This is a genomic window from Nocardia halotolerans, from assembly GCF_042650145.1.
Lineage (GTDB): Bacteria > Actinomycetota > Actinomycetes > Mycobacteriales > Mycobacteriaceae > Nocardia > Nocardia halotolerans.
In genome coordinates this window covers 1-114,867 of the sequence record NZ_JBHSDL010000007.1, presented here as the reverse complement: position 1 = coordinate 114,867, position 114,867 = coordinate 1, and the positions used below count along the sequence as shown (strand labels likewise).

General features: G+C 67.8%; 104 protein-coding genes and 2 pseudogenes (1 of these 106 only partly in view). 49 read left to right on the top strand and 57 right to left on the bottom strand.

Annotation, left to right across the window (positions count from 1 at the left end; translation table 11 throughout):
- Together ACFO5K_RS07740 and ACFO5K_RS07735 are read right to left on the bottom strand one after the other, a co-directional pair.
- Nucleotides 1–378, bottom strand: partial view of a TIGR04338 family metallohydrolase gene (locus ACFO5K_RS07740; RefSeq protein ID WP_378558029.1) — the 5' portion only. Its footprint begins 150 nt before the window's first position; only the first 378 of its 528 coding nucleotides appear in the window; its start codon is at nucleotides 376–378; the stop codon falls past the left edge of the window.
- A gap of 30 nt (nucleotides 379–408) precedes the next feature.
- Nucleotides 409–1,212 (bottom strand): DUF2786 domain-containing protein, encoded by an 804-nt coding sequence (locus ACFO5K_RS07735; RefSeq protein ID WP_378558565.1) that lies wholly within the window; start codon nucleotides 1,210–1,212, stop codon nucleotides 409–411.
- Nucleotides 1,213–1,437: 225 nt separating this feature from the next.
- Between ACFO5K_RS07735 and ACFO5K_RS07730 the strand changes: the two genes are divergently transcribed.
- From ACFO5K_RS07730 to ACFO5K_RS07705, 6 genes are all read left to right on the top strand, one after another.
- Nucleotides 1,438–2,685: an ABC transporter substrate-binding protein gene (locus ACFO5K_RS07730; protein WP_378558562.1), complete on the top strand. Its 1,248-nt coding sequence runs from the start codon at nucleotides 1,438–1,440 to the stop codon at nucleotides 2,683–2,685.
- Nucleotides 2,686–2,730: 45 nt separating this feature from the next.
- Nucleotides 2,731–3,708: a carbohydrate ABC transporter permease gene (locus tag ACFO5K_RS07725; RefSeq protein WP_378558026.1), complete on the top strand. Its 978-nt coding sequence runs from the start codon at nucleotides 2,731–2,733 to the stop codon at nucleotides 3,706–3,708.
- Between the two features lie 11 nt (nucleotides 3,709–3,719).
- A complete protein-coding gene (locus tag ACFO5K_RS07720) occupies nucleotides 3,720–4,601 on the top strand; it encodes a carbohydrate ABC transporter permease (RefSeq protein ID WP_378558559.1) in 882 nt (293 codons plus the stop codon).
- Between the two features lie 98 nt (nucleotides 4,602–4,699).
- On the top strand, nucleotides 4,700–7,015 hold the full coding sequence (locus tag ACFO5K_RS07715) for a transglycosylase domain-containing protein (protein WP_378558555.1): 2,316 nt from the start codon (nucleotides 4,700–4,702) through the stop codon (nucleotides 7,013–7,015).
- A gap of 170 nt (nucleotides 7,016–7,185) precedes the next feature.
- Nucleotides 7,186–7,647 (top strand): GyrI-like domain-containing protein, encoded by a 462-nt coding sequence (locus ACFO5K_RS07710; RefSeq protein WP_378558023.1) that lies wholly within the window; start codon nucleotides 7,186–7,188, stop codon nucleotides 7,645–7,647.
- A 2-nt stretch (nucleotides 7,648–7,649) separates the two neighbouring features.
- Nucleotides 7,650–8,081, top strand: coding sequence for a GyrI-like domain-containing protein (locus tag ACFO5K_RS07705; protein ID WP_378558020.1), 432 nt, complete (start codon nucleotides 7,650–7,652; stop codon nucleotides 8,079–8,081).
- Nucleotides 8,082–8,142: 61 nt separating this feature from the next.
- Here the strand turns inward: ACFO5K_RS07705 and ACFO5K_RS07700 are convergent, their stop codons facing one another.
- Both ACFO5K_RS07700 and ACFO5K_RS07695 read right to left on the bottom strand, forming a co-directional pair.
- Entirely contained in the window at nucleotides 8,143–9,252 is a 1,110-nt protein-coding gene (locus ACFO5K_RS07700; protein WP_378558017.1) for an inositol-3-phosphate synthase, read from the bottom strand.
- A complete protein-coding gene (locus ACFO5K_RS07695; protein WP_378558014.1) occupies nucleotides 9,245–9,802 on the bottom strand; it encodes a PadR family transcriptional regulator in 558 nt (185 codons plus the stop codon). Before ACFO5K_RS07695 ends, ACFO5K_RS07700 begins: the two co-directional genes overlap by 8 nt.
- A gap of 407 nt (nucleotides 9,803–10,209) precedes the next feature.
- Here ACFO5K_RS07695 and ACFO5K_RS07690 point away from each other — a divergent pair, with 407 nt between their 5' ends.
- From ACFO5K_RS07690 to ACFO5K_RS07680, 3 genes are all read left to right on the top strand, one after another.
- On the top strand, nucleotides 10,210–10,629 hold the full coding sequence (locus tag ACFO5K_RS07690) for a DUF5318 domain-containing protein (RefSeq protein WP_378558011.1): 420 nt from the start codon (nucleotides 10,210–10,212) through the stop codon (nucleotides 10,627–10,629).
- Between the two features lie 853 nt (nucleotides 10,630–11,482).
- Complete coding sequence (locus ACFO5K_RS07685) at nucleotides 11,483–13,714, top strand: transglycosylase domain-containing protein (protein WP_378558552.1); 2,232 nt, start codon at nucleotides 11,483–11,485, stop codon at nucleotides 13,712–13,714.
- A 21-nt stretch (nucleotides 13,715–13,735) separates the two neighbouring features.
- Nucleotides 13,736–15,490: a glycosyltransferase family 87 protein gene (locus ACFO5K_RS07680; RefSeq protein ID WP_378558008.1), complete on the top strand. Its 1,755-nt coding sequence runs from the start codon at nucleotides 13,736–13,738 to the stop codon at nucleotides 15,488–15,490.
- Here ACFO5K_RS07680 and ACFO5K_RS07675 read toward each other — a convergent pair.
- Nucleotides 15,475–17,004, bottom strand: a complete 1,530-nt coding sequence (locus tag ACFO5K_RS07675; protein WP_378558005.1) for a TerD family protein — start codon at nucleotides 17,002–17,004, stop codon at nucleotides 15,475–15,477. The two genes, ACFO5K_RS07680 and ACFO5K_RS07675, sit on opposite strands and share 16 nt — an antisense overlap.
- 27 nt (nucleotides 17,005–17,031) lie before the next feature.
- A complete protein-coding gene (locus ACFO5K_RS07670) occupies nucleotides 17,032–18,444 on the bottom strand; it encodes a TerD family protein (protein WP_378558002.1) in 1,413 nt (470 codons plus the stop codon).
- 167 nt (nucleotides 18,445–18,611) lie between these two features.
- Between ACFO5K_RS07670 and ACFO5K_RS07665 the strand changes: the two genes are divergently transcribed.
- From ACFO5K_RS07665 to ACFO5K_RS07655, 3 genes are read left to right on the top strand one after another with little or no spacing between them, the layout of a single operon-like run.
- Nucleotides 18,612–19,235, top strand: coding sequence for an AIM24 family protein (locus ACFO5K_RS07665; RefSeq protein WP_378557999.1), 624 nt, complete (start codon nucleotides 18,612–18,614; stop codon nucleotides 19,233–19,235).
- Between the two features lie 10 nt (nucleotides 19,236–19,245).
- A complete protein-coding gene (locus ACFO5K_RS07660; protein ID WP_378557996.1) occupies nucleotides 19,246–19,941 on the top strand; it encodes an AIM24 family protein in 696 nt (231 codons plus the stop codon).
- A gap of 4 nt (nucleotides 19,942–19,945) precedes the next feature.
- Nucleotides 19,946–20,704 carry an AIM24 family protein gene (locus ACFO5K_RS07655; RefSeq protein WP_378557993.1) on the top strand — a complete coding sequence of 253 codons (759 nt, stop codon included), beginning with the start codon at nucleotides 19,946–19,948 and terminating at the stop codon, nucleotides 20,702–20,704.
- Between the two features lie 76 nt (nucleotides 20,705–20,780).
- Here the strand turns inward: ACFO5K_RS07655 and ACFO5K_RS07650 are convergent, their stop codons facing one another.
- From ACFO5K_RS07650 to ACFO5K_RS07635, 4 genes are all read right to left on the bottom strand, one after another.
- Nucleotides 20,781–21,584: an HAD family hydrolase gene (locus ACFO5K_RS07650; protein WP_378558549.1), complete on the bottom strand. Its 804-nt coding sequence runs from the start codon at nucleotides 21,582–21,584 to the stop codon at nucleotides 20,781–20,783.
- 38 nt (nucleotides 21,585–21,622) lie between these two features.
- Nucleotides 21,623–24,289 (bottom strand): phosphoribosyltransferase, encoded by a 2,667-nt coding sequence (locus tag ACFO5K_RS07645; protein ID WP_378558545.1) that lies wholly within the window; start codon nucleotides 24,287–24,289, stop codon nucleotides 21,623–21,625.
- A 266-nt stretch (nucleotides 24,290–24,555) separates the two neighbouring features.
- Nucleotides 24,556–25,767 carry an HpcH/HpaI aldolase/citrate lyase family protein gene (locus ACFO5K_RS07640; RefSeq protein WP_378557990.1) on the bottom strand — a complete coding sequence of 404 codons (1,212 nt, stop codon included), beginning with the start codon at nucleotides 25,765–25,767 and terminating at the stop codon, nucleotides 24,556–24,558.
- A gap of 47 nt (nucleotides 25,768–25,814) precedes the next feature.
- Nucleotides 25,815–26,939, bottom strand: coding sequence for a hypothetical protein (locus ACFO5K_RS07635; protein WP_378557987.1), 1,125 nt, complete (start codon nucleotides 26,937–26,939; stop codon nucleotides 25,815–25,817).
- A gap of 298 nt (nucleotides 26,940–27,237) precedes the next feature.
- Here ACFO5K_RS07635 and ACFO5K_RS07630 point away from each other — a divergent pair, with 298 nt between their 5' ends.
- Nucleotides 27,238–27,813 carry a TerD family protein gene (locus ACFO5K_RS07630; protein WP_378557984.1) on the top strand — a complete coding sequence of 192 codons (576 nt, stop codon included), beginning with the start codon at nucleotides 27,238–27,240 and terminating at the stop codon, nucleotides 27,811–27,813.
- Between the two features lie 69 nt (nucleotides 27,814–27,882).
- Nucleotides 27,883–28,992 carry a DUF475 domain-containing protein gene (locus tag ACFO5K_RS07625; RefSeq protein WP_378557981.1) on the top strand — a complete coding sequence of 370 codons (1,110 nt, stop codon included), beginning with the start codon at nucleotides 27,883–27,885 and terminating at the stop codon, nucleotides 28,990–28,992.
- A gap of 61 nt (nucleotides 28,993–29,053) precedes the next feature.
- Here the strand turns inward: ACFO5K_RS07625 and ACFO5K_RS07620 are convergent, their stop codons facing one another.
- Nucleotides 29,054–30,436 (bottom strand): glycosyltransferase family 87 protein, encoded by a 1,383-nt coding sequence (locus ACFO5K_RS07620; protein WP_378557978.1) that lies wholly within the window; start codon nucleotides 30,434–30,436, stop codon nucleotides 29,054–29,056.
- Nucleotides 30,437–30,607: 171 nt separating this feature from the next.
- Here ACFO5K_RS07620 and rpsF point away from each other — a divergent pair, with 171 nt between their 5' ends.
- From rpsF to ACFO5K_RS07570, 10 genes are all read left to right on the top strand, one after another.
- Entirely contained in the window at nucleotides 30,608–30,895 is a 288-nt protein-coding gene (rpsF, locus tag ACFO5K_RS07615; protein ID WP_378557975.1) for a 30S ribosomal protein S6, read from the top strand.
- A 91-nt stretch (nucleotides 30,896–30,986) separates the two neighbouring features.
- Nucleotides 30,987–31,532, top strand: coding sequence for a single-stranded DNA-binding protein (locus tag ACFO5K_RS07610; RefSeq protein ID WP_378557972.1), 546 nt, complete (start codon nucleotides 30,987–30,989; stop codon nucleotides 31,530–31,532).
- A 31-nt stretch (nucleotides 31,533–31,563) separates the two neighbouring features.
- Entirely contained in the window at nucleotides 31,564–31,815 is a 252-nt protein-coding gene (rpsR, locus tag ACFO5K_RS07605; protein ID WP_056823934.1) for a 30S ribosomal protein S18, read from the top strand.
- A 16-nt stretch (nucleotides 31,816–31,831) separates the two neighbouring features.
- Nucleotides 31,832–32,284: a 50S ribosomal protein L9 gene (gene rplI, locus ACFO5K_RS07600; RefSeq protein WP_378557968.1), complete on the top strand. Its 453-nt coding sequence runs from the start codon at nucleotides 31,832–31,834 to the stop codon at nucleotides 32,282–32,284.
- Nucleotides 32,285–32,905: 621 nt separating this feature from the next.
- Nucleotides 32,906–34,288, top strand: coding sequence for a replicative DNA helicase (dnaB, locus tag ACFO5K_RS07595; protein ID WP_378557964.1), 1,383 nt, complete (start codon nucleotides 32,906–32,908; stop codon nucleotides 34,286–34,288).
- A gap of 234 nt (nucleotides 34,289–34,522) precedes the next feature.
- On the top strand, nucleotides 34,523–36,202 hold the full coding sequence (locus ACFO5K_RS07590; RefSeq protein WP_378557961.1) for a cutinase family protein: 1,680 nt from the start codon (nucleotides 34,523–34,525) through the stop codon (nucleotides 36,200–36,202).
- A gap of 145 nt (nucleotides 36,203–36,347) precedes the next feature.
- A complete protein-coding gene (locus ACFO5K_RS07585) occupies nucleotides 36,348–37,325 on the top strand; it encodes a hypothetical protein (RefSeq protein ID WP_378557958.1) in 978 nt (325 codons plus the stop codon).
- A 201-nt stretch (nucleotides 37,326–37,526) separates the two neighbouring features.
- The gene (locus ACFO5K_RS07580) at nucleotides 37,527–38,885 is read left to right on the top strand and encodes a WS/DGAT/MGAT family O-acyltransferase (protein WP_378557955.1); all 1,359 of its coding nucleotides are present in this window, start codon (nucleotides 37,527–37,529) and stop codon (nucleotides 38,883–38,885) included.
- A 44-nt stretch (nucleotides 38,886–38,929) separates the two neighbouring features.
- Nucleotides 38,930–40,048, top strand: coding sequence for an NAD(P)H-dependent flavin oxidoreductase (locus tag ACFO5K_RS07575; RefSeq protein WP_378557952.1), 1,119 nt, complete (start codon nucleotides 38,930–38,932; stop codon nucleotides 40,046–40,048).
- 139 nt (nucleotides 40,049–40,187) lie between these two features.
- Entirely contained in the window at nucleotides 40,188–41,624 is a 1,437-nt protein-coding gene (locus ACFO5K_RS07570; RefSeq protein ID WP_378557949.1) for a threonine/serine exporter family protein, read from the top strand.
- Between the two features lie 10 nt (nucleotides 41,625–41,634).
- On the opposite strand, the gene ACFO5K_RS07565 is transcribed toward ACFO5K_RS07570, so the two are convergent.
- Nucleotides 41,635–42,402 carry a GntR family transcriptional regulator gene (locus tag ACFO5K_RS07565; protein WP_378557946.1) on the bottom strand — a complete coding sequence of 256 codons (768 nt, stop codon included), beginning with the start codon at nucleotides 42,400–42,402 and terminating at the stop codon, nucleotides 41,635–41,637.
- A 110-nt stretch (nucleotides 42,403–42,512) separates the two neighbouring features.
- Nucleotides 42,513–44,885 (bottom strand): flippase-like domain-containing protein, encoded by a 2,373-nt coding sequence (locus ACFO5K_RS07560; RefSeq protein WP_378557943.1) that lies wholly within the window; start codon nucleotides 44,883–44,885, stop codon nucleotides 42,513–42,515.
- Nucleotides 44,886–45,039: 154 nt separating this feature from the next.
- Here ACFO5K_RS07560 and ACFO5K_RS07555 point away from each other — a divergent pair, with 154 nt between their 5' ends.
- Nucleotides 45,040–45,966 carry an NAD-dependent epimerase/dehydratase family protein gene (locus ACFO5K_RS07555; protein ID WP_378557940.1) on the top strand — a complete coding sequence of 309 codons (927 nt, stop codon included), beginning with the start codon at nucleotides 45,040–45,042 and terminating at the stop codon, nucleotides 45,964–45,966.
- A 34-nt stretch (nucleotides 45,967–46,000) separates the two neighbouring features.
- Here ACFO5K_RS07555 and ACFO5K_RS07550 read toward each other — a convergent pair whose 3' ends face one another.
- The 4 genes from ACFO5K_RS07550 to ACFO5K_RS07535 form a co-directional block, all read right to left on the bottom strand.
- Complete coding sequence (locus tag ACFO5K_RS07550) at nucleotides 46,001–46,915, bottom strand: MBL fold metallo-hydrolase (RefSeq protein WP_378557937.1); 915 nt, start codon at nucleotides 46,913–46,915, stop codon at nucleotides 46,001–46,003.
- A 134-nt stretch (nucleotides 46,916–47,049) separates the two neighbouring features.
- On the bottom strand, nucleotides 47,050–47,445 hold the full coding sequence (locus tag ACFO5K_RS07545) for an RNA-binding S4 domain-containing protein (RefSeq protein ID WP_378557934.1): 396 nt from the start codon (nucleotides 47,443–47,445) through the stop codon (nucleotides 47,050–47,052).
- A 3-nt stretch (nucleotides 47,446–47,448) separates the two neighbouring features.
- Nucleotides 47,449–47,982 carry a C40 family peptidase gene (locus ACFO5K_RS07540; protein ID WP_378557931.1) on the bottom strand — a complete coding sequence of 178 codons (534 nt, stop codon included), beginning with the start codon at nucleotides 47,980–47,982 and terminating at the stop codon, nucleotides 47,449–47,451.
- A gap of 356 nt (nucleotides 47,983–48,338) precedes the next feature.
- A complete protein-coding gene (locus ACFO5K_RS07535; protein ID WP_378557928.1) occupies nucleotides 48,339–48,626 on the bottom strand; it encodes a hypothetical protein in 288 nt (95 codons plus the stop codon).
- A 97-nt stretch (nucleotides 48,627–48,723) separates the two neighbouring features.
- Between ACFO5K_RS07535 and ACFO5K_RS07530 the strand changes: the two genes are divergently transcribed.
- The 6 genes from ACFO5K_RS07530 to ACFO5K_RS07505 all read left to right on the top strand — a co-directional run bounded on the left by ACFO5K_RS07530 (nucleotide 48,724) and on the right by ACFO5K_RS07505 (nucleotide 55,343).
- Nucleotides 48,724–49,905: an AAA family ATPase gene (locus ACFO5K_RS07530; protein ID WP_378557925.1), complete on the top strand. Its 1,182-nt coding sequence runs from the start codon at nucleotides 48,724–48,726 to the stop codon at nucleotides 49,903–49,905.
- Nucleotides 49,906–50,155: 250 nt separating this feature from the next.
- A complete protein-coding gene (locus ACFO5K_RS07525; protein WP_378557922.1) occupies nucleotides 50,156–51,097 on the top strand; it encodes an alpha/beta fold hydrolase in 942 nt (313 codons plus the stop codon).
- Between the two features lie 192 nt (nucleotides 51,098–51,289).
- Nucleotides 51,290–51,580 (top strand): hypothetical protein, encoded by a 291-nt coding sequence (locus tag ACFO5K_RS07520; protein ID WP_378557919.1) that lies wholly within the window; start codon nucleotides 51,290–51,292, stop codon nucleotides 51,578–51,580.
- Nucleotides 51,581–51,798: 218 nt separating this feature from the next.
- On the top strand, nucleotides 51,799–52,629 hold the full coding sequence (locus tag ACFO5K_RS07515; protein ID WP_378557916.1) for a hypothetical protein: 831 nt from the start codon (nucleotides 51,799–51,801) through the stop codon (nucleotides 52,627–52,629).
- A 30-nt stretch (nucleotides 52,630–52,659) separates the two neighbouring features.
- Nucleotides 52,660–54,597: a fumarate reductase/succinate dehydrogenase flavoprotein subunit gene (locus ACFO5K_RS07510; protein WP_378557913.1), complete on the top strand. Its 1,938-nt coding sequence runs from the start codon at nucleotides 52,660–52,662 to the stop codon at nucleotides 54,595–54,597.
- Between the two features lie 2 nt (nucleotides 54,598–54,599).
- Nucleotides 54,600–55,343: a succinate dehydrogenase/fumarate reductase iron-sulfur subunit gene (locus ACFO5K_RS07505; protein WP_378557910.1), complete on the top strand. Its 744-nt coding sequence runs from the start codon at nucleotides 54,600–54,602 to the stop codon at nucleotides 55,341–55,343.
- Nucleotides 55,344–55,352: 9 nt separating this feature from the next.
- On the opposite strand, the gene ACFO5K_RS07500 is transcribed toward ACFO5K_RS07505, so the two are convergent.
- From ACFO5K_RS07500 to ACFO5K_RS07485, 4 genes are all read right to left on the bottom strand, one after another.
- Nucleotides 55,353–55,490, bottom strand: coding sequence for a hypothetical protein (locus ACFO5K_RS07500; RefSeq protein WP_378557907.1), 138 nt, complete (start codon nucleotides 55,488–55,490; stop codon nucleotides 55,353–55,355).
- Nucleotides 55,491–55,618: 128 nt separating this feature from the next.
- Complete coding sequence (locus ACFO5K_RS07495) at nucleotides 55,619–55,831, bottom strand: DUF397 domain-containing protein (protein WP_378557904.1); 213 nt, start codon at nucleotides 55,829–55,831, stop codon at nucleotides 55,619–55,621.
- Nucleotides 55,828–56,028: a DUF397 domain-containing protein gene (locus ACFO5K_RS07490; protein ID WP_378557901.1), complete on the bottom strand. Its 201-nt coding sequence runs from the start codon at nucleotides 56,026–56,028 to the stop codon at nucleotides 55,828–55,830. The genes ACFO5K_RS07495 and ACFO5K_RS07490 overlap by 4 nt, the downstream gene beginning before the upstream one ends.
- On the bottom strand, nucleotides 56,025–56,969 hold the full coding sequence (locus tag ACFO5K_RS07485) for a helix-turn-helix domain-containing protein (RefSeq protein ID WP_378557898.1): 945 nt from the start codon (nucleotides 56,967–56,969) through the stop codon (nucleotides 56,025–56,027). The genes ACFO5K_RS07490 and ACFO5K_RS07485 overlap by 4 nt, the downstream gene beginning before the upstream one ends.
- A gap of 155 nt (nucleotides 56,970–57,124) precedes the next feature.
- Between ACFO5K_RS07485 and ACFO5K_RS07480 the strand changes: the two genes are divergently transcribed.
- Entirely contained in the window at nucleotides 57,125–57,331 is a 207-nt protein-coding gene (locus ACFO5K_RS07480; RefSeq protein ID WP_378557894.1) for a hypothetical protein, read from the top strand.
- Here ACFO5K_RS07480 and ACFO5K_RS07475 read toward each other — a convergent pair.
- Together ACFO5K_RS07475 and ACFO5K_RS07470 are read right to left on the bottom strand one after the other, a co-directional pair.
- On the bottom strand, nucleotides 57,328–58,311 hold the full coding sequence (locus ACFO5K_RS07475) for a DNA-3-methyladenine glycosylase family protein (protein WP_378557891.1): 984 nt from the start codon (nucleotides 58,309–58,311) through the stop codon (nucleotides 57,328–57,330). The genes ACFO5K_RS07480 and ACFO5K_RS07475 overlap by 4 nt on opposite strands.
- 189 nt (nucleotides 58,312–58,500) lie before the next feature.
- On the bottom strand, nucleotides 58,501–61,419 hold the full coding sequence (locus ACFO5K_RS07470) for an FAD-binding and (Fe-S)-binding domain-containing protein (protein ID WP_378557888.1): 2,919 nt from the start codon (nucleotides 61,417–61,419) through the stop codon (nucleotides 58,501–58,503).
- A gap of 105 nt (nucleotides 61,420–61,524) precedes the next feature.
- On the opposite strand from ACFO5K_RS07470, the gene ACFO5K_RS07465 reads away from it, so the two are divergent.
- Entirely contained in the window at nucleotides 61,525–63,408 is a 1,884-nt protein-coding gene (locus ACFO5K_RS07465; protein WP_378557885.1) for an ABC transporter ATP-binding protein, read from the top strand.
- Between the two features lie 171 nt (nucleotides 63,409–63,579).
- Here the strand turns inward: ACFO5K_RS07465 and ACFO5K_RS07460 are convergent, their stop codons facing one another.
- Complete coding sequence (locus ACFO5K_RS07460; protein ID WP_378557882.1) at nucleotides 63,580–64,575, bottom strand: acrylyl-CoA reductase family protein; 996 nt, start codon at nucleotides 64,573–64,575, stop codon at nucleotides 63,580–63,582.
- 627 nt (nucleotides 64,576–65,202) lie between these two features.
- Nucleotides 65,203–66,285 carry a DNA polymerase IV gene (locus tag ACFO5K_RS07455; protein ID WP_378557879.1) on the bottom strand — a complete coding sequence of 361 codons (1,083 nt, stop codon included), beginning with the start codon at nucleotides 66,283–66,285 and terminating at the stop codon, nucleotides 65,203–65,205.
- Between the two features lie 77 nt (nucleotides 66,286–66,362).
- Between ACFO5K_RS07455 and ACFO5K_RS07450 the strand changes: the two genes are divergently transcribed.
- The 3 genes and pseudogenes from ACFO5K_RS07450 to ACFO5K_RS07440 all read left to right on the top strand — a co-directional run bounded on the left by ACFO5K_RS07450 (nucleotide 66,363) and on the right by ACFO5K_RS07440 (nucleotide 67,996).
- Nucleotides 66,363–66,926, top strand: coding sequence for a TetR/AcrR family transcriptional regulator (locus tag ACFO5K_RS07450; protein WP_378557876.1), 564 nt, complete (start codon nucleotides 66,363–66,365; stop codon nucleotides 66,924–66,926).
- Nucleotides 66,927–66,966: 40 nt separating this feature from the next.
- Nucleotides 66,967–67,389: pseudogene (locus ACFO5K_RS07445) on the top strand (PaaI family thioesterase); the annotation flags it as partial.
- Nucleotides 67,390–67,618: 229 nt separating this feature from the next.
- The gene (locus tag ACFO5K_RS07440; RefSeq protein ID WP_378557873.1) at nucleotides 67,619–67,996 is read left to right on the top strand and encodes a hypothetical protein; all 378 of its coding nucleotides are present in this window, start codon (nucleotides 67,619–67,621) and stop codon (nucleotides 67,994–67,996) included.
- A gap of 83 nt (nucleotides 67,997–68,079) precedes the next feature.
- On the opposite strand, the gene lon is transcribed toward ACFO5K_RS07440, so the two are convergent.
- The 4 genes from lon to ACFO5K_RS07420 all read right to left on the bottom strand — a co-directional run bounded on the left by lon (nucleotide 68,080) and on the right by ACFO5K_RS07420 (nucleotide 72,885).
- Nucleotides 68,080–70,680: an endopeptidase La gene (lon, locus tag ACFO5K_RS07435; protein WP_378557869.1), complete on the bottom strand. Its 2,601-nt coding sequence runs from the start codon at nucleotides 70,678–70,680 to the stop codon at nucleotides 68,080–68,082.
- A 168-nt stretch (nucleotides 70,681–70,848) separates the two neighbouring features.
- Nucleotides 70,849–71,910: a DUF3068 domain-containing protein gene (locus ACFO5K_RS07430; protein WP_378557866.1), complete on the bottom strand. Its 1,062-nt coding sequence runs from the start codon at nucleotides 71,908–71,910 to the stop codon at nucleotides 70,849–70,851.
- Nucleotides 71,907–72,077, bottom strand: a complete 171-nt coding sequence (locus ACFO5K_RS07425; RefSeq protein WP_378557863.1) for a DUF2613 domain-containing protein — start codon at nucleotides 72,075–72,077, stop codon at nucleotides 71,907–71,909. The genes ACFO5K_RS07430 and ACFO5K_RS07425 overlap by 4 nt, the downstream gene beginning before the upstream one ends.
- A gap of 31 nt (nucleotides 72,078–72,108) precedes the next feature.
- Nucleotides 72,109–72,885, bottom strand: coding sequence for an Rv1157c family protein (locus ACFO5K_RS07420; protein ID WP_449289681.1), 777 nt, complete (start codon nucleotides 72,883–72,885; stop codon nucleotides 72,109–72,111).
- Nucleotides 72,886–72,968: 83 nt separating this feature from the next.
- Here ACFO5K_RS07420 and ACFO5K_RS07415 point away from each other — a divergent pair, with 83 nt between their 5' ends.
- Nucleotides 72,969–73,589 carry a TetR/AcrR family transcriptional regulator gene (locus tag ACFO5K_RS07415; protein ID WP_378557857.1) on the top strand — a complete coding sequence of 207 codons (621 nt, stop codon included), beginning with the start codon at nucleotides 72,969–72,971 and terminating at the stop codon, nucleotides 73,587–73,589.
- Between the two features lie 308 nt (nucleotides 73,590–73,897).
- On the opposite strand, the gene ACFO5K_RS07410 is transcribed toward ACFO5K_RS07415, so the two are convergent.
- From ACFO5K_RS07410 to ACFO5K_RS07400, 3 genes are all read right to left on the bottom strand, one after another.
- Nucleotides 73,898–76,543 (bottom strand): serine/threonine-protein kinase, encoded by a 2,646-nt coding sequence (locus ACFO5K_RS07410; RefSeq protein ID WP_378557854.1) that lies wholly within the window; start codon nucleotides 76,541–76,543, stop codon nucleotides 73,898–73,900.
- 63 nt (nucleotides 76,544–76,606) lie between these two features.
- Nucleotides 76,607–77,500, bottom strand: a complete 894-nt coding sequence (locus ACFO5K_RS07405; RefSeq protein WP_378557851.1) for a hypothetical protein — start codon at nucleotides 77,498–77,500, stop codon at nucleotides 76,607–76,609.
- A gap of 3 nt (nucleotides 77,501–77,503) precedes the next feature.
- Complete coding sequence (locus ACFO5K_RS07400; protein ID WP_378557848.1) at nucleotides 77,504–78,376, bottom strand: 3-hydroxyacyl-CoA dehydrogenase family protein; 873 nt, start codon at nucleotides 78,374–78,376, stop codon at nucleotides 77,504–77,506.
- A gap of 217 nt (nucleotides 78,377–78,593) precedes the next feature.
- Here ACFO5K_RS07400 and ACFO5K_RS07395 point away from each other — a divergent pair, with 217 nt between their 5' ends.
- The 5 genes from ACFO5K_RS07395 to ACFO5K_RS07375 all read left to right on the top strand — a co-directional run bounded on the left by ACFO5K_RS07395 (nucleotide 78,594) and on the right by ACFO5K_RS07375 (nucleotide 83,689).
- Nucleotides 78,594–79,949: a hypothetical protein gene (locus ACFO5K_RS07395; protein ID WP_378557845.1), complete on the top strand. Its 1,356-nt coding sequence runs from the start codon at nucleotides 78,594–78,596 to the stop codon at nucleotides 79,947–79,949.
- Nucleotides 79,950–80,059: 110 nt separating this feature from the next.
- Complete coding sequence (locus ACFO5K_RS07390) at nucleotides 80,060–80,851, top strand: TIGR03084 family metal-binding protein (protein WP_378557842.1); 792 nt, start codon at nucleotides 80,060–80,062, stop codon at nucleotides 80,849–80,851.
- Between the two features lie 1,069 nt (nucleotides 80,852–81,920).
- On the top strand, nucleotides 81,921–82,595 hold the full coding sequence (locus ACFO5K_RS07385) for a hypothetical protein (protein ID WP_378557839.1): 675 nt from the start codon (nucleotides 81,921–81,923) through the stop codon (nucleotides 82,593–82,595).
- A 79-nt stretch (nucleotides 82,596–82,674) separates the two neighbouring features.
- Entirely contained in the window at nucleotides 82,675–83,148 is a 474-nt protein-coding gene (locus ACFO5K_RS07380; RefSeq protein WP_378557836.1) for an SRPBCC family protein, read from the top strand.
- Between the two features lie 10 nt (nucleotides 83,149–83,158).
- Nucleotides 83,159–83,689 (top strand): ribonuclease H family protein, encoded by a 531-nt coding sequence (locus ACFO5K_RS07375; protein ID WP_378557833.1) that lies wholly within the window; start codon nucleotides 83,159–83,161, stop codon nucleotides 83,687–83,689.
- Nucleotides 83,690–83,769: 80 nt separating this feature from the next.
- Here ACFO5K_RS07375 and ACFO5K_RS07370 read toward each other — a convergent pair whose 3' ends face one another.
- From ACFO5K_RS07370 to ACFO5K_RS07330, 9 genes are all read right to left on the bottom strand, one after another.
- Nucleotides 83,770–84,678, bottom strand: coding sequence for a hypothetical protein (locus ACFO5K_RS07370; protein ID WP_378557830.1), 909 nt, complete (start codon nucleotides 84,676–84,678; stop codon nucleotides 83,770–83,772).
- Between the two features lie 129 nt (nucleotides 84,679–84,807).
- Complete coding sequence (locus ACFO5K_RS07365; RefSeq protein ID WP_378557827.1) at nucleotides 84,808–85,986, bottom strand: MlaD family protein; 1,179 nt, start codon at nucleotides 85,984–85,986, stop codon at nucleotides 84,808–84,810.
- A complete protein-coding gene (locus ACFO5K_RS07360) occupies nucleotides 85,983–87,074 on the bottom strand; it encodes an MCE family protein (protein WP_378557824.1) in 1,092 nt (363 codons plus the stop codon). Before ACFO5K_RS07360 ends, ACFO5K_RS07365 begins: the two co-directional genes overlap by 4 nt.
- A gap of 8 nt (nucleotides 87,075–87,082) precedes the next feature.
- Nucleotides 87,083–88,189: an MCE family protein gene (locus ACFO5K_RS07355; protein ID WP_378557821.1), complete on the bottom strand. Its 1,107-nt coding sequence runs from the start codon at nucleotides 88,187–88,189 to the stop codon at nucleotides 87,083–87,085.
- Complete coding sequence (locus tag ACFO5K_RS07350) at nucleotides 88,186–89,181, bottom strand: MCE family protein (protein WP_378557818.1); 996 nt, start codon at nucleotides 89,179–89,181, stop codon at nucleotides 88,186–88,188. The genes ACFO5K_RS07355 and ACFO5K_RS07350 overlap by 4 nt, the downstream gene beginning before the upstream one ends.
- Nucleotides 89,178–90,203, bottom strand: a complete 1,026-nt coding sequence (locus ACFO5K_RS07345) for an MCE family protein (protein ID WP_378557815.1) — start codon at nucleotides 90,201–90,203, stop codon at nucleotides 89,178–89,180. The genes ACFO5K_RS07350 and ACFO5K_RS07345 overlap by 4 nt, the downstream gene beginning before the upstream one ends.
- Nucleotides 90,200–91,654: an MlaD family protein gene (locus ACFO5K_RS07340; RefSeq protein ID WP_378557812.1), complete on the bottom strand. Its 1,455-nt coding sequence runs from the start codon at nucleotides 91,652–91,654 to the stop codon at nucleotides 90,200–90,202. The genes ACFO5K_RS07345 and ACFO5K_RS07340 overlap by 4 nt, the downstream gene beginning before the upstream one ends.
- A 37-nt stretch (nucleotides 91,655–91,691) precedes the next feature.
- Nucleotides 91,692–92,555 carry an MlaE family ABC transporter permease gene (locus ACFO5K_RS07335; protein WP_378557809.1) on the bottom strand — a complete coding sequence of 288 codons (864 nt, stop codon included), beginning with the start codon at nucleotides 92,553–92,555 and terminating at the stop codon, nucleotides 91,692–91,694.
- Between the two features lie 2 nt (nucleotides 92,556–92,557).
- Nucleotides 92,558–93,412, bottom strand: coding sequence for an MlaE family ABC transporter permease (locus ACFO5K_RS07330; RefSeq protein ID WP_378557806.1), 855 nt, complete (start codon nucleotides 93,410–93,412; stop codon nucleotides 92,558–92,560).
- 488 nt (nucleotides 93,413–93,900) lie between these two features.
- Here ACFO5K_RS07330 and ACFO5K_RS07325 point away from each other — a divergent pair, with 488 nt between their 5' ends.
- Entirely contained in the window at nucleotides 93,901–94,575 is a 675-nt protein-coding gene (locus ACFO5K_RS07325) for a S1 family peptidase (protein ID WP_378557803.1), read from the top strand.
- Between the two features lie 49 nt (nucleotides 94,576–94,624).
- On the opposite strand, the gene lppU is transcribed toward ACFO5K_RS07325, so the two are convergent.
- Nucleotides 94,625–95,242 (bottom strand): LppU family putative lipoprotein, encoded by a 618-nt coding sequence (gene lppU / locus ACFO5K_RS07320; RefSeq protein WP_378557800.1) that lies wholly within the window; start codon nucleotides 95,240–95,242, stop codon nucleotides 94,625–94,627.
- 186 nt (nucleotides 95,243–95,428) lie between these two features.
- On the opposite strand from lppU, the gene ACFO5K_RS07315 reads away from it, so the two are divergent.
- Nucleotides 95,429–96,628 (top strand): serine hydrolase domain-containing protein, encoded by a 1,200-nt coding sequence (locus tag ACFO5K_RS07315; protein WP_378558542.1) that lies wholly within the window; start codon nucleotides 95,429–95,431, stop codon nucleotides 96,626–96,628.
- Nucleotides 96,629–96,958: 330 nt separating this feature from the next.
- Nucleotides 96,959–97,846, top strand: coding sequence for a L,D-transpeptidase (locus ACFO5K_RS07310; RefSeq protein WP_378557797.1), 888 nt, complete (start codon nucleotides 96,959–96,961; stop codon nucleotides 97,844–97,846).
- Between the two features lie 105 nt (nucleotides 97,847–97,951).
- On the opposite strand, the gene ACFO5K_RS07305 is transcribed toward ACFO5K_RS07310, so the two are convergent.
- Together ACFO5K_RS07305 and ACFO5K_RS07300 are read right to left on the bottom strand one after the other, a co-directional pair.
- Nucleotides 97,952–98,704 (bottom strand): MBL fold metallo-hydrolase, encoded by a 753-nt coding sequence (locus tag ACFO5K_RS07305; RefSeq protein WP_378557794.1) that lies wholly within the window; start codon nucleotides 98,702–98,704, stop codon nucleotides 97,952–97,954.
- Between the two features lie 62 nt (nucleotides 98,705–98,766).
- Nucleotides 98,767–100,782: a M13 family metallopeptidase gene (locus ACFO5K_RS07300; RefSeq protein ID WP_378557791.1), complete on the bottom strand. Its 2,016-nt coding sequence runs from the start codon at nucleotides 100,780–100,782 to the stop codon at nucleotides 98,767–98,769.
- Nucleotides 100,783–101,058: 276 nt separating this feature from the next.
- On the opposite strand from ACFO5K_RS07300, the gene ACFO5K_RS07295 reads away from it, so the two are divergent.
- A complete protein-coding gene (locus ACFO5K_RS07295) occupies nucleotides 101,059–101,634 on the top strand; it encodes a hypothetical protein (protein WP_378557788.1) in 576 nt (191 codons plus the stop codon).
- A 136-nt stretch (nucleotides 101,635–101,770) separates the two neighbouring features.
- Here ACFO5K_RS07295 and ACFO5K_RS07290 read toward each other — a convergent pair whose 3' ends face one another.
- On the bottom strand, nucleotides 101,771–102,136 hold the full coding sequence (locus ACFO5K_RS07290; RefSeq protein ID WP_378557785.1) for a DUF397 domain-containing protein: 366 nt from the start codon (nucleotides 102,134–102,136) through the stop codon (nucleotides 101,771–101,773).
- Nucleotides 102,137–102,146: 10 nt separating this feature from the next.
- Nucleotides 102,147–102,998, bottom strand: coding sequence for a helix-turn-helix domain-containing protein (locus ACFO5K_RS07285; RefSeq protein WP_378557782.1), 852 nt, complete (start codon nucleotides 102,996–102,998; stop codon nucleotides 102,147–102,149).
- A gap of 124 nt (nucleotides 102,999–103,122) precedes the next feature.
- Between ACFO5K_RS07285 and ACFO5K_RS07280 the strand changes: the two genes are divergently transcribed.
- A complete protein-coding gene (locus tag ACFO5K_RS07280; protein WP_378557778.1) occupies nucleotides 103,123–103,650 on the top strand; it encodes a hypothetical protein in 528 nt (175 codons plus the stop codon).
- A 118-nt stretch (nucleotides 103,651–103,768) separates the two neighbouring features.
- On the opposite strand, the gene ACFO5K_RS07275 is transcribed toward ACFO5K_RS07280, so the two are convergent.
- Nucleotides 103,769–104,545, bottom strand: coding sequence for a pirin family protein (locus ACFO5K_RS07275; protein ID WP_378557775.1), 777 nt, complete (start codon nucleotides 104,543–104,545; stop codon nucleotides 103,769–103,771).
- A gap of 116 nt (nucleotides 104,546–104,661) precedes the next feature.
- Here ACFO5K_RS07275 and ACFO5K_RS07270 point away from each other — a divergent pair, with 116 nt between their 5' ends.
- Nucleotides 104,662–105,978, top strand: coding sequence for an MFS transporter (locus tag ACFO5K_RS07270; RefSeq protein WP_378558538.1), 1,317 nt, complete (start codon nucleotides 104,662–104,664; stop codon nucleotides 105,976–105,978).
- On the opposite strand, the gene ACFO5K_RS07265 is transcribed toward ACFO5K_RS07270, so the two are convergent.
- The 9 genes and pseudogenes from ACFO5K_RS07265 to ACFO5K_RS07225 form a co-directional block, all read right to left on the bottom strand.
- Complete coding sequence (locus ACFO5K_RS07265) at nucleotides 105,947–106,171, bottom strand: hypothetical protein (protein ID WP_378557772.1); 225 nt, start codon at nucleotides 106,169–106,171, stop codon at nucleotides 105,947–105,949. The two genes, ACFO5K_RS07270 and ACFO5K_RS07265, sit on opposite strands and share 32 nt — an antisense overlap.
- Nucleotides 106,172–106,215: 44 nt before the next feature.
- Nucleotides 106,216–107,073: a 5-oxoprolinase subunit C family protein gene (locus tag ACFO5K_RS07260; RefSeq protein WP_378557765.1), complete on the bottom strand. Its 858-nt coding sequence runs from the start codon at nucleotides 107,071–107,073 to the stop codon at nucleotides 106,216–106,218.
- Between the two features lie 53 nt (nucleotides 107,074–107,126).
- Nucleotides 107,127–107,798 carry a 5-oxoprolinase subunit B family protein gene (locus ACFO5K_RS07255; RefSeq protein ID WP_378557762.1) on the bottom strand — a complete coding sequence of 224 codons (672 nt, stop codon included), beginning with the start codon at nucleotides 107,796–107,798 and terminating at the stop codon, nucleotides 107,127–107,129.
- Between the two features lie 14 nt (nucleotides 107,799–107,812).
- Nucleotides 107,813–108,568: a LamB/YcsF family protein gene (locus ACFO5K_RS07250; RefSeq protein ID WP_378557759.1), complete on the bottom strand. Its 756-nt coding sequence runs from the start codon at nucleotides 108,566–108,568 to the stop codon at nucleotides 107,813–107,815.
- A gap of 97 nt (nucleotides 108,569–108,665) precedes the next feature.
- A complete protein-coding gene (locus ACFO5K_RS07245; protein WP_378558535.1) occupies nucleotides 108,666–109,385 on the bottom strand; it encodes a TOBE domain-containing protein in 720 nt (239 codons plus the stop codon).
- A gap of 179 nt (nucleotides 109,386–109,564) precedes the next feature.
- A pseudogene (locus ACFO5K_RS07240) lies at nucleotides 109,565–110,096 on the bottom strand (sulfate/molybdate ABC transporter ATP-binding protein); the annotation flags it as partial.
- Nucleotides 110,093–110,923 carry an ABC transporter permease gene (locus ACFO5K_RS07235; protein ID WP_378557756.1) on the bottom strand — a complete coding sequence of 277 codons (831 nt, stop codon included), beginning with the start codon at nucleotides 110,921–110,923 and terminating at the stop codon, nucleotides 110,093–110,095. The pseudogene ACFO5K_RS07240 and the gene ACFO5K_RS07235, both read right to left, overlap by 4 nt.
- A 106-nt stretch (nucleotides 110,924–111,029) precedes the next feature.
- Complete coding sequence (gene modA, locus ACFO5K_RS07230; protein WP_378558532.1) at nucleotides 111,030–111,773, bottom strand: molybdate ABC transporter substrate-binding protein; 744 nt, start codon at nucleotides 111,771–111,773, stop codon at nucleotides 111,030–111,032.
- On the bottom strand, nucleotides 111,773–112,171 hold the full coding sequence (locus ACFO5K_RS07225) for a TOBE domain-containing protein (RefSeq protein ID WP_378557753.1): 399 nt from the start codon (nucleotides 112,169–112,171) through the stop codon (nucleotides 111,773–111,775). The genes modA and ACFO5K_RS07225 overlap by 1 nt, the downstream gene beginning before the upstream one ends.
- A 138-nt stretch (nucleotides 112,172–112,309) precedes the next feature.
- Between ACFO5K_RS07225 and ACFO5K_RS07220 the strand changes: the two genes are divergently transcribed.
- Nucleotides 112,310–113,125 (top strand): hypothetical protein, encoded by an 816-nt coding sequence (locus ACFO5K_RS07220; protein WP_378557751.1) that lies wholly within the window; start codon nucleotides 112,310–112,312, stop codon nucleotides 113,123–113,125.
- Here the strand turns inward: ACFO5K_RS07220 and ACFO5K_RS07215 are convergent, their stop codons facing one another.
- Nucleotides 113,126–114,592, bottom strand: coding sequence for a CCA tRNA nucleotidyltransferase (locus ACFO5K_RS07215; protein ID WP_378557749.1), 1,467 nt, complete (start codon nucleotides 114,590–114,592; stop codon nucleotides 113,126–113,128).
- Between the last annotated feature and the right edge of the window lie 275 nt (nucleotides 114,593–114,867).

Here is a 114,867-nt window from a genome sequence, read left to right as displayed (position 1 = left end):
CAGTTCGTGGAGGATCACCAGTTCTCGCAGGGCCCATGCGGTGGCACCGGTGTGGAGGGGGACGGCGAGGACGGCGGTGGCCGGTTCGTAGTGGGCGGCGGTGGTGCCGGCCCTGGTGCGCACGCGCAGCGGGCGGGCGGCTCTGTCCCATTGGGCGCGTACCCAGTTCAGGGCCAGGACCTTGTCGACGTAGTCCTGTACCGACTCCACCGAGGCGAATCGGCGCTCGACCGGCAAGGTGAGCTCGGAGCCGTAGAACTCGACGGTGCGGTGACCGAATTCCTGTGCGCGGTCGAACATCCCGCGCACCAGCTGCTCGGCGTCGTAAACCTTCGCCCGTTGACTGTCCCGGCGGCGCGGCGGATCAGGTCGCGCCACGGTGAGCTCCGCTACCGATCTTGCCCGCGCTCATCCGCCGCTCGGAAGACGTCCGGGGGCGGCGGGGAGTTCGGGGGCGGTGCCGAGGCGGGCGGAACGGCCGGCCCGATCCCCTGCGCGGCGGGCGCCGGCGGAATGACCGGTGGAGGTCTGCGGGCCGCGCCAGGTGCCGCGGGCTTCGGAAGTGGCAGTGTAGAAGTCGGTGAGGGCGAGCTCTTTGTCGCGCAGGGCCAGGGCGGTGCCCGTCGACGCGCTGGCCGATTCCTCGGCGACGACCTCGGCCCGCGCCTCGGCCAGGCGGGCACCGATGCGGGCGGCGAAGGCCATCTGGAAGTTCAACCGCGCGGTGACCCCGGCGACCGGGGCCTGGACCCGGCGGCGCACGGTGCGGCCCAGCCGCTTCTCGGTGACGACTTTGACCACCGTCGCGTCGCGGTACGCGCCGGACTTGATGTAGTGATCCGAAGCGCGCACCATCTGGATGAGCAAGCTGGTGTAGAGCGCTTCGCAGGCGTCGATGTCGGCGGCGAATCCGTAGGCGTAGACCTGGGTGGAGGTGCGGGCGACATCGCAGCGAACATCGTTGGCGCTCGCGATGGCGACGAACAGCTGCACATAGGTGCGCAGGCCCTTTCGCCCGGGTTCACCGATCGGAATGATCCGCTGCACCGGCGCCGGCCTGCGCTCCCGGCCGCGGATGTGTGAGCGCGCCACCGCCAGATCGATGGACGATCTGGTCGCCAACCGCTGGGCCGCCGCCATGAACGCTTCGGCCTCGTGCGCGTTGTCGGTGCCCTCGGCCTGACGCAGCAAACCACCGATGCGGGTGAGCATCCGTTCGGGAGCAGGCGAAGTCGTGGCCACCATCCGAGGGTAGGACACCGCACCGACAGCCCCGGAAGTCTCCGCCCGTTCTGGGTCGCGAGGGCCCGGAGCCCGTGGCCCCCGGGCCGCCAAAACTACTGTATGTTGCGTTGTGCACCGCACGGGTGTGCTGCTGCTCACTGTCTCGACCCTGGAGTGTCTGCGATGGCCTTTAAGTTTGTCCCCAGAGCGACGATGGCTGCTGCCTCGATTGCGTTGCTCACCGCATCGTTCGCCACTGCCTGCTCCGGTGACGACGGCGGCAACGCGCTCGATCAGAACCTGACGGGCCGCGGCCCGATCACCTACGTCGAAGGTAAGGACGTCACCGAAACCGGTGTGGTGCGGCAGCTCATCGACCGCTGGAACGCCGCGCACCCGAACGAGCAGGTGACCTTCAAGGAGCAGTCGGCCGACGGCACCCAGCAGCACGACGACCTCGCCGAGCACTTCCGCGCCAAGCAGGACGGCTACGACGTCGTCGCCCTCGACGTGAAGGACACCGCCGAGTTCGCCGCGAAGGGCTGGGTCCAGCCGCTCGAGGGCAACTTCGCGATCGACACCGCGCCGCTGCTCGCGCCGACCGTGGCCAGCGCCACCTACAACGGCAAGATGTACGCGGCACCGAAGAACACCAACGGCGGCCTGCTGTACTACCGCAAGGATCTGGTGCCCAACCCGCCCAAGACCTGGAGCGAGATGCTCGGTCAGTGCCAGGTGGCCCGGGACAACAACATCGGTTGCTACGCCGGTCAGCTCGCCCCCTACGAGGGCCTGACGGTGAACACCGCCGAGGTCATCAACGCCTTCGGCGGCAGCTTCGTCGGCGCCGACGGCAAGACCCCCACCGTGAACAGCCCGGAGTCCAAGGCCGGCCTGAAGGTGCTCGTCGACGCCTACCAGAACGGGGACATCCCCAAGGAGGCCATCACCTTCAAGGAAGGTGAGAGCGCCAGCGCGTTCGAGTCGGGCAACCTGCTGTTCCTGCGCAACTGGCCCTACCTCTACGGCCAGGCCAACGGTGACTCCTCGGCGGTGAAGGACAAGTTCGGGGTGGCCCCGCTGCCGGGTGACACCGGGATCGGCGCCTCCGCCCTGGGCGGCTACAACGCCGCGATCAGCGCGTTCTCCAAGAACAAGGCCACCGCGGCCGATTTCGTGCGCTACCTGATCAGCGAAGAGGCCCAGCAGATCATCGCCCAGGGTGCGCTGCCGCCCGTGCGCGCCTCGCTCTACGACGACCCGGCCCTGATCGCGAAGATGCCGTACCTGCCCGCGCTGAAGGATTCGATCGCCAGCGCGGTGCCGCGTCCGGTGACCCCGTTCTATCCCGCGGTGTCGAAGGCTATCCAGGACAACGCATATGCTGCTCTGAACGGCACGAAGTCCGTCGACGACGCGGTCGCCGGCATGCAAAAGGGCATCGAGACCGCCGGTTCGTAGCGGTACGCGCAGCGGACCCGACCAGACCGTAGGAGAGTAGAAACGGTGTCGGATCCTTCGGGAGCCAAGCAGCGCGGGCTAGCGCTGCAACTGCGACAATCCGGCAAGGCGTGGCTGTTCGTCACACCTGTGCTCGTCGCGCTGGCCGTGGTCATCGGCTATCCGGTGTTCCAGGCGATCTGGATGTCGCTGCAACAGGACTCCGGCATCGACCCGGACACCGGGATGTTCGTCGAGGGCGGCAGCGCCGGGCTGAGCAACTACACGCACTGGCTGTTGCAGCAGTGCTCGACGCTCACCGGTTCGGTGTCGTGCCCCACCGGCACCCTCGGTTCCCAGTTCTGGGCCGCGGTGGGGGTCACCCTGTTCTTCACCGTGGTGACGGTGTCGATCGAGGCCACCCTCGGCCTCGGCATGGCCATGGTGATGGGCAAGACCTTCCGTGGCCGGGCACTGCTGCGAGCCGCGGTGCTGATCCCGTGGGCGATTCCCACCGCCGTCACCGCGCGGTTGTGGGAGTTCATGTTCCAGTACGACGGCGTGGTGAACCGGGTGCTCGGCACCCACATCCTGTGGACCTCGGATGTGTGGGCGTCGCGGTTCGCGGTGATCGTGGCCGATGTGTGGAAGACCACGCCGTTCATGGCGTTGCTGATCCTGGCCGGGCTGCAGGTGATTCCGAACGATGTGTACGAGGCGGCCAAGGTCGACGGCGCGTCGGCCTGGCAGCGGTTCCTGCACATCACGCTGCCGTTGCTCAAGCCCGCGCTGCTGGTGGCGGTGCTGTTCCGCACCATGGACGCGCTGCGCATGTACGACCTGCCCGCGATCATGACGCTGGGCAACCCGTCGACGACCACGCTGTCGATCCTGGTGGTCGAGCAGGTGCGCCAAGGGCCCAACAGTGCGGCGGCGCTGTCGACGATCACCTTCCTGTTGGTCTTCGCCATCGCGTTCCTGCTGGTGAAGGTGCTGGGCGCCAATGCCGTTCGCACGCAGGAAGAACAGCGGAAGGCGGCCTGATGAGCATCTCGATGACCAAGGACGCCGAACCGGTTTCGCTGCCTCAGCAGCCGGTGTCGTGGCGCAAGCGGCTCGGCACGGTGCGGCTCTACCTCGGTGTGGCGATCGTGCTGGTGTGGGGGCTGGGCCCGTTCTACTGGATGGCGGTCGTGGCCTTCCGCGACCCGGCGTACACCTTCGACAGCACCCCGTGGCCCACCCATGTGACGCTGGAGAACTTCCGCAACGCCTTCGATACCAGCCGTGGCAACGACTTCGGCAAGGCGCTGCTCAACAGCGTGATCGTGGGTTCGGCGACCACTGCCATCGCGCTGGCGCTCGGTGTGCTGGCCGCTTACGCGCTGGCGCGAATGACCTTCGCGGGCAAGTACCTGATCTCGGGGCTGATCCTGTCGGCGTCGATGTTCCCGGCCGTGGTGCTGGTGACGCCGCTGTTCCAGCTGTTCACCGATATCGGCTGGATCGGTGGATATCAGGCGATGATCATCCCGAACATCTCCTTCGTGCTGCCGATGACGGTGTACATCCTGGCTTCGTTCTTCGCCGAACTGCCGTGGGAGCTCGAGGAGGCCGCGCGCATCGACGGCGCCAGCAAGTTGCAGGCGTTCCGGTTGATCATGCTGCCGCTGGCCGCCCCCGCGGTGTTCACCACCGCGATCCTGGCGTTCATCGCCGCGGTGAACGAGTACCTGCTGGCCAGGCTGCTGTCGAGCGATGCGACCAAGCCGGTGACCGTGGCGATCGCGAGCTTCTCGGGCAACGACCCGCTCGTGCAGCCGTACGCGGCGATCATGGCGGCCGGTGTGATCGTGACGGTCCCGCTGGTGATCATGGTGCTGCTGTTCCAGCGTCGCATCATCTCCGGTCTCACCGCGGGCGGCGTGAAGAGCTGACGCACCCCCGGCCGCTCCTCCCCGATTCTGTCGCCGTCGCCGGGTAAAGTCGCCTGCATCGATGGGCAGGTGAGCTCTTGTCGTGGCTCCGGAAGGAGATGGTCGTGGCCTCCGAGGGTGGGCGCGGGCGTTCCGGCGAAGACGTTCCGTATACCTCGATCGCGGGGTTCCGGGACCCGCTCGCGCGCGAGCCCGAGCCGCGCAAAGGTGCGGCCCGGCGCGCGCTGGCGGCCCGGCTGGCCGCCGACGAAACCGGGGACGAGCAGCCGCGCAGGCCCAACACCAGAGGCCGGCGGATCCGCCGGTTGCTGCTCGCCCTGTTCGTGATCTTCGTGTGCGTGCCTGCGCTGTTGTTCTTCGCGGTGTACTGGAGTTCGGAGATTCCGGAGCCCGGCGAGGTCGCGGTCGAACAGCCGGCCACCATCCTGGCCGTCGACGGCACCACCGAGATCGCGAAGATCATCCCGCCCCAGGGCAACCGGATTCCGATTCCGCTCTCCGATGTGCCGATCCCGGTGCGCGACGCGGTACTCGCGGCCGAGGATCGCACCTTCTACACCAATGCCGGCTACTCGACCAGCGGCTTCCTGCGCGCGGCCCGCGACAACCTGGCCGGCCACGACAACGCGGGCGGCGGTTCGACGATCACCCAGCAGTATGTGAAGAACGCCTTCCTGAGCTCTGAGCGCACCCTCACCCGCAAGATGCGCGAGCTGATCATCGCGGCGAAGATGGCCAGGCAGTGGAGCAAGGACGAGATCCTGGCCGCCTACCTCAACACCATCTACTACGGGCGCGGCGCCTACGGCATCGCGGCGGCGGCCAAAGCCTACTTCGGCAAACCGGTGCCGGAACTGACCCTGGCCGAAGGCGCGGTGCTGGCCGCGGTGATCCGCTCACCGTCGGTGCTCGACCCCGAAACCCACTTCGACCAGCTGCGCGCCCGCTGGCAGTATGTGCTCGACGGGATGGTCGAGATGAAGGTGCTCGCCCCGGGCGAGCGCGACGCGACAGTGTTCCCACCCATCCTGGCGCTCGAGGAGATCCCCGCCGAACCCGAAGCACTCGGTCCCGAAGGCCACATTCGCACTCAGGTGCTGCGGGAACTGCGCGACGCCGGCCTCACCGATGCCGACATCAACACCGGCGCCCTGCGGATCACCACCACGATCGACCCGCGCGCGCAGGACGCGGCGGTAGCCACGGTGGGCGAGCGCCTGTCCTGGCAGCCACCGCAACTGCGGGCCGCGGTGGTCTCGATCGACCCGCGCAGCGGTGCGGTGCGCGCCTACTACGGCGGCGCAGACGGCGTGGGCTTCGATTTCGCGCAGGCGCCACTGCAAACCGGTTCGGCCTTCAAGGTTTTCGCGCTGATCGCGGCCCAGCAGCAGGGCATTCCGGTGACCAGGTCGATCGACAGTTCGCCGATCGTCGACCGCGGAACCGAGATCACCAATGTCGACAACGATTCGTGCGGGCGCTGCCCGCTCACCGAGGCGCTGAAACGGTCACTGAACACCAGCTTCTACCGGCTCACCATGACCATGGGCGACGGCCCGCGCGCGGTCGCCGAGGCCGCGCACCAAGCGGGGATCCCCGAATACATTCCCGGTGTGGAGGGTAAAACCCTCACCGAGGCGGGCGATCCCCCGCTCAACGGCATCGTGCTCGGTCAGTACCTGGTTCGCCCGATCGACATGGCCTCGGCTTACGCCACCCTGGCCGCCTCCGGGGTGTATCACCAGCCGCACTTCGTGCAGCACGTCGTCACCGGCGACGGCCGGGTGCTGCTCGACCGTGGCGAAAACCCTGTCGGCGAACGGCTTCCCGAACCCGAGCAGCGCATCCGGGCCGAGATCGCCGACGCCACCACCCAGGCGATGAAGCCGATCGCGAACTACTCCAACGGACACGGGCTCGCCGGGGGCAGGCCGTCGGCGAGCAAGACCGGCACCACCCAGCTCGGCGAGACGAAGGACAACAAGGACGCGTGGATGGTCGGCTACACGCCGTCGCTGTCGACGGCGGTGTGGGTGGGCAGCGACCAGCCGCAACCGTTGCGCAACGGCGGCGGCGGTGCCATCTGGGGGTCGGGACTGCCCGCCGACATCTGGAAGCAGACCATGGACTCCGCGCTGGCGGGCACACCGGTCGAACAGTTCAACACTGCGCCGCTGTCGGGCGGCGGGGTGTTGATCCCCGGACCCACCGTGTCGCCACGGACCTCGAGCAGCGGCGCGTACGACATCCTCAACCCGCCGACGACCACCCCGAATCCCACCGCTCCGGTGACCATCGGCCCACCGACGAGCGCCCCGGACCCCACCGGACCGGTGATCATCATCCCCCCCGCGCCCGACCCGTCGACGAGCGGCGAATGGTTCCCCGGACTCGGCGGACAGGGTCCGCCCTAGATCACGGATTGGGCCACCGGCACCAAACATCAGCACGAACATGGCAACATCGGGGGCCAGAGCGCGTACGCCCGTCCTGGCGTCGAACGATCCCGGCTCGGAACCTGTCGTATCCATGCGGGAAGATATGCGCTCGAGCGACGACGAGACTAGACATAGGGGCTACGCAGGTGGATTTCAATGTCGTTGACCGTCCCGAGACGCTGATCGCGGGCACAGTGCTGCGCAGTCCGGCGCTCGCTGTCGAGGGGCCGCGCCGCGCCAAGGTGGTGGAGGCGTGGCAGCGACTACGGGAGCGACGGGGATTACCGGGGCCGTTCGCGACGGGCTACGTCGATTTCGCGGCCGAGATCAACTCCTACCTCACCCACCTCGTCGGCTACGAATGTAAAACCGTCGCCGACCTGCAAGTGGGTGACGTGCTGGGCAAGATCCCGGCGGGCCGCTACGTCAAGTTCACCGCCAGCGGCGACAACCTCGGCGACACCATCGTCGGGCTGTGGCGGCAGGTGTGGGACGCCGAGGCGGCCGGAGAGTTCGTGCGCGCCTACACCGGCGACTGCGAGCAGTACCCCGACGAACGCACAGTCGAGATCTTCGTCGGCGTCACCGATGTGAAGGGCGGTCGATAACCGTGCCCGTTGACTTCGAGATCGTCACCCTCGACGACAGCCTGATCGCCGGACTCACCGTGCCGCTGGCCGGGCGCGAGGTGACCGCCCGCGACCTGGACCTGGTGAACTTCACCTGGGACCGCTACCTGTCCAGGGAGAAGCCGGTGCCCCGCGCGGCGGCCTACATCGGCCAGTACGACCACGCGGTCGCCGTCCTGGGTTACGAGGTCGCCGGCCTCGACGACATCGATGAAGGCGACGTCCTCACCCGTGTTCCGGCGGGCCGCTACGCCAAGTTCGTGGTCTCCGACAAGCCCTACGATCTGCTGCGCACCGCGTGGGCCCAGGTGGTGAAGGCCGAGAGCGCCGGCACCATCACCCGCTCGCACACCGCGGAGCTGGAGCGCTACACGGGCCCGACGAGCGTAGAGGTCTACGTCTCGCTGGACTGAACACGAAAAAAGAGCCGGTGCGCACGAAAGTTCGTGCGCACCGGCTCTTTTCGTTCAGTGCTTAATCGGCGCCGATGATGAACGCCTCGAGCTGCGTGCGTGCGGTGTCGTCGGCGATCTGCTCCGGCGGGGACTTCATCAGGTAGGCCGAAGCCGGGATGACGGGTCCGCCGATGCCACGGTCCTTGGCGATCTTCGCGGCGCGGACCGCGTCGATGATGATGCCCGCCGAGTTCGGCGAGTCCCACACCTCGAGCTTGTACTCCAGGTTCAGCGGGGCGTCACCGAAGGCGCGACCCTCGAGGCGCACGTAGGCCCACTTGCGGTCGTCGAGCCACTCCACGTAGTCCGAGGGACCGATGTGGACGTTGCGGTCGTGCACCTTGCCCGCGAGCGAACCGGTGAGGTTCGAGGTGACGGCCTGGGTCTTGGACACCTTCTTCGACTCGAGACGGTCCCGCTCGAGCATGTTCTTGAAGTCCATGTTGCCGCCGACGTTGAGCTGGTAGGTGCGATCGAGCACCACGCCGCGGTCTTCGAACAGCTTGGCCATCACCCGGTGGGTGATGGTCGCGCCGACCTGGGACTTGATGTCGTCGCCGACGATGGGGACACCGGCGTCGGTGAACTTCTTCGCCCAGACCGGGTCGGAGGCGATGAACACCGGCAGCGCGTTGACGAAGGCGACGTTCGCGTCGATCGCGCACTGCGCGTAGAACTTGTCGGCCTCTTCGGAACCGACGGGCAGGTACGAGACCAGCACGTCGACCTTCGCGTCCTTCAGCGCCTTGACGACGTCGACCGCGGGGGCCTCGGACTGCTCGATGGTCTCGGCGTAGTACTTGCCGATGCCGTCGAGGGTCGGGCCGCGCAGGACCGTCACGTCGGTGGGTGGCACGTCGGAGATCTTGATGGTGTTGTTCTCGCTGGCGAAGATCGCCTCGGCCAGATCGAAGCCGACCTTCTTGGCATCGACATCGAACGCGGCGACGAACTTCACGTCGCGGACGTGGTAGGGACCGAATTTGACATGCATGAGGCCGGGAACAACAGCGTTCTCGTCGGCGTCCTTGTAGTACTGCACGCCCTGCACCAGCGACGATGCGCAGTTGCCGACACCGACGATCGCGACGCGCACTTCGCCGGATCCAACCTTGTTGACATCACTCATGGCCGCTCTTTTCCTCTTTCTGTGGTGCCGCCTTCGTCGATTGCTCCGCCGCAATCAACTCGTTGAGCCAGCGCACTTCGCGCTCGCTTGATTCCAATCCGAGCTGGTGGAGCTGCCGGGTATAGCGATCCAGTGAGCCGCTGGCCTTCTTGATCGCTTCCCGCAGGCCCTCTCGGCGCTCCTCGACTTGGCGTCGCCTGCCCTCCAGGATCCGCATCCTCGCCTCGGCGGGCGTGCGGTTGAAGAAGGCCAGATGAACACCGAAGCCGTCATCGGTGTAGTTCTGCGGACCGGTGTCGGCGAGGAGTTCTGAGAACCGTTCCCGCCCGACCGGCGTGAGCCGGTAGACGCGGCGCGCACGGCGCGCGGTTGCGCCCTCCGGCATCTCCTCGGCGATCAACCCGTCGGACTGCATCCGGCGCAGCGTGGGGTAGAGCGAACCGTAGGAGAAGGCCCGGAACGCTCCGAGCAGGCCCGTCAACCGCTTGCGCAGCTCGTAACCGTGCATGGGCGCGTCGAGGAGCAGGCCGAGAATCGCCATTTCGAGCATTCGGACCTCACCCCCTGACTGTGTCGGCCTGACTGACCGAACGGACCTAACCGATGGATGCGAATTCCCACTATATCGGAGCGATACATCCAGGCATAGTCCGAGGCCATATATCGCTCGATGGTGCTGCCCAGATTCCCAGGTCAGGCCGAGGATCTCGGGGAGTGTCCGATTCGGTGACCGGCGGCGACGGCGTCAAGCGTGGTCGACACCGGGGCGCGATCGATGTCACGTGCGCTCGCCGCCGCGACCACGGCATCGGCCGGCCACCCGGAACCGGCCCGCTCCCCAGACCGGCTCACCTGCGGATTTACCGTCGCCACACCCGAAATCGCCGGTCGTTCGCCGGGTCGCCGAAGAATCGATGCCACCGGCGGCACAAATCAAACCCGGCTACTCTGGTGATCGTGCGAATTCAGCGGCAGGTGGTCGACTATGCGCTCCGGCGCAGGTCGCTGCTGGCTGACGTCTATGCGGGGCGGGTCGGTGTCGCCGAGGTGTGCGACGCGCATCCGTACCTGCTGCGGGCGGCCAAATTCCACGGGCAGGGCAGCGAAGTGACCTGCCCGATCTGCCGGAAAGAGCAGCTGACGTTGGTTTCGTGGGTGTACGGCGACGGGCTGGGCCAAGCGGCCGGGTCGGCGCGCACACCCGAGGAGTTGACCCGGATGGCAGAGTCGAACGAGGAGTTCTCGGTGCATGTCGTCGAGGTGTGCCGCTCGTGTAGCTGGAATCATCTGGTGCAGTCCTACGTACTCGGCACGACCCCGGCACCGGCCCGTCGCCGGTCGAGTCCGCGCGCGGGTCGGCGCTCTGCTGCCGAATGACGAGCTGCCGAGTGATGAGCTGCCGAATGATGAGCTGCCAAGTGACAGTCCGCCGAGCGACGGGCTGCCCGGCGATGGCCGCCGAGTGATGCGAGCTGCCCGATGACGGTGGTCACCGCATGATGCGCCGCTGTTCGGGGTGCAAGGGATCCGCGCCGGTTGTCCGGCGCGGATGTCGTGTGCCGGTTGAACCTTACGAGTTATGGAGATCTGGTCAGTGAGTTCGCCCTACGAGCCCTCCCCCTACGGTGATGATCCGCGCGGCGGCCGTCCGGCCAGGGGTGCACAGCCAGGTCTCCCCCCGCAGTCGGGCCCCCCGCCGCGTCGGCCGGTGCCGCCCAACGGTCCGCGCCCCCAGCCCGGTCAGGGACCCCCGCCCGGTCAGGGACCCCGCGGGCCCCAAGGTGGCCCGGTGCCGGGCGGACGTGGTCCGCAAGGCGGCCCACCGCCGAACCGGCAGGGTCCGCCGCCCGGTGGGGTACCGCCGCGTCGACCGGGTCAGCCGCCGCAGCGCCCCGGCACGCCCCAGGGTGGGCCCGCGCAGGGCAGGCCGCCGCAGGGCAGGCCCGGTCAGCCGGGCCGTCCCGCCCCGCCCCCGGCCGGTGCCACCCAGAAACTTCCGCGCCCCGGTGGCGACGAGACAACCGTGCGCTCGGGTCAGACCGGTGCGGGACGGGCCGTGCGCGGCGACGGCCCCGCTCGTCCGACCCGGGCGGGCGCGGGAAGCCGTCCCGGCGGTCCGACCACGGGTGAACGCCGCGCGACCGGTGCGGGCGGCACACCCCCGCCGACCGGCCCGCGCAACCGCCGCGCCGGTGGCGGAGGCGACGACGGCTCCGGTAGTGATGGTTCGGTGACCAAGAAATCGCCGTGGCGCGCCGTGCGCCGGACAATGTATGTCCTGATGGCCTTGGCCATCGTCGTGCCCAGCGCGGTCTTCCTCGTCGCCTACACCGCGGTGTCGGTGCCCGAGCCGGGAGATCTGGAAACCAACCAGGTCGCGATGATCTACGCCGCCGACGGCTCGACCGTGCTGAGCAAGGTGGTGCCCCCGCAGGGCAACCGCAGCGAGGTCTCCATCGATCAGATCCCGCCGCACGCGCGCAACGCCGTGATCGCCGCCGAGGACCGCGACTTCTACACCAACCCGGGCTTCTCGGTCTCGGGCTTCGCCCGCGCGGCCCGCGACAACATCCTCGGCAAGGAAAGCGCCGGTGGTGGTTCCACGATCACCCAGCAGTACGTGAAGAACGCGCTCGTCGGTGACGAACGGTCGCTGACGCGAAAGATGCACGAACTGGTGATCTCGGCCAAGATGGCCCGCCAGTGGAGCAAGGAAGACATCCTCGCCGCCTACCTGAACACCATCTACTTCGGTCGTGGCGCCTACGGCATCGATGCCGCCGCCAAGGCCTATTTCGACAAGCCGGTGCAGGAACTCACCGTGGCCGAGGGCGCCGTCCTGGCCGCGACCATCCAGCTGCCCTCGCTGCTGGATCCGGAGAAGAACCCCGACGGTGCCAGGTCACGCTGGAACTACGTGCTCGACGGCATGGTCGACGGCAACAACCTGTCGGCGGCCGAACGTCAGGCGATGCAGTACCCGCAGGTGGTGCCGTTGGCGTCGCTGGGCGACAAGAGCCTGGACTCGGGTCCGGAGGGCCTGGTGAAGAACCGGGTGCTCGAGGAGCTCTCGGCGGCCGGCATCAGCGAGCAGCAGCTCAACACCGAGGGCCTGCAGATCACCACCACCATCGACCCGAAGGCGCAGGAGGCCGCGGTGAGCGCCGCGCGGTCCAACCTCGAGGGCGAACCGGAGAACCTGCGGACCGCGGTGGTCTCGATCGACCCGCGCTCGGGTGCGGTGCGCGCCTACTACGGCGGTGAAGACGGCCAGGGCTACGACTTCGCGAACGCGGGTCTGCCGACCGGTTCCTCGTTCAAGGTGATCGGCCTGGCCGCCAACCTCGAGCAGGGCGTTCCGCTCTCGCAGCTCTACGACAGCTCCCCGATCACCGTCAACGGTATCGAGATCGGCAATGTCGAGGGCGAATCCTGCGGGATGTGCACCATCGCCGAGGCGCTGAAGCGTTCGCTGAACACCAGCTTCTACCGCATGCAGCTCGACATGCAGGGCGGACCGCAGAAGATCGCCGACATGGGACACAAGCTCGGTATCGCCGAGGAACTGCCCGGCGTCGGCCCCACCCTGACCGAACCCAACGGCGTCGGCCCGAACAACGGCATCGTGCTCGGCCAGTACCAGTCGCGTCCGCTCGACATGGCTTCGGCCTATGCCACCCTGGCCGCCTCGGGCATGTACTACTCGCCGCATTTCGTGCAGCGCGTGGTCACCGCCGACGGCCAGGTGCTGCTCGACCGCGGTGAGCCCGCCGGTGAGCAGCGGGTGAGCGCGGCCGTGGCCGACAACGTGACCGCGGCGATGAAGCCGATCGCGGCCTACTCCAACAACCACAACCTGGCCGGCGGCCGCGATTCCGCGGCCAAGACCGGCACCCACCAGCTCGGTGACACCGGCAGCAACCGTGACGCCTGGATGGTCGGCTACACGCCGTCGCTGTCGACGGCGGTGTGGGTCGGTACCGAGCAGGGCGAGCCGCTGCGCAACTACGGCGGCGCCCACATCTACGGTTCCGGACTGCCCTCCGACATCTGGAAGGACACGATGGACGGCGCGCTGTCGGGTACGCCGAAGGAATCGTTCCCCAAGCCCGCCCCGATCAAGGGTCAGGCCGGTGTGCCGGACTGGTCGGCGCCTTACACCCCGCCGTCCACCACCGCCCCGCCGACGATCGCGCCGCCGGTGGTGGTGCCCTCGCAGGTCGAGATCCTGCCCGGTATCCGCATTCCGGTGCCCGGTATCCAGCAGCCGGCCAGGCAGAGCCCGCAGGAGCAGCAGGCGCCCGAGCCCGACGCCGGTCCGCTGCCGGGTCAGCCCACCGCGCCCGAAGACGACGGATCGCCGTCCAACGGGAACAGCAACGGCAATGGCAACGGCAGGCAGAGCGCGGGCGATGACGACGAGAGCAGCGGCGCGGGAGCCACACCGACCCAGTCCCGGTAGGCACCGGTAGCCTCGGATGTCGTGACCGATCAGCAACTCGCGGGCCAGCCGGCGTCAGGTGGTAGCAGGCCGGACCGTGGGGAGCAGTACGTGGCGCCCGCACCGCTGGCTCCCGATCTGTGTTCGATCGATGCCAGGGACCTGCCGAGCCGCAACGATTCGCTCACCGCGCAGGCCTCGACGGTGATCGGTGGCCCGGTCGGTGAGCACGCGCTGATCGGCCGGGTGCGGTTCTGGACACCGCTGCGGGTGCTGTTCGCGTTCACCGTGTTCTTCCTGGCGCTGGGCTGGGCCACCAAGGCGCCGTGCATCCAGCAGACCGGCGACGGTGCCGGTGGGTTGACCCTGGACTGGCACAACGGCCGCCAGTACGTGGCCATGTGCTACTCGGACACGGTGCCGCTCTACGGTGCCGAACGGCTCAACGAGGGCGCCTTCCCGTACAAGAAGCACTGGGTCGAGTCGACCCCCGACGGCGGCACCGAGACCAGGTACATGGAATACCCGGTGCTGTCCGGCCTGTACCAGTACGTGGCGATGCAGATCGGCAATGTGTGGAACAACCTGCCGCTGCCCGGTGCGCTGTCGGTGGTGGTGTACTTCAATGTCGTCGCGCTCGGGCTGGCGATGGGCTGGTTGATCACCGTGTGGGCTTCGTCGCGACTAGCCGGGCGGCGGGTGTGGGACGCGGCGTTGATCGCGGTGTCGCCGCTGGTGATCGTGCACGCTTTCACCAACTTCGACGCGCTGGCAACGGCTTTCGCGGCCACCGGCCTGCTGGCGTGGGCGCGGCGCAGACCCGTGCTGGCCGGTGTGCTGCTCGGTCTCGGCGGCGCCGCGAAACTGTATCCGCTGCTGCTGCTCGGCCCGATCCTGGTGCTGTGCCTGCGCGCCGACCCGCTGCGCCGCATACTCGCCGCCCACACCGGCCTGCGACTGCGTGACATCGACAGCGTCGCCGCCGCCCGCACCTGGCTACGGCAAACCCCCGAACGCACAAACGTTTTCGCCCAGCGTCCACTCGGTTCGGCCGCCCTCGCCATTGCCGCCGCGGCGCTCACCTGGATCGCGGTGAACCTGCCGATCGCCGTGCTCTATCCAGAAGGCTGGCGAGAGTTTTTCCGGCTCAACACCACCCGTCACGCCGACCCCGACTCGATCTACAACGTGATCACCTCGTTCACCGGTTGGAGCGGGTTCGACGGCCCGCTCGGACACGGTGAACCACCGACGGTGCTGAACACGGTGTCGCTACTGCTGTTCCTGCTGGCGTGCGCCGGGATCGGCTACCTGGCGCTCACCGCGAGCAGACGCCCACGCGTGGCACAACTGTGCTTCCTGGTGGTGGCCGCGTTCCTGCTGACCAACAAGGTGTGGAGCCCGCAGTACTCGCTGTGGTTGGTGCCGCTGGCCGTACTGGCCTTCCCGCACCGCCGAATCCTGTTGGCCTGGATGACCGTAGACGCCCTGGTCTGGGTACCACGGATGTACTACTACCTCGGCGAGGACAACAAGGGCCTGCCCGTCCAGTGGTTCACCGGCACGGTCCTGCTGCGCGATCTCACCGTGCTCGCCCTGTGCGCGATGATCATCTACCAGATCCTGCGCCCAGAATCCGACCTCGTCCGCCGCGACTACGTCGACGACCCGGCAGGCGGAATTCTCGACCGGGCCCCCGACCCCCTCCTACCCTGGCTCCCCTCCTGGCTACGCCCGCGCCACACCGCGGGCACGACCGCCCGCGATGCTGCGCCGAGCGGCTATATCCGCAAGTAACGGTCCTGGAGTTCGGGTTCCAGGGGGAGCATGTCGAGATCGAGTTCCCAGGCGTTCCCGGTCCACGGGTCGAACAGGGGGGTGCCTGGCATCGTGGGTAGGTGCCGGCAGGACTGTGCGAGCAGAGTCAGGGGGCCGTCGGTGAAGTCGGTGCTGTTGCTGCCCACGATGAGCAGCGACAAACCGATCAGGTCGCCGCGGATCATCAGCTGCCCGAGGCGGACCACATCTTCGGGCTGGTAGCCGTGCGGGAAGTCGGCGGCGACCAGGATGCGGTGTTCGGTCGGTGGGACGAGTTGTCCACTCTGGTAAGCGAGTTCGGCGAGTTCGGCGGCGTGGGCGAGTTCGGCCAGGCGGGGTGTGATGTCGCCGTGGTCGGTGATCACCGGGCCCGCGAGCAGTGGAGACAGCGGGGTGGCGAGGCCGCGCAGGCCGCCGGTGAGGTCGATCAGGTCGACCCGGGTCGGCTTGTCCGGCAGTGCGGCGACCAGTCGGGCCACCAGCGCGCCGACCACCCGGGACGCGGCGGCGCTGCTCTCGGTGTCGACCCACAGTGGCCGATTCAGCGGTACCGGAACGCAATACGGGACGCGGAGGTCGCCGCGGTCGGCGGCGTAGAGCTCGCCGAGGCGGATGCCGTCGCTGGGCGCGGCGCGGGTGGTCCAGGACGGGGCGAGCCAGGACGCCAGGGCGGCCGGCATCACGGCGTCGGCTTCGGTGATCTCGCGGGCGAGCACGTCGCTGTCACGCCGGTGATCGGCGTCGGCGACGCGCACCAGCTCGTCGTGGCGGTGCTGGGCGGCCGAGCGGGCGGCGTCGGCGGCCGGGGTGTTGCGGGTGGCAGGGTTCGACACCGCTTCGGAAAGCTCCTCGTCGAGCCGCTGTGTGGCGTAGTCGCGGGCCGAGACGAGGGCGGCAGCCGAGCGGGCGGCGTCTTCGAAGATCATCCACATGCGTTGCAGTCCGTGGCCGACCTCGAGCGGGGCACCGGGAGCGGGCTGTGCGGTGGGAGCGGCACCGGATGCAGCGTCAGTGGTGGGAGCAGGGGCGTTGGCCGGTCCGGGTACGCCGTGTGCCTCCAATAGCTGAGGAACGCCCCCGGCATAGCCCTGGCCGAGCGCCCGCAACTTCCATCCCGCACCGCGCCGATACACTTCGAGACAGATCAGCGAGCTCTCCCCCGCCGTCGGCACGATCACGAATTCCGCGAGGGCAGTGCCGTTTCCGGTCAGCGACGCGGTGACAGTACCCAGCACATGACCGGCCGAGACGAACAGCAACACAGCATGGGCGTCCGCCCTGACCTGCGACAGCGTCAATTCCACCGCGCCACCGACGAATTGGGCGCCGGGAGCGGCGGGGCGCGACGCGCACACATGATCGTGCTCGTCGCGCGCCCGCAGGTCCTCGCCGACCACCAGCGCGCCGAGTTCGGCGGTGCCGGTGGTCTGTGCGGTGAAGCGCACGGTGTCGGCGGTCAGCGCGGTGTTCTGTCCCGCCTGCAGGTGAATCACGTTGTCTGCCTAGCTGTGTCGTGCGGCCTAATCTGCCACGAGGAACCGGCCGAGCTGCGGGACGGCTTCACCGGGGTGCTTGGCATGGAAGCCTTCGCCCAGTGCCTGCATCTTCCAGTCACCGCCGACCCGGTACACCTTCGCCATCGCCATCGCGGTGAACGGCATGCCGCCCGCGAGGGTGTAGCGGGCCAGTTCACCGTTGGTGGTGCCGTCGATCAAGCGGCAGAACGCGTTCTGCACCTGTTCGAAGGTGTGGCCCTTGTAGGAGGTGACGATGAACAGCAGGGTGGAGATGTGGGCCGGCACGCGGGTGAGGTCGACGAGGATCACCTCGTCGTCGCCATCACCTTCGCCGGTGAGGTTGTCGCCCTGGTGCCGCACGGAGCCGTCCTTGGACGACAGCTGACCGTAGTAGGCGACGTCGACGAGATTCTGGTCGGCGAACAGGCACACCGACGCGTCGAGGTCGATGTCGACGGTGCGGTTGCCGAACATGCCACGCGTGCGAACGGGGTCCCAGCCCAGGCCCATCTTCACGAAGGTCAGCGCGGCGCCGCCCTCCTTGCGCAGGGTGACCCGTTGCCCCTTCTGCAGGCTGACCGGCCGGTCCTTGCTCAGGCTGATCTCCCCGGCGGGCTGCGCGGGCGGGGCGGCCTGGCCGGGCGGCGGGTAACCGGGACCGGGCGGCGGCGGGTAGCCACCGGCGGGCGGCTGTCCCGGCGGCGGGTAGCTACCGGCGGGCGGCTGTCCCGGCGGCGGGTAGCCACCGGCCGGCGGCGGCTGCGGTGCACCGGGCGGCGGGTAGCCCCCACCGGGCGGGGCGTAGGCGGGCGCGGGCTGCTGCGGGTAGTTCGGTGCGGACTGGGCCGGCGGCGGCGGAGGCGGTGCGGGCGCGGCCTGCGGTGCGGCGGCCTGGGTCGGCTGAGCGGGCGAGTCGTCCACCTGCACACCGTGATCGGTGACGAGCGCGGCGAATCCACCGGCATAACCCTGACCGACTGCGCGCACCTTCCAACCGCCCTGACGGCGGTACAGCTCGAGCGCGATCACGATCGACTCGGCGTCGAGGCCGTCGATGCGGTACGCGTAGAGCTGATTACCCGCGGTGTCGGAGACGATGGCCGTGGGCGGAGCTGAGCGGCCGAAGTTGCTGTTGGCGTCGTCGAGGGTGATCACCGCGCGGATCTGATCGATCTCGGCGGGCACCGCGGCCAGCGACACCGCCAGCGACGCGGGCTGACCCGCCGGGCCGGGACGCAGGTCGACGCCCGGACCGCTCGGCTGGTTGTAGAAGACGAAGTCGGCGTCGGTGCGGACCTTGCCCTGCTCGGTGACGAGCAGCGCGGACAGATCCGCCGGCGCCGTGAGCTGGAGCGAGATCACCACGTCACTGACGGCCAGCGGACCGTTCTGGCCCTTGGCGAGTGTTGCAGACAAGTTAGACCCTTCGCTTGTCGGTGCGGTCGCCTGTCACTCTACGAGAAAGCGGGGCCGCGCGTTCGCGGTCCACGCCCACGCCACCCCAGCCGTGGATCGGTTAGGGTGGCGACGCTGTCGGAACGGGGCGTCGCACCCGCCTTTCCAGAGGGGACATGGGGCCTGTCATGGCGCAATTGTTCGAACAATCGAAGAAGGTGGTCGAGGCCCACCTCGCGGGTACGAGTATCCGCGCGATCGCGGGCTCGATGGTCGCCTACGAGGGCACCGTCGGGTTCAAATCCGCCGGCTTCGGCGGCGGCGAGGGCGTGCTCAGCGGCCTCAAACGCCGCGCCACCGGCGAGAAACTGTCACTGATGGAGGCCACCGGCCACGGGCGGGTCTTCTTCGCGGTGAACGGTCAGGACGTCACCGTGGTGAATCTCAACAACGAGACCCTGCAGGTGGAGTCGCAGCAACTGCTGGCCTTCGCGGGCGATCTGCGCACCGATGTGCGCTTCGCCGGGGTGGGCGGGATGTCTTCGGGCAGCGGGCTGTTCACGACCACGGTCGCCGGGCAGGGGCAGGTGGCGTTGCTGTCGGCGGGCGGTCCGCTGATCCATCTCGAGGTGTCACCGCAGTACCCGCTGATCGTGGATCCCGATGCTTTCGTCGCCGCGCGCGGCAATCTGAACCAGTCGTTCGTCACCGATGTCTCCTGGCGCACCGTGGTCGGTCAGGACGCGGGCGAGGCGTTCTCGCTGCGGTGGGACGGCCAGGGCGTGGTGCTGATCCAGCCGGCGGAACGGTAAGGGGCCGACGATGTTCGAGCAGGTCAACGGCAAGGTCGTCAAGGTCGACGTCGGGCAGGCGGGCGGTGTGGTCGGGCGCACCGGCGCGATGCTGTTCTACACCGGTCAGGTCGCGTTCGCGCCGCACCAGATCCCCGGCGCGGGTGGCGGTATGAGCGGTGGCGGACTGATGCGCATGGCCGGGCAGATGATGGCCGGTGAGCACGAGCGCACCATGCTGGCGCAGGGAAACGGTGTGGTCCATTACGGGTTCGCCGGGCTCGAGGTGCACGTGGTGCAGATGCAACCCGGTGCGGTGCTGCGGGTCGAAGCGTCGCGGCTGCTGGCCAATACCGCCGGGCTGCAGGCGTCGGTGGTGTCGGTGGCCAGTTCCGGCGGTGGCGGCGGTGGCGGGTTGATGGGCGCGCTGCGCGGTGCGGCCGCCGGTGCGGCGACCGGGCAGGGCATGTTCACCACCCAGCTCAGCGGGCACGGCGCGGCGGTGCTGCTGGCCCACGGTGGTTTCCTGGAGCTGCCGGTGGGCGGGCCGAATCCGGTGGTGGTGGACCCGCAGGCGTTCGTCGCCGCCTACGGCAACGTGCAGACCGAACTGAAGGCCGCGGTGAGCTGGCGCGACGCGGTGGGCCGCGGGTCGGGCGAGGCGATGCAATTGCATTGCCACGGACAGGGTGTGGTGTACGTGCAGGCCTCCGAAGAGAAGTTGTGAAGCGATGAGCGAAATCCTGTCCCCGATGAATCTCGGTGCCAGCGACAACATTCCGGGCAACAGCTACGCCTACTGCATCGACCTGACCGGGCCGTGGTTCATGCGCAAGGGCGCGATGATCGCCTACTACGGGCAGATCCAGTTCCAGCTGCTCACCCACGGCTTGCAGGGCCATCTGCAGAACATGGTGAGCAGCCAGTTCTCTGCTCCGCTGTTCGCCGGTGAGTACGTGGTGGCCGAGGGCCACGGGAAGCTGATCATCGGCGACCGCGGCTACGACATCAATTCCTTCGATCTCGAAGACGGCAATCTCACCATCCGTGGCGCCAACCTGCTGGCGTTCGAGCCCGGACTGGCGCTCAAGCAGTCGATCGTGCCCGGCTTCCTCACCCTGATCGGCACCGGCAAGTTCCTCGCCTCCTCGAACGGCCCGGTGATCTTCGCCGAACCACCGCTGCGGGTCGACCCGGAGGCTCTCGTCGGCTGGGCCGACTGCCCGTCGCCCAGCCACCACTACGACCAGGGCTGGATAAGCGGTTTCCTGGCGGCGGGCGCGGCCGCGATGGGCGCCACCTCCGGTGAGGAACGCCAGTTCGACTTCACCGGCGCGGGCACGGTGCTGATCCAGTCGACAGAGAAGATCATGAGCGACAACGCCCTGGTCCGCACCATCGAGGGGCAGCTACAGAGCGGGATCTCGGTGGGCGGTCTGCAGCGCATTCACGGCGTGATCTCCCAGCAGCTGTCCGGTCAACAGCACTGACCGCCTGAGTCCGTTCGGCGAGTAGCCGGCTGAGCCACTCCACCTGGCCTCAGGCCGGCCCGCCGACAGTGAAGCCTCAGGCCGGCTCACCGACGGTGAGTACGGGGTGGGCCGCGGTGTGGAACCAGTCGAGGATCTCCACACCGGCGAGGATGCCTGTCGCGGCCGTGATGGTGAGATTGGGCGCGGTGAAGCCCAGGTCCTCGAGTTCGCCGTGGCGGGGGCGGATCGCGGCGTCGGCGGCGAGCAGCATCTCGGCGTCCAGTGCGCCGTCCCCCGCCGTGAACAGCGCCGCGGTACTGCGCAATGCACCGGAATCCACCAGACGCCTACGTACTTCGGCGATGGCGAGGCTCTTACAGACGGCGTCGGGCATCGTGTAGATCTTGCGTCCCTGCTGCGAGGCCGACCACCCGTGCGTCCGGCACCAGGCGTCCCACTCGGCGAGGAAACCGGTGGGAACCGACTCGGGGCGCACCACCAGGTAGCAGAACAACTCGTCGGCCTCGCGGTACTTGCTCACCCAGGTCTGGTCTATCCGGGTCCGCAATTCGGCGCCGACCTGCGCGAGCGTGGCGCCGGTGGCGTTCACCTGGTCGTCGATGGCCACCCGCCAGGCCGGGTCGGGGATGCCGTCGACAAGAATGTTGCCGCCGTTGCTGGTGACGGCGTAGCGCCACGGCGCACCAGGCAGGGTGATGCGCTGGAACTGTTCGATCGTGCGGGTGGTGGCCGGCACCACCGGGACCACAGCGGCGAGCTCACGCAACCGTGTGACGGCCGTGCTGGTCATGTACGACAGGGGCGCGCCCTCGTAGTACTCGACGCACTCCATCGCGACGGTTCCGGCGTCTCCGAAACCATTGCGGGAGAAGATCATCGTGCGATCCAGATCGGTCGCGAACAGTGCGTCGGCACTCACTGCGGTAACTCCTTGATCAGGCCCATGCAGGAGTAGGCCAGATCGGGCACCACCTCCACCGGGACGTTGCGCGCGGCGGCGAGCAGGCGGATATGGGCGTGCTCGGGTGCGTCCGCCGCACGTACCAGCACTCGCCACGGTACCCGGCGCAGCAGCACGCGAGTGGTCTCGCCCACGCCAGGTTTGACGTAATTGACTGTGCTGATGCCGTATTCGGCGCGCACCTTCTCCACCGACGCCCACCCGGACCAGTCCGGGGTGCGATCGGAGTTCATGATGGCGGCGACGGCCGCCGGAACCCGTGCGGCGACCGTGGCGAAGGCGGCGCTCACCGCGTCGACCAGGTGGTTCGACACATCGTCGGCGGCCAGGTCGCGATAGAACTTGGCGCCGTGGAACTCGCCGGGGCCGATGAGGGTGCTGTTGAGCACCGTACGCGAAACCAACCCGGACACAGTGGAATTCAGGCACGCCGAGGCGATGAGGAAATCATCGCGGGTGCCGTAGGTGCGGACACAGTTGGCCGGGTCGGCCAGGACGACGAGCTCGTCGTCGAATCTGGCACCGCCCGCCGCGTGATAGGCGTCGAGGGCCGCTGTGAGCTCATGGGTGATCGCGCCCTTGCCGGTCCAGCCGTCGACGAACACGATCGATGCCGGGTCATGATGGTGGGCGAGGTAATCCAGTGCTACCGCGTCGATGCCGCGATCACGCACGATCGAGACCGCGTAGTGCGCAACGTCCAGGCTCGGACGGCCGATCCCGCTGGCGAGCCAGCGCCGCATCAACACACCGACCGGCGTACCCGCCCTGGCCAGCGACACCAGCACCACGTTCTCGCCACGCTCGGCGACGACGATCTCGGCCACCGTGGCCACCGCCAGCGCCAACCGCTCGGCGCTGTCGGCCAGCACCCGATCGAACAACTCCCGATACTCGGCATCGGGCTGGTACTCCACCGGCAGCGACTCGGCATAGTGCGCGACCCCGGCCTGAATGCGCCGCTCCCGTTCTGCCACATCGGCTTCCAGATCCACATCGGAGAGATCCTTCAGCAGCCACGCCACGTCCTCGGGCGCATACGAACCGAACTCCGGGCCGCGCAGCGCCTTTGGGAAGCGGCTGCCTTCGCCGACGGAGTCAGAGCGCACTCCCACCGTCGAAGCTGCCGACGTATGCTGCCGCTGATCAGGCGTCGGCGGCACGTGAGCCGAACGTGAGGCGCCACCACCATCGGCCGTCCAGCCGGTCGCGGGCGCCGTATCCGCGGAACCCGACGACGGAGAACCAGCCGGAAGATGTTGTCGCTGTGAGTTGGACACCGACTCCGAGGCTGCAACCGGGCCGCGGCCGACCGCCGTGCGACCGAGGACGGTTCGCGATCCGAGGTCCGCAGTGTTTGTCACTTCGGGTGTACCCGGAGACATGGCGGTGGCCTCCGTGGCGGCGGTTCGGACCGCTCGAAGTTCTCGAGGGTCGGCTCCAGGCAGTACTGCGGTCAGGATGTCGGCACCGGAAGCGGTGAGGACGTCGACCAGACCGCCCGGGGCGAGCAGTTCGGGAGTATCGGCGGGCGGGTCGAGCACGAACAGAAGGACCGGGTTCTGGTCGGGCCAGTGGGCGTTGTACAGGTAGCGCTGGGCCGTCGGGTCGGGCTCGGGGGCATGGAAGCGAAAGCCGCGGCGCAGCGGGTAGCCCGGTTCGTCGAGGACGTAAGCCGGTGAGCGGGTGGTGGTCTGGAAGAGAGCTGGAATTCCCGCATCGGCCAGCTCGGCGGCCAGGCGCAGGGGGAGGTACATGAGTTCCTCGTGGCCCAGCACGATGACCGGGCGGCCCGGGGACTCGGCGTCGAGGCCCACGCGCACCTCTTCGGTGACCGCTTTCAGCGCCACGTCGAAGGCGGCGGTGTCCGAGCGAAGGACGCCGTGCCTGCCGCCTTCGGGCACATCAGCAGGCCACGGCAGCTCGATGCGGCCGTGCGAGCCCGGCTGCGCAGCAACCGGATTCAGCTGCGGCATCGGCATCGATGACACCGTGTCGATCAACCCGTCCGGCAGTGTCACGCGGCCGGAAGCCAAGCACACCGTGTCGATGCGCGCACCCAGCTCGGCGGCGAACTTCGCGAACTTGTCGCGGTCGGCGAGCGTGCGCAGGTCGACCAGCGAGGCCAGCACATAGTGCGAGCGCGGGGCGAAGGCGTGCAGGGCGCGCACCGCGTCGATGGCGGTGTCACCGGTGGATATCTCGTCGTCGACGAGCACCAGCGGCAGGTCATTGGCGAAGATTCCGGCCGGTGCGGGCTGCAGCAGGTGCGAGGTGGCGTGCGAATGCCCCTCCTCGAAACCGGCGAGCGTGGTGGCGCGCGGTTCCTGGCGACGCGTGGAGTGCAGATAGCAGCTCGCGCCGATCCGCTCGGCCACACAGTGCCCCAAACCGGTCGCGGTCTCGGCGAACCCGAGCACCACTGCTTCGCGATCGCCGAGCCGGTCCCGCACGAGATCACCCAGGCGGTCACCAGCTCCGAGCACCACGCGCGGATCCGTCGGCAGATGCTTGCCCAATACCGTGGAGACCAGCAGATGGGCCCGTCGCGGGTTGCGCCGCAGCCCGGGCTGAACCAGCGCACCGATCGTCGGACCCGCCGCGAAGACTTCGTCGCCCACCCCGGCGTCGCCGCCCGTTGCGGCCGGCGCCGGATCGCGAGTCACCACATCATCGCCGCCCCGGCCCGTCGGCGACGGCTCGGGCACAGCGGCATCACCTGACGCGACCGTCGATGAACCGCACCGCGGCGCACCACCATCCGTCGCGGCCGTCACCGGGCCGAGAGTTGGCGCTTCATCTGCCGCCGCAGCGACGAAGGACTCGCTGTGGTGTAGCCGGATGCCCAGGTGCCGAGTGGCCCAAGGGCCGCCGATGGTGTCGCCGTTCATTCGGCGATCATCGCTGTGAGCAGATCCACGAAGGACACTCCCTTGTTCGCTACCCCGAAGGCGCGGGCACGGACCAGCGTCTGGCGGGCCCAACTGCGGTGGGGGCGCATCTCGTTCATCTTGTTGCGGTATTCCGAGGCCGCGACGCCACCGACGTCGGCCTCCATGATGTGCAGGGCGTCGGCGTATTCCTCGTGGGTCACCACCGACAGCGCGTGAACGGCGGCCACGTGGGAAGGGTGGATCACCGTTTTGCCCTGGATGCCGTTGGCGCGGTCGAGGGTGATCTCGCGCAACAGCCCGTCGAGGTCGCGGCTCACCAGGTACTGGCGGAACGGCACGGCGTCGGATTCCTCGAACGGCGCGGTGCGCAGCAGCGGCCGGAACATTCGTTCGTGGTCGGCGAAGTACTCCCACACCGGCCCGGTGATGATGAAACCGGTCCCGTCGGTGCGGCCGAGATAGTTCACGATGTCGGCGATCACGTCGGCGATCACCCGCACGTCGTAGATCGTGAGGTCGCGGTCGCGGCGGATACCGAAAGTGGCGCACATGTCGGTGGCGCCGATGCGTACCGCCAGCAGCTTGTCGCGGTGGCGGGCAAGGAGTTCGGCGATGCTCGCGAGCTGTTCGTCGCGGGTCTCGCGATGCACGAGACTCGCCGATTCCAGCACCGGCATCCCGTAGACGGGGCGGCCCAGCCGGAGACTGGCGTCGTCGAGCGCCTCGAGGTAGGCCGGACCGGTGAGCGAGTCGAACTTGGGGAAGACGAATCCGGTGAGCACCTCGGCGCCGGGTCCCAGCCGTTGCACCAGCTCGGCGACATTCTGGGCGTCGCGCACCCGCACGAACAGCATCGGCGTGGGTTCGCCGCTGCGTGCGAGCAGATCCAGGGCGGCCACCGCGTGCTCCTTGGCCGCCTCCACCTGGTGATCGGCCACGGCGTCTTCGAGGTCGATCACCATCGAGCAGACGCCGCGCGCGGCACGTCGCCGGATCGTCGCGGCCAGATCGGGCCGGGTCGCGGGGGCGTACAAGGTCGCCCCCAGCGCGGTCGCCAACAGCTCACGGTCGGCCGAGCCGGAGATCGGCTCCGGCTCCACCAGGAACAATTCCCGGCTGCGCGGTCCCTGCAGCTGCTGGAAGTGGCGCAGCGGAACCTGCTTGCGCAGGCAAACTTCCGGTGCGACGGCGTAGCCTGCGGTCATTTCCACCACCTCATCTCTCGGCCCGAGTCATGGCTGCTCGTGCAGTCCTATGTGTTGTCGGTCGCTATGTGTTTCCGCATGCGTTCGACCACCCCGCCGATGAAATCCGCGACAGTGTTCAGCTCGGTCACATACGCCCAATAATCTGGATGACGCCCGGTCAGTCCAGCGGTTATGCGGTCGAGGCGCTCGGCTTGCGCGTCGAGCACCGAACCCCACTCGCCGACCAGCCCGCGATCGACTGCGAGCATCTGTGCGTCCCGCAGCCGAAATCGTACGGTGCGCGCCTGTGCTTCGGGGTCGGCACGTACCCCGCGCAACAGTTCCAGCCGCCGGGTGACCGCGTCGACCAATTGCTCGGCCTCGGTGAGATGCGTTCGCGCAGTGGCGGTCAGGTCCAGTGCGGTCTCCGGGTCGCCGGCCGCGGCAGCGCCCCGCGCGGCCACCAGCTCCCGGTCGGCGGCCTCGATATCGTGGCGGCTCTGTCGTTCATTGTCGGTGAGGTCCGCGGAACTCGCGGCGTTGAATTCCCGCAGCAGCGCCGAGTAGGCGGGTCCGAGCGCGTCGGCGCGATTGCGCACCGCGGCCAGCCGCGTCGTCACCGAAGCCAGCGCGTTCGTGGCCGCCGTGGCCCGAGACGGTGCTTGCGCCAGCACTTCGGACAGTTCGGCGGTGGCGTCCTGCACCTCGGCCGCGGCCGCCCGGGCCGCGGCCACCTCCGTCTGCGGATCCACCGACGACGCGGTGCGCAACGCCTCGTTCAGCCGCCCCACACCGGCCGCCACCGACGGATACCCGCCGAACCCGGACGACTCGGCCGCCGCGAGCGCGCGTTGCCCCTCGGCACGCACCTGGGTGAGCAACTGCGGCACCGTGGCACGCACACTCGCGGCGTGCTCGAGCCCAGCGCGATGGGCGTGATAGAACTCGTCGACCCCGCGCGCCGCTTCGTGCAGGCGGCGCACCAGCGCATCGGCTCTGGCCGGGCCATCGGGGACCGGCGCGCTCGTCGCCTCGGCCGTGTCCAGTTCGTCGGTGAAGCTCAGGTATTCACCGGCCGCGGCGTAGCAGCGCGCCCGCACCGGCTCCCACACCGCGCCGACGCGGCGATCGGGGAAGACCTGCTCGCTCGCCGCCACACCCGCCTCCGCCGCCGTCTGCCTTCGGTCCATGTCGAGAAAGGCCGCCGACGTCGCCGCCCGGGCCCCACTGATCCAGCCATGATCTGCCCCCGACCTGAACCATCCGCGTCTGCGAGGTGTCACCGGCACGTCCCCTTTCCGAACCACGGATCCGAACCAGGCCGCGGTTCGCCAGCCCATTGCCCCGATCGTAGGAGATCGCCCGTGTCAACCAGGGCTCTCGACCGTTCCTACGCAAGTTCGGCGAAACCTATTACTGTCGTAGCGGTACCCCGGCGATTCGGACATGCCGGGAAACGACACACCGGACTACTCGAAGGGATCCCGCATGGGTGTCAGTCTGTCCAAGGGCGGCAACGTTTCGCTGACCAAAGAAGCCCCGAACCTGACCGCGGTCGCGGTCGGCCTGGGCTGGGACGTGCGTACCACCACCGGCACCGACTTCGACCTCGACGCGAGCGCCATCGCCACCGGCGCCGACAAGAAGGTCGTCTCCGACAAGCACTTCGTGTTCTTCAACAACCTGAAGTCCCCGGAAGGTGCCATCGAGCACGCCGGCGACAACACCACCGGCGAAGGTGAGGGCGACGACGAGGTCATCAACGTCGACCTGGCCAACACTCCGGCCACGATCGAGAGCATCTTCTTCCCGGTTTCGATCTACGATGCCGAGAGCCGCTCGCAGTCCTTCGGCCAGGTGCGCAACGCCTACATCCGCGTTGTCGACCGGGCCAACGACACCGAGCTCGCCCGCTACGACCTGACCGAGGACGCCTCCACCGAGACCGCCATGGTCTTCGGCGAGCTGTACCGTAACGGTGCCGAGTGGAAGTTCCGTGCCATCGGGCAGGGCTACGCCGCCGGTCTGGCCGGTATCGCCCGCGACTACGGCGTCAACGTCTAGTCACCGTCGCGAACAGGGGGTTCGAATGCTCGGACCCCCTGCTTGTGCGAAACAGAAAGGTCCCTCCGCGTGATAACGCGCATCTTCGGCCTGTCCATCGTTGTCACGGTGGTCTCGCTGGTCGTCGCCTACCTCTACGGCGGGCTGACCGCACTCGCACTCTGCGCGATCCTCGGCATCCTCGAGGTGTCGCTGTCGTTCGACAACGCCGTCATCAACGCCACCGTCCTGGAACGGATGAGCGAGTTCTGGCAGAAGATCTTCCTGACCGTCGGCATCGTCATCGCCGTGTTCGGTATGCGTCTGCTGTTCCCGCTGGCCATCGTGTGGGTCACCGCCGGACTGAACCCGGTGCAGGCCTTCGACCTGGCGCTCAATCCGCCGGAAAACGACGCAGCCACCTTCCCCGACGGCAGCCCCAGCTACGAGACCCTGCTCACCGACGCGCACCCGCAGATCGCGGCCTTCGGTGGCATGTTCCTGGCAATGCTGTTCCTGAACTTCATTCTCGACGAGCGTGAGATCACCTGGCTGAGCTGGCTGGAGAAGCCCCTGGCCAAGATCGGCAAGCTCGACATGCTCCCCGTGGTGGTCGCCGGCACCAGCCTGGTGCTGGTCGCGGAGTTCCTCGCCGCCGACGACGACCGCTCCACCGTGCTGGTGTCGGGTCTGCTCGGCATGATCATCTACATCCTGGTCGACGGTCTGGGCTCGATGTTCCACACCGAGCAGCTCGAAGAAGGCCCCGCCGGTGGTCCGTCCACGCTGGTGAAGGCCACCGGTAAGGCCGCGTTCTTCCTGTTCCTCTACCTCGAGGTGCTCGACGCGTCCTTCTCCTTCGACGGTGTGATCGGCGCGTTCGCCATCACCTCCGACCCGATCATCATCGCGCTGGGCCTGGGCCTGATCGGTGCGATGTTCGTCCGTTCGATCACGGTGTACCTGGTGCGCCAGGGCACGCTGGGCGACTACGTGTACCTCGAGCACGGCGCGCACTGGGCGATCGGTGCGCTGGCCACGATACTGCTCGTGTCGATCGGTGTGCACGTCGACGAACTCATCACCGGCCTCATCGGTGTGGCGTTCATCGGCGCGGCGCTGATCAGCAGCATCATGCGCAACCGCAAGGGCGAGCCCGACGCGGCGAACGAGGAAAAGGTGACCACTCCGGTCAGCTGATCGACCGAACACCGCGGCGGCGGCGAGTCCCGGTTCCGGGGTTCGCCGCCGCTGTCGTGTGTCAGCTCGGTTGCAGTGCGCGCCCCGCCGGCGAACCGGTGCCCGGCGCCACCCGGTTCGCCCCGCGCAAACGGCCTCGCAGGAACAGGAAGAACAGCACGATGAGCAGCGCCGATCGCAGCCAGACACCGAACTGAACGGTCGCCTCCAGCAGGGCATGATCCTCGCCGGCGCCCAGCGCCGCGAAGTACCGGAACACCCCGATTCCCACGGCCGCGTCCGCCACCAGATAGGCCGCGACCAGCGACCACGGCACTTCGAGCAGCACCAGGAACGGAATTATCCACAGGGTGTACTGGGGTGAGTGCACCTTGTGGAAGAGCAGGAAACCGCACAGCATCGCCGCACTCACCCCCACCCATGGGAAGGCGGTGGTGGGCGTCCAGCGCCGGTAGCCCAGCCACATTGCCAGGGCGAACGAGGCGAAGATCAGCGCGGGCGAGGCGATCGACACCATGTCGTGCCAGGTCGTGGTGGTCTCGGTCGCGCGACCGAACAGCGCCTGATGGCCCCAGTACCAGATCGAATTCGTGGTGATATCGGCCTGACGTGCCTGCTGGAACGCGATCGAGGCACGCCACCCCTCGACTCCGGCGAGCACGAACGGCAGGTTCACCACGGTCACGGTCACCATCGCGGCCAGCAGAGTCTGCGCTGCACCCGCCACATCGAGCTCACGCAACTTGCGCGAACCACGCGGCATGCCCTCGGTGAGCACATAGAACGCCAGCGGCAACACGAAGATCCCGGGATAGATCTTCAGACAGAACCCCAGCGCGAGCAGCACCGCGGCGATGATTCCGCGGGTGCGCACGGACAGGCCCGTCAGCATCGTCATCACGTAGACCGCGGCGACCGCCGTGCACACCACCGGCAGTTCCCAGTTGTGGAAGGCATAGAGCACCAGCGGTGGGCCGATCGCCCACAGCAGCGCCGCCGGGCCGGCCAGCCGGGCCAGCATCCAGGCGCTCAGCAGGGCGAACGGGGTGAGCAGCAGGGCCGAATGCCACAGGAAGTCGGCATCGTTGTCGACCCCGATCGCGCCCGCCCACATGAGCAGCCCACTGAGCACCGGGTATTCGACCGCGCCGCCGACCAGCGCACCGGCCTCGTTGATGCCGCCGTTCACGTACGGGAAGACGTGGTTGTCGATATCGCGGCCCAACCACAGAAACTGGATATCGGAATAGCAGACATCCGAATCCTTGCGCTCATCGAATACCAGGCTGCGACCCGATTCATCGATCGCCCCGCCCGCGCACCGTGCCTTGTTGGCATAGGCCAGGGCGAGGGTGAGCCCGCACAGCAGGACGATCAGAAAGGTCAGCGCCGTGGCGGTCGCCGCGCGGCGGGTGGGTCGCTGCTGCGGGACGGCCGTGATCATGTCGACCACATTATGCGGGTGTCGGCGCCATCACCGGTCCACACCCGTGGCGAAGATCGATTTCGCCGCTCACCGCCAGCTCATGTAGCCTTGCCAGGTTGCTGACGCAACGAACCCTCCTGCCACGGAAAGTCCGTGGCCGTTTACCAGTCCACAGGAGGTGATTGGTCCGTGCGTCAATATGAAGTGATGGTCATCCTCGACCCCAGCCTGGACGAGCGCATCGTCGGGCAGTCCCTGGATACTCTGTTCACGGTCGTCAAGACCGAGGGCGGCAAGGTCGACAAGGTCGACATCTGGGGCCGTCGCCGGCTCGCCTACGAGATCGCCAAGCAGGCCGAAGGCATCTACGCCATCGTGAACCTGACCGCGACTCCGGCCACCGTCAGCGAGCTCGATCGCCAGCTGGGCCTCAACGAGACGGTGCTGCGCACCAAGGTTCTGCGCAACGACAAGTAGTCCGCACCCTTCTCGAATTGTCGGAGCCTAGCTCTAGGCTCGACCGCAAAACCCGAGATGCGGACAGCACCGGCGAGCAGGAGGAACCCCCATGGCAGGCGACACGGTCATCACCGTCATCGGAAACTTGACGGCAGACCCCGAGCTTCGTTTCACGCCCGCGGGCGCAGCGGTGGCGAATTTCACCGTTGCTTCGACCCCCCGGATTTTCGATCGTAATACGAACGAGTGGAAAGACGGCGAGGCGCTGTTCTTGCGCTGCAACATCTGGCGCGAAGCAGCGGAGAACGTCGCCGAAAGCCTGACCCGAGGCGCTCGCGTCATTGTGAGCGGACGACTCAAGCAGCGCTCCTACGAAACCCGCGAGGGTGAGAAGCGCACGGTCGTCGAACTCGAGGTCGACGAAGTCGGCCCGTCACTGCGTTACGCCACCGCGAAGGTCTCCAAGGCCGGTCGCGGCGGCGGAGGCGGAGGCGGTGGCTTCGGTGGTGGTTCCGGCGGCAATGCCGGTGGTGCGAGCGCAAGTGGCGGCGGACGTCCGGCAGGTAATGCCGGCAACGACGACCCGTGGGGTAGCGCGCCCGCGGCCGGCTCCTTCGGGGGCGGCGGCCGCATGGATGACGAACCGCCGTTCTGAGGAACGGCACTCATAGTACGGAGAGAAAACCATGCCTAAAGCGCCCGCGCGCGAAAAGGTACTGAAGAAGAAGGCCTGCGCTTTCTGCAAGGAAGCGAAGTCCGGAATCGTCAATATCGATTACAAGGACACCACGCTGCTGCGTAAGTACGTCAGCGATCGCGGCAAGATCCGCGCCCGCCGCGTCACCGGCAACTGCGTGCAGCACCAGCGTGATATCGCCGTTGCCGTCAAGAACTCGCGTGAGGTGGCTCTGCTGCCTTACGTGTCGACCGCTCGCTGAGAAAGGGGTCACACAGATGAAGCTCATCCTCACCGCTGATGTCGACAACCTGGGCGCCCCTGGCGATCTCGTCGAGGTCAAGGACGGCTATGGCCGCAACTTCCTGCTGCCCCGCGGTCTGGCCATCCAGGCCACCCGTGGCGCCCAGAAGCAGGTCGACGGCATTCGTCGCGCCCAGGACGCCCGCAAGGTGCGCGACCTGGATCACGCCAACGAGCTGAAGCAGGCCATCGAGGGCCTGTCCTCGGTCTCGCTGACGGTGAAGACCGCCGACAGCGGCAAGCTGTTCGGTTCGGTCACCACTGCCGACGTGGCTTCGGCCATCAAGGCCGCCGGTGGCCCCGTGGTCGACAAGCGCAGCATCGAGCTGCCGAAGTCGCACATCAAGGCGACCGGCAAGCACGGCATCGCGGTGCACCTGCACCCCGATGTGGTTGCCAAGTTCGACCTCGAGGTTACGGCGAACTGATCACCGCCGCGGCGTAAGCCGTAGCGACACAGCTCGTTGGAGACCACCCCTGTGCCACGCACGGGGGTGGTTTCCGCTGCCTTCTTCCGGGCCCGCTTGCGGGTTTGCCGATCGGTAGCCGCCGGGCCGTCCGATGTGGACCGTTCTGCGCGGACCGCGATCGGCAACGGTTTGACCTCCCGTTATTCACCCTGTGGATGACCGCGGAAACCAACCGGCATATTTGTGACTCCAGTCATAACCTGCGCCCTCGCTGTTTCACCCAACACGCCCGGTTGTTCACCTCGGGCGACACGCGGAACTTCTTTCATCCACAGGGCGAAAGTCGGACAAACCGGGGTCTAGCAGGGCGTTTCACGGCACTGACCTGGGTTTTCCCCACGTTCTCCACAGGAGCTGCACAACAGCGGGTGAACTACCCCCAAGTTATCCACAGTTGTGTGCACATGTCGGCTTGGCGCGTCTCGAAACGTCGCCTAGGTTCGTCGCATTGCCCTGCGAACGGCCCCGGGAAGCGCGCAGGCAAACCGATTGCTGACCGACGTGTCAGCGCCCGGGAGTACAACGAGTACATCGATGTGAAACCCCCGGTTCTGTGGGCAGAGAGGACGGTCGATTCTGGTGACTACCACCGGTGACCGCGCACATACCGAGTTCTCGCCCGAACCTCCCGGCGAGGACTTCGGCCGTCAGCCCCCGCACGACATGGCCGCCGAACAATCCGTCCTCGGCGGCATGCTGCTCAGCAAGGACGCCATCGCCGACGTGGTCGAGGTGCTGCGCCCCGGCGACTTCTACCGCCCCGCCCACCAGGCGATCTACGACACCATCCTCGACCTCTACGGCCGCGGCGAACCCGCCGACCCCGTCACCGTCTCCGCCGGCCTCGACCGCCGCGGCGAACTCAAACGCATCGGCGGCCCGCCCTACCTGGTCACCCTCACCCAGACCGTCCCCACCGCGGCCAACGCCGGCTACTACGCCGAGATCGTCGCCGAAAAGGCCATCCTGCGTCGCCTCGTCGAAGCCGGCACCCGCATCGTCCAGTTCGGCTACGCCGGCGCCGACGGCCAAGACGTCGCCGAGGTCGTCGACCGCGCCCAAGCCGAGATCTACGAAGTCACCGAACGCCGCACCACCGAAGACTTCACCCCCCTGGAAGAACTCCTCCAGCCCACGATGGACGAAATCGACTCCATCGCCTCCCGCGGCGGCATCTCCCTCGGCGTCCCCACCGGCTTCACCGAACTCGACGAACTCACCAACGGGTTGCATCCGGGTCAGATGATCATCGTGGCCGCTAGGCCTGGTGTCGGTAAATCGACCCTGGGAATGGATTTCATGCGCAGTTGCTCGATCAAGCACGGCATGGCCAGTGTCATTTTCTCGCTGGAAATGAGCCGCACCGAGATCGTGATGCGTCTGCTCTCGGCCGAGGCGAAGATCAAGCTCGGGGATATGCGTTCGGGGCGGATGAGCGATGACGACTGGACCAAGCTCGCTCGTCGGATGAGTGAGATCAGCGAGGCGCCACTGTTCGTCGACGATTCACCGAACCTGACCATGATGGAAATTCGGGCGAAGGCGCGGCGGCTCAAGCAGCGCCACGATCTGAAACTTGTCGTGGTGGACTACCTGCAGCTGATGAGCTCGGGCAAGAAGGTGGAATCCCGGCAGCAGGAAGTCTCGGAATTCTCGCGCCACCTCAAGCTGCTCGCCAAGGAACTCGAAGTTCCCGTGATCGCGATCTCGCAGCTGAACCGTGGTCCCGAACAGCGCACCGACAAGCGGCCCATGGTGTCCGATTTGCGTGAATCTGGATCGCTCGAGCAGGATGCGGACATGGTCATCCTGCTGCACCGCCCGGATGCCTTCGAACGCGACGACCCCCGCGGCGGCGAAGCCGACCTGATCGTCGGCAAACACCGAAACGGCCCCACCGCCACCATCACCGTCGCCCACCAGCTCCACCTCAGCCGTTTCGTGGACATGGCCCGCGGCTGATCCGACGCCACGTAGTTTCTCACGCCAATCGATAATCGCTAGGGCTTGTTTACGTGACGTTCGAGCACTGTCGCGGTGCGCGAGGTCGCCGCGCACGACCAGGTGAGGGGCTGGAACCGGGTTTGATAGCTGTTCGCTGTAGTAACGATCCGCAGGTGGGGCACGACAACCTCGGTGACATGCGGCCCGTCGGGGGGCCTGCCCACCTGTAGGTCATTCGAACGGGATCAACATATGAATCTGCGCGCGTTTCTCGCGAAACATCGCCTTGCTTCGGCTGTTGCCGCTCCTGCGGCGTTGGGGGTCGCGGCGATCGTGGCCGCGGCCTTCGCGGTGACATCGGAACCGGCCTCGCCCGAGTACACCCTCACCACCTCGGTGACCGAGTGCCGCGAGATGGTGACCATCTCGGTGGCCGGGCGCAACGACACCCCGGTCGAAGGCACCACGGCGATGCTGCTCGACGCGAACGGCAATCCGCTGCCCGCAGCCCTGTCGGGTGATCACAGCAGCGTGTGGGTGGATCCGGTGGTGAACGCGCCACGCGGCGATCTGGCCGAAGGTGAGTACGCGGCGGTCTACATCGCCTACCCGGCGGACATGTCGACCTATGAGGACGCGGTCAACGCCGGGGTGGCCAATACCCAGCAGGTGATGCGGGAGATCTCGGCGGCCTGCCCGGACACCAAGTTCTCCATCGTCGGCTACAGCGAGGGCGCCGATGTGGTGCGCCGGGTGGCCGAGGGCATCGGCAACGATTCGCCCGAGGACGGGTATTCGGTGGTCGACCCCGATGACGTGCTCGGTGTGGTGATGTTCGCCGATGCCGGTCGCGCGGCCGGTGACGGTCCGTTCATCGGCGCGGAGGACCCCTTCGCCAACCCGGACGGCTTCGATCAGCAGTACCAGAACGGTGCGAAGCCGGTCTCGGGCAAGGGTGTGACCACCGGCGGCGACTTCGGTGCGCTCAACGGCAAGATCGCCTCGTTCTGCTCCGAGGGCGACCTGACCTGTGCCGCGCCGGAGAACATTTCGCTGCTCCAGCTGGCGGCGAACGTGGGCAGGCAGATCAATGTCGACGATCTGCAGCGCGACGGTCTCACCCCCGCTACCGGCCAGGACATGGCGTTCACCCTGGGCCGGATCGCGATGGCGGCGTTCTCCGATATCGGCGCCAACCCGAACTGGATGGCCAGCGACGAGACGTTCCTCGATGTGCTGCTGAAGGTTTCGGACCCGGACTACACACCGGGTGAGTCGAAGGCGCCGGCGAAGGTGGATTCGATCGCCGCCGAGCAGGTTTCACCACTGGCTTACCTGCCGCAGAAGGTGTTCAACGAGATCATCGGACTGATCGTGACGAACCAGAACACCATTCCGGTGGCGATGAGCGACCCGTACCAGCTCACCCTCGGCCCGAACGGCACCGGTCATCACTTCGACTACTGGCGTGATTCCGACGCCGCCAACGGCAAACCGCTGACCTCGGCGGAGTACGCGGCGGCCTGGTTGACGCACCTGGCCAAGCAGGCTCAGGCCGGTGAGCAGGCCGACACCAAGTCCGCGCCCGACGACGCCGATGTGGCCGCCGCGCTGGCCGCGCCGACCGAGCCCGCGACGACCACCACCGCGGCGGCGCCGAGCACCACGAAGACGAGTGCGACGAGCACGACGAAGACGACCGCGCCCGCCACCACCTCGACGCCCGCCACCAGCACGACCGAGGCACCGGCCACGTCCGACGTGACGGCCACGACGGAGTCCCCGGCCACGACGCCGCCGTCGACCACCACGCAGGCGCCGGAGCCGGAGACGAGCGAGTCCGCGCCGGTGAGCACCACCGCGCCGACGACCACACCCGCGTCGACCACCACCGCGCAACCGTCGAGCACCACGCCGGTTCCCGCGAGCTGATCACCGCGCAATCCCCGGTACGGCAGCTTTTCCGCTGCGGTACCGGGGATTTTCGCGTCGACGGAGAGGCATCACACAGCTACGACATCGACGGCAACGCGCCGATCATGGTGACTGTTACCGGCCTCGGTGCAATGATCGGCGGGTGACTCAGTGGCTCCCCCTCCTCGGCTCGCTCCCCGTCGCCGGCGCAGTTCTGGTCGGCGTGCTCGCCAACAACCGCACGCACCGCGACGGTATCGCGGCCGCCGACGAGCGCGGCAGACAGGCACTCGACGCCGCGCAACGCCATGTCGAGTTGTCGAACATAGTGGGTGACCAGCGCGATCACGATGCGTGGCGCCGGGAGGCGGTGCTCGCCGCGGTGGCTTCGATTCTGGAGACCTCGGCGTCGGTGCGCGCCGATCTGGCCAGTTGCGGCGAATGGGATCTGGTCACCACCGACGAGATCGACAATGTGGGCGCACAGATCCACAAGGTGATCTGGGATCGCCCGAGCAGCATGCTCACTCGGCTGCGGGTGGTGGCGCACCGCCGCATCCCGAACAAATGTGAAGACCTCTTGCGCACCCTGACGGCCGCTCAGCACATCACGATGCAGCGGCTGAAGCTCCACATCGATGTGGAGGCCACCGTCGAGGAGCTCGAGGAGATGGCTTCGCTGTGGCAGAAGGCGATGCGCCATGCCGCCGAGCAGGAGCGGGCGCTGGTGGAGACCACGCGCATCGAGCTCGGGATCGAGATCGCCACGAAATCTCCCGTGGGGGCAACGGTTACGGCGCCGCAGCCGGTCGTCGAATCTCCGGTTGCCGACGCCCACTCTGCCGACGGCTCAGCGACTGAAGAAGACACCGCGGCAACCGATTCCCGGACCACCGAGTCCGATCCGGTCGAAAGTCACACCACCACAACCTCAGCCAGCGAGACGGACTCCACCACGGTCCAGGCGACCGAGGCCCACTCGGCCGCATCGCCTGCGACCGCGGCCGACGCCACTCAGGAAACCTCTTCCGAGCGAACCGAACTCGACGCCGGCGCCGACGTCGAACCGGATCCGGCACCGGGACAACAGCACCGCGACAACGCGGCCGAACCGCGCGAGCCCGAAACGGTCCGTGTCTGAAGCTGGCGTTCAGCACCCTTGCGTACGGGAAACTCCCGCTCACCTGCAAGGTTGCGGCACGGTGTGCCGGCATCGGCTGACGTGCCCGCTACGGCCGGGTAACTTGGACAACGGCGCGTGACATCTCACGCCGCCGACCCGACAGCGTGGTCGATCGTCACAAGCATGTTCTGATCCACTCTCGTCAGGGGGCGATTGGTTGTGGAGTTCATAGCACCGCTGGATGCGCTGTTCCTGCTCGCGGAATCTCGTGAGCATCCGATGCACGTCGGCTCGCTCCAGTTGTTCGAACCGCCGGAAGACGCCGGGCCCGACTACCTGCGCGACTTCCGCGACACCCTGCTGGCCGACAAGACGTGCCGGCCGACATTTCGCAAGCGGCCCGCCACCTGGCTCGGCGCGCCGCAGCTGGCCTGGGCCCAGGAAGGTGAGGTCGACCTGGACTATCACGTGCAGCACAGCGCGTTACCCGCGCCGGGCCGCCTGGCCAACCTGCTCGATCACACCTCCACTTTGCACAGCGGCCTGCTCGACCGGCATCGCCCGTTGTGGGAGCTGCATTTCGTGGAGGGCCTGGCCGACGGGCGGTTCGCGCTCTATTCGAAGATGCACCACGCGCTGATCGATGGTGTTTCCGCGCAGCGCATTCTGCGCCGCACCCTCAGCACCGACCCGTTCGGCACCGAGGTCACCGCGCCGTGGAATCTGCCGCGCACGGTACGCCCGGAGGTGGAGCGGGTGTCGCGATCGAAGCTGGGCGGGCTGCTGGGTGGGCTGTCGGCGGCGGGTTCGTCGACCGCGGCGCTGCTGAAAGCGACTCGCACCGGCTTGCTGCAACAGCAGTTGACGCTGCCGTTCGAGGCGCCGCACACGCTGTTCAATGTGCCGATCGGCGGGGCGCGCAAGTGTGTGGTGCGCACCTGGTCGCTGGATCGGGTCAAGCAGGTGAAGAAGGCGACCGGGACCACGGTCAACGATGTTGTGCTCGCGATGTCGGCGGGGGCGTTGCGGTCGTATCTGCTCGAGCGCGACGCGCTGCCGGACAAGCCGATGATCGCGATGGTGCCGGTGTCGTTGCGCGAGGAGCACGACACCGATTCCCAGGGCGTGAAGGTGGCGGCGCTGTTGTGCAATCTGGGCACCGATATCGCCGACCCGCTGGAACGGCTGCGGGTGGTGAGTGAGTCGACGCGCCGCAACAAGGAGGTGTATCGCTCGCTGACGCCGACGCAGACGCTCGCGGTGGCCGGGCTGATGTTGAGTCCGATGGCGGCGATGTTGCTGCCCGGCTTCGCCTCGATGGGTGCGCCGCCGTTCAACATCGTCATCTCGAATGTGCCGGGACCGCGGGAACCGCTGTACTGGAACGGGTCCCGTCTCGATGCCACCTATCCGCTGTCCATTCCGCTGGACGGGCAGGCGGTGAACATCACTCTCACCTCCACCGGCGACAACCTCGACATCGGTCTGGTGGGTTGCCGGCGCACCGTGCCGGATCTGCATCGGCTGCTCGATCATCTGGAGCGGTCGCTGTCGGCCCTCGAGGATGCCGCCGCCTGAAAATCGACCATTTTCGCGCAAACTAGAACGTGTTACAGTTCGGTATGCGTACCGAATTCTGCGAACAGCTCGGCATCGAGTTCCCGATCTTCGCCTTCACCCACTGCCGCGACGTCGTAGCGGCGGTGAGCAACGCCGGCGGGCTCGGCGTACTCGGCGCGGTGGGTTTCACCGCCGAACAGCTCGAGGTGGAACTGGCCTGGCTCGATGAACACGTCACCGGTATCTACGGCGTCGACCTGGTGATCCCGTCGAAATACGAGGGCAAGGGCGTCGACGGGCTCACCCCCGAACAGCTCGAGAAGCAGCTGGCCCAGATGGTTCCGCAGGGCCATCGCGACTTCGCCCAGCAGATCCTCACCGAGCACGGCGTGCCCGCGCTGCCCGACGGTGAACACCACAACGAGCTGCTCGGCTGGACCTCCACCACCGCGGGCCCGCAGGTGGAGGTGATCCTGAACCACCCCAAGGCCAAGCTCGTCGCCAACGCACTGGGCACCCCGCCACCCGAGGTGGTGTCCCGGATCCAGGAGTCGGGCCGGGTGATCGGCGCACTGTGCGGTTCGGTGAAGCACGCGCAGAACCATCGCGACGCCGGACTGGACTTCGTGGTGTGTCAGGGCACCGAGGGCGGCGGGCACTGCGGTGAGGTGTCCTCGCTGGTGCTGTGGCCGCAGGTGATCGACGCCGTGGGCGATATGCCCGTGCTGGCCGCCGGTGGCATCGGCAACGGCGCCCAGGTGGCCGCGGCGCTGGCGATGGGCGCGGCGGGTGCGTGGACCGGGTCGCTGTGGCTCACCGTCGAGGAGGCCAACGTGCCGCCCGCGCAGATGGGCACCTACCTCGAGGCGAGCAGCCACGACACCATCCGCTCGCGCTCGTGGACCGGCAAGCCGTGCCGGATGCTGCGCAACGACTGGACCGACGCCTGGGAATCGCCCGAGACCCCCGACCCGCTGCCGATGCCGCTACAGATGATGGTGGCCCTGGACGGGGTCAAGCGCGGGCACCGCTACCCCGAAGCCGCCAAGGATGTGAACTTCAATCCGGTCGGTCAGGTGGTCGGCATGATGAACCGGATCGAACGCAGTTCGGACGTGATCAACCGGCTCGTGGAGGAATACGTCACCGCCTGCGACCGGCTCAGCAAACTCAACGGCTGATCATCCGGTAGCCCCCCACCGCCTCCCGTCCGCGCCCGCGCACCTGCCCTAGACTCGCGTTATCTCACCCGCGATGCGGGCGGTGCCCGGTGCGGGCGGCGTCACGCACCATTGCCCAACGGTTGCGGACGGCGGTGACATGGCTTCCGAGCACAACAGCAGGACGTGGGCGGTGGCCCGGGATCGGGTCGGCCACGCGATAGCGAACATGCGCGCGCAGTACTCGGCGAGCCGACCGCCGAAACCGGCGACCGAGCCCGTGGCCGAACCACCCGTGCCCGCCGACCTGCTGAACCTGCTGTGCCGCCTCGGTGTCGCCCTGGTGGGCGCGGGCGAGACCTCGGCGGGAGTGCAGCAGCGCCTGGACAAGCTGTCCAAACGCTACGGCACCGACAACATCCACTTCATGGTGCTGCCGACCGCGGTGTTCGTGCGGGTACGCACCGACGAGGGTTCGGTGGTCGACATGCTCGACGCGCGCGTGGGCACCCTGCCGCTGGACCAGATCGCCGGGCTCTACCGGCTCCTCGACAAGCTGCAACGCGACGGGCCGCCTCCGGCGCAGGCTTCGCTCGAACTGGACCGGATCCTCACCGCGAAACCGGGCAGCCCGCCCTGGCTGATCCTGCTCGGCCACGTGGTGCTCACCGTCGGGCTGGGGATGATGCTCAATCCCGGTGCGCGCGCCCTGGTGGGCTATGTGGTGCTGGGGCTCGTGGTCGGCTTGCTCACCCAGCTGGCCGACAAGGTCCGGCTGCTGTCGATGGCGTTGCCGGTGGTGGCTTCGGCGCTGGTCGCGGTGCTGGCGTTCGGGTTTCCCGGCACGCTATCGGGTGGGCAGCCACAACAGTTGCTGATTCCGGCGGTCGCCACGTTGCTACCGGGGGCGATGCTCACCAACGGCACGATCGAGTTGGCGACCGGGTCGATGGTCGCGGGGGCGAGCCGGGTGGTCTACGGGATCAATATGCTGTTCCTGCTCGCGTTCGGGCTGTATGTGGGGCTCAGCGTGCTCGGGCCGCTGCATTCGGCGCCGGTGAGTGACGCGCGCTTGGGCTGGTGGGCGCCGTTTCTGGGGGTGCTGTTGATCGGCTACGGGCATTCGTGGCGGTCGAGCGCACCGCAGAATTCGGTGGGCTGGCTGCTGGGCGTCCTCTACATCACCTATCTGGCGCAGTTCTTCGGCAAGCTGATGTCCGGGCCGCTGACCGGCGCCTTCCTCGGTGGTCTGATCGCCGTGCCCGCCGCGTACCTGATCCAGCACCGCAAACACGCGCCACCGGCCCAGGTGGCGTTCCTCCCCGCGTTCTGGATGCTGGTGCCCGGCGGGATCAGTCTCACCGGGATCTCGGAACTGGTCATGCACACCCAGGCCGACACCGCCACCGGCGGTTTGGAGATGATCGTGTCGGCGCTGCTGTCGGTGATGTCGATCGCGCTCGGGGTGATGGTCGGCTCGGGGCTCATCGCCTCGCACCCGCCTCGGGTCGGGTCGATCCTCGACTCCATCCGGCCGCGGGGACGGCGGTTGCCCTGGCAGTCGGCCACCACCGAGAAACCCGGCCCAGACAGCTGAGTTCGTTCGCTCAGGCCGTCGCCGCGACAGTGTCGACCGCGCCGAGGCCGACGAGCGCGTCGAAGCGGGCGATCACCTTCTCGTGGAAGAGCGCGAACAGATCGGCGAACAGCGCCAGCTGCGCCTCGGTGGGTCCGGTGTCGGCGTCCCACACCGCGAGCAGGGCCCGCCACACGAGCACGTGCAGATCGGCGGCGACGGCGAAGTAGGCGGTGACCGCCTCAGGCACTTCCAAGACCATGTCGGTGATCGAATTGAGCACGGCGCGTTGCATGCTCATCCCGAGCACGCCGAGCACCCGGCGTACCAGGGCCACCTCGGCGGTGATGATCCGCGCATGGTCGGGCACGGCCTCGCGGGCGAGGGCCTCGAGCTCGTCGACGGCGGCGGCCAGTTCGACCGGATCGAGCACCTTCTCGCCGCCGGTGTAGGCGAGCAGCGCCTCGAGCACGATGGCGCGTTCCACTTCCACGATGTCGGCGAACATCTCGGCGGCGACGCCGGGGGCGGTGATGGAGAACCGGAACAGATGACGGTAGGCGTCCATGCTGCCGTCTTCGCGAACATCACGGATGGTGAAGCCCTTGCCGCGCCGGGCCTCGACGAAACCGTAGGACTCGAGCCGTCCGAGGGTGAGCTGGGCGGTGGCCCGGTTCATCCCGAATTCCTCGGCGACCTGGCGGACCGAGGGCATCAGATCGCCGGGCCGGTACTCGCCGGTGGCGACCCGGCGGGCCAGTTCGTCGGCGACGTCGGCGACCACCGTCCGGGTTCCCATTCGAAACAACACCCTTCGGTCATGAGCCGGTCACGTCCCAGACAGTTTAGGCGCCCGAACCCCGCCCCGCATGCGTCCGTGCGGGCTGTGGGACGGTTCACTTCGCGCCGTCAGATCATGTGCTTGTCTCCCATCCACCGCATGATCGGCCAGCCGAAGGCGACCGGAATCCAGCAGGTGAGCACCCGGTAGAGCAACACGGCGGGCACGGCGATCTCAGCGGGCACGCCGAAGGCCGCCAGACCACCGATCAGCGCCGCCTCCACCGCGCCGACGCCACCGGGTGTGGGCGCGGCCGAGGCCAAGGTGCCACCGATCATGGTGACGATGGTGACCGCCACGAAATCGGTGCCGCCGCCGAAAGCCTCCACGCTCACCCACAACGCGAGCGCCTGCCCGAGGGTGACCGCCCCGCAGCCGCCGACGATGATCGAGAACCGTTTCGGGTCCTTGGCCAGGTCGGCGAGCTCGCCGAGCACCTCCTTGAGCTGCGGGCGCACCGAATGATTCACCCACCGGCGCAGTTTCGGCACGAACATGAACGCGCCGATCAGGCCCACACCGACGCCGGCGGCCAGGAACAACACGGTCGCGTCGGGCACGATGTGGGCCAGGTTGGTCGAGGTCCCCGCCACCACGCTGAACACCACCAGCAGCGTCAGGTGAGTGAGCACCTGCATCGACTGTTGCAACGCCACCGCGGCGGTGGCACGCAGCGTGGACATGCCCGCCTGCTGCAGGAAGCGCACGCTCAGCGCGAGCCCGCCCACACCGGCGGGGGTGGTGGTGGCGACGAAGGTGTTGGCCAGCTGTTCGAGGAACAGGTCCCGCATCCGCACCAGCCCGTCGGCGCAGGCACCGAGGGCGGCGGCGGCACCGACGTAACTCAGCGCCGAGATCCCCAGACCGAGCAGCGCCCACCACCAGTTCAGCGTGCTCAGTTGACTGAAGAAGGTGGGGACCTGACTGAAGAAGGGGTAGGCCACATAGACCAGGCCGACGAGCAGCACCAGCTGGATGAGCTGGTTGCGGGTGAACCGGGTGAGCTGTTCGGACCGGATCTTGTCGTGCCCGGTGCGCTCACGCACCTCTTCGCGCGCGGTGGCCATCACCTTGGCCCACTGCGGCACCGACTTACGGATGCCGGTCGGCATGGCCGACTTGGTGAGCCGGCTGGCCGCGGTGACCACCGCCTTCTCCCCGAGTGCCGCGATCGCCGCCGACACCGCCACATGCTTACCGAACAGCGAGGTCGTCGACACCAGCAGCTGGGCGATGTCGGTCTGGCGCTGGGCGTCGGAGGCACCGAACTCGGCGGCGGCGAAACCGCCGAACAGGGTGTCACCCTGGCTGACTCGCAGCTGATCGGGTTGCAGGTCGCCGTGGCTGATCTGGTTGTCGTGCAACCGCCGCAACGAAGCCCACACTCCGGGCAGCACCTGGGCCGACAACTCCCGGATCGGAGTGCCGCGCGGCACGGTGTGCGCGTACAGCATCCAGCCACGGTCGAGCCCGGCCACGGCCACCTGATGCGCATCGGCCATCCCGAGTTCGCCGACGGCGATCCCGAGCAGCGCGCGATGCTCCACCGCCCGGTGCATCGACCCGTGCAGTGGCGCGGTTTCGCTGGAACGGAACGTGATCCAGCGCCACAACTGCCGGAGTGCACCAAAACTGCGCTGGTTCTTGCCATACATCTCGACGACGAGTTCGGATTCGGGCCCGTCGACCGCGGTGGCCAGCAGCAGCGGCCCACGACCGGCGGGCCGGTCGACATGGAACGAGCGCACCGTGTAGCCCCGGCGGGCGAGCACCCGGACGGCGGCCTCGAGCGGCACCTCGAGTGCGGGCGTGCCGAGCAACCAGACGATCACCGCACCCACCAGCCAGCCGACCGCCAGTCCCAGCATCGCCCGTGCGGGCACCACCGAACTCACCACCAGGTGAATGGGTGCGAACATCAGCAGCAGAAACCACATCCAGCGCCGCGGCCGCACCGGCAACCACGGACTGGAGACGGTGAGCATGGCCGCCAGCATCGCGATCCAGCGCGGGTCGTCGAGGAACTGGGACAGGAAGGTGTCGAAGCGGTCCGGCACCGGCAGATGCCACTTCGGGGTGGAGATACCGGCGCCGGTGACCGAGAGCGCGAACACCGCCAGCAGACCCGCAGCGGCGTAACCGGCGAGCAGCTTCCACTGCCTGCGCAGGACCAGTTCGATCAGGATCGCGAAGGGCAGTGCCAGGATGAGCATTCCGTAGATCAGGTACACCGTGGTGGACTGCTCGGGGCTGAGGAAACCCACGATGTTGGCCACCGAACGTTCCAGCGCCAGCCACTCCGGCCGAGTGATCAGCGAGCCCGCCACCACCACGCCGACACCCATCGCCGCCAGCCCGACCCGGACGATGTCACTGGTTCGCCGGATGCGCGGCTGCAGGAGACTTCCCGTGACCGGGATCTCCCGACCGTCGACTCGCATGAGCCGCACGATACACACCGATATGCCGCAAATATGCCCTGACATCACACAACCCGCTGGTCAGCACGGCCAGTGGTGAACCGGGTCACAGCCCGTCACATACGCCGGCGGTGCCTCGTCCAGAAAGCAGGATCCCCTGCCGGAAGGAACGATCATGCAGGTTTTGCTCGCGGGCGCCACCGGTGCCATCGGCCGCCCCCTGATCCGCGCGCTCACCGCGCACGGACACCACGTCACCGCCATCGTGCGCAATCCCGCGGCGCACCCGCTCGTGCGGGAGCTCGGCGCCGAACCGATCGCCGCCGACGTCCTCGACCGCGACGGGTTGCTGACCGCTCTCGAAGGCCGGCGCGCCGATGCCGTCATCCACGAGGCCACCGCGCTGCGCGAAGCGAAAGTGCAGCGCCGCGTCCCAGCGGACGACCCGACCAATCTGCTGCGAACCGTGGGCAGCGCCAATCTGCTCGACGCCGCCGAACTCGTCGGCGCGCGCCGATTCCTCACCCAGTCGCTGATCCTGGGTTACGGCTACCGCGATCACGGCGAACGCCCGCTCACCGAAGGTGACCCGTTCGGGGTCTGTGCCGGCGGGGCAGCCGACGAGGTGGTGCGGGCGTGCGTGTCCGCGGAGAACCAGGTCTTCGAGGCACCGCTCGAGGCGATCGCGCTGCGCTACGGGCTGTTCTACGGGCCCGGCGCGTTCAGTGACCTGTTCGGCGACATGATGCGCCGACGCCGTCCGGTCGGTCCGTGGGGTACGGGCGGGGTGAACAGCTGGCTGCACGTGGCCGACGCCGCGGCCGCGACGGTGGCCGCATTGGAACGCGGGGTACCCGGCCGCGCCTACAACCTGGCCGATGACACCCCGATCAGCTGGGCGGAATTCTTCGGCGAGGTGTCGCGCGCCCAGCGCACGCCGCGCCCGATCCGGCTGCCGGTGTGGCTGGTCCGCCTCGGTGTTCCCTACATCGCCGCGCTCATGGCCGATACGTCGATGCGGATCTCGAGCGAGCTGGCGCGGGCTGAACTGGATTGGCAGCCGAGGTACGCCAGTGTCGCCGACGGCCTGTCAGCGGGCTGAAGGTCGTGGCTTGATACCGCGACCGATCCGCGAATCAGTGCGCGGCCCTGGCGGCGACGGCGGCGCGGTCGTGGCCGGGGATCACTTCGATGTCATCGGGTAGGGCGTGCAGGCGGTGGACGGTCGCGAAGGCGGCGGCGCGGTCGGCGTCGAACAGTTCGCCCGGCATCGGCGCGGTTTCGCGGATGAGGTCGATCTGTCCGGTGCTCCACACCGCGTCGCCCGCCAGCAGCACCCGGGTGCCGTCGTCGACGGCGAGCAGCACTCCGACGCTGCCGGGGGTGTGCCCGGCCAGGTCGACCAGCAGGACCGAGCCGTCACCGAAGAGGTCGTGGCTGCGGGGGAAGGTGAGCACCGGCGGGCCGTCGAGTTCATAGAGGTCGAACTCGCGGCCACGCAACGGGCCACGGGCCACGCCGACGGGTGCGTGCGGTCCGGCCATGGCCCAGCGGTATTCGACGCCGGGCACCCGGATCGGCACCCAGCCGGGCAGTTCGTAGAGCCCGGCCACATGGTCCCAGTGCAGGTGGGTGGGCAGGACGAAGTCGATGTCGGCGCCGGACAGGTCGTGCGGGGCGAGCACTTCGTTCAGGCCACGCACCGGTTTGTCGGGCGCGACGAGCAGTTGCACCGGCAGCGGGAGTTCGGGCAGCACCCGGTCGTGCACGCCGGCGCAGATCGCGGGGTCGACCAGGAAGGTGGCCGCCGGGTGCCGGACCAGGAAGGCCGACATGGTCAGCCGGGTGGAGCAGAGGCTGCGCGCGCCTTCCACGACGATCGCGGTGGGGGCCGACAGTTCGGCTTGCATCAGCGCGGTGAGTTCGACGGTGTTGCCTGCGGCGGGCGGCGGGATCGATTCGATGCCGGCGAGCAGTTCGGCGTCGGCGCCGCGCGGCCACAGCAGCCGGGCGGGCGTCCCGGCGGCGGCGACACCACAGGCGAGAAGCATCGATAACATCCTGCTGCGCTCACCCATGGTTGCCACCGTAGGCGATCGTCCACACCCCGACCACCGCACTGTCGCACATATCAGCGACCACCTCGGCATACACGAACTGTCGATAACTTCCAGCGACTGTCCCGCTATCCGTCGGTGCGGCCCATCAGCCGGTCCGTTTCGCGGCGCTCACGCTTGGTCGGCCGGCCCGCACCGCGCTCACGGCGCGGCTGGGCGGCGAGGACTTCCTTCGGCGGGGGTGGCGGACTGCGATCGATGAGGCACTGCGCGGCAACCGGCGGCCCGACGCGTTTGTGGATGATCCGCTCCACCACCACGATCCGCTCGAGCCCGGCTTGCCGGACCTTGATCTCGTCGCCGGGCCGGACCGGCTGGGCCGGTTTCGCCGCCACACCGTTGACGCGCACATGCCCGGCGCGACAGGCCTGAGCCGCGGCCGAGCGTGTTTTGAACAAGCGCACCGCCCAGGTCCACGAGTCGACGCGGGCCTGGGTGGCAGAGCGTTGTTCCGCGGGGGACACCCCTTAGACGATACGGCGTGCCGTGACGACGTCGTCGGCCGTGAGCTGGGTGTAGGACACCGGCGTACCGGACTGCACCGCGTTGAGCAGCTGACCGTTGCCCGCGTAGATGCCGACGTGGCCACCACCGTTGGTGATGACGATGTCACCGGCCTGCAGGTTGTCGAACGAGACGGGCGCGCCCACGTGCGACTGCTCGAAGCTCGTGCGCGGCAGTTCGACCCCGGCCTGACGGTAGGCCCACTGCACGAGACCGGAGCAGTCGAAGCTACCCGGACCGGCGGCGCCCCAGATGTACTGGGCGCCCACCTTGCTGCGCGCGGCGTCGAGGGCGATATTGCCCGCGGTCTGCTGCTGCGACTCGAAGGGATTCTCGAAGTTCACGCTCGGCAGCTGCGGGGCGGCCTGGCCCTGCGGGGCGACCATCGCCTGCAGCTGCTTCTCCACCTGCTGGGCAGGCTGCTCGAGTTCGGGCGGCAGGTCGAAATTGCCGAGGCCCGGAATGTTGATCGTGGCGGCCTGCGAAAGCGCCGGCATCGCACCGGTTGTGGCGGCCACTGCACCCATGACGAGGGCGCCCTTGACGGAATTCGGCAGACGAGAATCCCGCTGCAAGCTGTGTTTACCCACCGAGACGAGTCTCCGATCTTGCTGCTCACCCGCCGCGGGCGTCGTAATCGCTTGGGATGACGACTGTTCGGCGGTGACCCGTGGCGCCGCTTCTCTGACGAAGCGACAGACTCCACTAAGTCACGAGAAGATTACGGCCTGTGATGGATGCTGTCCAGCGAAGCACGCAAGTTGTTTTCCCCGAACCACGAAAGCCCAGTCCAAGCGGGGTTTCCCGGCGTGTCGACACGCGTAACGGGCTGAGATCCGCTGCGGCCGCCGCGTTATCCGGCGCGACGGCCCAGCGCCGCTTCCAGATCTTCGATGCGCCGGCGAGCGTCGGCGAGGTCGGCTTCGAGTCTGCCCAGTGTGGTCACCACCGGCCCGATCGCGAGGTCGGCGAGCACCTCGCCGTCCTCGATGCCGGTGGCCTCGAGGACCGCGAGGACCCCGCGCCGGATGGTGTCGGTGAGATAGGCGCCCTCGGGGAGCTCCCAGCCCTCGACGATCTCGGCGAGCACCGGTGCCGCGCGCTGCTCGTAGGAAGGGTGTTCGCCGGGCTCCTCGTACATCGGGCTCCATTCGCCGTCTCGGGTTCGCTAGCAGTATCTAGGACACGGCCCAGAGTTGCCGAGATTCTGCCGTGCCGACGCGCTACGGTTGTCCGGCATGGACCCCGTGCGCAATCCCTACGCTCCCGGCGCCGGTCAGCGACCGCCCGAATTGGCCGGGCGGGGCAAGCAACTCGCCGCGTTCGACATCGTGCTCGAACGGGTGGCGCGCAGCAGGCCCGAGCGCAGCGTGATGCTCACCGGGTTGCGCGGGGTCGGAAAGACCGTGCTGCTCAACCAGCTTCGCTCCGCCGCCGTTTCGCGCGGCTGGGGGACCGGCAAGATCGAGGCCCGACCCGATCAGGACCTGCGCCGGCCGTTGTCCTCGGCGCTGCACATGGCGGTGCGCGCGATCGCGATGGCGCACCGCAATCCCGAGCAGGTCGACGACTTCCTCGGCATTCTCAAAGCCTTCGCCCTGCGCGCGACCGCCGACAAGGGGATGCGCGAGCGCTGGCAGCCCGGCATCGATGTGCCCGCGGTGACCGGGCGCGCCGATTCCGGCGATATCGAGATCGACCTGATCGAACTGTTCAAGGAGGCCGCCGCGCTGGCCGCCGACATCGGTGTGGGCATCGGCATCTTCATCGACGAGATGCAGGATCTGGGCCCGGCCGATGTGTCGGCGATCTGCGGCGCCTGCCACGAGCTGAGCCAGGACGGCGCGCCGCTGATCGTCGTCGGCGCGGGCCTGCCGCTGCTGCCCGCGGTGCTCTCGGCCTCGAAGAGTTATTCGGAGCGGCTGTTCAGTTACCACCGCATCGACCGTCTCGACCGCGAATCGGCCGATCTCGCCCTGATCGCTCCCGCCGAACGCGAGGAGGTGAAGTTCACCGAGGAAGCGCTCGATTCGCTCTATCGCCGGGCCGACGGCTACCCCTATTTCGTCCAGGCCTACGGCAAGGCGGCCTGGGATCAGGCGCCCGAGAGCCCGATCACCGCCGAGGACGTGGCGGTGGCCGCACCGGCCGCGGAGGAGGAGCTGGCGGTCGGCTTCTTCGGCTCCCGCTACGAGCGGGCCACCCCCGCCGAACGGGAGTACATGCGGGCGATGGCCGATCTGGCCGGCGACGACGGCCCGGTCGCGACGGCCGCGGTGGCCGCCGAACTCGGCCGCAAACCGGCCTCGGTCTCCCCGGCCCGTGACGGACTGATCAAGAAGGGCCTGATCTACTCCGCCGAACGCGGCACCATCGGTTTCACCGTCCCGCACTTCGGCCGGTATCTGCGCAGCGTATAGAACTCTGCCTCTTTATAGCCGAATCGCTAGACGTCCGGATAAAGATCTGACGAACGCGCTCTCGATACTTGTCTAACACACTCTAAGTTCTCGGCTAGATATGCGCAGATCTATCTGCGGTCACGAGAACGCCCGGTGCGGCGTCGTTTGCGCATCAGCTGAGTAACGCCAGGTATGCACGGTTAACGCACCGGAAACCCAAGTCGAAAGATCAGGCACAGCACGCACATTGCGTCGGAGGAGGCCCACCATGACGAACCTCTCCGCCACCGAAGGCCGCCGCTGCACCGTTGTCGCCGACGACGGCACCCCCATCGCGGTCCGCAGTTACGGCACCCCCGACGCCGCGCTGACCGTCGTGTTCGTGCACGGCCACTGCCTGCACACCGAATCCTGGGCATTCCTGCGCGAACATCTACTCCCCCACTGGCAATCCGCGACCGGGATGGTGTTCTACGACCACCGCGGCCACGGCGAATCCGGCCACGCCCACCACGACACCTACACCATCGACCAGCTGGCGACCGACCTCGACGCGGTCCTGCGCGCGGTCGCCCCGCACGGCCCGGTGGTGCTGGTGGGGCACTCCATGGGCGCCATGGTCGTACTCGCCTACGCCCGCCTGTACCCGGAAACCATCGGCCACCGCGTGGCCGGCGTCGGCCTCATCGCCGGCGCGGCGGGCGGGATCACCGAGGTGGGCCTCGGCCGCCTCCTCAACCGCCATGCCGTCACCTCGCTCCAGCACGCGGTCGTGCACGCGCCGCGGGTGATGCAGGCTTCGAAGCGCTTGTCCCGCTGGGCTCTGGGGCCGCTGTTGCGGGAAGCGGGTACCGGAACCCGGCGCGTGAACCCGCGCGTGGCCGCCGTGTCCACCGCGGTGCTCAACGAGACCGCCCTGCTCACCATGTCCGGTTTTCTGCGCTCGCTGCTCGACTTCGACGAAGCCCGCACACTGCACCGCTTCGGCGACCTGCCCGCGCTCGTCCTGGCCGGCTCGGCCGATCTGATGATCCCCTTCGCGCACTCGGTGGTGCTGGCCTCCCAGCTGGCCGGTGCCGAACTCGTCCGGATCGAGGGCGCGGGGCACGGCGTCATTCTCGAATGCGCGGAGGAGGTGGCCCGCTCGATCACCGCCCTGGTGGCGCGGGTGAGCACCGGCACGAGCACCCGTTACGCCGTCGCGGGCTGAGCCGGGCAGTTACCGGAAGGCAACCCCGCAATCCCCGGCAACTTCGGGCGTAAACCGAAAACTTCAGTTACTGTGGTGGAGATCACGTTGTGTGGTGAGTCACACGCTCGGTGCAGCGCGGCCCGGGAGTTTTTCGGGGCGTGCCCGTGATCCGGCGAGTCGGTACGCCCGCCATATACCCAGGAGGAAACGATGACACGCAGCGATATCGCGGAACTGCGCTACGCGGTCGGCCAACTCCGGCAATCGATCGGCGCACTGCGTCCCCACTACGGCGACGCCGCCATCGTGCGCCGACTGGAGAACGACCTCGAGCGTCTCATCATCGATGCCGAGGACTTCGAACAGACACCGCCGCCCGAACTCGCCGCCCCCCGGCGGTCGGAGCCGATCTACGTGCCCGACAGCAAGTCCGACGAAGCCGCCTGGATGGGCGCACAGGACGAGGGGCTCGGCTTCCACTCCCGTCCGCGGACCAAATAAGACCTGCTCACCGGCGCGGAGGTCCTGCCGTCAGGACCGCCGCGCCGACCCTTGTCTACGGACGCGTTGTGATCGAGATCACCAGTGCCAGAACGCGACGAGTGCGTGATACCCAGCGCGAGCGGCGTGAACACAGGCGTATGGTGCTGCACATCACAATCCATCGCGGTGGGGAATGATCAACCGCCGCACACCCGTAGAGCAGCGAGGCATCCACCGTGAGTGCCGCACCGACCACTACCCCAGCCACCGGGACCGGCGTCTTCAGCCGGACCAGGGCCCGGATCGCCGAGCGCACGCTGCGCACCGACCGATGGTGGCTGCCACCGGCGCTCACCGCGCTCGGCCTGACCGCCTTCGTCGTCTACGCGACGATCAGATCGTTCACGCGCAGTTCGTACTGGGTAGCGGAATACCACTATCTGACCCCGTTCTACTCCCCCTGTCTCAGCGATTCCTGCGTACCGGGCTCGAGCCACTTCGGCACCCCGTTCCCCGAACTGCCGATGTGGATTCCGCTCGGGTTCGTGGTGCTGCCGTTCCTGCTCGGCTTCCGGCTCACCTGCTACTACTACCGCAAGGCCTACTACCGCTCGATGTGGCTGTCGCCGCCCGCGTGCGCGGTCGCCGAACCACACGCGCGCTACACCGGTGAGACGCGGCTGCCGCTGATCATCCAGAACGCGCACCGCTACTTCTTCTACGTGGCGCTGGTGGTCACACTGATCAACAGCTACGACGCGCTCACCGCGTTCCACGGCAGCGACGGCGGTTTCGGTTTCGGCCTGGGCAACATCGTGCTGCTGGTCAATGTGACGATGCTGTGGGGCTACACCCTGTCGTGCCATTCGTGCAGGCACGTGGCGGGCGGGCGACTCAAGCACTTCTCGGCCAACCCGGTGCGGTATTGGGCCTGGACCCAGATCTCCAAACTCAACACCCGCCACATGGCGCTGGCCTGGATCACCCTCGGCACCCTCGTGCTCACCGACTTCTACGTGATGTTGGTTGCGAGCCAAACCATTTCGGATCTGCGGTTCGTGAACTGAGCCGCGTCAACGCGAGGAGTTCGAATTTCAATGCCAGACGTGGAAACCCACGACTACGACGTCGTGGTGATCGGGGCGGGCGGCGCGGGCTTGCGAGCCGTGATCGAGGCACGCGAGCAGGGCTTTTCGGTGGCGGTGGTGTGTAAGTCGTTGTTCGGCAAGGCGCACACCGTGATGGCCGAAGGCGGCTGCGCGGCGTCGATGGGCAACGCCAACGCCAAGGACAACTGGCAGACCCATTTCAAGGACACCATGCGCGGTGGCAAGTTCCTCAACAACTGGCGAATGGCCGAACTGCACGCCCGCGAGGCCGCCGACCGCGTGTGGGAGCTCGAAACCTATGGCGCGCTGTTCGATCGGACGCCCGACGGGCGGATCAGCCAGCGCAACTTCGGCGGCCACACCTACCCGCGGCTGGCCCACGTCGGCGACCGCACCGGGCTGGAACTGATCCGCACCATGCAGCAGAAGATCGTTTCGCTGCAGCAGGAGGACCACGCGGCGACCGGCGACTACGAGGCCAGGACCAAGGTCTTCGCCGAGTGCACGATCACCGAACTGCTCACCGAGGACGCCGGCGACGGCCGACGCATCGCCGGCGCGTTCGGCTACTGGCGCGAGTCCGGCCGGCTGGTGCTGTTCCGCGCTCCGGCGGTGGTTTTGGCGACCGGCGGCATCGGCAAGTCCTACACGGTCACCTCGAACTCCTGGGAGTACACCGGCGACGGGCACGCGCTCGCACTGCGGGCCGGCGCGACGCTGATCAACATGGAGTTCCTCCAGTTCCATCCCACCGGCATGGTCTGGCCGCCGAGTGTGAAGGGCATCCTCGTCACCGAAGGCGTCCGTGGCGACGGTGGCGTGCTGAAGAACTCCGACGGCAAGCGGTTCATGTTCGACTACATCCCGCCGGTGTTCAAAGGCCAGTACGCCGAAACCGAGGACGAAGCCGATCAGTGGTTGCGCGACAACGATTCCGCGCGGCGCACCCCTGACCTGCTCCCCCGCGACGAAGTCGCCAGGGCGATCAACGAGGAGGTCAAGGCCGGACGCGGCACCGAACACGGTGGCGTGTTCCTCGACATCGCCTCGCGCATGCCCGCCGAGGAGATCGTGCGCCGGCTGCCCTCGATGCACCACCAGTTCAAAGAACTCGCCGATGTCGACATCACCGCCGAGCCGATGGAGGTCGGACCCACCTGCCACTACGTGATGGGCGGTATCGAGGTGGACCCCGATACCGGCGCGGCGGTGGTGCCCGGCTTGTTCGCCGCCGGTGAGTGTTCCGGCGGTATGCACGGCTCGAACCGCCTGGGTGGCAACTCACTGTCGGACCTGCTGGTCTTCGGTCGCCGGGCCGGGCTCGGCGCGTCGGCCTACGTGCGCGGGCTCACGCGGCGGCCCGAACTCAGCGAGGCCGACGTGACCACGGCGACGAGAACAGCACTGGCACTGTTCGACCCACCGACCGGCGGACAAGGCGAGAACCCCTACACCCTGCACGCCGAGTTGCAGCAGACCATGAACGACCTGGTCGGCATCATCCGCAAGGAGAACGAGGTGCGCGAGGCGATCGACAAACTCGCCGAGCTGCGCGCCAGATACGCCGAGGTCACCGTCGAAGGTGGCCGCCCGTTCAATCCCGGCTGGCATCTGGCGCTCGACCTGGCCAACATGCTGCTGGTGAGCGAGTGTGTGGCCCAGGCCGCGCTGCTGCGCACCGAGAGCCGTGGCGGACACACCCGCGACGATCATCCCGCGATGGTCCCGGATTGGCGCAACACCCTGCTGGTGTGCGCCGTCGACCCGGCCACCGCCGACGCGCGGATTCCGCGGGTCACCGTCACCCGTGCCGAGCAGACGCCGATGCGCGAAGACCTGCTCGCCCTGTTCGAACTGGGCGAGCTCGAAAAGTACTACACCGAACAAGAATTGGCGGAGCATCCGGCCGCCGAGGGAAAGGCGTGACGATGGGATACGACGCCCGGTTCCGAGTCTGGCGCGGTGACATCGACGGTGGTGGTCTGCAGGACTACACCGTCGCGGTGAACGAGGGCGAAGTGGTGCTCGACATCATCCATCGTCTCCAGGCCACGCAGACCCCAGACCTCGCGGTGCGCTGGAATTGCAAAGCGGGCAAGTGTGGTTCGTGTTCGGCGGAGGTGAACGGGCGGCCACGGTTGCTGTGCATGACGCGGATGTCGACATTCACCCCGGATGAGGTCATCAGCGTCACGCCGATGCGGAGCTTCCCGATCATCAAGGATCTGGTCACCGATGTCTCGTTCAATTACGAAAAGGCCAGGGAGATACCGGCTTTCGCGCCCCCGAACCTGGCGCCGGGGGAGTACCGGATGAAACAGGTCGACGTGGAACGCTCACAGGAGTTCCGCAAGTGCATCGAGTGCTTCCTGTGCCAGAACACCTGCCATGTGGTTCGTGATCACGAGGAGAACAAGCAGAGCTTCGCCGGTCCCCGCTATCTGATGCGCATCACCGAACTCGAGATGCACCCGCTCGACACCGGTGATCGCACCGAAATGGCGCAGGAGGAAGCCGGTTTGGGCTACTGCAATATCACCAAATGTTGCACCGACGTGTGTCCTGAGAACATCAAGATCACCGACAACGCGCTGATTCCGTTGAAGGAACGGGTGGTCGACCGTAAATACGATCCGATCGTCTGGCTCGGTAACAAATTGTTCCGGCGGTAGGCACGGCTGCTACAAGACAGCTACCGTGCCTACGGCGACCAATCCGACCAGTAATCCGATGAACAGCGCCGACAGCAATGAGCTGGTGAGTACGTAGATTCCGACCGCCGATACCGCGAACAGCAGGACCACGATCAGGCGTTCCACGCCGTCCTCAGGCGCTAGCCTCCGGTACCGGGGTGGCATTTTCTTCAACCCTCGGTCCATATACTCCGGTTACCCGCGCACGCCGCGGACCAAACCTCGATGTATGCCGAAAGTCTATCGTTTCGTGATCAAGGTCGGTCGAACTCACCGTCGTGCACGCCCGCGGTGAAGGCGGACCACTCGCTGGGAGTGAAGATCAGCACCGGGCTGTCGGGACGCTTGCCGTCGCGTAGGGCCACGTTGCCCTCGGGCAGCATCGCCACCTCCACGCTGCTCGTCTCCGCGTCGCCGGCACGCTGCCAGTCGGCGCCGGTGGTGTCGATGTCGCGCTTGCTGTTCACGCGATGTCTCCGGTGTCGATGCCATGGGTGAACGCATCCCAGCTCGCGGCGTCGAAGACCAGCGCCGGACCCGCGGGATTCTTGCTGTCGCGCATGCCGACACGCCCGCCGGACAGGAACGCGACTTCGACGCAGTCCTTACCCGCGCCGCTGCGCGTGCTCTTGAACCAGTGTGCGTCGACGAGATCGAAACTCATGCCACATACTCCTTCGCGACCTGCCGCAGCAGGTGTCTACTCGATTGGATATCCAGCGCATGACGCTGGAGGCATTCGTGAGCCCGGTCGTACCTTCTGACATCCACGCGTCGTTCCAGGTAGAGGTCGCCGGTAAAGCCTTCGGCGTACACCACCGGTGGTTCGACCGGTTGCCCCGTGCTGCCGGTTCCGAACTCGAGAACCGTGAAAGGCCCGGTGGAGACTCCGAGCGGAACACCGGCGGCAAACGGCAGAACACGCAGTGTCACATTGCTTCGCGTGCTCGAGTCGGCAAGGTGTCGCAACTGCGCAGCCATCACCTTTGCATCACCGACGACGCGATGCAATACCGATTCGTGCAGAACCACATCGATCTCGGCCGGCGAATGCCTACGGGTGATCAATGCCTGCCGTTGCATACGCAGCGCGACGCGCCGGTCGAGCTCGTCGACCGAATCCTCCGGGAAGCCGAGTTGATTCAGGGCCCGCGCGTAGTCCGCGGTCTGTAGCAAGCCGAGGACCAATTCGGACTGATAAGACCGCAATCGATGCGCTGAGGCTTCCAGACCGACGTATATGTCGAAGTTCTCGGGGATCAGATCGCCGTAGGCGTGCCACCAGCTCTTGACCGCCGCCTGCTGGGCCAGACCGGTCAGACCCTCGGCCAATGCGTCCGGAATGCCATAGATGCGGCACAGTTCGTGGATGTCGATGGTCCGGATACGATCGGCCTGGCCCTTTTCCAGCCGTTGCAGGGTGCTGGCACCCCACTCCATGAGTTTGGCCGCCTCGGCGATGGTGAGCCCCGCCTGGGTGCGCCAATCGCGCAGATAGCGTCCCAGCTGACGGCGCGGCAGAGTCGAGGAACCGCCCGCGGGCTGCCCACCGCTACCACTCGATGCGTTCGTTGCCACAGCCCCGCTCCTCTGTGTGTCGCACATCCGCCCAGCACCCGAATCCCGGTGTGGCGGTGGAATTCGTCCACTGTGGGGAATCCTGCACTCCGGGATGGATCCTGTGCTGGGAATTCGAACTAAATGCCGGGATCGGCGTGTACTGCCACGTTAACCAGAAGGTTGCGTGCTGTGCTGGGACCATGCAACTGAGCGAGCTGAACATGCACATCGCTGCGGCACTGCTGGGTTGCGGCGCGGACCCCGGTCCGATGCAGGCCGAACAGGCCCATGCCGCAATGCAATTGCACCTCGACTGCACGGTCGACGAGTGCCGGGTGCGCAGGCGCGCACGCGACACTCTGGTGGAATCGGGGCACTGTGTGCTCGAGGAGCGCGCGCTGCGTTAGTGGTGGCGGTGGTCGGTGATCGGGTCGCGCGGACCGAATTTCGGTTTGCGCGCCTGTCCACTGAGCATCAGCAGGCGCACGGCCCGATAGCGGTGCGGGCGTAGCGGTTCGAGGTAGTCGATCATGGCGGCGTCATCGATCGGATGACCGAGCAGGCTCCAGCCGACCACGGCGGCCAGGTGGTAGTCGCCGACCGAGAGGGCGTCGGCGTCACCGAAGGCGCGCTGCGCGGTCTCGGCCGCCGTCCAGACCCCGATACCGGGGATACTGCACAGCCGGGTGGCCGCCTCGACGGGGTCGAGCCCGGCGGTGCGCTCGATCGAATCGGCGACCCGCGCGGCCCGCACGATCGTCTGCGACCGCTGCGGGCCCACATTGGCGCGATGGTATTTCCACGACGGAATGCGCCGCCAGGTGCCCGCGTCCGGTGCGACCATCAGGCCGGGGGGTGCGGGGCCCGGCGCCGGGCTGCCGAACTCGCGCACCAGCGTGCGCCAGGCCGCGTACGACGACTTGGTGTGCACCTTCTGCTCGAGAATCGCGGGCACCAGTGCCTCGATGACCAGTCCCGTGCGCAACATGCGCAGACCGGGGACACGCCGGTGCGCTTCGACGAGCTTGGGGTGCTCGGGGACGAAACCGTCGAGGTCCTCCTCGAGGCACAGCATCCGGTCGAGGCCGTCCAGGAACTCCTCGGCACCCGGGCCCCAGGCGCGGGCGTGCGCACCGTCGGGGCCGTCCTGGGCGAGCCGGTAGGTGACCTCACCGCTGGGCATCCGGGATCCGTGCCAGTGCGCGCCGTCCGGGCCGACCTGGTGGCAGGGGTCGCCGGCGCCCCGGCGCAGCGGCGACACGGTGGAGCCCACGTCGAAGGGCCTGCTCGACCGGACCGTCCTGGTCAGGCCGGCCGAGGCCACGCCGGGGTCCAGGGTCTGCTCACGCACCGCACCATTGTGCGCCTCATCCGGGCCCGATGCCATTTCGTAATACTCGCCACGTCCGCGGCGATGAACCAGTGACCGGCAACCGACCGGCATCCCATCGTCACAGGAGGTAACCGATGATCACCGACGCGCTCAACTGGCTGCTGGCGGCATGGGGCAGTGTCTTCGCGGGCAGCTCGGGCTATCAGATCGCACCGGGTACCCTGCCCTCGGGCAGCTGAGGCCTCAGAGCAGGTACCTGGCCAGATGCACGCCACGGATGCGGGCGAGCTGGTCGGCTTGGGTACGGCAGGAGAAGCCGTCGGCCAGGTACACCGCGTCGGCGGGCAGGTCGTCCAGCGCAGGCAGCAGGGCATTGCCCGCGACCGCGACCGACACCTCGTAGTGTCCGCGCTGCATGCCGAAGTTGCCGGCCAGCCCACAGCAACCGGCCAGCTCCTGAACCGTGACGTCCATCGCGGCCAGGATGCGGCGCTCGGCGCCGAAACCGCCGACAGCGTGCTGGTGACAGTGCGGCTGGACGACAACCGTGCCACCGGGGCGCGGCGGCGGCGTCCAGTCCGGGTGCTCGACCAGGAACTCGGCCAGCGTGCGAACCGCCGCCGCGACCTGCGCCGCCCGCGGGTCGTCGGGGAGCAGTTCGGGTAGGTCGGAGCGCAAGGTGACAGTGCACGACGGTTCGAGACCGACGACCAGCCCGCCCGCGGCGACATGCTCGGCGAGTGCGTCCACGGTGGCGCGCAGCCGGGTACGGGCGCCGTCGAGCTGGCCGGTGCTGATCCAGGTGAGGCCGCAGCAGACCCGATCGTCCGGGATGCGGACGTGACAGCCGAGTTGTTCGAGTAGATATGTCGCAGCCAGGGCGTTCTCGGGGTCGAAGGTGTCGGTGAAGGTGTCGACCCAGAGCATGACCTCCCCTGTCGGCATCCACTTCCGGCCCGACGCCTCGCCACCGGGCGCCCGGTCCACCGCCCCGGCACTGTTCCATTGGGCAGGTACTCCGGCGATGTTGTTTTCGGTCGATATCGAAGCATTGCCGGGGAATGGGCGCGACATCGGTCGTGTGCGTTCGTTGCCGCCCATGGCTGCCCAGATTCGACGGAACGAGGTCGGGGCCAGCGCGGGCATTTCGCGGCGCGGGTCGATTCCGGCCATTCGCATGCCGGTGCGGCGCAGGCGGGGGCGGGCGGCCAGGGCGTTGAGCAGGCGGGGGAAACGTTGGGCCGTGCTGAGCCAGCGGGGGAGTTGGCCAAGGACATAGTGGTCGAGGGGGCGGCGGCGACCGCGGTAGCGACGGTAGAGGGTCTCGGACTTGTAGGTCGCCATGTCGACGCCCGCGGGGCAATCCGAGGCGCAGGCTTTGCAGGAAAGACACAGGTCCAGAGATTCCTCGACCGCTGGTGCGCGCCAATCGAGTTCGCCGCGCACGACTTCCTGTAGCACGCGGGCCCGGCCACGGGTGGTGTCCTTTTCGTCGCCGGTGGCCAGGTACGAGGGGCACATGAAGCCGCCCGCGGCGCCGGTGTCCGCGCGGCACTTGCCGATTCCTACACATCTGTGCACAGCTGTGGACAGATCGCCGGAGTCTTCGGTGAGCGCGAAGCCGGTGGATCCGACCGGCCCGAGACCGGCCACGCGCAAGTCCGTCGCGACCGGAGCCGGGGCGACGAGCACGCCGGGGTTCAGGACATCGCCGGGATCGAACAGTGCTTTGAACCCCGCGAAAGCCCCACGCGCGGCAGGTGAGTACATGACTTCGAGGAGCTCGGAGCGGGCGCGGCCGTCGCCGTGCTCACCGGACAGCGAACCACCGTGGCGGACAACCAGTTCGGCCGCGTCGAACAGGAACGAACGGAATCGCCGGGGTGCGTCCTTGATGGGGAAATCGAGGCGCACATGAATGCAGCCGTTGCCTATGTGCCCGTAGAGCAGCCCACTCACGCCGTATTCGGCTGTAAGGTAGGCGAATTCACGCAAGTAGGTACCGAGGTTCTCAGGTGGAACGGCGGCGTCCTCCCATCCTGGCCACGCCGGATTTCCGTCGGGCGATCGACCCGCCAGACCGGCACCATCGGCCCGGATGCGCCAGAGTGCGGCTGTGGCAACCGGATCGGTGACGATCCGGTGATCCGCCGTGCTCGCCTCCCGGCACAGTTGCTCGGCCACCGCCACCGCTTCGGCGGGGTTCGCACCCGCGGTTTCCACGAACAGCCAGCCACGACCGCGCGGCAACTCGGGGACAGCGCCCCGATGTGCGCGCACCACGTCGACCAGACCGGCGTCGATGCCCTCCACCGCGATCGGCGCGCACCGCAGCACCGCGGCCACATCGTCTGCGGCCGTGGCGATGTCGGGATAGCCCAGCACGGTGAGCACGGTGGCACCCGGCACCGGGGCGAGGTCGACTTCGGCGGCGAGCAGCAGCCCGCAGGTCCCCTCGGAACCGACGAATGCCTTCGCTACCGCCGAACCACGTTCCGGTAGCAGATGTTCCAGGCCGTAGCCGGAAGCCTGCCGCTCGAAGCGGCCGAGTTCCGTGCGCAGTACCGCGAGGTGAGCGGTGGTGAAGTCGGCCAGCCCCGGCACGGTGGACAGCCCGGCGCCCAGCGTGCGTTCGGTGCCCGTACCGTCGAGAATGCGCAGTTCGCGCACGGTATCCGCGGTGCGGCCCCAGGCCAGGGCGTGTGGTCCGCAGGCGTTGTTGCCGATCATTCCGCCGAGGGTGCAGCGGTCCTGCGTCGACGGGTCGGGGCCGAAGCGCAGACCCTCGGACCGTAGCCGCGCCTGCAACGCCGACAGCACCACACCCGGCTGGACCCGCGCCGTGCGCGCCTCGGCGTCGATCGCCTGGATGGCGTTCATGTGCCTGCTGAAGTCCACGACGATGCCCGGACCGATCGCGTTCCCGGCGACCGAGGTGCCCGCGCCCCGCGCCGTGACGGTCAGACCGTTCTCGCGGGCGAAGGCGACGGTTGCCGCGACATCGTCGTCGCCACGCGGGAACACGACCATCGCCGGTGGCACGCGGTAGTTCGACGCGTCGGAGGAGTACTCGGCGCGGCGGCGCGGCGATGCGTCGACCACGCAGGTGAGGCGGGTCCGCAGGGCATCGGCGAGTAGCTCCGCGCTCCGGTCGTCGTTCACCCGGCCAGCCTATTCGGCTCGGGAAACAACTTGCCATCAACCTTTGTTGAGGTTCTAGTGTCGGTGCGCAGGAGTTGACTGGGCGGGGAGCTGAGGGAGAGTGCAGTGAGTATCGAATCGGTGGCTTACAGCCAGATGTACCGGCGCATGAACGCACCGGAGGAGAAACGGCCGTTCAGCATGGCCACGGCGCGGCGCATCCTGCGTTTCGCCGAGCCGCACCGGCGGCGGATCACCGGATTCCTGCTGCTCAGCGTGCTGGCCGCGACGCTCGGCGTCGCCACGCCGGTGCTGGCCGGTCGGGTCGTCAACGACATCGTCGGCGGGTCGGCCCCGCGCACCGTGGTCCTGCTCGCCCTGGCCATCGCCGGACTGGCGGTACTCGACGCCGGCCTCGGACTGATGATCCGCTGGCTCTCGGCCCGGATCGGTGAGGGACTCATCCTCGACCTGCGGACCGCGGTGTTCGACCACGTGCAGAAGATGCCGGTCGCGTTCTTCACCCGCACCAGGACCGGTGCGCTGGTGAGCCGGCTGAACTCCGATGTGATCGGGGCGCAACGCGCCTTCAGCGACACGCTCTCCGGTGTCGTCACCAACCTGGTGACGCTGGTCCTCACCCTCGGCGTGATGCTCAGCATCTCCTGGCAGATCACCCTGCTCGCGCTGGTCCTGCTGCCGGTGTTCGTGATCCCCGCGCGCCGCGCCGGCAATCGCCTCGCCGAGATGCAGCGCGAGGCGGCTCAGCTCAACGCCGACATGAGCACCCAGATGACCGAGCGGTTCTCCGCTCCCGGCGCCACCCTGGTGAAGCTGTTCGGCCGGCCGCGACAGGAATCGTCGGAGTTCGCGGTGCGCGCCACCCGGGTCCGCGACATCGGCGTGCGCACCGCCATGTTGCAGACCACCTTCGTCACCTCGCTCACCCTGGTCTCCGCACTCGCGCTCGCCCTGGTCTACGGCCTCGGCGGCTGGTACGCGCTGCACGGCCGCCTCGACGCGGGCTCGGTGGTGGCGCTGTCGCTGCTGCTGGTGCGCCTCTACACCCCGCTCACCGCGCTGGCCAGTGCACGGCTCGAGGTCATGGCCGCGCTGGTGAGCTTCGAGCGGGTCTTCGAGGTGCTCGACCTGAAACCGCTGATCGAGGACGCCCCGAACGCGACGCCGGTGCCCGACGGTCCGGTGTCGGTGGAACTGGACGCGGTGAACTTCGGCTACCCATCGGCCGACAAGGTGTCGCTGGCCTCGCTCGAAGACGTCGCCACCCTGGATTCCCGGGGCGGGGTCGAAGTGCTGCACGAAGTGTCGCTGCGCGCCGAACCCGGACAGCTCATCGCCCTGGTCGGGTCCTCCGGCGCGGGCAAATCCACCATCGCGCAGCTGGTTTCGCGGCTCTACGACGTGGACTCCGGAGCGGTGCGGCTCAACGGTGCCGACGTGCGCGAACTGACCACCGAATCGATCCAGCGCGCCGTCGGCCTGGTCACCCAGGACGGGCACCTGTTCCACGACACGATCCGGGCGAACCTGCTGCTGGCCCGCCCCGAGGCGAGCGACGAACAGCTGTGGGACGCACTGCGCCGCGCCCGCCTCGCCGACCTGGTGGGCTCGCTCGCCGACGGCCTCGACACCGTGGTCGGCGAACGCGGTTACCGCCTCTCCGGTGGCGAACGCCAGCGCCTGACCATCGCCCGGCTCCTGCTCAAGCAGCCGCGGGTGGTCATCCTCGACGAGGCGACCGCCTCGCTCGACTCCACCTCCGAGGCGGCCGTGCAGGAAGCGCTCACCGAGGCGCTCATCGGCCGCACCGCCCTGGTGATCGCGCACCGCCTCTCGACGATCCGCGCCGCCGACCAGATCCTGGTCCTCGAAGACGGCCGCATCATCGAACGCGGCACCCACGCCGACCTGCTCAACGCCGACGGTCGCTACGCGGAGCTCTACCGGACCCAGTTCGCCGAGGATCCGGTCACCCCGGCCACGGTCTGAGCTCGGATCGCCCGGGCCCGGGAGACCGGGAGACCGGGAGGCCGGGAGGCCGGGAGGCCGGGAGGCAGCTCACTGATTCTCAACTCGGCGTAGTCGTGCAATCGGCCGCTCGGAGTCAGAAACCGACTCCGAGCGGCCGTTCGGCACGATTACGCCGCCGGTACGCAGCCGTCAGAACTCGCCCGCCACACCGATGACGGTGCGCCCCGAGTGCGAGCCGCTCTTGATCGACTGCAGCACCGAGTCGACCTCGGTGATCGGGGCGAAGGACTCGATCGTCGACAGGTGCCGGGGCCGCAGCTCTTTACCCAGGGCGGCCCAGAGGGCGCGGCGCTTCTCGATGGGCAGGAAGACCGAGTCGATGCCGAGCAAGCTCACGCCGCGCAGGATGAACGGCAGCACGGTGGCGGGCACTTCGGTACCGCCGGTGAGACCGCTGACGGCCACCGCGCCGCCGTAGCCGATGGCGCTGAGCACATAGGCCAGCGAGGCGCCGCCGACACTGTCGACCGCGGCGGCCCAGTTGGCCTTGTTGAGTGGACGTGGCTTGGCGTCGGAGTCGAGGGGGAGGCGGCCGATCACCTCGTTGGCGCCGAGTTCGGCCAGCAGGTCGTTCGCGTCGGTCTTGCCGGTGGAGGCGATCACTTCGAAGCCGAGGCCGGAGAGGATGTCGATGGCCACCGTGCCCACTCCGCCGGTCGCGCCGGTGACCAGCACCGATCCGTCGTCGGGGGTGAGGCCGCGGTCCAGCAGCGCCTGCACGCTCATGGCCGCGGTGAAGCCGGCGGTGCCGATGGTGGCGGCGTCGCGGGTGTCGAGACCGTCGAGGCGCACGACCCATTCGGCGGGGACCCGGGAGTACTCGGCGAAGCCGCCGTTGCGAGCGACGCCGAGGTCGTAGCCGTGCACGATCACCTGGTCGCCGGGGGAGAAGTCATCGGTGCCCGAGGCGATCACCTCACCGGTGAGGTCGATGCCCGGCACGATCGGATACTTGCGCACCACACCCCCGCGCGGAGTGACGGCGAGCAGGTCCTTGTAGTTGGCGCTCGAATAATGAACCTTGATCGTCACCTCCCCAGCGCCGAGAAAGTCCTCCCCCACCGTCTCGCGCGCGAGCACGATCCCACCGTCGTTCTCCCGGGCAACCATCGCAGAAAACTCCATGCGCCCGAGCATACGAGCCCCCGCCCCCAACTCGACGGAATCACGCACCTGGACATGTGCCCACCAGGCCCTGACGCACCGATTCCCGCCGAAATCCCACCACCAGAGCCTGGTGGTCACATGTCCAACACTTGGGGGCGGTTGGCGCGAGGGCGAGGCGCGTGGGGAGCTCGGTTATCGCTGCGGTCGGCAGGCTAGCTACGGGTTGGCGGGGGCGCGGGGCGCGTCAGGGAAGTCAGGACCGGAGCTGGTGCAGCAGGGCCGGTCGCAGACCAGGGTCGCCGCACATCAGGGCGGGCGTCAGGGGCGGACGGGGTCAGGGCCCACGTCACGAGGCGGACCGGGTCAGGGCCCACGCCACGAGGCGGACCGGGTCAGGGCCCACGCCACGAGGCGGACCGGGTCAGGGCCCACGCCACGAGGCGGACCGGGTCAGGGCCGACGCCACGAGGCGGACCGGGTCAGGGCCGACGCCACGAGGCGGACCGGGTCAGGGCCGACGCCACGAGGCGGACCGGGTCAGGGCTGGCGCCACGGGGCGGCGCCAGGGGGCACGCCGGGTCAGGGCCCCGGTCGGGGTCAGGCGCGGTCGGGGTCAGGGGCGGTCGGGGTCAGGGGCGGTCGGGGTCAGGGGCGGTCGGGGTCAGGCGGGAGGAGGTCCAGGCGGACGCCTAGGAGGCGAATGGGGCGGTCCTGGTCGAAGCGGTCGATAAGGGTCAGGGCGGTGGTGACGATGGTGGGGACGTCGGTGGTGGGGGTGGGGAGTTTTTGTTGTTTGGTGCGGGTGTAGAAGGTTTTGGTGCGGACTGTTACCGAGACTCGGGTGGTGGTGCGGTGATCGGCCAGCATTTCCTCGGCGACTTCGGTGGCCAGGCGGGCAAGTTCGCGGCGGATTTCCGCGGGGTCGGTGAGGTCGTGGGGGAAGGTTTCGGATTTGCTGCGGCCCACCGGTATTCGCGGGGTGGTGGACAGGTCGGTGTCACCTTTGCCGTGGCCGAGGACCCAGAGGTAGGGGCCGGTGTTGGGGCCGAACTCGGCGGCCAGGCGTTGACGGTCGGCGGCCATCAGGTCGGCGACGGTGGTGATGTCGAGTTCGGCGAGGCGTTTGGCGATTCTGGCGCCGACGCCCCACAGTGCGTCGGTGCGGCGGTGGGCCATCAGCTCGGTCCAGTTGGCCGCGGTCAGTTCGAAAATTCCTGTCGCGGCGCCGGTGTCGTGTGCGGGTTCGGCGGTGGTCTTGCCGGTGGACTTGGCGAAACCGGTGGCCAGTTTCGCGGTGAGCTTGTTGTCGCCGATGCCCACGGCGCAGGTGAGACCGAGTTCGGTGACGGCGCTGCGGATCTCGGCGGCGAGCTGCCACGGGTCGCCGTCGGTGGCGACGAAGGCCTCGTCCATGCCCCATATCTCCACCGGGCCCGCCACGCGGCCGAGGGCGGCCATGATTTCCGCCGAGGCCGACTCGTAGGCGGGCATGTCCAGGGGTAGGAAAACCCCGTCGGGGCACTTGCGCTGCGCCATCTTCAACGCCATCCCCGCGCGCACGCCGTAGGCCCTGGCCGGGTAGGACGCACAGGTCACGACCTTGCGTGGCTGCGTGGGGTCGCCCTCACCGCCCACGATGACGGGCTGTCCGCGCAGCTCGGGACGGCGCCGGAATTCCACCGCCGCCTGGAACTGGTCGAGATCGACGTGCAGTAGCCACTGGGGCACAGTTCCGTCTTACCGCATGGCATCGCCGATCGGGCACAGGTCTTGCGCAGACAGGGAAACAGAACTAAATTCTGTTCATGAAGATCCGAGATCGGTTACTGCTCGCCGCGGAGCGGCAGTTCGCCGAACACGGTGTCCTCGATGCCACCCTGAACGACATCCGCGCCGCCGCCGAAGCCAGCGTCGGCGCGCTCTATCACCACTTTCCCGACAAGGCCGACCTCTACCGCCAGGTCTGGGTGAACGCCCTCACCGACTACCAGCAGCACTTCTGGAACGCCGTCGCCGACAGTGACACCGCGCGCGGGGGCGTCGTCGCCGGGGTGCACGCACATCTGGGCTGGGTGCAGGAAAACCAGTACCGGGCCACGGTTCTCACCGCCGCGCGACCGCCCGGCGTGCGGGCGAGCGAGCGCAATCAGGAGTTCATCACCGCGGTTCGCCGCTGGTGGCGGACCCACGCCGGCTACGGCACGGTGCGCGACCTCGAGCTCGATCTCGTCTACGCGCTGTGGCTGGGGGCGGCACAGGAATACTCGCGTCAGTGGCTGGGTGGCAATATCCGTACTGCGCCAACCGATGTCGCCGCCGAGCTCGCCGCCGCCGCGTGGGCGACACTGCGGGTCGATGGCACCGAATAGTCACCTGCAGGGCCACGCAACTCGAAGAACGGAACACCCGATGCCGACCGAAGCCACCACCCTCGATCTCGACCTGGCCAGCCAGGTACTCGCCGCGCAACCGTTCGCCCGTCTGGTCGGTACCGAGCTCACCGAATTCGGTGACGGCGCCGCCACACTGGTCATCGAGATCCAGCCCGAACACGGCCAGCAGTTCGGTTTCGTGCACGGTGGCGTGCTGGCCTACGCCGCCGACAACGCGCTCACCTTCGCCGCGGGCACCGTGCTGGGCCCCAACGTCCTCACCGGTGGTTTCACCATCACCTATCTGCGGCCCGCACAGGGCGAGCGCCTGCGCGTCCACGCCACGGTGCTCGGCGCCACCCGCCGCCAGGCGGTCACCCACTGCGACGTCTATGCCGAGACCGAGGGCGAGGAACCGGTCCTGTGCGCCGTCGCGCAGGGCACCACCCGCCGCGTCGAAAAGGACCTCGCCCCCTCGGCCGAAACCGACGAGGACGCCGAATTCGACGACGACAGCGAGTTCGACGAGGACGACGAGCTCGACGACGGGCGCGATGACGACCAGGACGACTACGACACCGACCAGCTGACCATCGTCACCGCCGCCGACCTCCCGCCGACCGTGAGCCGGTAGAACTCACCGCAGATCCTGACCGACCATATCGGCACCTTCGCGCCGGATGGTCTCGATGACCGCACCGAGTCGCCGACGCGTGAGCGGGTGCCCCGAGCTGAAGATTTCCGGCCAGACCGGCACCTCCACGCCCGAGCGTCCCGGTGACCCATCGTGCCGCCGACGCGTGAGCCCGGTGCCCGACCTGAAATGGTCCGGCCAGACCCGCACCTCCACGCCCGAGCGTCTCGATGACCCATCGTGCCGCCGACGCGTGAGCCCGGTGCCCGACCTGAAATGGTCCGGCCAGATCGGCACCTCCACGCCCGAGCGCCTCGGTGACCCATCGTGCCGCCGACGCGTGAGCCCGGTGCCCGACCTGAAATGGTCCGGCCAGACCCGCACCTCCACGCCCGAGCGCCTCGGTGACCGCACCGCGCCGCCGACCGCGTGAGCCAGGGCCCCGAGTTGAAATGGTCCGGGAACGGCGAAACGGGCCGTGCACAGGTGACTGTGCACGGCCCGTTGTCGCGACTGTCAGGCGCTGACGGCGAAGGTCTTGCTGTCGGCGGCGGGCTCGGCGATCGGTTCGATGGCGTAGGCCAGGATGTCGGCCACGTCGGCCACGGGTCGCACATCCAGGGCGGCCAGCACCTCGGCCGGGACCTCGTCGAGGTCCGGTTCGTTGCGGGCGGGGATGAAGACGGTCTTCAGTCCGGCCCGCTGGGCGGCGAGCAGCTTCTGCTTCACCCCGCCGATCGGCAGGACCCGGCCGTTGAGGGTGACCTCGCCGGTCATGCCCACATCACCGCGGACCTGCCGGTCCAGCGCCAGCGACACCAGGGCGGTGACCATGGTGACGCCCGCTGACGGACCGTCCTTGGGCACAGCGCCCGCGGGGAAGTGGATGTGGATGTTGCGGTCCAGGACCTTCGGCTCGATCCCGATCTCCGCCAAGTGCGAACGCACGTAGGTGAGCGCGATCTGCGCGGACTCCTTCATGACCTCACCCAGCTGACCGGTGAGGGTGAGCGAACGTTCGCCCTCGGCGGCGTTGGCCTCGATGTAGAGCACATCGCCCCCGGCACCGGTGACCGCCAGACCCGTCGCCACACCCGGGACCGCGGTGCGTTCCACCGAATCCGGGGTGAAACGGGGACGGCCCAGGTAGTCGGTGAGGTTGTCGATGTCGACGGTGAGGCTCGGCGCCTGGTCGATCGGCCGCGCACCGGACCCGATGTCGATGACGTTGTCGTACCCGAGCTCCGGGTCGTAGCCGAGTCGGCCATCACCACGGGTCACCGCATCACCGCCGTTGACCGCGTCACCGTTGGACACCGCGGCACTACTGGGCACCGCGTCACCGTTGGACACCGCGTCACTACTGGGCACCGCGTCACCGCTGGGCAACCGGTCACCGCTGGGCACCGCGTCGTTGCCGACCGCGGCGACAGCGCCCGGCACCGTGTCACCTGTCACCAGGCGTGTCGCCGCCTTGCGCAATGCCTTTGCCACCAACCGTTCCATCTGGCGCACACCCGCCTCACGGGTGTAGTTCGCCGCGATCTCGCGCAGCGCGGCGTCGGTGACCGTCACCTCGTCGGCGGTCAGCGCGTTGCGTTCCAGCTGGCGGGGGACCAGGAAGTCGCGGGCGATGGCCACCTTGTCGGCTTCGGTGTAGCCGTCGACCGTGATGAGTTCCATCCGGTCCAGCAGGGGGCCGGGGATGGTGTCCATGACGTTGGCGGTCGCGATGAACAACACGTCGGACAGGTCCAGGTCCAGGTCCAGGTAGTGGTCGCGGAAGGTGTGGTTCTGGGCGGGGTCGAGGACCTCGAGCAGGGCCGCGGCGGGGTCACCGCGGAAGTCGGCGCCCACCTTGTCGATCTCGTCCAGCAGCACGACGGGATTCATCGATCCCGCTTCCTTCACCGCGCGCACGATCCGACCGGGCAGCGCGCCGACGTAGGTGCGGCGGTGACCACGGATCTCGGCTTCGTCGCGCACACCACCGAGTGCGACGCGAACGAACTTGCGGCCCAGTGCTTTCGCGACCGATTCGCCCAGCGAGGTCTTACCGACACCGGGCGGGCCGACCAGCACGAGCACCGCGCCCGAACCGCGACCGCCCACGATCTCGAGGCCACGCGTGGCCCGGCGCGCCCGCACCGCCAGGTACTCGACCATCCGGTCCTTCACCTCGTCGAGTCCGTGGTGGTCGGCGTCGAGAATGTTTCGCGCGCCCGAGACATCGGTGGTGTCTTCGGTTTTCACCGTCCACGGCAGTTCCAGCACGGTGTCGAGCCAGGTGCGGATCCAGCCCGATTCCGGGCTCTGGTCACTGGCGCGTTCGAGTCGGCCCACCTCGCGCAGCGCTTCGGCGCGCACGTTTTCGGGCAGGTCGGCGTTCTCGACGCGGGTGCGGTAGTCGTCGGCACCGTCGGGTTCGTCCTCGCCGAGTTCCTTGCGGATGGCGTTGAGTTGCTGGCGCAGCAGGAATTCGCGCTGGCTCTTCTCCATGCCGTCGCGCACTTCTTCGGAGATCTTGTCGGTGACCTCGACCTCGGCGATGTGGGCCTTGATCCATTCGATCTGCTTGGTGAGCCGGGCGACGACGTCGGGGGTCTCGAGCAGTTCGCGCTTCTGGTCGTTGGTCAGGTAGGGGGCGTAGCCGGCGGTGTCGGCGATGGCGTCCGGCTTGTCGAGCTGGTTGACGATGTCGATGATCTGCCAGGCCTCGCGGCGTTGCAGTACCGCTACGACCAGCTTCTTGTATTCGGCGGCGAGTTCGCTGGTGCGTTCGTCGGGTTCGGCGGCGGGCACCGGTTCGGCCTCCACCCACAGGGCGGCGCCGGGTCCGGTGACCCCGTGCCCGATGCGCGCGCGGCGTTCGGCCTTGAGCACGGCGGCGGGGGCGCCACCGCGCATCCGGCCCACCTGCTCGATGGTGGCGACGACGCCGTAGGAGGCGTAGCCCTCGTCGAGGCGCGGCGCCACCAGTACGGACCCCGTTTTGGCGGCCTGCGCGGCGTCGATGGCGGCCTGCGCGGATTCGTCCAGTTCGATGGGCACGACCATGCCCGGCAGCACGATCGGATCGGTCAGGAACAGCACCGGCAGGTTCTGAGCTGTAGTCATATCGACCCTTCCAAAGTTGAGCTTTGCTGACTCAACATGGGTGTGGGGGAGTTTGTTCCTGCCGGTCGGTGCGGTTCACTCACGGCGAACGACACGAGCGGAAACGAAAACGCCGTCGGCCCCCGGATGCTGAGCAACCGGGGGCCGACGGTGGGTCAGGCGAAGAGACTACGTACGGAATCTTTCGGTGGGCGGATCGATGAGGCGCCCGCGAGTGGCACCGGCACTGAGCACGCCCAGCACGATGCCCGCGATCAGGGCGATCGCACCGAGCACACCCAGGATGATCGGCAGGGTCTTGCCGAACAGCGACAGCTTGTCGAGGCTTTCCTGGGTCACGGCCATCTGCGCGTCGATGGTCTCCTCATCGAAGACCAGGTTCGACTTCAGCGCGGTGACGTCCACCTTGTCGGCGCTGCGGCCGTAGTACAGGTGGATCTGCTCGCCGCCCTTGAGGACCGCGCCGGTCTTGGGCTCCACCCACAGGTCGCGGGTGTTGGTGTAGAAGCGGGTCATGGTGACCGGCTCCTCGCCCTCGAGGCCCCACTTGGCGGCGGGCAGGGTGAGCTTGTTGGTGGCGGCGGGCACGACGTCCCACATGTTCGTCACCGGGATGGTCTGGCGGAAGTGGTAGACCGGCACGCCCTTGATCTCGGCCTCCTCGACGAAGTCGATGTCGTGGGTGGCGCGGGCGTTGAGGTCGAAGTACGGGTAGGACTTCTTCTCGGTGCCGATCGGGAAGCGGTACTGCAGTCCGGCGCGCTGCAACGGGTCGGCCACCGAGGTGCCCGACTTGTCGACGGACACGGCGACGGAACCGTTGGGCGACGCGTCGATCGGCTCACCGGTCTTGCGGTCGATGGTGACCCGGTCGACCGCGGCGGTGAGCAGCCCCGCCTCGGCGTCGCGATCCTCGCGGATCAGGGTCTGGCCGGCCTGCACGGTCATCTCGCCGGCGTCGGAGGGTTCCTCGACGGTGAGGAAACGCTGCGAGATCAGCGGCACGTTCGTGTCGACCTTGGCCGAGCCCTCCGGCGAGGTGAGCGACTTCGAGTCCAGCACCAGGCTTTCCGAGTCGGGCTGGCTCTTGGCGACGGTGGTGATCCGCAGATCCAGCGGCGTCTTGGCCACCTTGTCGACGGTGTAGGTGGGAATCATGGCGGCGGCCGCGAGTAGCAGCGCGCCGAGGCCGACGAGGATGCAGGCGATGATCCTGCGCGCGCCGCTCATCGGCTGCCGTACTGCACGTTGCCCAGCACCGACGAACCAGGGTCACCGGTCGTATCGGGTGCCGGAATCGAATTCTGTTGCGCGGCCGCGGTGATGCCGAATACGGCGATCACCCCGAGAACCGCGCCGGCCAGCCCGCTGACCAGGCCGGGGACGGCAAACTTCATAGATCGAACTCCAATGACGAGGTGTGTCGGCTCAGGCGACGGAGAAGAACCCGAGAGTCGGGGCGAACGAGCAGGTTCGGTCACCATCGGCGGTGGCCGTGGTGAGCGAGCCGGTGATCACCGCGGCGACCCGGCCCGGACCGGTGTCGGCGATGGCGGACAGGGTGGCCGGGCCGTCGGGGTTGATGCCGGCCGCGGCGGTGAGTTCCTGGGTGCCGGTGCGGCGGTTGTCCAGGTTGACCCACTGCACCGTCATCGGCGGATGTTGTTCGGCGGTGGGGGGTTCGGTGCCGAGCGCGGTGAACACGAATCCGGTCTGGCCCGCCGCGGGTCCGGGCGGGGGCAGTTCGGCCGGGCCGGGGACGGCCAGGGCGGTGCCGATCGAGTCGGAGGTGGGGCCGATGCAGCCCTTGCCGATGGTCGGGTACAGGAACTGGGCGATCCGCGGGCCGTCGGTGGGCGGCAGGTCGGGTCCGCCGCCGCCACTACCGTCGAGGAAGGTGATGACCCGCTCCAGCGTGGCCTTGACCTGGGCGGGAATGCCCGGGGTGGCGAGCAGTACGCGGGCCTGGGCCAGGATCGCGGCCTGTCCGCCGTCGGCGACGAGTCCGGGTCCGGAGATGGCGCCTACGATCGTGGGTGCCAGCGCTGCCAGGGTCTCGGAGGGTACGTTCTCCGCGATGGCGGGAACACTGGGCTGGGCCGCGGGTTGCGGCGCTGCCATAGTGGGCGTGGGCGCCACGAGTACAGCACTCGCCGCTAGTACGAAGGCGGACAACGCGGTCCGCGATCCTCGGGTGCTCAGCACTGGTCGGCCGTCCTTTGTTCGGTGGAGAGATGAAGCAACCCGGAAACATCAGTGTTATCCCGAGTTTCAGATACTTTGGAGAGGTGACTACAGCGGACAGGCGGTATGGGGGTCGTACGGTCGTCGCGCGTAAAGCCGAACGTCGTCAACGATTCCTGGAAGCGGCGACGCGAATCTTCGCGGAACGCGGGTACGCGACGTGCTCGCTGGCCGAGGTGTGCGCGGCGGCTGGACTGTCCAAGCGGCAGTTCTACGAGGAGTTCGAGACCCGCGAAGACGTGCTGGTCGCGGCCTACGACCGGATCCAGGACGACGCGGCGCAAGCGGTGGGCAGCGCGCTGGTCGCGCTCGACACCCCCACCGATGTGCAGCTCGCCCTGCGCACCGGCTTCGGTGCCTATCTGGAGTCGCTCGGTTCGGACCCCTACCGGGCCCAGGTCGCGCTCATCGAGGTGGTCGGGGTCAGTGATCGGATGGAAGACCATCGTCGGCACCGTCGGCACGCCTGGTCGGCGCTGATCGAGGCGGCGCTGATCGGAATCGGCGTGCGCCTGCGTGGTGATGCCGAGCTGACCACCGCGTTGATCACCGGCGCGGTCAACGGCGTGGCACACGAGTGGTTGCTGCGTGAGTCGCGCCCGCCGGTCGACGAGCTGGTGGATCTGCTCACCGGCGCCGCCCTGGCGATGGTCGACTTCGACTGATATTCGCGCAGCCGCCGAGACGGCGGCAAATACGCGCGCATGCGTTCTGCTCAACCGACTCCCTTTCCGGACATTGTGAGACCGATCGGCGTCACAGTGTGGGACGAGAGTCTGGCACAATAGTGACCCAGCTCGCAATGGCAGGATTTTGGAACCGGTGTCACCTGTCTTTTTGTGATCGCCCGATGCCGCGATGACGCGCCACTGTGCCGCTGACAGCGAGACTAGTTCTGGACGGGCGTCCGACTACACGGAACGCGCAACATCCGCGAGCTATCCCGTAGCAACTTGTTCTAGTTTCAGCCGTGTCAGTCCTTGCCGAGGAACGCGTAGACCATGCCGGACTCCCCGCCCACCGTGTAGATGAGCTTGCCGTCCTCCAGTATTTCGACCGTGCTCAACGTGCCCAAGGTCGAACAATCAGCGCTGATCGTGCGGTCGGCCCAGAACTTCAGGGCCACCGCGGTCACCGCCTGCAGGGTCTCGGTCCGCACACAGGGTTCGTGGGTCGCGGCGCTGATGTCGGCCAAGGTCGCCACGTCATGCCCCACCGCACCCGGCCCGATGGTCAACACAATGTCGAAATCCGCCAGGTCGGTGGCGCTGCCCGTCCAGGTCCCGACGAACTCGGAGGGGACCGAGATCACCGGGTCACCGGGGATGTCGAACGGGCCAGGTGGATTCAGCAGTCGCGTATTGACCAGATAGGCACCCACCCCCACCGCCGCGACCATCACGACCACCGCGCCGACCAGCCGGCTACGACGGCTCCGGCGCCCGGCAGCTTTCCGGCGACCGGTGCCCTTCCAGCGCCCGGCAGACTTCCGGGAAGCGGCGGCCTCCGGGGCTCCGGTCGCTTTCGGATCCCCGGTTGCGGATACGCGCCGGTCCATTTCCGAGAACGCGACGGTCTTCGGCTCCTTGCGCGACTTCGGAGGGGCACCATCCTGCGGTCGTCCGGCGGCGTCCGGCGGCGCGGGGGCATGCGGACGCCTGGTCACCTCCGATGCAGAGCCGGCCGGTGGGCGCCCGCTCGCACTCGATGCAGCGCCGGCCGGTGGACGCGCGGTCACGCCTGAGGCACCGCCGCTCTGCGGACGCCCGGTTACACCCGAGGCACCGCCGCCCTGCGGACGCCCGGTTACACCCGAGGCACCGCCGCCCTGCGGACGCCCCGTTGCACCCGCAGGTGCGCCGGCCTGCGGATGCCCAGCCGCTTCCGGCCCCACGCCGGCCGGTGGGCGCCCGATCACGCCCGAGGCACCGAGGGCCTGCGGACGCCCGGTCGCATTCGGTGGCAGAGTCACCTTCGGGAACCCGGTCGGATTCGGGGCAACGATGTCCATCGGTTGTCCTGCCGCATCCGGCCGACCGGCCGCTCGCGGGTGCGCGGCGTCTCTCGGCGGCGCGGCGTCTCTCGGCGGCGCCGCATCTCTCGAGGGCGCGACGTCCCGCGGGGGCGCCGCATCTCTCGAGGGCGCGACGTCCCGCGGGGGCGCCGCGTCTCTCGAGGGCGCGACGTCCCGCGGGGGCGCGGCGACTCTCGCGGAATCGCCATCGCCCACTGAACTGCCAGCCCTGTCATGCTCTGCGTCCCTTGCGGATTCAGTGGCACCGGGGCGCCCAGTATCCCTCCCGGCACCAATCGCCTTGGGGTACTCAGCGCCCCTTGCCGGACCCTTCGCCCCCGAACGTGCGGGCGTATCGGAGGAAGCCGGCGGCGCGCAGGCAACTCCGTCGACGGGCCGCGCGGGGGAGGAGACGAATCGGCTCGGTCGGGTGAGGGCCTCGCCTTCGTCGGTTCGACGTGATTCCGCACCGGGATCGGATTCCCTCGGTCCCGGTCGATCCGCCGGTTCCGAACTGTTCACAGCGGTGGGGCGCAGCCGCCCGGCCGAATCCTCGCGTCCGTCGACACCCGGGCCGGCGGGCTCCGATGGCCGATGGTCGCCCGGTTGCGCCGCGTCCGGAGCGGCGGTGGCGGTCGGCGGCGGCGGACTCGACCCGGCCGGGGCGCCGCGGGGCACCGTTGCAGCCAGCCGATCTGTCGGGGGCGGGTCGCTGGTGCTGGTGTCGAGGTCGAGGAGCCGGACCGCGCGCAGGCTCACTTCCTGGAGGACCGGGTGCGGGAGCCAGTTGGTGTGCTCGAGTGGGCCGAGCCGGGCGAGTTCGGCCAGCACCTGTTCGGGCGTTGGGCGGGCGGCGGGGTCCTTGGCCAGGCAGGATTCGACGAGCGGGCGCAGGAGCGGGGGCAACGCTTCCAGCCGGGGTTGCCCGTAGACGACGCGCCACAGCAGTTGCACGATGTCGGCGGTACCGAAGGGACCGTGGCCCGCGGCGGCGAAGACCAAGACGCCGCCGAGGGCGAAGACGTCCCCGGGTGGGCCGATCGGTTCGCCGGTGACCTGCTCCGGGCACATGAAACCCGGTGAGCCGATGACCCGTCCCGCGGTGGTGAGCGCGGTGTCCTCGACGGCGCGGGCAATCCCGAAGTCGATCACCTTGGGACCGTCCGGGCCGAGCAGCACATTCGACGGCTTCAGGTCACGGTGCACCAACCCCACCGCGTGCACCGCGACCAATGCCCGCGCCAAGCCGTGTGCCAAGGCCAGCAGGGCCGGTTCGGCGAAGAGCCCGAACTGCGACACCACATCCGAGAGCGACAGCCCGGCCACATAACCCGTTGCCAGCCAAGGTGGTTCGGCGTCGACGTCGGCATCGAGCACGGGTGCGGTGAACGCCCCGCCCACCCGCTTCGCGGCGGTGACCTCCCGGCGGAACCGCGCCCGCAACGCCGGGTCACCCAGCAGATCCGGCCGGATGACCTTCACCGCGACCGTGCGCCCGCCACTGTTGCGCCCCAGGAAGACCTTGCCCATCCCACCGGAACCGAGGACGCCAAGCAGCCGATAGTCCCCGATCCGGCGTGGATCGGCCGCGCCCAACGGCTGCATCGCGAGTGATCCCTTCGAACGAGTTACCCCGCCGAGGCTACCCAGCGCGCTACCGAGATGACATCACAGATCAGCCAATGTGATTCCGGTGAGCGGGCTGTCGAGGCGGATCAGCTCGGTGTCGGTGCCCGCACCGACATCGACCAGCCGGATCGAACCACCCAGTTCGCTCACATAGAAGCGGGTGTCGAAACCGGTGACACCGATGGCCTCGCGGTATCCGCGCGAGATCACCTGTGGCGCTTCTACTTCCGGCTGCACCTCGGCCGCATAGAGCGCGTTGCCCTCGGGGGCGGTGCCGCGGTCGGTCCACACCAATCGGTGGCCGCGCAGTTCGAGGTCGATCGGTTCGGGCAGGTTGTCCCAGAGCAGTTCGATATCGGTGCGAGCAGCCGGGTCGGCGTCTGCCGGTATGTCTATAGGGGCGCGAAAGATTCGGCCGTCACCTGCCTTGGACTCGCCTTTCTGGGTCCAGTAGACCAGGCGGCGATCGGGGTCGATACAGATTCCGACGCACCAGTTGCGTGGCTCTCGCGCATCGAGTTCGCCCCGGCCGGTGACCACCAGCGGGCGCAGGTCGCCACCGTCGAGATCGCAGGTGAGCACCGCCATTCCCTCGCGATCACACCAATACAACCGGCCCGCTTCGAAATCGGCGGTGAGCTGCTTGCCGGTGGTGAACGCGCCGACCGGCACGATGGTGGTGCGGTTCCCGCCGTCCAGGTCGACCCGTTCGATGGAACCGTTGCGGTGGAAGAAGTTCGGTTCGACCCCTCGCTCCGGTCGCTCGTCGGGTTCACCCATGTTGGTCCAGTAGATATGGCCACGCAACTGGTCGACGACGATGCCGTCGGGTGCCCGGTTCAACTCCGGCACCAGCGTGCGCACCGCGCTGCCGTCGAGCGAAATGGCGTGCATGGCTCCTGCTCCGAGGTCCAGCGCCAGCAATTCGGTCACGGCTCAGCCCTGCTTCGGCTCGGGGTAGTCGTCGTAGAAGCCCTCGCCGGTTTTCACCCCGAGCTTGCCCGCGTCGACGTACTCGCGCAGCAATTCGACCGGCCCTCGGGGCAGATTCGGATTCTCCTGGACGTAATGCTGTTCGATGTCGAGCACCACATCCAGGCCCACCTGATCCATCAGCCGGAACGGGCCGGCCTTGGTGCCGAAGTTCAACGCGAACATCTCGTCGACATCCTCGGGAACCGACACACCCTCGTACACCACCTCGAGCGCTTCGCGTTTCACGGCGGCCCAGATGCGGTTGAAAATGAAACCGGTGCTCTCCTTACGGCACAGGAACGGGTGCAGGCCGTATTCCGGAAAGGTTTCGAGCACGAAATCCAGCACGTCGGTGGTGGTGTGCCCGTCCGACATCACATCGAGCACCGTGGAGCCCGGCGGCATGTAGAAGTGCGTGTTGAGCATCCGGTCCTTGGTTTCGCACTCGCCGGTGAACAGCCGGCTGGCGTAGGAGGAGGAGTTGGAGCTGACGATCGCGTCGGCGTCGGCTTGGGTGTCGAGCTGGGCGAAGATCTTCTTCTTCAGCTCCAGCACCTCGGGCACCGCCTCGATCACCAGCCACGCGCCCCGGACGGCGGCTGCCTGGTCCGGCACGTATTCGGCGGTGCCCGGCGAACCGCCGGAGACTGCCGCCGCGACGCCGGGCAGTTGCTCGTGGACGAACTCCACCGCGGCCGCACCGGTCTCGGCGCTGGGGTCGACGATGCGGACCGCGCCGCCCCTGGTCGCGAACATCAGCGCGATGCGCCTGCCCAGCGTGCCCGCGCCGATGACGGCGACGGGGCGTTCGAGATGGTTCTGCGGAACACTCACGACGACTCCCTCTGCACAGTGACGGGGATAATTCGGTGACGCGCACATCCGATGAACAGCAACCCTCAGCCTATCGCCACCAGTGGGTCGCGGGCACGCGTCGGCGTGGCGATCGGCGCAGGTCACGTTGACACCCCGTCACGACCGGTGAGAATGTGATTGCCTTATCCTCACGTTCTTCAGCTATTTGCGCGCGTCAGCACTAGGGGGCTTCTCGATGACCACACTGGCCTCCGGACTCTTCATCAACTGGGAAGAGTTGACGGGGCAGTCGAAGTTCGTCGTCGACCTGGTGAGTTTCCCGATCTTCAGCGCGCTGGCCGGATGGCTCACCAACTGGACCGGCGTCCTGATGCTGTTCTGGCCGCTGTATTTCAAGGGCTTCCGGGTCCCGATGCTGCACGTGCTGTATCCCTACCTGCCCCGGCGGGTCCAGGTGCTGCCCACCTTTTCCGGTGACGGCCGCCAGCTCGGTTTTCAGGGGTTCATTCCCGCCCGCGCGGAGAAGATGGCCAGCATCTGTGTCGACAAGGCGCTGATGCGGATCGGCAGCCCGCGCGATTTCATCCACGAACTCGATCTCGACGGCATCGGCGACTATCTCGCCGAACGAGCCCGCGACCAGGTACAGCCGATCGTCGACGAGATCATGTACCGGGAGAACCCGGATCTGTGGCGCTCGTTGCCCCGGCAAGTGAAGCAGGCCGTCTACCAGCGGGTGGACCGGCAGTTGCCCGCGTTGTGCCGGCGGGCGTTCGAGAGCCTGGGCGACAATATCGACCAGCTGCTCGACGTGAAGAACTTCGTGATCAGGTACCTGGAGAAGAACCCGGCCATCCTCAAGGACCTCACCACCACCATCGCCGCGCCCGAGCTGAAGTTCATGGCCCGCATCGGTCTGCTCGGCGCGCCGTTCGGCCTGATCCTGGCGCTGTACCTGCACGTGCACTCGCAGATCCCGTACTGGGGCGCGGTGCCGGCGTGGGTGATCGTGCTGTTCGCCTCGGCGATGATCGGGGTCACGGTGAACGTGATCGCGATCAAGATGGTCTTCGAACCCGGCGATCCGCAGCCGCGCTACAAGTACCTGTGGCGCCAGGCGCTGCTGGCCAAGCGTCAGCCCCAGGCCGCCACCGATCTGGCTCACATCCTGGCCTACCAGGTGCTGACCGTGGAGAACCTGTCCAACGAGCTGCTGGCCGGCCCGAACGGGGACAAGACCAAGCAGCTGATCGAGCGGGTGGTCTCCGAGGAGATCCACAAGCAGCTCGGGCCCACCGCGTTCATGGTGCGGGCCGCGATGGGCAAGAAGCAGTTCGAGAATCTGGCGATCTCCGGGGCGGGGGCCGGGTTGGGGCTGGCGCCCGGGATGGTCGAGGACGAGCAGTTCGTGCTCGAGCAGGCCAAGAAGATCGACGACTTCGCCGCGCGCAAGCTGCGCACCCTGACTCCCGGCGAGTTCATGGAGATGTTCTACGCCTCCGTGGAGCAGGACGCCTGGTTGCTGTATCTGCACGGTGGCGCGCTGGGTATCGCCGTCGGCGCGCTGCACCTGGTGACCTTCGGCTGGTAGCTCCGCAATAACAAGCACGCGTGCTTGCATTTTTTCCGGCCCGCTGCGATCGTTGGGTGAAATCGGTGCACCCGGACCCGCGGAGCGCGCCCTGATCGGCAAGGGAACAGATGGCTGACCTCGCAGCGTTGCTCGACGATTTCGCCGCCGAATGCGCGGAGCTGGAAAATTTGGTCGCACCGTTGACCCCCGAACAGTGGCAGACCCCCACGCCCGCCCCCGGCTGGGACATCACCACCCAGATCGCTCACCTGACCTGGACCGATGAGGTTTCGGTGGTCGCCGCGACCGATACCGAAGCCTTCACCGCCCTCGTCACCGAGGCCGCGCCCAAGATGTTCACCTTCGTCGACGAGGCCGCCGCCGCTGTTGCCCAGACCCCGCCCGCCGAGCTGCTGACCCGCTGGCGCACCGGCCGCGAGCAGCTCATCGCCGCCCTGGCCGCCGTCCCCACCGGCACCAAATTGCCCTGGTTCGGCCCACCGATGAGCGCCGCGTCGATGATCTCGGCCCGCATCATGGAAACCTGGGCCCACGGCCAAGACGTCGCCGACACACTCGGCGTGACCCGCACCCCCACCGCCCGCCTGCGCACCGTCGCCCACATCAGCGTGCGCACCAGGAACTTCGCCTACGCCGTGCACGGCGAATCCGGACCGAGCGACGAGTTCCGGGTCGAATTGACCGCCCCCGACGGCACCCTGTGGACCTGGGGCCCCGAAGACGCCCCCCAGCGCGTCACCGGCCCCGCCAGCGACTTCTGCCTGCTCACCACCCAACGCCGCCACCGCGCCGACACCACCCTGACCACCGAAGGCCCCGACGCCGACCACTGGCTCGAAATCGCCCAAGCCTTCGCAGGCCCTCCCGGCCCCGGCCGGAAAAAAGGCCAATTCGCCTAACCCCCACCGCCCACCAAACGGCCTGGTCACCGCCCCGCCGCAGCCACACGGTTCCGAGCCACCCCCGCCGCGCTACAAGTTCTGCGACAGCCACGCTGCTCCGAGCCACCGGGCACTACCCATCTCTGCCACAGCCGCGCTGCCGAGCCACCCGCGACTACCAGGTCTGCCACAACCCGCATTGGTTCCGAGCCACCCCAGCACCGCCCAGGCCTGCCTCCTGCTGCGCTCCCGGCCACCCAGCACGACCCAGGCCTGCCACCTGCTGCACACCCAGCCACCCAGCACCGCCCAGGCCTGCCACCTGCTGAGCTCCCGGCCATCCAGCACGGCTTAGGCCTGCCACCTGCTGAGCTCCCGGCCATCCAGCACGGCTTAGGCCTGCCACCTGCTGAGCTCCCGGCCATCCAGCACGGCTTAGGCCTGCCTGCTGCTGCGCACCCAGCCACCCAGCACTATCAAGTGCGCCACCTACCGCACTCGCAGCCCCGCACCAGACCCCGAGTCCGCCACCTCCCGCACTCCCAACCCCGCACGACCCGACCTCGAGGAGGGTCCGCCGCGAACCGGCGGCCCGTGGAGGCCGCGAACTCGAGCGCGCCAGCGCTCCAACAAACACAGCCCGCGCCTTCCCCCAACACCACACCCCAAACACCGCCACCCCCGCCAACCAAAACCCCCACAACCTGACAACTCACCCCTGACAACCCCGCCGCCCCAAACCTCACCCCCACCCCAAAAAAATACAGGCGAGCGCCCCCCAGGAGCGCCATTCATGCCGACTGCCCCGGACATCGTTGGCCAGGGCCCGGCCTCGTGGCAGTCGTGAATGACGCTCGCCTGCTACTTCGGAATACCCGCTATCCGCCGAAGAAAACAACCACCCCCGCGACACGCCGCGTCCACGACTGCTGATGCGCCCCCGTTCCAGATGTGGCACTGATCTCAGAGATCGGAGTCGGTGACAGACCCGCAGAGCCCGTAACGTGGAGGCAGTACGCGGCTTTCAACGATGCGGGCCGGTGGAGTATCCAAAGCGGATAGCCAAGGTACTAGGGAGGGCCGCATCGTGACAGCACATCGATCTGCGCAAATCGCACGGCTTTCCGCGACGGTTGTCGCGGGTACCGCCAGCCTCTGCCTCACCGTGGCAGCGGGCGCCTACATCGCGAACAACATGTCCGATCTCGGCACGCAGCTCGCACAGGAGCCCGCGGCCCCCGTGGTGACACCGGGTCTCGATCCGCACCGGCCGGTCCGGGACGACGTCGCGCCGCGGCGAAGCTCCGCGGGCGTCATCGAACTGGCCGTGTCGAGCGAGCGTTCGCCGTCCTGGGACGATCAGCCGGCCGCGGCGAGCGCGCACCGAGCCGAGGCCCTCGCCGACGGATCCGATCCGGCCGTCGCGCCGCCCGCGGGCGAGCTGCGGATCGGCGACACCTATGTCGGTGCCCAGATTGCGCCTGCGCGTACCGATGTCGTCGCCTTCACCGTGGACACCAATGTGGTGAATGTGGCCGCCGAACGTCTGGGCATCACCACTACTGAACCGGCGGGCGTGACGGCTCTGCGCACCGAGGTCGACACGAGCCGTGGCGCAGTGCGATTCGTGTTGTCGGATCCCGGTCTGGGGGAGCACACGTTGAGTGTGGAGCGGGCGCGCCAGCCGTCGGGCGAGGCCACGCGGACCGCGGTGGCGCCCGAGCCGCCCAGCGAGGTGGAGTCGGCTGTCGTCGGCGTGTGAGTTCCGGCGCGGAGCCGATTTCACTAAATAAAGAGGAATTCTGTAGTACTTTTAGGCCATCCGTGATCAGGGAGGGCCGATGGGCCACATCAAGTATGCGAGCGACGTCAGCGCTCCGGTCCACGCGGCCTTCGCCTACGCTGCGGACTTCCAGCATCTGGCGGACTGGATGTTCGGCGTGCGCGGTGCCGGCTCCGAACACGCGCCGGCTCGAGCGCTCGGCGCCGAATGTGTGCTGAAAGTTCGCCTGTACCGCGTGATCCCGCTGCGGGTGCGCTGCGAAATCACCGAATACCGGCACAATGCGGTGATCGGGTATACCCTGCGGGGGCGGGTATACGGAACCGTGACCCTACGGTTCGACCCACTCGGCTACGAACGGTCGGTACTGACCTCCGAAGCCGACTATCCACCACCACGCGGTGTGTTCGGCCGCCTGTGCCACGGCCTCGTCGACGCGGCCGCGAGATCGGCACTGCGCCGTACGGAGTCGCGGTTGCGAAGGGAGATAGAGGCATTCCACGGTACCGATCTTGTCGGCCGCATCGCCTAGGGTGGCGGTCATGATCATCGTGAGCACCGACGGCTCCTGCCTGCGCAATCCCGGCGGTGCCATCGGCTGGGCCTGGGTGAATCATCAGGGCCCCACCGCCAGCGGCGGAGCGATCAGCGGCACGAACCAGATCGCCGAGCTACGCGCGGTACTGGAAGCGATCCTCGCCCATCCCGGCCCCGAGCCGATGCTGATCGAGAGCGACTCCCAGTACGCCATCAAGTGCGCCTCGGAATGGATCGGCAGCTGGAAGCGCAACGGCTGGCGCACCTCTACCGGCGGCGCGGTGAAGAACGTCGAGCTCATCAAGCAGATCGACCGGGCCATCACCGGTCGCGAAGGTCCGGTGCGTTTCCGCTGGGTGCGCGGGCACGTGGGCAACTACTTCAACGAACAGGCCGACAAATTGGCCGGCGCGGCGGCTCGCGAGGCGAGCGCCACCGAACACGCGGCGCCGGCAGCCAAGGCCAGGAGCTCGCGGACCACGGGGAAGCCGGTCGCGCCGACAGCGCCGCAAGCAGGGACTCTCACCCTGTTCTGAGGCGCGGTGCGACCGGAGTGGGTTCGCACGCGGAAGGCCCCCGGCAGCGCGCCGGGGGCCTTCTCGCTATCGATTGCGCGTCAGTTGCCGGGCGTGGGCGCCGGCGCCGGGGCGCCCTCGGCGTCACCGGGAGCGGCCGGAACCCCACCGGGGATGCCGGGCGGCAGACCGCCGGAGTTCTTGAGCACCGGCGAATCCATCTTGCTCACCAGCCACTGGTCACCGTCGCGCTCGAGGGTCATCTCGATGGCGATGTTGACCGGCTCCTTGTCGGTGCCGGTGACATTGGTGCGGTACTGGGCGAAAGTCACCATCGTCTTGACTTCATCGGTGCTGCCGCTGAGGTAGGCACACTGCATGTCCTCGCTGCGGGACTTGACCTGCTGCTCGATCAGAAGTCCCTTGAGGACCTCGCCCGCCGTGGTGAACTGCTCGAGGGTTTCCCCCGTTGCCCCGGTCCTCATCGACTCGATGTAGTCGTCGAGACCGGTCGTGTAGTCGAAGTTCATGGCGGTCTTGCCGTAGGCGCAGGCGGCGTCGGTCGAGTCCGCGATGGCGTCGAGCTTCTCGCCCCGGTCGCTGCTCTGCAGGAAGAAAACCGTGGCAGCGGTGATCGCGCCGATGGCGACGACACCCGTTCCCGCCGCGACCAGCCAACCGACCGGGCGTTTGCCCTTACCGCCGCCGGCGGCCACCGCGCCCGCCGGCGTCGCGGCCGCCGGCGTCGCGGCCGCCGGCGTCGCGGCCGCCGATTCGGTGGTCTTCGACGTCTCGCCGCCGGTCGCTTCGGCCTTGGACTCGGTCGCTTCGGCCTTGGCGTCGGCGGTTGCGGCCTTCGCCTCAGTCGAGGCTGCCGCTGTCTCGCTGGTCCCAGCCTCGGTAGCGGTGGACTTCGCCGAGTCGTCCGCCGGGGCCGCGGCCTTGGCCAGGTCTGGCTTTTCCGCCGGGGTAGCGTCGTCCTTCTTGCTCTCGGCGTCGTCGCTGGTCATCTAGATCAATCCTGCGCTTTCCCGGCACACACTGGCACCGACTTCGTTCGTTGGCCCGTGAGACGGACCACATGTGCTCTCAGTCGAGTATGCCCGGACCGACGCGACAGCATCGGGCCGGGCATGGTCTCACTTGGCCGGGATCGGGGTGCGTTCGTTGGGATCCACGCCCGGCGGCATCTGCGCGCCGTTGTTGGGCACGTTGGGTCGCGGCGCATTGGCCGAACCACGAATCTGCAGGTCAGCGGGCGGGTTGACGCAGTAGTTCCACTTCGGGATCGACCCGTCCTGCACTTCCTCGTTACGCCGGTATTCGGTGTCGTAGTAGCACGTCGGACGCGGCCAGACATCGATGATGGTGTGGAACTCGTTGTCGTGCGCCGGGTAACCGATGGCGTCCAGACCCAGCGCCAGCGACGGGAACAGCAGCCGCAGCGCGGGCTGACGCAACTGCGCCGCCTTGGTGATGGCCACGAAGTTGGCCGCCAGACCGCTGATCGGGTCAGCGGTCTTGTCCAGCACCGCGCCGAGGGACTCGAACTGGCCCGGCGCGTTGTCGAGCACGCTCTGCAGCTCGGCGTTGGCGTTGTTGAACTGGGTCAGCAACGTCCCCGAATTGCGGGTCAGCGTCTGCAGATCCGGTTGCGCGTTCGAGGTGGTCGCGGCGATCACCCGCAGGTTCGCGATGAGGTTGACCGTCTGCGGCAGCAGGCTTTCCAGACCGGCCACCACCAGGCTCACCCCGTTGATCAGCCCACGCAGCTGGTCGGGGCCGGCGCCGAGCGCGATGTCGAGCTCGTTGAGGATGGTCTTGAACTGCTCCGGGTTCACCGACCCGATCAGCGCGCTGGTGTCGTCGAGCACCGCCCACACCGGCACCGGGGTCTTGATCTGCTCGGGGTCGTACTTGATCACCGCGCCGTCACCGAGGAACGGACCGATATCACTGTTGGGCCGGAAGTCGATGTACTGCTCGCCGGCCGCCGACAGCGCCGCCACCTGGATCAGGGTGTCGACCGGGATCTTGTAGCTCTTGTCGATGATGGCCTTGGCCGCGATCGCCTGGCCGGAGTCGATCAGCTCGACCGAGTCGACCTTGCCGATCCGGTGCCCGCGCAGGGTCACGTCGTTGCCGGGCTGCAGACCACCGGAACGGTCGAGGTTGACCGTCACCTCGTACTCCGAGCGCAGCGGATTCACCCGCATCACGTTGACCAGCAGATAGGACGCACCCACCACCAGCACCACCACGAGGGCCGTGTTCGCCAGCACGATCTTGCTGCTGAAGAACTTCTTCGCCTTGTTCATCGGTGGCCTCCAACTCGGCCCTGAACGACCTGCAGCACCTGGATGAAGCTGCCGACGAAGTCGTTGACGTCTTTCATGTCATGGAACTTGCTGTTGGCCGGATCGGTCAGCAACCCGATGTCGAGGTTGGTCAGTGTGGCGTAGGGCGCCAGCGACTTGCCCTGGAAGGTGGCGTTGGCGCCGGGCCGGATCGCGTGCAGCTGATCCATCACGTACCCGAAGTCGTCACCGGTCGCGGCCAGCGCGTTCATCAGGTTGTCCAAGTTGGTGAGCAGCTCCGAGAGCTGATCACCGGTGGTGTTGGAGTAGTCGCCGAGGGCGGCGCTCGCCGTGGAGATCTTGGTGAGCAGATCGCCGATGGCCCGGTTGTTCTCGGCGATCGCGCCGATGGCCTGGGGCAGGGTATCGGCCACCTGACCCAGCTGGTTCTTGTTGACCTCGATGGTGTTGGCGAGGGTGTTGAACTCGTTGAGCACCGCGTCGACCCGGTCGCTGTTGTTGTTCAATTCGCCGACGACACCGGTCATTTCGGTGATCAGGTGCGCCAGATTGCCGCCCTGGCCCTCGAGGATCGAGCCGAGTTCGGTGCCGAGCCGGCTCAGGCTGGCCACACCGCCACCGTTGAACAGCATCGACACCGAGATCAGCAGTTCCTCGACCGTGGCGCCGGCGGAGGTGAACTCCTGGGTCAGCGTGTCACCGTCTTGCAGTGGCCCGCCGGTGGCCTCGCCCTGCGCGGGCTCGGACAGCGCGACGAACACGTCACCGAGCGGAGTGGCCTGGCGCAACTCGGCCCGGCTACCGCGGGGCAGTTCGATACTCTCGCTGATCTGCAGGTCGACCAGCGCCTTGAAGTCCTGGGTCGAGATGGCCGAAACCACCCCCACCTCGGAACCACCGATCTTCACCTTCGCCTGATCGGGCAGGTTCAGTGCGTTGTCGAATACCGCGTGGACGGTGTAGGTCTCGCCTTCGGCGCCCGGCTTGGGCAGTGGCAGGTCCTCCACGGTGAAACCACAGCCGGTCGTGATCGTCACCGTGGCCAGCGCAGTGGCCGCGAGCAGTGCGCGGCGGGCTTTCCTCGTCATGGGTCCGGTCATTTCGTCAGTCCGAGCAGTGCGGCGGTGACCCCGTAGTCGGGGCCGAAGTCCTGCATGTTCCCGGAACGGCAACCGTCGGACTTCATCTGGATGCGCTCACAGAACGTGCTGACGATCTCGCCGGAGAGCACGGTGCCGATCAGCGCGTGCAACCGGACGAATCCCTTCTCCTTGTTGATCGCACCGTCGATGTTCTGCATCAGCAGCGGCACGATGTCGACGATCTCGACCATCGCCCCGGAGTTGGCCCGCAACTGGTTGGTGACGTTGGTCAGGCCGGTCAGCGAGGTGGACAGTTCGTCGGCGTGCTCACCGAAGGTGCTCGAGGTGTTGGCCAGGAACTGGTTGAGCTGGTCCAGGGTGGCCTGCAGGCCGGGGGCCTGTTCGGCCAGCAGCCCCGACATGGCGGTCATCCGGTTGCTGAAGTCGCGCACCGACTGGTCGTTGTCGGCCAGCATCGAGGTGAGCTCGTTGAGCTTGATGATGATGTTGGAGATCGCGTCCTTGTTGTCGACACCGACCTTCAACGCCGAGGACAGCGCGTCGAGGGTTTCGCGGATCGCCTGACCGTTGCCGTTGAGCACCGGGTAGAGCACCCGGCCCGAGAGCGGGCCGAGTCCTTCCTGACCGGGTTCGGGCTTGAGCGCCGCGGCGAACTGGTCGATGGTCTTGATCATCGTGTCCAGTTCGACCGGGGTCCTGGTCCGGGCCAGGGGCAGGTGATCACCCGATTTCATGGCATCCCCGCCGGTATAAGGCGGGGTGATCTCGATGTGGCGGTCGGTGACGATCGAGGGCGAGATGATCGCGGCGATCGCGTCCTTGGGGATCTTCACCCCCGGATCGACGGTCATGTGGACCTCGACGAAGGTGCCCTTGGGCACGATCTTGTCCACCTTGCCCACCGGCAGACCGAGGACCATGATCTCGTTGTCCTCGTACATGCCCGCGATGTTCTCGAAGTCCGCGGTGATCTTGGTCGTGCGGCCCAGCGCGTCGTCGATCTGGCTGGGCAGCAGTGAACAACTGCCCAGGGTGAGCGCGGTGACGCCGATCATCAGCGCTTGACCCAGCCGCTTTCCGCTTGCGAAGTTCAGTTTCATCCTGCGCACCCTTGGATCACCTGTGTGAAGCACAGCCAGTTGTCGGGGAACAGCCACGGCAGCGCGACCGAACCGTAGTTGCCGTTGCCGAGCGCGTTGTTGAAGTAGCGCGCGGTGGGCTGACCGATCTGCAGCAGCTTGTCGAGGTTGTCCTTGTTCTTCTGCAGACCCTCGGCCATGGTGTTGAGCTGACCGATGGTGCCGGCGAACTGGTTACCGTTCTCACCGCCGATCTCCTCGAGCTGACGGGTCAGCGTGGCGATGTTGTCGAGCAGCTGACGCAGCAGGTTCTGCCGTTCCATCACCCGGTCGGCGATGGCCTCACCCTGAGTGATCACCAGCAGCACACTGTTGCGGTTGTCGGCCAGCAGCTGGGTGACCCGGTTGAGGTCCTTGATCAGGGTGTTCACCTCACCCTTGCGCCGGTCGATCACCTTGGCCAGCGCGCCGACGCTGTCGAGCGCCTGGGCCACCAGCTGCGGCGATTCCCCGAGCTGGCCGTCGATGGTGTTCAGCGACGCGGCCAGCTTCTCGGTGTCGAGCGCCTCGAACTTCGGGGTACCGACCTGCACCACATCGGCGATGTCGTAGGGGACATCGGTGTTGGTGCGCGGGATGGTGTCGTCCTCGAGGCCCGAACCGTCGCCCGGATTGAGGTCGACGTAGCGCGCGCCCAGCAGGGTGGCCATCTTGATCGCGGCGTGCGCGTCGGGCCCGAACTTCAGCGAGCTGTCGACATCGAAGGTGAGGACCACGTGGTCGCCTTCGATCTCGGCGCCGGTGACGGTACCCACCTGCACACCGGCCACCGCGACCTTGTCGCCGCTGGAGATGCCGGCCGCCTGCACGAACTCGGCTTTGATCGTCTGCTTCCCGATCCCGATGAACTGCAGGATGCTCGAGCCGACCAGCAGCAGCACCACGACCAGTGAGCCGATGATGCCGAGCCAGAAATTGCGGTTGCCGAGGAAAGTGGCTTTGAACTTGCTCACCGGCACACCTCCGAATGCGACGTGCCACCGATCTGGCTGAACAGCCCGCGCGGGAACAGCACCCCGTACAGCGAGATGTCGAGACCACACAGGTAAGCGTTGGCGTGGGCGCCTTCGGAGGTCATCCGGCCCAGGTCGGCGAGCATCGAGGGCATGTCGATCGCCACCTGGTCGAGCTTGGCGCCGTTGGCCAGCAACAGGTTCAGCGCCGCGGTGGTCGAGTTCTGGGTGGCGGCCAGCTTGGGCTGGATCTTGCTCATCATCGCGACCAGCGAGGTCGTCGCGTCGGCCAGCACCACCGTGGAATTCTGCAACGACTGGCCCTGGTCGTAGAGACCGCCGATCAACGCCCGGGTCTGGGTTACCAGGGTCTCCAATTCATCCCCTCGCTTGGCCAACCCGGCCATCACGGCGGAAAGGTTGGTGATCACGTCGGACAGGATCGCATCGCGGCGTTCGAAGTCGGTGGCCATCTGGGCCGCCTGAATGATGAACGACGACAGCGAGACCTGGTCCCCCTGCAACGCTTGGATCAGCGTCTCCGACATCGCGTTGACCTGAGCCGGTTCGAGCGCCTGGAACAGCGGCTGGAAACCGTTGAGCAGCGCCGAGATGTCGAACGACGGCTCGGTGCGGTCGATCGGAATGGTGGAGCCACTCTTCAGCACCTGCGGGTCGGCCGCCGCGCCCGGGGTCAGCGCCACGTAGCGCTGACCGATCAGGTTCTGGTACCTGACCAGGGCCTTGGTGTCGTCGAAGACGTCCTGGTCGCTCTGCACGATGAACGAGACCTTCGCGTCGTTCTTACCGTCGAGCTCGATTTCTTCGACCTTGCCCACGCGGACACCGGCCATGCGGACATCGTCGCCGGGACGCAGGCCCAAGACGTCGGTGAAGATCGCGGTGTACTTGCGGGTGTCTCCGTCGACGGTGCGGGCCAGTGTGTTCCACACGACCACGATGACCAGCATGGAAACGAGTGCGAAGATACCGAACCCGATCAGTGGCTTGCGGATACTCATGCGCCACCCTCGTTTTCGTACACGTTCAGAGTTCCGCCCTTCAGGATCGGACCGAGCATCAGGTACTCGGCGACCGTCGGTTCGCGGCCGAGCAGTTCGGTGATGGCCGCATTGCCTTGGTACGAGATCGGCGTGCCCGACGGCGCGGGCGCGGGTGCGGCGGCCGGAGCCGGAGCGGGCGCCTGACCGGGCAGTGCGGGCAGACCCGGAATCTGGATCGAGGGGACGAGCCCCTCGAGCGGGGTTCCGGCGAACGGCGTGATCTCGGTGCCACTGGCCACGTGCAGCGGCGCGCCGGGGGTGGTGAGGCCCGGAATCTCGGGCAGGCCGGGCACATTCACCAGCCCGGGCAGCCCCGCCGCGGCGTCGAGCGCGCGCGGACGCAGGTTCTCCGGCAGCGGCGGCAGGCTGACCTCGGCTGGTGCGGTGAAGCAGCTCGGGCCGAGCAGGTCACCGTAGCGCGGGCAGTCCGCGACGGTGTTCGGCTGGTACGGCGTGAACGTCAGACCGGCGTTCCACACCATCTGATTTCCGCTCGGACCACCGTGGAAGGTGGTGTTGAGCTTGGCCAGCGACGGACCGAACACCTGGAAGGTCTTGGTGATCGAGCCCGGTTCGTTCGCGATCGCGCCGAGGGTGGCGTTGAGGCCGACGGTGACTTCCTTGCCCACGTCCGGGTTGGTCGCGAACAGGTCGTTGACCCGGTCTGTGGTGACCGCGGCGCCGGCCAGCAACGCGACCAGCTGATCGCGTTTGGTCGCGATGGTGTTCGCGGTCTGCACCGAGCTGCCGAGCACGTCGAGCAGTTCCGGGGCCGACTGGTTCAGCGCATGCGCCGAGGCCGAGAAGTTGTCGAGCATTCCGCCCAGGTTCGGGCCGGCGTCGGCGACGGTGGTGAGCCAGTGGTCGAGGCGCTGGATGGTGGAGCCGGGTACGCGGCCGCTGCCGTCGAGCGCCTGGGTGAGCGTGCCGAGCACGCGGCCCAGCTGCACCGGGTCGATCTCGTCGAGGATGTCGCGCACCACGGTGAGGGTGTCCTGCAACGCGATGGTGCCCTTGCTGCGGTCCTCGGGGATCACCGCGCCCTCGGTCAGGTAATCGTCGGACGGGCCGTTGAAGACCAGCTCCACCGAGGTGACCGCGAACAGGTTGCTCGGCACCACGCGGGCGGTGACATTGCTCGGCACACCCTTGGCGTGCTCGGGCTTGAGCTCGATGTTCACGTGCTGCGCGGCACCCTCGTCGGCGATGTCGACACTGTCGACCTCACCCACGAGCACGCCACGGAACTTCACGTCCGCGTTGGACGGCAGGCCGTCGCCGGTGGTCGAAAGATTCGCGACCACATTGACTTTGGGAATGAAGTAACCCTGGTACCTGGCCATGAGGAAGCCGAGGATCACAGCGAATACGACCAGGCCACACACGCCCGCGACGTAGAGCTGCTTCATTGTGGGTCCGCGCCCACTCGGATCGATGATCATCTGGCTACCCCGAAATCCTGATGCCTGGGTCAACGCCCCAGATCGCCAAAGTCATGAACAGGTCGGCGAACACGACCAGGATGATGCACATCTTGATCGCCCGGCCCGCCGCCACGCCGACACCCTCGGGGCCGCCCGAGGCGAAGAAGCCGTAGTAGCACTGGATGAACGTGGTGATCATGACGAAGATGATCGCTTTGAGCAGCGAGTACAGCACGTCCGTCGGTACCAGGAATTGGTAGAAGTAGTGCGAATAGGTGCCAGAGGCGGTACCGCCGATCAGTTGCACCGTGACCGCGCACGACAGGTACGCCATCACCAGCCCGATGCAGTACAGCGGCACGATCGCCATCACCGCCGCCATCATCCGGGTGCTGACCAGGTAGGGCAGCGGGCGGATGGCGATCGAGTCGAGCGCGTCGATCTCCTCGGAGATGCGCATGGCACCGAGTTGGGCGGTGAATCGACAGCCCGCCTGGGCCGCGAAGGCCAGCGCCGCGAGCAACGGACCGAGTTCGCGGGTGGTGGCGAAGGCCGAGATCGCACCGGTGATCGGGCTCAGGCCGAGCAGGTCGAGCGAGGTGTGGCCCTGGATGGCCACGGTCATACCGCCGAAGGCGCTGATGATCAGGATGACGCCGATGGTGCCGCCACCGACGACGATGTTGCCGTTTCCCCACGTGACGTCAGAGAGCAGGCGCCAGATCTCCTTCGGATACTGCTTGAACGCCAGCGGGATCGAGCCGATCGAGCGCAGGAAGAAGAAAACCTGGTGGCCGAGGCGGGCGAGCATGTCGACGGGCGCTTTGCCCGCCTTCTGGAGTTGACGTATCGGCCGCAGCAGCGGGGGGACATATGTTGATGACATGGTCAGACCACCTGTGGGGGGAAGACAGCGGCGTAGATCTGCGTGATCGCCACATTGACGCCGAGCAGCATGACCATCGAGCTCACGACCGCCGAGTTCACCGCGTTGGCGACACCGCCCGGACCGCCACGGGCGTTGAGGCCCGAGTCGCAGGCGATGATCGCGGCGATGATGCCGAAGATGACCGACTTGAGCAGCGCCACCGCGAGGTCGCGGGTCACCGCGAAGGAGGCGAAGGTACTCATGTAGGAGCCGGGGGTGCCCGCCTGGGCGAAGATGTTGAACATGTAGCCGGTGATGAAGCCGACGAAGACGACGAAGCCGCACAACAGGAAGCTGACCAGCATCGCCGCGCCGAGCCGGGGGGCGACCAGCCTGCGCAACGGGTCGACGCCCATCACCTTCATCGCGTCGATCTCTTCACGGATGGTGCGCGAGCCGAGGTCGGCGCACACCGCCGATCCGACGGCGCCGGCGATCATGATCGAGGTGACCAGCGGCGCGCCCTGTTGAATGATGCCCAGGCCGTTGGCCGCACCGATGAACGAGGTGGCGCCGACCTGGCCGGCGATCGCGCCGACCTGGATGGACACGATCACCGCGATCGGGATGGCGACCAGCAGGGTGGGCGCGGCGGCGACGTTGGCCATGAACGCGCACTGGCGGACGAACTCGTCGAAGGGGAACCGTTTACGGAAGATCGCGACGATCAACTCCGTGATCGCCTCGAAACCCATTGTGATCTGTCGACCGAAGGTCTCGAGGGACTTCTTCGGATGGTCGTCCCAAAGGCCCTTGGTCCAGTCCACAGCTTCGCTGACTCGTGAACGTTCGGGTGGACTCTTGGTCGACTGCACTGCTTTTACCCCTCTCGACGCCAGGCCATCAACACCCCGACGACTTGTTTGCTTGACGCACCTTACTACGGAGTAGCGCAGAACACACCACCGACATGTGAGCGCTGTCATAGATGGAGGTCACTGTTGTAAACGGCTATGAGTTCCGCCATGAGGGACCATACAGCGCCAAATTGTGCGGTCTCCGAGTTTGGCTCAGGTGTCGTTTTCGGGCATGGAATCCCAGTACCGGCGGTCGCGGGAAAGAATATTGCGGAAAACTGTCATTCATAATGAATGCCCCGCCGCAATACTGCGAAAGGTCACGGACATAACTCGCACCGGCGCGTCCCATCACGAATTCGATAGGAATTCGCTATCACCAACGGGTGACGATTCGGCACCCGATCCGCGGCAAACGCGCGCCGCACAGGCGCGCCCGGGGCCGAATACAGGCACGATAGGCAGACCGAATTGATATCGTGCGGGCTTCCGACATCTGGAGGGACATGTTCAGCAAACTCGCCAAGGCGGCCCGTGCCGGGTTCGCTCTCGCCCTCGGTGCGGCTCTACTCGGCACCGGCGCAGGCACCGCCCAGGCCCAACCCGGCCCTCCGGTGGTGGGCGGCGGTTCCGGCATCGTCATCGACAACATGTTCGAATGCACCCTCACCACGATCGGCCACGACGGCGCGGGCCGGCTCGTCGGCCTGACCGCAGGCCACTGCGGTGAGGCGGGCGCACCCGTCTCCGCCGAGGTGGACCGCGGATACGGCGAGATCGGCCGATTCGCTTACACCAACACCGAACTCGACTACGCGGTCATCGAGTTCACGCCCGGCCGGGTCACCCCGGTCAACCGGGTCGGCAACGTCACCATCACCGGACTCGGCGGCCCCGCGCAGTTCCCGACCATCGTCTGCAAGGAAGGCCGGACCACCGGCAACACCTGCGGCGTCACCTGGGGCGATGTCTTCGCCACCAATATGGAGACCTGGACGCAGATGTGCGTGGTCGAAGGCGATTCCGGCGCGCCCGTCGTGGTCGGGTCGACGCTGGTCGGGATGGTCAACGCCTACCTGGCCGTCGCCTGCTTCGGGCCCGAGGTGGGCACCAACATGTCCGCGATCATCGACGATATGAACGCCCGAGGTGGTCCCGGCTCCGGGTACCACCCGATCTGAGGCGGCTGTGCACGTCGAGCGGGTCGCGGGCACGACGCGGCCCGCTCGGCTACAGACTCGCCACGCACACCACGAAGCGACGTTCGTGCTTCTCGAATCCGGTGTCGGCGTCATCGGGGCAGGAATCGACTGTGGCGGTGTCGTTCTCGACGCTGACGACCTTCACCGGTTTGACCGCGGACTCCGCGCAGTCGATACGCGTTGGGATGTCCTCGGCGATGTCCATGCAGCCGCCGACCACCCAGTCGACGTCGAGGCACAGCGCACCGGTCTCGATGCCGTCGAGGGTTTCGACGAAGTAGTTGTCACGGTCGCTCACGCAATCGGTGCTGCGCAGGCCCTTGCCGATGACCTTGAAGTTCGACGCGCGGCTACCGCAGGAGGCTTGCTCGATGGTGGCCTCGTCGGTGGTGCCCGCGACGGCCACACAATCGCCGATCGTCGCGTCGAAAACGCTGATCCCACCGCGCTGCGAAGCGGGCGCGGGCGCGCGCGAGGTAGTTTCACTCGCCGTGGTGGTCGGGGCCGCGCTGCTGGTCGCCGGGACGACGTCGACCGCGGGTTTCGCCTGGCCACCGATGGTGTTGCCGCAGCCGGAGGACACGAGCGCGGTCACCGTGATGGCGAGCGCACCGACGAACCGGCCGACGGGCAGATCTGCAAACACCTACTGTGAATACACCACCGGGACGACCGGCGTCGACTCGAGCCCGGTAGCCGATCGCCGGGCTGGGCTGGGTTTTCCGGCCCGCGCACCGGCCTGCGTCAGGAGAACCCGATGGTTGCGGCAACGGCAGGCGATTTCGAACCCACGATCGAGCCCGGCGGCCGGGCACTCACCGCGCCACGGCAGATGCTGGTCGATCCGCGGTTCATCCGGTTGGCCGACCACTTCTTCGGAATGTTTCCGCAGCCCGGTCGCGGTGGTGGCGCACTGGCCATCTATCTGGACGGGCGCCCGGTCCTCGACATCTGGGCGGGCTGGTCCGCCAAGGACCACCGGTGGCACGGCGAACAGGTGGCGCTCACCTTCTCCACCGGCAAAGGGGTGGCCGCGACGGTGCTGCACCGCATCGCCGAACGCGGACTCATCGACTACGACGCGCCGGTGGCCGAGTACTGGCCCGAGTTCGCCGCCCACGGCAAACACGACATCACCGTGCGCGATGTGCTCTCCCACCGGGCCGGGCTGCACCGGGTGCGCGGACTGGTACCCGGCCGCGAGGGCATCCTCGACTACGCGGCGGTGGTCCGGGCCCTGGCCGAAAGCCCCGCCGACCCGCGCCGCATCCGCACCTCGGGCTATCACGCGATCACCTTCGGCTGGCTGGTCGCCGAGATCGTGCAGCGCGTCACCGGCGAACCGTTCACCACCGTGCTGGCGCGCGAAGTGGCCCAGCCCTTGGGCATCGACGACTTCTGGTTCCAGGTGCCCGCGGCGCAACGGCATCGGATCGCGAAGATCTTCCCGCACCTGGCGCCACCGGGGATCCGCTGGAACACCGCGTCGTCGGTGCTGTCGTGGGTGCGGCCCATCCGCGGGCTGGCCGAAGCCGGGATGCCGGAGAGTTTCGACGAACTGGTCCGCGACCCGCGCGTGCACGACGCGGTGATGCCGGGCTGGAACGGGGTGTTCTCCGCACGCGCGCTGGCCAGAATGTACGGCGCGCTCGCCAACGGCGGTGTGGTCCACTCCGGTGACGCCGAGCATCGCGCCGGTGACCAGCCGGTGCGGTTCCTGCGCCCGGAAACGATCGAGCGGATCAACCGCACCCAGCCGACCGAAAGCCGCGACTACGTCCTCGGCCTGCCGCTGCACTTCACCCTCGGCTACCACCGCCCTGTCCTGATGACCAAGCAGCAGCCCAGGCATGCGTTCGGGCACTACGGAGTCGGCGGGTCGGGCGCCTACGCCGACCCCGATCTGGGGATGTCGATCGCCTTCGTCACCAACCGGCTGGGCAACGCCCTCACCGCCCTGGGTGACGCTCGCCTGGCCAAACTGGCCGCCATCGCCCAGGGGACCGTGCGTAAGCACCGGGCCCACGACTGAGCGATCCACTTCACAACCGGCCCGTGATCTCTCTCACGTGAGGTTTGAGACTCACAACCATGTGTTCCGCACCTGCTCGCCGCACAGACTCGCGACTCGCCGCCGTGAGCGCGGGGTTTGCCGAAAGCCGATGAGTAACAGCATGTTATGTGACCTGCCACACAGTGTTGTGGGTTCGTTATCGCCACCCGGCAGCACTGGCATGTTGTCACCTGGGGCGGGTAGGAATGAGCAGTCAGGGGTCGGGGCGTCGTTACCCCGTGGAGACCGTTGCGGACTCCGCGTCAATCACGAAGATCTCGCACCGCCGCGCGCGGAACGAGAGATGGAATGGACGAGAAACCTATGCACTACGAGGCAAATACGCAGCAATCGCGCTGGCTTCGCCGGGGTCTGCTGCTATCGGCGGCGATCGCGGCGACCGGCGCACTGATCGCCGCACCCGCGCAGGCCCAGCCGGTCCTGCCCGGCGCGGGTTCCAGCCAGCCGGTGGTCGACCAGCCCGCCACCCAGGCGCCGTTCGCGCCGCCGAACATCAACATCGCCGACGGCGAGACCGTTGGTGTCGCGCAGCCGATCATCATCACCTTCAAGGAGCCGGTCACCGACCGCGCCGCGGCCGAGCGAGCCATCGAGGTCACCTCGAGCACCGACGCGCCCGGCCACTTCTACTGGACCGGCGACAAGCAGGTGCGCTGGAAGCCGTACGAGTTCTGGCCGGCCAACACCGCCGTCACCGTGGTCGCCGGTGGCACCTCGAGCTCCTTCCACATCGGTGACGCCTTCATCGCCTCCGTGGACGACAACACCAAGATGATCACCGTGACCCTCAACGGTGAGGTCGTGCGCGAGATGCCGACCTCGCTGGGCAAGCCCGGCTACGAGACCCCCAACGGCACCTACATCGTGGGTGAGCGGCTCGAGAAGATGACGATGGATTCGTCCACCTACGGTGTGCCGATCACCGACCCCGAGGGCTACAAGCTCGAGGTCGAGTACGCCACCCGGCTGTCCAACAGCGGCATCTTCCTGCACGCCGCACCGTGGTCGGTGGGTCAGCAGGGCTACTCCAACGCCAGCCACGGCTGCTTGAACGTGAGCACCGAGGACGCGAAGTGGTTCCTGGAGAACACGCGCCGCGGCGACGCCGTGATCGTCACGAACACCCAGGGGCCCACCCTGAGTGCCGGTGACGGCCTGGGCGACTGGAACGCCTGACCCGCGACACACCGCCGGTTCGGCCTGATCGTGCAAAACGGGGCCTCGGGAATCAGTTCTCTGATTCCCGAGGCCCCGTTTTGCACGCTTGCGCCACCTCCACCCTCAGCGCAGCAAGCCGGCAGCGTGGTCGCGGGCTCGTGCGACAGCTTCGGCGATGCCCCGGCGGAAGGGGCGGCCGTGACCCGGCAGCACCAAGGGCGCGTCGACACCTTCCAGGGCGCGCAGCGCGGCGAGAGTGTCTTCGGTCGAGTGGTGGAAGAACTTCGGAAGTAGTTGGGGACCGGTGGTTTTCGAGGCCGGGTGAGCGGTGACGAGAGCATCACCGGTGGCGATCACCCCGTGTTCGGGGAGGTGGAAGGCGCTGTGGCCGGAGGTGTGCCCGGCACAGTGAACCGGGACCGGATTGCCCGGCAGATCCAGGGGACCATCGGCGGGGAAGGGCTGAATGTGGGGGACCGGGTTCTTGCTCAGTCCGCCCGCGGCGGTGATGCGAGCGGCCCAGGCCAGGATGGCGGGGTCAGCGAGGCGAACGATCACGTCGAGGGGAGTCGCGGATTCGTGCACCTCGCCGCGCGCGTGCGCCACCTCGGTCTCGCTGGTGTAGACCGGGGTGCCGTAGTGCCGGTGCAGATGGTTGAGGGCGCCGACGTGATCGAGGTGGGCGTGGGTGAGCAGGATCGCGACGATGTCCTCGGGGCGGTGCCCCAACTCGCGGATCGACTGCTCGAGCACACCCGCATCGCCGTACCAGCCCGCGTCGATCAGCGTGAGATCGCGGCCGTCCCGCAGCAGAACCATGTTCACATCGGTGCCGCGAACGGTGAACACATTGTCGGCTACCTGCTGATGCCGCATGAATTCCTCCCCATCACAATCGCTTTCGACCCTACCGGCGCATCAGCCGGCAGGGTCTCGCATCACCAGATGGTGACGCGCTGCTCGGGCGCGAGGAACAACCGGTCGTCGGGCCGCACGTCGAAAGCCTCGTAGAAGCTGTCGATATTGCGGACCACCGCATTGCAGCGGAACTCCGGCGGGGAGTGCGGGTCGATGGCCAGTCGGCGGACGGCCTCCTCGGTGCGCGCCTTGGTGCGCCACACCTGCGCCCACCCGTAGAAGACGCGCTGCAGGCCGGTGAGCCCGTCGATGACCGGCGGCTCCGCACCGTCGAGGGAGATCTTGTAGGCGGCCAGCGCGATCGAAAGACCGCCCAGGTCACCGATGTTCTCGCCGATGGTGAACTCACCGTTGACGGTGTGCTCGTCGTCGAGGTCGGCGGGGGAGAGCACGTTGTACTGGTCGATCAGGGCCTTGGTGCGCTTGCCGAATTCGGCGCGGTCCTCGTCGGTCCACCAGTCCAGCATGTTGCCGTCGCCGTCGTACTTGGCGCCCTGGTCGTCGAAACCGTGGCCGATCTCATGGCCGATCACGGCGCCGATCCCACCGTAGTTGGCGGCGTCGTCGGCGTTCATGTCGAAGAACGGCGGCTGCAGAATCGCTGCGGGGAAAACGATTTCGTTCATGCCGGGGTTGTAGTAGGCGTTCACCGTCTGCGGGGTCATGAACCATTCGCCGCGATCCACCTCGCCACCCAGTTTGTCCAGGTCGCGGTCGTGTTCGGCGGCGTAACCACGGCGGTAGTTGCCCACCAGGTCGGCCGCGTCGATCTCGACGGCGGAGTAGTCGCGCCAGGTGTCGGGGTAGCCGATCTTGGGCGTGAACTTCTCCAGCTTGGTCAGCGCGGCCGCCCTGGTGTCGGCGCCCATCCACTCGAGCTCGGCGATATTGCGGCGGTAGGCCTCTTGCAGATTGGCCACCAGCTCCACCATGCGCGCCTTGGCTTCCGGCGGAAAGTGCCTGGCCACATACAGTTTGCCCACCGCTTCACCCAGCAGGTCCTGCACCAGGCCCACGCCACGCTTCCAGCGTTCCCTGATCTCCTGCGCGCCGGTGAGGGTGCGGCCGTAGAAATCGAAGTTCTCGGCGACGATATCCTCGGTGAGGAACGGGGCACGGGCGTGCAACACCTGCCAGGAGGCCCACAACTGCCAATCCGACTGTGGCACATCGGCCCATGCGCGCGCGAATGCACCGACAAACCCGGGCTGACGGATCACCAGTTCGTCGAACAATTCGGTACCCGCGCGTTCCACACCGCTCGCGGCAGCGTCAACCCAAGCCGCCCAATCGAATTCGGGATGTGCGGCGGCAAGCTGATCGAAAGTGGTGAGGTTGTAACTCTTTTCGGCATCACGACGCCGAACCACATCCCAATGTCCCGCGGCGAGCGTGCGTTCCAATTCGAAGATGCGCCGGGCCGCGTCCTCGGCGTCGGCGGGCAACAGACCGGCCAGTGCGGGATCGGCCGCGGCGATGGTGAACATCTTCGCGATATGCGCGCGATAAGCGTCGCGGATCTCACCGAATTCCTCGGACCGGTAATACGATTCGTCGGGCAGACCCAGACCCGATTGGGTGGCGTGCACAAGATAGCGGGTGGAGTTCTTGTCATCGGTGTCGACGTAATAGGCCAGCGCTCCGCGCACACCGGTGCGCTGCAGCCGGCCGAGCAGCGCGGCGAACGCGCTCGCATCGGTGACCTCGGCGATCTCGCGCAGCTCATCGGCCACCGGGGCGAGCCCGGCCGCGGCCACCACATCGGTGTTCATGAAGCTGGAGAACAGGTCACCGATCTTGCGTGCGTCGGCGTCATCGGCCGCACCGGCGGCACTGTCGGTGATGATCGCCTGCACATCGAGCTCGGCCTGGTCGTACAACGTCCGGAACGCACCGTCGACCGCCCGATCGGCCGGAATCTCGTATTCGGCCAACCACCGCCCGTTGACGTGCGCGAACAGATCGTCCTGCACCCGTACATCCTGATCACGGAAGGACAGGTCGATACCGGAAGGAGCGCTCAGATCGGAAGTCACGCGTCCCAGTATGCCGAATCCTGGGCCACAGCACCTGCCACGCGCCCCACCTGATCGACACCGAGGTCAGCCTCGGCCTGCTCCGTCACGAACGCAAACAACTGGTCGACTCGACGTCGTCCTGCTCACCGGCGACGCCAAGCTGAGCCGAGCACCCGGCCTTCCGTGCCGCGTCGAACTGATCGACTGATTTCGCCCGGTGGCCTGCTCGATGACCGAGGTACCGGAGGCTGCTCAGATTTAGTAGTGCACCGGCGGATCGCCGAATATGTACGGGTGGATCTGGATGAAGTCGGTAGCCGTGTCGAGGAACTCGCGACACGATTCGGGGTGGATGCAGCGCCTGTCGAAGCCGGAGACGTGCCGACGTGGTGGCTGGACGGGGTGCGACCGAAGGCTCGAAACCAGCAGCCGGTTCTTGTCATCGGTCCGGTTTTCGAATCGCTTCCGCCGGGGGAGCAGGAGGGTGCGCTCGCCGAAGGGCTGCTGGTGCTGCACTACTCCGAGCGGGAGAAGTACAAGCTCCTGCTCTCCTTGCTGGTCTTGGCCGCGGCCCCAGCCCTGCTCATCACAGCCGCGAAGAAGCTGGGAGTTCTGCCCGACCTGCCCGGGTGGCAGTGGGCCGCGGTGAGCGTGCTCATCTTCGCCGTTGGCACCTGTGCCGCCACCTGCCTGTGGAACCGGAGCATCATCCCGCTCCTCGATCGCCGGATGACAGAAGTCCTCGGCTGGGAAACGACGGCCTCGATGATCGACCTCAGTGAGCGCGCCAGAGCCGCGGCACCGGACCTCGTGGGGGTGTACGTGCGGCTGACAGTGCCGAGTAAGAAGCGGCGACTGCGTCGGCTGTAGCCCGGCCGACTTCAGCTGGACATGTCCGGCATCCGCGATCAGTTCGCTGCCGTGGCATCGGCGATCGAGTATGGGCGTCGATCACTGGCGCGGACTGCCCGGTCACCGACGGACACGCACAAGGGTGGGACGGCGGCTAGGCGCAGGCGAACTCGTTGTCGTGGGCGCCGGCGGTGAAGGCTTCCCATTCGGCTGGGGTGAAGTGGAGGGTGACGTCTTCGTGGCGGAGGGTGGCCGCGCCGTCGGGGGTGACGTCGGCGATCAGGGTGGGGTGGGGGCTGTTGGTCAGCAGGCAGCGCAGGAAGGCGGTCCACTGGGTGCTGTCGACGGTGATGATGGGCTCGTCGAGGCCGGTGTTCATCGGGTTGCGCCGGAATTTGCTGTCGCGTATCTGGACGACGTCACCATCGAAGCGAACCTCGACACATTGGTTGCCGTTATTGGAGCGTGACGAGGTGAACCAGCCGTGTTCGGCCGGGCGGCGGCGAGCGGTGGTGGACATACCCCGAATCTTACACGCTCACATAGTCGCTGATCAGGGCGAGAGATTCGCTGCGCGAAAGGGATTGCTCGCGGGCGCGCAGATAGGCGAACCCCAGATCGCGCACCTGCTCGGCATCGTCGACCGGACCACCGAACACCGCGCTCTCAGCCCACGCGAAGGTAGGTAGCTGGTCGCTTGCGAAGTCGAGCAGATGGAAGCTGGAACCGCCGAGGACCGCACCTTTGGGCGCGGTGAACGGGATGACGCGCACATCCACGGTGTCGAGTTCGCGCATCAACTCCACCAGGTGGCGCAACTGCTCGCGCAGGACTTCGGGGCCCCCGGTCTGCTGACGCAGGGTGGCTTCACCGAGCACGGCGGTGAGTTCGAGCGGTTCGGCATCGCGTAGTCGCTGCTGCCTGCGCAGCCGGATCGCCACCAGCTGGTCTACCTGCACCGGCCGGATCATCACATCGGCGCTGATCAGCGCCCGAGCATAGGCTTCGGTCTGGAGCAGGCCCGGCACGATCAGGCTGTCGTAGCTGCGGATGCTCTGCGCGCCGGCTTCCATGCCGTACAGGCGTTGCAATTCGGGCCCGATCAGGGCCGCGGAAGTCGACCACCAGCTGCGCTGTTTGCTGGCCTCGAGCAGGGCGAGCAGTTCGCGGCGTTCGTCGGCGGTGACGTCGAGGACGTCGAGAACCGGCTCGATGGTGGTGCGGGTGAGCACTCGCCTGCCCTTCTCCACATGCGACCAGTTGGCCGGGGTGAACCCGACCCGCCGCGCGAAACCGGCCGAGTCGTGGCCGCGCTGTTCACGGAGTTCGCGCAGACGCAGGACCAGTTCCCAGCGCGCCGTGGTCGGCGAAACGGGTGCCATGCGGAAAGATAGTACGCCGATCGACACGCCAGCTACTGACTATTGTCAGCCCGGTTGTGCGGCATTAGGCTATTGGCGAACCCCCAGCTACATCGAGTCCAGCGTCGACGGAGACGAGGTCGTGATGAGCACGTCGCGAACTGATGACAAAGGCGGGTATACCGCGGCCGAGGAGTACTCGGCCAACCGAGACGCGCTCGCGCGCTGTCGGCACTATCGCAAGCACAACGGGCTCTACGGTGTTGTCGATTCGGCTCTGGGGCGGATCGTGTTGGAAATCGGTGCGGTCGGGGCGGTGGTGATGCCTTCGACGCTGGGCGAACGGGTACTCGGCACCTTGATCAGCCGAGGTCAACGCTGCGGTCCGATCATCGCCCATCCCAGGTCCGGCCGATGGACCTTCCTCACCGGGCCCACCGACAATTCCTATCTCGACACCGTGCTGTTCGCCGAGTTGTTCCGGGTGTGCGCGTCTGTCGCGCTGCCGGGCAGCGACATCGTGCTGCCGTCTCCGGCCGATGAGCGCAGCGGCTACCGCACCTGGCTGCAACCCCCCGACGGCGACTTCCGCCCCGACTTCGCGCAGATCGTCGCCGCCACCCGCGCCAACATCCGATCCAGCACCCTCATCCGCGAACCCGGCTCAGCGTAAAAGCCGTTCGCGGCCCGCCTCGATCTGGACTGACCAGAGGGTGCGACGAAGGAGTACCCGCCGGGAGGGAAGATCGAGGCCCGCCGGGGCCGCGAACACGCGGCACCAGCCGCCAGTATCACTGCCCGAGGCGGGCGTGCATTTCCCAGATCAGCACTTCGGCCTCGCCGTGGGGGCGCACCCGCTGGCCACCGGAGCGGGTGAGCCGGGCCGCGTCACCCTGGGACATGGTGCCGACCCCTTCCACGTCGATCTCCCCGCGAGCGACGAAAACGTGCAGGTAGGGCGCGTCGGGGAGAGTGAATCCGGGGTTGTCGGCCGACATTCGGGCGACGTGCAGGGCCGCGTGCGAGGAGTTGATCGCGATGGCGGTGCGGTCGCGGTAGCGCGGTAGTCCGGAGGCCACCGTCACCAGTTCGCCGCGGGCGAGTTCGTCGTCGATTTCGAGTTGCTGGTAGCCGGGGTCCACGCCCGGTTCGTCGGGCACCACCCACATCTGGACGAAGTGCACCGGTTCGTCGTGTTCGGGCAGTGTGCCGTCCAGGCGCCAGGAGTCGTTCTTCTCCGAGTGCAGGATGCCGGTGCCCGCGCTCATCCGCTGGGCCAGGCCGGGGTAGATCACGCCGCTGTGCCCGAGCGAGTCCTGGTGCACCAGGCTGCCGCCGAGCACCCAGGTGACGATCTCCATGTCGCGGTGCGGGTGGGTGTCGAAACCCTCGCCGGGCAGCACCACATCCTCGTTGTTCACCAGCAGCAACCCGTGGTGGGTGTTGTCGGGGTCGTAGTGCTCGCCGAAGGAGAACGAATGCTTGGAGTCGAGCCAGGAGATGCGTGTCTTGGCTCGGTCACCGCCGCGATGCAGTTCGATCCGCGGGGTCGTCATCGATGTGGACATGATGCTCCTCCTGCTCTACACCCGTACCGCCAACTCAATTCTGGCACCACTATCCTCACGAGGTGTCGACTGATCGCGCTGACTGCTCGAATCCGGCGGATGAGCGGGCGATTTCGATGCGCCATCTGCTGCGGGAATCCCGGACGGTATTCCGCCGCAATCCGCGGATGCCGCGCCTGGGTCTGCTGCGGCTGACCGCCCAGTTCGGCGACGGCATGTTCCAGGCGGCCCTGTCGGGTGCGATCCTGTTCAATCCGGAACGCGAGACCGATCCGCTCGCGATCGCGGCGGGTTTCGCGGTGCTGCTGCTGCCGTATTCGGTGCTCGGACCCTATGCGGGCGCGCTGCTGGACCGGTGGGATCGGCGTGGGGTACTGCTGATCGCGAGCGTGGCGCGGGCGGTGCTGATCGGCGTGGCCGCGGTGGCGTTGTTCGGTGGCGTACCGGAGAGCGTGCTGCTCGTGCTGGCGCTGGCGGTGGTGGGGATCAGCCGGTTCGTGCTGGCCGGGGTGTCGGCGGCGTTGCCGCGGGTGCTCGAACGGCGCTGGCTGGTGCCGATGAACTCGGTGCTGGCCACGGTCGCTTCGGCCTGTGCGGGAGTGGGCGCGACGACATCGGTGGCGGTGATCGCGGTACTCGGGGCCGGTGATTCCGCGTCGGCGGTGGCGGTGGCGCTCAGCGGGATCGGCTCGCTGGTGGGGGCGGTGCTGGCCTACGGCTTCCGGCCGCGGGTACTCGGCCCGGAACGTGGTTCGAAGAGTTCGGCGAGCACGGTGCGCGCCATCGCGACCGGCCTGCGTACCGGAGCGAGCGCGGTGTGGCATGCGGTGCAGGTGACGACGGCGATGATCGGCATCGGCGCGCATCGCATCGTGTTCGGGATGAACACACTGATCATGGTGCTGGTGTTGCGTCAGCCCGCGGGCGAGACGCAGATGAGCGGCGGACTGGTCGGCTTCGGGGTGGCGATCGTCGCGGCCGCGGCGGGCATGCTGGTGGCCGCGATCCTGGCGCCGGTGCTGATTCCCCGGCTCGGCAGGCCACGCACGGTGCTGGTGGGCCTGGTGACAGCGGTCATCGTGCAGCTCACCTTGGTGACCCCGACCGCGCTGGCCTCCTCGGAGGCGGCGACCGAGCAGGCGCACCGGCTGCTGCTGATCGGCGCGTTCGGACTGGGCTTGGCCGGCCAGGTGATCAAGCTGACCGGCGACGCGAGCATGCAGATCGACATCGACGACGACCGGCGCGGCCAGGTGTTCGCCCTGCAGGACACGGTTTTCAACATCACTTTCGTGCTCGCGATCGCGTTGACGGCGCTGGTGATTCCGGCCGACGGCCGGGCGCTGGGCGTGGTGCTGGCCGGGGCCGGGGTGTACGCGCTGGGCATCGTGGCGATCGCGCTCAATTCTCGCCGAGCCAGGGCGGGCGGCTGAGCTGCGATTCCTGCGCCAGCACAACACGATGGTCCACCGCGGCGAGCGGAATGTCGGGCAGTAGCGCGTCGTCGAAGCTGGTGTCGGCGTCGAAATCGAGCCACAGGGTGTCGGCGCTGTCGGCCAGTGCCTGGTCCGGCCAGTACTGGCCGAGCGGGTCGCCGATTCCGAGGACGTACTCGATTTCGTTCACAACCTGATTGGACGCGCGCCGGGAGCATTCGGTTCCGTGCTTGTTCACCGGTCGGGCACGAACCGCAACCGCCCACCCGGGCGGGCCTGGGCGACCTGGTCCACATCGGCGTCGAGTACCACCGCGATCACCGGATAGCCGCCGGTGATCGGGTGGTCGGCGAGGAACACCACCGGCCGGCCACTCGGCGGCACCTGCACCGACCCCAGCGCCATCCCTTCCGCGGGCAGCTCACCAGCGATCGAACGAACCAGTGGGGCGCCTTCGCCGCGATCCAGGCGCGCCCCGACGCGGTCGGTGTCGGCCGAGACCAGCCAGGAACCACGGAACAGCTCGTCGGGGTCGGTGAACCAGTCGGCGCGCGGGCCGGGTCGCGCGCGCACGGTGAGCACCTCCGGCGGCACCGGGACCGGCGCGAATTCGACGGTGGGCAGCGTGCGCGGTGACCGACCGACCCGCAGGTGCGTGCCGGCGCGCAGCGGTTCGGGGCCGATCCCGGAAAGGGTGTCGTAACTGCGGGAACCGAGCACCTTGGGTACGTCGATACCGCCGCGCACGGCCACGTAGCTGCGTAGACCGGCAGTCGTCATGCCCAGGCGCAGAACTCGTCCCTCGTCGAGCTCGAGTACACCGGCGTGCCCGACGGGGGTGTGGTCGACCGTGGCCGGGGCGGGCGCGCCGGTGACCGCGACCGTCAGGTGCGCGTCGGCGCGCAGCACGAGTCCGCCGAGCAGTACCTCGATTCCCGCATGGTCTTCCGGATTGCCGACCAGCCGGTTCGCCAGCCGCAGCGCCGCGCGGTCGGCCGCGCCCGCCTGGCCGACGCCGGAATCGAACCACCCGGGCCTGCCCAGGTCCTGGATCGTCGCGAACGGCCCCACCCGTTCGATGAAGATCACCATGCGATCACTCCCCGATTCGCTGTCGAGGCGGCGCACCGTTGAGCAGCCCTGGCTTATTCCTCGCTGTCGACGAACCGAATCGCCGAACCCGCACGTACCAGCGCGGGTGGATCGCGGTCGACCACCCACATCCGCAGATCGGTACTCCCGATGAGCTGCCAGCCACCCGGCGTACCACGCGGATACACCGCGGAGTACCCACCGGCCAGCGCCACCGCACCCGGTGGGATGGCGGTGCGAGCCTGAGCGCGGCGCGGCACCGTGAGCCGGCCGTCGGGCGAGACCAGATAGCCGAAACCAGGGGCGAACCCGACGAACGCGCACCGCCAGACGGTGCCGGTGTGCGCCGCGATCACCTCGGTGACCGACAGGTCGAGCAGACGGGCCACTTCGGGCAGGTCGGTGCCGTCGTAGCGGACCGGAATCTCCACCACCTCGTCGGGCTCGGCTGTTCCACGGGAAACATCGGGCGAATCCGGCTGCGGTGACTCGTGCTCGAGCCGGTCGAGCAGTGCGACGAGTTCGCGGCGCACCTGCACGCCGTAGTGCACCGAATGCATGGTCACCAGCACGGTTTCCGCGGCGGGCAGCACGTCCTGCACCCCGGCGATGGCGTGCACACGCAAGGCCGAGGCCAGCCGCTGCACCGGGCGCGGGTCGTCGAGGGTGATGAGCACGGCGCGATCACCCGCGGGCCTGATCCGCGCGTTCCAGTCGGTTTCCATGCAGCCTCCCGCCCTCAGCCGAACGGCTCGACCGGTACACCGGCCTCGCCCAACGCCCCCCTGATCCGGCGAGCCATCTCCACAGCCGCCGGTGAGTCACCGTGGACGCACACGCTGGCCACGGACACGGCGACCGTTCCCGGACCGTCCACGGTACGCGCGGTCCCCGACAGCGCAAGGGCCACAGCTTGGCTCACCGCGTCATCGGGGGACAGCACCGCACCGGCAACTCCGCGCGGCGCCAAGGTGCCCCCGGCGGTATAGGCGCGATCGGCGAAGCCCTCGCCCACGAAACGCACGTTCACCCGCCGCGCGGCGCGTTCGAGTTCGGTACCCGCCGGGCCGAGCAGCGCCAGCCCCGGCTCGGCCTCGGCCACCGCGGTGAGCACGGCATCGGCGAGCAGGCGGTCGCGCGCCGCGGCGTGATACAGCGCGCCGTGCGGTTTGACGTAGCGCACCCGGTCGCCCGCGGCGCGCGCGAACGCCGCCAGCGCACCGATCTGATACAGCACCTCGTCGCGCAATTCCGCCGGGGCGATGGCGATGTCGCGACGACCGAAACCGACCAGATCGCGGTAACCCACGTGCGCGCCGATGCGCACGCCCTTGGCCACCGCCAGCTCACAGGTGCGGCGCATGATCACCGGGTCGCCCGCGTGGAAACCACACGCGATATTGGCACTGGTGACGATGTCGAGCATGGCGGCGTCGTCGCCCATCCGCCATGGGCCGAAGCCTTCGCCCAGATCACTGTTCAGGTCCAGCGGCATGCGATGCCCTCCGGTATTCGCGCGTCACGCCAGGTGGGGTACCCCGGTGAATCGAGCATGAACGACCCGGCGCGCCCACCCGTCACCGGGGCGTGGTTCAGCAGGCGTAGACCCGCACCTCTGTCGCCTTGACCGCGAAGAACACCCGAGCGCCGACGGTGAGGTCGAGCTGGGTGACCGCGGCCGGGGTGAGATCGGCGCACAGACCGGGAGCTCGCGGTGCGTCGGCGCGCACCCGCACGATGCCGCCGCGATCGGTGATCTCGGTGACGTCGACGGTGAAGACGTTGCGGGGGCTGCCGCCCGGGGGTTCGGTGAACACCGCGACCGCGGCGGGGGAGAAGACCGCGGCGGCACGGGCTCCCGGGGTGAAATCGCCTACGACGCGGCCGTCTACGGTCAGTTCGGTGACGGGATCCGGTTCCTGGGCACCTCCCGCGCCGACCGATACGGTGCCGAGCTTCGGCACTTCACCACTCTCCGGGCGAAACTCCCGCCCCGCCTCGGCGTCTGGGCGCCCGGTAGCGCCGGTGAGCCGAGGTGTGTCCGCGACGGATTGCTGACCATCGGGGTGATCGCCCACCTCCGCAGCGCCTGCGAATCGATCCGAACCTGCCACCGACTGATCACCATCGGCCAGGTAGACATCCGTCAGCGCGGCAGCACCAGTGGATGGGTCCACGTCTGATTCGTCGAGGAAATCGTGCTCCGTCCGGGCCGATCTCGCATGTGTGGTCGACGCCAGGTCGACGCCGGTGCCGTGCAGCAGGTTCAGGCCGGCGATTCGGGCGGCGAAGGGGCTGCGGGGGTGAGTCATCACCTCCGATACCGGACCGGACTCGACCACGCGGCCGGACTCGAGGACGACCAGGCGGTCGGCCAGGGTGATGGCGTCGATGATGTCGTGGGTGACCAGGATCGCGCAGCGGGGATGGGCGCGGCCGGGTTCGTCGCGCAGGACGCGGCGCAGGAGCGACCGCATGGCGGGGGCCACGTCGACGTCGAGGGCCGACATGGGCTCGTCGAGCAACAGCAGGTCGGGGTCGACGGCGAGGGCGCGGGCCAGCGCCACCCGTTGGGCTTGGCCGCCCGACAGCGAGCCCGGGTGGCGGTCGGTGAGGGCGGTGGCTTCGACGGCGGTGAGCCAGTCGGTGGCCGTCGCCGCAGCCCGGCGTTTGTTCATGCCGCGACTGCGTGGACCGAACGCCACGTTCTGGGCGACGCTGAGGTGCGGGAACAGCAGCGGGTCCTGCGCCAGCAGGGATACACCGCGCCGATGGGCGGGCAACGCGATATTTCTCGCGGTGTCGGTGAGGGTTCGGCCGCCCAGGCGCACGGAACCCTCATCGGGGACGGTCAGGCCCGCGATCACCTGCAACAGACTCGATTTGCCTGCACCGTTGGGGCCGAGGACGGCGAGAACCTCGCCGGGGGCCACCTCGATGTGCACGTCCAGATCACGCGCCGCGATACGCGCCGACACCACCAGCCCCCGTGGGGATTGCCCGTCCGGTGCCGCGCCGGTCACCGCGTGCCCCCGCTCACCTGGGCGCGCCCGGCACTGCGGAGTTGGGTGCCGGGGATGGGACTGGTTCGGCGGTAGGCGAGCAACACGATGAGGGCGGCGACGACGATCAGGACGACCGAGAGGGCGACGGCGGCGTCGGGGTCGGCTTCGCGCTGCAAGTAGATCTCCAAGGGGAGGGTGCGGGTGCGGCCCTGGAGGCTGCCCGCGAAAGTGAGGGTGGCACCGAACTCGCCGAGGGCGCGGGCGAAAGCCAGCACGGCGCCGGAGATCAGGGCGGGTCGCAACAGCGGTAGGGAGATGCGCCACCAGACCGTGCTGGGGCTCGCGCCGAGGGTGGCTGCGATCTGTTCGTAGCGGCTGCCCGCGGTGCGCAAGGCGCCCTCGAGGGTGAGGACCAGAAAGGGTAGTGCGACAAAGGTTTGCGCGAGCACCACCGCGGTAGTGCTGAAGGCGATCTGAATGCCCGCCGCTTCCAGATGTTGGCCGAGTAGTCCGCGTCTGCCGAAGGTGTACAGCAGGGCGATGCCCCCGACTACCGGCGGTAAAACCAAGGGCAGCAACACAAGTGCCCGCAACAGCGGGAGACCTCGCCACCGCGCTCTGGCGAGTACCGCGGCCATCGGTACGCCGAAGAGCAGACACAGAACCGTACTGGCCGAGGCTGTTCGCAAGCTCAACCACAGTGCGTCCCTGGATGCTTCGGTGGTGACGAGCTCGATGAACCGGTTCCACTCGACTCCCCAGGCCAGTGCACTCAACGGCACCACCACCAGCGCGAAACCGATGACGGCCGGCAGTAGCAGCCAGCGTGGCAATCCGGCGCTCACGTGGCAGCACCGCTGTGGAACACCGACCCGACAGGGACCCTACGGTCCGCCCCTGGACGGCGAGTCCCGCGTCCAACACACGGAAGCCCAACCGCAGCATGCTGATTCATGGCGCGCCGAATCCCGCTGCGGTGAGCGCCGCGCGTCCGGCCGGGCCGGTGACGAACTCGGCGAACTTCTCCGCCGCCGCCGCTTGCTCCGAATCGCGTAGCACCCCGATCGGATACGTGTTCACAGCCGCTGTGGCCTCGGGTATCGACAAGGTGGCGACATTCGCGTCGGCGGCATCGGTGACGTACACCAGCCCCGCATCCGCTTGTCCGGAGGTCACTTTGGTGAGTACATCGGTGACCGAGGATTCCTCGCTCACCGGTCGCAGGATGACATCGGCGGCCGCGGCCACCTGCTGCGTGGCCCGTCCACACGGTACTCGCGGCGCACACACGACCACGGTGAGTCCGTCGCGCGACAGATCACCGAAGCTGTTGATCCCCTTCGGGTTACCCGGTTCGGTGATCACCGTGAGCACGTTGGTGGCGAACGGTGCCGACGTGGCGATCCGGCCGTCTCGCACCACCTTGTCCATGGTCGGCCGGTCCGCGGCGGCGAACACATCGGCGGGCGCACCGGCAAGCAGTTGTGCTGCCAGATCGGAAGACCCCGCAAACGAGAACTGCACGTCCACACCAGGATTGGCGGTCTCGAACTCCGGCTCCAGCGTGGCGAAGACATGCTGCAACGAGGCGGCCGCGAACACGGTGAGCGTAGAAGACCCTGTGTCGGAGTCGTTCTGGCCGCCGCAGGCGGTGACAGCCATCAGCGTCGCGGCGGCGAGCGCGAGCCGGCGCATCATCCGGCGGCCCGTTCGACCACGACGGTCGTCGCCTTCACGCTCGCCAGAGCCACGCTGCCCGGTTCGAGCCCCAGCTCACGCACCGATTCACTGCTCATCAGCGAGACCACTGTGAACGGACCGCACTGCATCTCCACCTGCGCCATCACCTTGTCGGCCACCACGCGGGTGACCAGGCCGGGGAATCGGTTGCGGGCCGAGCTGGCGCTGCCGACCCGGGTTTGCGGGGTGCGGGCCTGGTCGACGGCCAGGGTCGCGAGTTCGCGCCCGTCGATCACCAGCCTGCCCGCGGTGTCCTTGGTGGCCGCCAGCGCGCCGGTGTCGATCCACCGGCGGACGGTGTCGTCGCTGACGCCGAGGAGGTCGGCGGCTTCTTTGATCCGTAGTTTCGCCACACCTTCAGCCTAGTTCCGCACAAGCGGTTGTAAATAGCTACATTCTCCGCATTATCGGAGTTCCCAGGCGCAGATGGGCACACAACACGCCGTCGAGCATGGCCGACGACGCCCCGGGCAAGTACTCTCGGACCAATCATGGCCACGTATTTCGATCCGAAGTCCTGGTCACTGTCGGGCGCTGTCGACCTGGGCAAACGCCTGCTCGACCCGTCATGGATCGACCAGTGGCTCGGCTTCACCACGTCCTGGGCCGACCCCGTCGCCGACCTCGGCTCCGGCACCGTCACCGCGCTCATGCCCGATGTGCTGATGACCGTGCTCAGCGAGGGCATCCTCAGCCGCTTCGGTGGCCAGGAAGTCGACGCCACCCTGCTCGGACACGACCTCACCGCCACCCTCGACACGTTCAAACTCCGCAGGCGCGGCGCCCACTTCCAGAGCAAGACAGTGCTGTCGGACCTGGTGTGGGACTCGCACCCGATCGAGACGGTCACGGTGATCGCCCACGGCGTGCGGATGATCCCCGGCGTGCCGACCAAGGTCCGGGTGCAGCAACTCGACATCGAAGGCACCATCGGCATCGGCGCGCTCGTCGACTGGGTGGACGCGCAGAACCTGGACTGGCGGGTGGGTCTCGACGAACGCGGCCGCATCCTCGCCACCCACCGCACCCGCAAGATGAGCGCCGTCGTCGACGCGCAGGTCTACGACAACCTGCTCACCATCGATATCCGCCGCGCCAGCTGGTACGGCATCCGCCTGCCCCGCCGGGCCGTGCAGGCACCCGCGCTGCTGCTCGACGACCTGCCAAACCGGGCGAGCATCTCCTACGCGCACCGCCGCGGCGACAAGGTGCGGTTCCGGATAGAGCTGCCCGGCATCACCGGTTCGTTCGACCTCACCCAGATCCGCGACGCGATCATCGCGGGCACCACCCTGATCGTGTTCTGATCAGGAGTTCTGCGTGGCCCACCAGTCACGCAGGGCAGCCTCGGCCTCCTCGCGCGTCATCGGACCGCGGTCCAGCCGCAGGTCCTTGAGGTACTTCCATGCCTTGCCCACCTGCGGCCCCGGCGGCAGACCGAGTAGTTCCATGATCGCGTTGCCGTCCAGATCGGGCCGCACCCGGGCCAGGTCCTCCTGCTCACGCAGGGCCGCGATGCGCTGTTCGAGCTCGTCGTAGGTGCCGCGCAAAGCCGCCGCACGACGCTTGTTGCGGGTGGTGCAGTCGGCGCGGACCAGTTTGTGCAGGCGATCGAGCAGATCGTCAGCGTCGGTGACGTAGCGGCGCACCGCCGAATCCGTCCACTGCCCCTTGCCGTAACCGTGGAAGCGCAGGTGCAGAAACACCAGGCGCGCGACATCTTCGGTGAACGCCTTCGGATACTTCAACGCGCGCATCCGCTTGCGCACCATCTTCGCGCCCACCACCTCGTGGTGGTGGAAACTCACCCCGCCGCCCGGCTCGTTGCGCTTGGTGTCGGGCTTGCCGATGTCGTGCAGCAGCGCCGCCCAGCGCAACACCAGGTCGGGGTCGCCGTCCTCCTGGTCGATCGCCTGCGACAGCACCGTCAGCGAATGCTGGTACACGTCCTTGTGCTGGTGGTGCTCGTCGATCTCGAGCTTCATCGTCGGCACCTCGGGCAGCACCCGCTGGGCCAGACCGGTGTCGCACATCAGGTTGATGCCGTCGATCGGGTGCAACCCGCCGATCAGCTTGTCCAGCTCGGTGCGTACCCGCTCGGCGGTGATCCGGTCGATCTGCTCGGCCATCTCCACGATCGCCGCCCGCACCCGCGGCGCCACGTCGAAACCGAGCTGGGCGACGAAACGGGCAGCGCGCAGCATGCGCAGCGGATCGTCGTCGAACGAGTCCTGCGGTGCCGCAGGAGTATCCAGGATCCCGTCGAGCAGAGCATCCAGACCGTTGAGCGGGTCGACGAACTCGAGCGAACCGTCGGCGGCGATCTTCACCGCCATCGCGTTCACCGTGAAATCACGGCGCACCAGGTCGCCCTCGAGAGTGTCGCCGAAAGTCACCTCGGGGTTGCGCGAAACCCGGTCGTAGCTGTCGGCCCGGAACGTGGTGATCTCGAGCTGCTGATCAGCCTTGGCCGCACTCACCGTGCCGAACGCCAGCCCACCGGTGTCCCACAGATGGTCGGCCCACCCGCGCAGCATCTCCTGTACGACCTCGGGCCGCGCATCGGTGGTGAAGTCCAGATCGTTGCCCAACCGCCCGAGCACCGCGTCGCGCACACTGCCCCCCACGAGGTACAGCGAATGCCCCCGCTCGGCGAACATCGCCCCCAACGGCTCCAGAACGTCGGACAACTGCCCCAATGTCACCGCCGCCCCCGCCAGCAGTCGAGCACGGCGATCCGCGACAGCGTCCGGGACAACGTTAGGAGAAACCACGAACACAAAGCTTACTGACCACGTCGAGTCGATTCCCCGCCCTCCCGGTCCGCCCACGACAGCGCCCGCCATCTACCGCATGCCCAGCCAACCCAGCACCCTCCGAGCACGCCACCCACCGCGGTCCCAACCGCACACCACACCCCACGTCAGCCACCTCCCACATCCCCGGCCGACCCACCACACCCCAGGCCCGCCACCTCCCACATCCCCAGCCGACCCACCACACCCCAGGCCCGCCACCTCCCACATCCCCAGCCGACCCACCACACCCC

Coding starts and splice junctions, on each gene's coding strand:
- ACFO5K_RS07735 (WP_378558565.1), bottom strand. CDS start 1,212: ATGCTCACCCGCATCGGTGGTTTGCTGCGTCAGGCCGAGGGCACCGAC.
- ACFO5K_RS07730 (WP_378558562.1), top strand. CDS start 1,438: ATGGCTGCTGCCTCGATTGCGTTGCTCACCGCATCGTTCGCCACTGCC.
- ACFO5K_RS07720 (WP_378558559.1), top strand. CDS start 3,720: ATGACCAAGGACGCCGAACCGGTTTCGCTGCCTCAGCAGCCGGTGTCG.
- ACFO5K_RS07715 (WP_378558555.1), top strand. CDS start 4,700: ATGGTCGTGGCCTCCGAGGGTGGGCGCGGGCGTTCCGGCGAAGACGTT.
- ACFO5K_RS07700 (WP_378558017.1), bottom strand. CDS start 9,252: ATGAGTGATGTCAACAAGGTTGGATCCGGCGAAGTGCGCGTCGCGATC.
- ACFO5K_RS07695 (WP_378558014.1), bottom strand. CDS start 9,802: ATGCTCGAAATGGCGATTCTCGGCCTGCTCCTCGACGCGCCCATGCAC.
- ACFO5K_RS07665 (WP_378557999.1), top strand. CDS start 18,612: ATGGCGCAATTGTTCGAACAATCGAAGAAGGTGGTCGAGGCCCACCTC.
- ACFO5K_RS07660 (WP_378557996.1), top strand. CDS start 19,246: ATGTTCGAGCAGGTCAACGGCAAGGTCGTCAAGGTCGACGTCGGGCAG.
- ACFO5K_RS07655 (WP_378557993.1), top strand. CDS start 19,946: ATGAGCGAAATCCTGTCCCCGATGAATCTCGGTGCCAGCGACAACATT.
- ACFO5K_RS07650 (WP_378558549.1), bottom strand. CDS start 21,584: ATGATCTTCTCCCGCAATGGTTTCGGAGACGCCGGAACCGTCGCGATG.
- ACFO5K_RS07640 (WP_378557990.1), bottom strand. CDS start 25,767: ATGACCGCAGGCTACGCCGTCGCACCGGAAGTTTGCCTGCGCAAGCAG.
- ACFO5K_RS07635 (WP_378557987.1), bottom strand. CDS start 26,939: ATGGACCGAAGGCAGACGGCGGCGGAGGCGGGTGTGGCGGCGAGCGAG.
- ACFO5K_RS07630 (WP_378557984.1), top strand. CDS start 27,238: ATGGGTGTCAGTCTGTCCAAGGGCGGCAACGTTTCGCTGACCAAAGAA.
- ACFO5K_RS07620 (WP_378557978.1), bottom strand. CDS start 30,436: ATGATCACGGCCGTCCCGCAGCAGCGACCCACCCGCCGCGCGGCGACC.
- ACFO5K_RS07610 (WP_378557972.1), top strand. CDS start 30,987: ATGGCAGGCGACACGGTCATCACCGTCATCGGAAACTTGACGGCAGAC.
- rpsR (WP_056823934.1), top strand. CDS start 31,564: ATGCCTAAAGCGCCCGCGCGCGAAAAGGTACTGAAGAAGAAGGCCTGC.
- rplI (WP_378557968.1), top strand. CDS start 31,832: ATGAAGCTCATCCTCACCGCTGATGTCGACAACCTGGGCGCCCCTGGC.
- ACFO5K_RS07590 (WP_378557961.1), top strand. CDS start 34,523: ATGAATCTGCGCGCGTTTCTCGCGAAACATCGCCTTGCTTCGGCTGTT.
- ACFO5K_RS07575 (WP_378557952.1), top strand. CDS start 38,930: ATGCGTACCGAATTCTGCGAACAGCTCGGCATCGAGTTCCCGATCTTC.
- ACFO5K_RS07570 (WP_378557949.1), top strand. CDS start 40,188: ATGGCTTCCGAGCACAACAGCAGGACGTGGGCGGTGGCCCGGGATCGG.
- ACFO5K_RS07565 (WP_378557946.1), bottom strand. CDS start 42,402: ATGGGAACCCGGACGGTGGTCGCCGACGTCGCCGACGAACTGGCCCGC.
- ACFO5K_RS07560 (WP_378557943.1), bottom strand. CDS start 44,885: ATGCGAGTCGACGGTCGGGAGATCCCGGTCACGGGAAGTCTCCTGCAG.
- ACFO5K_RS07555 (WP_378557940.1), top strand. CDS start 45,040: ATGCAGGTTTTGCTCGCGGGCGCCACCGGTGCCATCGGCCGCCCCCTG.
- ACFO5K_RS07550 (WP_378557937.1), bottom strand. CDS start 46,915: ATGCTTCTCGCCTGTGGTGTCGCCGCCGCCGGGACGCCCGCCCGGCTG.
- ACFO5K_RS07540 (WP_378557931.1), bottom strand. CDS start 47,982: ATGCCGGCGCTTTCGCAGGCCGCCACGATCAACATTCCGGGCCTCGGC.
- ACFO5K_RS07535 (WP_378557928.1), bottom strand. CDS start 48,626: ATGTACGAGGAGCCCGGCGAACACCCTTCCTACGAGCAGCGCGCGGCA.
- ACFO5K_RS07530 (WP_378557925.1), top strand. CDS start 48,724: ATGGACCCCGTGCGCAATCCCTACGCTCCCGGCGCCGGTCAGCGACCG.
- ACFO5K_RS07525 (WP_378557922.1), top strand. CDS start 50,156: ATGACGAACCTCTCCGCCACCGAAGGCCGCCGCTGCACCGTTGTCGCC.
- ACFO5K_RS07520 (WP_378557919.1), top strand. CDS start 51,290: ATGACACGCAGCGATATCGCGGAACTGCGCTACGCGGTCGGCCAACTC.
- ACFO5K_RS07510 (WP_378557913.1), top strand. CDS start 52,660: ATGCCAGACGTGGAAACCCACGACTACGACGTCGTGGTGATCGGGGCG.
- ACFO5K_RS07505 (WP_378557910.1), top strand. CDS start 54,600: ATGGGATACGACGCCCGGTTCCGAGTCTGGCGCGGTGACATCGACGGT.
- ACFO5K_RS07490 (WP_378557901.1), bottom strand. CDS start 56,028: ATGAGTTTCGATCTCGTCGACGCACACTGGTTCAAGAGCACGCGCAGC.
- ACFO5K_RS07485 (WP_378557898.1), bottom strand. CDS start 56,969: ATGTGCGACACACAGAGGAGCGGGGCTGTGGCAACGAACGCATCGAGT.
- ACFO5K_RS07480 (WP_378557894.1), top strand. CDS start 57,125: ATGCAACTGAGCGAGCTGAACATGCACATCGCTGCGGCACTGCTGGGT.
- ACFO5K_RS07475 (WP_378557891.1), bottom strand. CDS start 58,311: ATGGCATCGGGCCCGGATGAGGCGCACAATGGTGCGGTGCGTGAGCAG.
- ACFO5K_RS07460 (WP_378557882.1), bottom strand. CDS start 64,575: ATGGAGTTTTCTGCGATGGTTGCCCGGGAGAACGACGGTGGGATCGTG.
- ACFO5K_RS07450 (WP_378557876.1), top strand. CDS start 66,363: ATGAAGATCCGAGATCGGTTACTGCTCGCCGCGGAGCGGCAGTTCGCC.
- ACFO5K_RS07440 (WP_378557873.1), top strand. CDS start 67,619: ATGACCGCACCGAGTCGCCGACGCGTGAGCGGGTGCCCCGAGCTGAAG.
- lon (WP_378557869.1), bottom strand. CDS start 70,680: ATGACTACAGCTCAGAACCTGCCGGTGCTGTTCCTGACCGATCCGATC.
- ACFO5K_RS07430 (WP_378557866.1), bottom strand. CDS start 71,910: ATGAGCGGCGCGCGCAGGATCATCGCCTGCATCCTCGTCGGCCTCGGC.
- ACFO5K_RS07425 (WP_378557863.1), bottom strand. CDS start 72,077: ATGAAGTTTGCCGTCCCCGGCCTGGTCAGCGGGCTGGCCGGCGCGGTT.
- ACFO5K_RS07410 (WP_378557854.1), bottom strand. CDS start 76,543: ATGCAGCCGTTGGGCGCGGCCGATCCACGCCGGATCGGGGACTATCGG.
- ACFO5K_RS07395 (WP_378557845.1), top strand. CDS start 78,594: ATGACCACACTGGCCTCCGGACTCTTCATCAACTGGGAAGAGTTGACG.
- ACFO5K_RS07390 (WP_378557842.1), top strand. CDS start 80,060: ATGGCTGACCTCGCAGCGTTGCTCGACGATTTCGCCGCCGAATGCGCG.
- ACFO5K_RS07380 (WP_378557836.1), top strand. CDS start 82,675: ATGGGCCACATCAAGTATGCGAGCGACGTCAGCGCTCCGGTCCACGCG.
- ACFO5K_RS07375 (WP_378557833.1), top strand. CDS start 83,159: ATGATCATCGTGAGCACCGACGGCTCCTGCCTGCGCAATCCCGGCGGT.
- ACFO5K_RS07370 (WP_378557830.1), bottom strand. CDS start 84,678: ATGACCAGCGACGACGCCGAGAGCAAGAAGGACGACGCTACCCCGGCG.
- ACFO5K_RS07365 (WP_378557827.1), bottom strand. CDS start 85,986: ATGAACAAGGCGAAGAAGTTCTTCAGCAGCAAGATCGTGCTGGCGAAC.
- ACFO5K_RS07360 (WP_378557824.1), bottom strand. CDS start 87,074: ATGACGAGGAAAGCCCGCCGCGCACTGCTCGCGGCCACTGCGCTGGCC.
- ACFO5K_RS07355 (WP_378557821.1), bottom strand. CDS start 88,189: ATGAAACTGAACTTCGCAAGCGGAAAGCGGCTGGGTCAAGCGCTGATG.
- ACFO5K_RS07345 (WP_378557815.1), bottom strand. CDS start 90,203: ATGAGTATCCGCAAGCCACTGATCGGGTTCGGTATCTTCGCACTCGTT.
- ACFO5K_RS07340 (WP_378557812.1), bottom strand. CDS start 91,654: ATGAAGCAGCTCTACGTCGCGGGCGTGTGTGGCCTGGTCGTATTCGCT.
- ACFO5K_RS07335 (WP_378557809.1), bottom strand. CDS start 92,555: ATGTCATCAACATATGTCCCCCCGCTGCTGCGGCCGATACGTCAACTC.
- ACFO5K_RS07325 (WP_378557803.1), top strand. CDS start 93,901: ATGTTCAGCAAACTCGCCAAGGCGGCCCGTGCCGGGTTCGCTCTCGCC.
- ACFO5K_RS07315 (WP_378558542.1), top strand. CDS start 95,429: ATGCTGGTCGATCCGCGGTTCATCCGGTTGGCCGACCACTTCTTCGGA.
- ACFO5K_RS07310 (WP_378557797.1), top strand. CDS start 96,959: ATGGACGAGAAACCTATGCACTACGAGGCAAATACGCAGCAATCGCGC.
- ACFO5K_RS07305 (WP_378557794.1), bottom strand. CDS start 98,704: ATGCGGCATCAGCAGGTAGCCGACAATGTGTTCACCGTTCGCGGCACC.
- ACFO5K_RS07290 (WP_378557785.1), bottom strand. CDS start 102,136: ATGTCCACCACCGCTCGCCGCCGCCCGGCCGAACACGGCTGGTTCACC.
- ACFO5K_RS07285 (WP_378557782.1), bottom strand. CDS start 102,998: ATGGCACCCGTTTCGCCGACCACGGCGCGCTGGGAACTGGTCCTGCGT.
- ACFO5K_RS07280 (WP_378557778.1), top strand. CDS start 103,123: ATGAGCACGTCGCGAACTGATGACAAAGGCGGGTATACCGCGGCCGAG.
- ACFO5K_RS07275 (WP_378557775.1), bottom strand. CDS start 104,545: ATGTCCACATCGATGACGACCCCGCGGATCGAACTGCATCGCGGCGGT.
- ACFO5K_RS07270 (WP_378558538.1), top strand. CDS start 104,662: ATGCGCCATCTGCTGCGGGAATCCCGGACGGTATTCCGCCGCAATCCG.
- ACFO5K_RS07260 (WP_378557765.1), bottom strand. CDS start 107,073: ATGGTGATCTTCATCGAACGGGTGGGGCCGTTCGCGACGATCCAGGAC.
- ACFO5K_RS07255 (WP_378557762.1), bottom strand. CDS start 107,798: ATGGAAACCGACTGGAACGCGCGGATCAGGCCCGCGGGTGATCGCGCC.
- ACFO5K_RS07250 (WP_378557759.1), bottom strand. CDS start 108,568: ATGCCGCTGGACCTGAACAGTGATCTGGGCGAAGGCTTCGGCCCATGG.
- ACFO5K_RS07245 (WP_378558535.1), bottom strand. CDS start 109,385: ATGACTCACCCCCGCAGCCCCTTCGCCGCCCGAATCGCCGGCCTGAAC.
- modA (WP_378558532.1), bottom strand. CDS start 111,773: ATGCGCCGGCTCGCGCTCGCCGCCGCGACGCTGATGGCTGTCACCGCC.
- ACFO5K_RS07220 (WP_378557751.1), top strand. CDS start 112,310: ATGGCCACGTATTTCGATCCGAAGTCCTGGTCACTGTCGGGCGCTGTC.